Source organism: Companilactobacillus sp. RD055328 (genome assembly GCF_022835675.1).
Classification (GTDB): domain Bacteria; phylum Bacillota; class Bacilli; order Lactobacillales; family Lactobacillaceae; genus BQUT01.
On sequence record NZ_BQUT01000005.1, the window covers coordinates 503,372 to 618,714 of the forward strand.

The window sequence follows — 115,343 nt, forward strand, 5'->3', positions numbered from 1 at the left end:
AAATAGCAGCAGCCAAATTAGTAGAATCTGATAATGGAGACGTTTTATCTCCAAAAATAGCTCCTGAAATAACTGCACCACTAGTTATGACCGGATCAATCCCTAAAGCATTCCCCATACCTAACAACGCTATCCCAATAGTTGAAATAATTGTGAAAGCTGAACCTATTGATGTTCCAATAACTGCACACACTAGAAATACTGAAGGTACAAAAAATTGAACACTAATTATCTTGAATCCAACTACCATAAGCGCAGGAATTACTCCGGCAGCAATCCATGAGCCAATTAGCGCACCAATCAAAATAAAAATAACAATGGGAATTATTCCACCTGTGACTCCTTGTTCAATTCCATCAATAATATCGTCCCAACTAAAGCCTCTTATTTGAGCCCATAGTATTAATAACGCAATAATAAATAGTATTGGTATTTGTGGAGCCAATCCTAACTTAATAACACTAAAGCCTAACAATACAATCATTGTTAATAAAACAATAATTGATTCAGAAATTGTAATGTTTTTTTTCATAACTTGTCTCCTATATTTAATCGGTAATTATTTAGGGTAATAAAAAAGTCCCTGCTGCTATAAATAGCAACAGGGACGATATAATCGTGGTACCACCCTTATTCGCACCAAAAAAGATGCCTCAAATAAATATTTAATTAAAATAATTCGTGAGTACATCCTGACCGATTCGCATCAACCACCGGCTTTCTGACACCCAGATGAGTCACTACTTAATTACCTAGTAGTACCAACATACATATGTTTAGAAATTAAGTCAATAAAAAAATCCCACTAATGTGAGATTTTCAATCTATATATTAATCTTAGTACCAACCATGACTTAACCAGAAACTCTTAGCACCTTGCCATGAACCATAACGGCTATAAACATAATTATGTGCAGCACGTTCTTGATTAGCTGGTGAGTAGTCACCATTCAAATAGCTACTTGATAATTGGTAACGGCCAATGTAAATACCGTTTCTAGCACTGTATGAACCACCTGATTCACGTTGTGCAATCCATTCTTTAGCAGCATTTTCTGAGCCTGTTGTTGAAGATACAACAGATTGTGTTACAGCAGGTGTTGTTTTAGCAACAGGTGCCGCAGTTGTAGCTTTAGTTGTAGTAGCTGCTGGTGTAGCAACTTTTGCACTGTTTTCTTTTCTAGCTTTTGCTTCGTCTGTTTGTAGACCAGGAATGATTAGTTCTTGATCAGGTTTGATAATATCGCTAATTGAATCTAAATCATTAGCTTTAACGATATCTTCCATATCAACGTCATAATCAAGAGCTAGTTGCCATAGATTATCACCATTTTCTAGTTTAACTTCAGTTTTCTTTTCATTCTTAGTATCTGTTACGTTAACTACTGATTCAGCTGAAACTGGGGATGCTGTTACAAAAGTAGTCACTAGTGTGGCAGTTGCCATACCTGTTGCAAGTAAATTTCTAAGTTTCATAAATTCCTCCGTGAAGTAAAGTACTTCGTTTTTTAGTACAGGGTGAACTATACACGATGAATGTTTCATTATTGTTACAGAAAGTAGTTAATTAATTTACTGAAAATTACAAAATGCCGGTATTACGTCACATTTGAAGTACGAATATACATTCGCGCAAGCTATAACAGTGATTAACGACGTATATTAATTTTACAGCAATATTACAAAACACGATATTTTGACGTTTTCAACTTAATATTTCTTGAATTAATTTTCAAAAAACTAGTTTCGAGACAAAATATTTTACCTATTTTTACATAAATGCTATTTTAACTAGGTACTAAATACAAAGGAGAAATTAGAAATGGCAAAAAAAGTAGCCGTTCTTGTCGGAAGTTTGCGTAAAGCTTCCTATACTAAACAAATTGCTCAAAACATCATTAATCTATTACCAGATGATTTTGAAGCAGAGATTATCGAAATAGGTAATTTACCTTTCTATAATGAAGAATATGATGAAGGTACTACTCCAGAATCATATACAACTTTCAGAAACAAAATTTCGGGTATGGACGCTGTTATTTTTGCAACACCTGAATATAACCGTTCAGTACCCGCAGTTCTAAAGAATGCACTTGATGTTGGCTCACGTCCATATGGTAAGAGCGCCTGGAATAACAAACCTGCAGTTATTATCAGTACTTCAATAGGAGCAATAAGTGGATTTGGTGCTAACCATCACCTTCGCCAATCATTAACATTCTTAAACATGCCAGTTGTTCAACAACCTGAAGCATATATTGGCAATGTAGCTAGTCTTCTTAATGAAGATGGTATTGTTACAGATGAAGGAACTATCGGCTTCTTACAATCAATTGTTGATGCTTTCGTAAACTTAGTTAATAAATATTAACAAAAAGCCTAGAATAAATATTCTAGGCTTTTTTTATTTGTCGATAACAATAATATGAAGTTAGCGGTACTGTTAAAACCACAGCCATCATACAAATTAAAATGGTCATAATTTGAGTTACGATAATTTTGTCATTTAAAATCTCCAAAAATGAATAGTTCAATCGTAATAAGATAATAGTAGTTGGGAATAACAGCGATACAAGATTTAAAAATAACGTAGTCATTTGTGCTTTTAAGATCATACTACCTATCTTCATTCCAGATAAGAATACTTTGTCATCCAAAATATAATCTGGTTGATATTTTTCAAAAATTCCTTCTGAGATAGCGATACTACTCTCTGAGACAACACCAATAGCGTTAATAATAATAATTGCTATTAATAAACTATCGAATTTCACAGTGCCAGCTTGCATCCCTTCAATTATATCTATATTGATTAGACCGAATCCTTGTATAGAACTTGTTTTTTCAATCAAGATGGCTATTAATAAGACGAATATAATAATTAATGTAGACACTTTAAAAGATAGATCAGCAGACATTTGATTTTTAACATTTAAATAAATTGAAATAGCTAAAATTGCAACCGATAATATAATGCTTGAAATTATTATATTAAATCCGTCACAAATTAAAATTAGCAAAATATATATCAAGAGTGTATTTAATAATACACTGAAAACAAAATTAAATATTTGTTTTTGTAAAACAAATACTAACGTAAGTAGAACAACCATTAATAAATAAAACATTAGTTATCCTCCCTTATTAAAACTCTACTAAAGATGTAACTAGTGATTGGAACTGCTAAGGCAATTCCTAAAACACTAATGAAGAACTGGGCAATTTCAGAACTAATAATCAATTGGAACAATTCTTTTTTGGGATAGTTATTGCTTAGATAAACAGTAATCTCATTGAAATGATTAGCGATGATTATAAAGAATAGAATCCCTACTAACGGCCCGATTAAATCACGACCTATTTTTATTCCAATACTATATAATTCACGTTGAGTAATATCAGCTTTAGTCTCTGATATTTCTTTCATAGAAGCGGTAATATCTATAACTTCATCTAAAATTATACCAGCCACTCCAAAAATAACTTGCGCAATGAATACACTTATATATGGTTGAACTCCAGCTCCTGAAAATTCGAAATTAATTTCAGAAAAGTTATTAATTTTTAAACAGTAAATTCCAATGACTACAGCAATTAAAATCGATAATATAACAGAGCTCATCAAATAAATAATAAGTTTACTTTTCCCAAAGAGAAAAATGGCAGTGATAGTTAAAATAATTAGAATCATACCAACTGATATAGGAATAACGTATTTAGAATTATGATTAACCAATTGAATAAATGCTAAATATAGTAGGAAATAGCCAGTAAATATTCCTATGTTTTTTATTAGCGTTGGAATAATCAATGTTAACAATAAAATCAAAAACATTAATCCACTAGTAACAATATAATCTTTTTTAATGTTCAAAATAGTTTTACTATTACTACTCAAAATCAATTGTTGCCCTTTGCGAACTTTAAAATCAGTCATCTGAGAGGTGGAATATTGATTGGTTACTTTTTTTGTTTTCATATTTCGATTCAAAATGGTTCCAGAGATACTTTGAGTTATCTGACGATTACCATCTTCATCAATAGGTATCGAATCTATCTGTTTCACATCTTGAACTACCATTATCGGATTCTTATATAACCCAGTATCAAAATAAGTTCCTACTCCTACAGCTATTAATAATGCAAAACTCAAAATTATACTATACTTTTTTTTCATATTGTTAATGTTACCTTTTTAACCGTAATAAAAAAAGAAACAAAACATAATTGTCTTGTTTCTTTCAATAATTATTTTTTGTTCATCATATCTTTTGCTTTATCAACAATATCATCTTTAGCATCATTTAACTTGTCTTTAGCAGCATCTAAACCACCATCTTTCAAGTTATCTACTTGATCTTTAACAGCATCAGTGATGTTATCTTTAATCTTATCAAAATCAAATCCCATAATTAAATCCTCCCAAATATGTTTATACATAATTAGTTTATACTATTTATTAGATTTTTGCTATTTATTACTATAAAAAAGTTTTTCATTTGCCCTTAGCATCATTTGAAGGTACACTTATATAAGTAATTCGGGGGTCGTTCTGGATTCGACATGTGTAATAGCGTGTGAGCTGCACTTCGTAGCGTCATCTACGTAAAAATGGCACAGTTTATTATAACTGCAAAAAATAATAACTCTTACGCTGTAGCTGCTTAATAACCAGTTCTGCGTGATCCATCTGGGTTAGTCCCGAGTCCAGTCGTGGGTCCTATAATTGAGGGACTACGTTTAACTGTGCATTCTGAATAGTTAAAAAGAGATTACCGGAATAGCCATTATGGCTTGCCTGGTTGTGTGGCGTACATAGTGGCGAAACTTAAATAACACATCTATGAGTGTAGATGTTCACATAGCATTATGCTTGGACGCGGGTTCGACTCCCGCCGACTCCATAAAAAAACCTTTCACAAATGTGAAAGGTTTTTTTATTATTTAGTTAATCTAACAACGTCTCTTACAATCATCAATTCTTCATCAGTTGGAATCATCATAACGTCAACTGTTGAATCATCTGCACTAATTACACATGCGTCATTTGCATTTTCATTACGAGTTTCATCAATCTTCATACCCATGTAATTAAAGTTATCAATCACTGCTTGTCTAATTTGTGGATTATGTTCACCCATACCAGCAGTAAATACAATAGCATCGACACCATTCAATAGAGCGATATATGAACCTACATATTTAACCAAGCGATTAATAAAGATATCAATTGCTAATTGTGAACGTGGGTTTTCATCTTTTGTAGCGATTAAGTCACGCATATCTGGTGATACGCCAGATATACCTAATAATCCTGACTTATTATTAAGAATTTCAATCATATCATCAGGGTCATTAATATTCTCTTTGTTCATAAGATAAGCTACTAATGATGCATCAATATCACCAGAACGTGAACTCATTGTAACACCTGCAAGTGGTGTGAATCCCATAGATGTATCTACAGATTTACCACCATCAATAGCAGTAATTGAAACACCACTACCAATGTGCATAGTTATCATCTTCAAATCTTCAATTGGCTTGTTTAATACTTTAGCAGCTTTCTGTGAAACATATTTATGAGAAGTTCCATGAGCTCCAAACTTACGAACACCATATTTCTCATAGTATTCATAAGGAATACTGTATAGATAGTTTTCTTTATCCATAGTTGTATGGAATGAAGTATCAAAAACAGCCACTTCTGAAGCGTTAGGTAGAATCTTCATAAATGATTCAATACCTTTCAGCTCAGCTATGTTATGAAGAGGTGCAAAGTCTGCATATTTCTTTATTCCCGCTAAAACTTTGTCATCAACTACAATTGAATCTTCATACTCACTACCACCAGAAACAACACGATGTCCTACACCTGTAATTTCTTCAATACTTTGAACCACATTTAGTTCCAATAAGTTATCTAATAACATATTGACCGCTTTTTCGTGTGTTTCAATATCTTCATTAATTTCTTTTTTTTGCCCATTAAACTTAATTGAGAACACTGATCCTGGGATACCTAAACGATCAACCATACCTTCAGCAATGACCGCTTCTGAAGGAACTTCGTATAATTTCCATTTTAATGTTGAACTACCTGAATTTACTGCTAATATTTTACTCAATTCCCTACTCCTTATTAAAATTTGAATTTGTCCAGCTATTAATTTCCGCTTCAAAATTTTTAAATAAACGCATATCTTTTAATGAAGGAATTTCGCCCATCAAGACATTGTCTACTTGTTTAGCATCATCACCATGTTTTTGCAAAATCACGAGTGATTTTTGTGCTTCTTTTGAATGAAACATATCATTTGGGAAACTAAGGACTCCCTGTAAGTATACATTTGAAGTCATCCATTTGGCTAGGGTTTGTGACTGATTAGTTTTAAATATTTCGCTTGGAACTACAAATATACCAAATCCACCATTTTTTAGATGTTCCATTGAATTCTCAATCAACAAATGATGTGCAAACGATTTGCCCTCACTTGCTTTAGTCTCAAAACGCTCCAAATCTTCTTCAATTGGATAATACCCAACAGGCAAGTCAGCTATAACAAAATCAGCTTCTGATATGGGCCAAAGCGCTACTGAATCTTGATGATATAAATCAAGATTAATATCTAATAATTGTGAATATGAATCAGTCACACTTAATAGTGAATCATCATTATCAATACCAATTCCAGAAATTTTCATTTCATTTGTTGCTTTAATATTATTAATAACCTGCAACAATAAATTACCAGCTCCAACTGTTGGATCAATTATGCTTAAGCTATCTTCATCTGTAATAGCAATCAACTCATGCATTATTAGACTCACAATCATAGCTACAGAACCTGGTGTCATCAATTTATTTACTTCAGTTGCATCATCTTTTTCAGCTTTTAGGATAGCTAATTGCATCACATCAAGTAATTCCTTAATGCTAAAACCACTTAGGTTAATATTCTTATATTTACTTTCTAATTCTTCAACCGTTTGTTGATCTGGTGCATTATTCTCCACAAAAACTTCGCCAACTAATAAATCATGCATATTTTCAGCTAAAGCATCATGATTACTGGTTTTTAAAGCCTCTTGTAAAATCGTGGTCGTTTCTATAATTTGCTTAAATAATTCTTCTATCTTTTCTTCTGCCATAGTTTACCTCAATTAGTCTGTTAATTAAGTTTACAGATAAAGAAGTACTATTACAAGCAAACTAAGTTCAATTATATAAGATAGAATTTATTTCTTTTTGGTAATAATTATCTAATTCTCTATTAACTTTTACTTCATTTTGAAAGGATGTAACTTTTATCAATAAACATGTAGTTGTCAACTGCAAAGCTATAATAGAAATTAATAATACAGATGCCTTTCTAGTCTTATATTTTATTAACATATTCATATGTCCTTCTATATTTTAATCGTGCTTTCATCTGGAAAATATTATCATGATAATTCATTTCTATTTGTTTTACATCGTTAAGTAATGGCATATGTCCACCTTTAACTCCTTTCACACGAATCATACCTTTATATTGTTCTAATACATAATCCTTATTAGGTTGTGTATAGTTTGGACCAGATACTAACATTAACTTATCATTCTTACACTCTTTTATTTTTGCTCCAGCTAATAAATAATCCAATTTTAACATTGAAGTGTGCCACTTAATTAGTGTTAGATTTTCTTGTCTAATTAATCGATTGGTAAAAAATATTTCATTACAAATCACTGAGAAACATACGGTGCTTAATAACAAATATAAAATCACTTCATATAAAATAAATCCTCGACTATTTCTTATCAATTATAAATTTCGTTCCCTTACTTGAGTTTAATATGTAATTTTTAGAGCCTATTTTTTTCAGTTGATACTTACTGTCATCTATAACAATTGTACCTTTTTGAGTCTTAGTTAATTTTATAAATGCTAAATCAGCATTCATTGAATCTCGCTGATGAATTAGAAAAGAATTCATATTTTGAAAAGACATCACTAATACAAGACAACTGGTTATTGAAATGGATAATCCAACGAGAGCTTCCACAACAACAAAACCACGATTAACTTTCAATAATTTCACCCCATTCCATTTGGATTTTATATTTAATCAACTTTTGGGTATCAGTGTCATAAAAAGCAATAGTGAATGGCCTGACTGTTCCGTCTCTATCAATAACAACAGATCTGGTCGTTTCCAAATGAATTCCTTTAGGAAGTGACATTTTTTTCTTATCATTGCTTCCGATTTGATCGTAGATAATCAGTTGATTACTAGCATCAAATTTAAAACGAACATTATCATGATGAATTTTTGACTGAATTAATGAATAACTCCAAGCAGTCTTAACCTCATTGAAAAATATTACTTTTTGAAGATTATTCTCAATTTTGTTGTAACTACTTAGAGGAATCAATAAAAACATTGTAATGATTACAAGCGCAATAACCATCTCGAGTAATGTGAATGCTTTATTTTCCTTTCTCAACGATTCCATCATGAATAGTTATCCCTTTTTCTTCCGCATGTTTCAGTTGTTTATCTGAAATGTAATGACTTGTTGCAAGGCCTTTTAACGTGGGCGTTTCCCCTTCATATAAATCAACTTGCCCTTGAAGCGTTGTTATAAAAGCTTCATCAGTTTTGTTAGTAGCATGTTCTTTTTGACTAGCTAAATTAGGAATTACAATCAATAACAAAAGCGTAATAATGAAGATAACAAAAACCATTTCTATTAATGTGAAACCTTTGTGTTTTATTTTTTTCATTAGTACATCCCTTCCATCATTCCATATACTGGAACTAATATTTTTAAATAAGTGTTTAAAATTAGAATCGCGATTATACCAAAAACAATCGGTTGAATTTTAGTTATTATCTTTTGTACCTTTTCTAAGGTCTCATCATATTTAATTTCCGCAAGAGCTAATACCTCGGATCCTAAATCACTATGATTTAGACCTGAAACTGTTAAAATTTCTAATTCCTTAGGCATTAATTCGTTATATCTAATGAAATCCGCGATGTTTCCACCAAGTTTCAGATGATGAATTAATCGTTTTTGAATCCTAAAATATGATGACTTCTTAGAAAATTTCATCTCGCATATATCAGAAATCTTCATTCCACTTTTGATTATCAATCCAATGCTAAATAATAAATTGTATTCATAATAGCTTCGATAAATCTCACCAATTATTGGTAATCGAATTTTTCTTATAACTTTTGTATACTCATTTGATTTTCTAATAATGATAAATTGAAATAAAAGATAAATGATACTGCTAACAATGGCAACGATAATAAACCAATCAGAAAATTCTAACCAAAAAGTTAATGTCGATTTTTTATAATCAAACGTAAAAAAACTTTTAATAAAAATAATTATCATAATCAAAAACATAAAAATAAATAATGGATACATCATTAGTAATTTAATTTTTTTAACTTGTTTATTTTTAATTGCCATCAGCTCGCCTAGTTGAAGAATAACTTTCTTTAGTAATCCGTTCTTCTCGGCTAATTCCAATTGCGAAATCATCATTTCCGGTAAGTTTAGTAATCTCATATTTCCGCTAAAAGATAATCCCATATTCAAGCTTGTTGTCATTTTGTTAAATACATACCTCAAATTAGGGTACTTAAGGCCTAAACAATGAATTGAATTATTTAATGAAAATCCATTATTCAACAATTTTCCAAGCAAATATATTATTTCAATTTGAGCACCACCTGTGATTCTTCGTCTTCTATCCATGAATAAATTCTTCAAATACTTTTTGATTAATCACACCTTCTTCATATAATGTATTAATTTTATCTTCCCAATCTTTTAATTCTCGGCATTCCACATGTTCAAAACTTGTTGTCAATTCATCATCAATTAACATATCTTGTAAGCAAATCAAATCTTTAGACTTGGTAGGAATTAGTCTTTGATAGACTGATGCTATTAGTGAAGATTTCAATGAAAACATATCTACATTAAACTCTTTCATACGACTAATAACAGAATACTTCGACTTAGCATGTATAGTGGATAATACTGTATAACCACTCAAAGCCGCCTTAACAGCTAAATTAGCGGTTTTCGAATCACGTATTTCTCCAATAATTAATATATCTGGACGTTGTCGCAGACTAGACTTAATCAATTCTTCGTAACCAATACCGGCATCGTCATTAATCTGTAGTTGAACAAAATCGTCAGCAATTATTTCGGTAGGATCTTCTATACACATAACTAGCTTATTAGTTGATATTTTTTTAGCATAACTATACATAAAACTAGTTTTCCCAGACCCCATAGGGCCACTAAACAAAATCAATCCTTTCTTATTGATGAACTTATTAAAATTTTCAGGTAACTCAATATTTTTCGCTTCAACATAAATTAATCTAATAACTAAAATTTCTTTCCCTAAATAATTACCAACTGAAGATAAACGTAAATTAATTTCTTCCTTATTAATTAAATATTTAGTCGAACCTATTTGTGGTCGCCGATGTTCACTAATATCCATCCCGCCTTGAAACTTAAAAAAATTAATCAATTGATTACCAGATTCATCATTTATTAGTTCATAATCAATTCTCCCTTCTCTGACTTTAAAACTGATTTGAAAATCATTTTTATATGGAATTATAAAGATATCTGAAGCTTGTTTTTTACATGCTATACCTAATAATTCTTCAATATGTTTGCTAACTGTCATAATTCACCTCCGTCCTTATTATTAATTACGCAAAATAAAAAAAGAACTTCCTAAGAAGTTCTTTTTTTATTTATTATCTTTTTTATTCTTCAGCAGCTGTATAGACATTTGAAACATCATCATCGTCTTCTAGTTGCTCAATCATATGTTGGAATTGTTCTTTCTTATCTTCAGGAACAGGAGTTGTATTTTGCGGAATCATTGTTAATTCAGCATTAGCAAGCTCATAACCTTTAGCTTCTAAAGCATCACGTACAGAAGTGAAATCTTTAGCATCTGTGTAAATTTCAAAGACTTCGTCAGCAGTTTGTAGATCATCACCACCAGCTTCCATAACATCTTCTAGCATTTGGTCTTCATCAGCATCAGTTGTTGTACGATCAATAGCGATATAACCTTTACGATCAAACATATAAGCAACTGAACCAGCAGCTCCCATGCTTCCACCATTTCTTGTTACGGCAACACGAACTGTTGAAGCAGTTCTATTTTTGTTATCTGTAAGTGTTTCAATTAGGACAGCAACCCCACCAGGTGCATATCCTTCATATGTGATTTCTTCATAGTTATCAGCAGACCCACCAACAGCTTTATCAATAGCGCGCTTGATATTATCTTTAGGCATATTAGCAGCACGAGCTTTATCCATTACCATACGAAGATTGGCGTTGTTCGCAGGGTCAGGATCACCACCTTTTGCAGCCATGAATAATTCACGAGAAATCTTTTGGAAAATCTTTCCACGTTTTGCATCTTGGGCGTTTTTACGACCTTGTATATTGTGCCATTTTGAATGTCCTGACATCCTTGCGTCCTTCTTTCTTTAAGTAATTAAAAACCTAATTTATTATATCAAAGAAGAGCTATTGTTAACCAGCTTTTTTTGCTTAAATATCAATTTAAAAAGCAACATAGTTAATAAAATACCAACTAATGCACCACAACTATCTAACATAACATCTGATACTAAAGGAGATCTTCCTGCAGCAAACCATTGATGAAACTCATCAAACGCTGCTAATCCCGTAGTTGTTAGCCACGTAAACATGAACAATAAGTTTTTTTTATTTACGTATCTATAAGATGCTATCCATAACGATGCCCCTAATATGAAATAACTACCAAAATGAGCTATCTTTCTTATAATAAATTCAATTAATCCTGAATATCCAACTCCTTGGATAGATTCATCAATTCCACCATAAGTAACTTGAACATTATTCAATACTGAATCCACTGGCTTTTGAGGAACTTTTTCATTAAGTAACGGTACAATTGTTTGTTGCTTATAAGTCATTGATGAACTAACAAAAAGAATAATAATCATCATAAAGAAAATAATCCACGCAATTTTTTCGATTTTTCTTGGCATAATCCACCTCACTTCTTAATGATATCAAAAAAGCATTCTTTCGAATGCTTTTTTATTTATTCTACTGTTACACTTTTAGCCAAGTTACGAGGTTGATCTACATCATTTCCACGTTCTAAACTAGCATAATAAGCTAATAATTGTGCAGGTACAACACTTATTAACGGCTCTAATAATTCATTTATTGAGCTAAGAATTATTTGATCATCGCTATAAGCAAATTTTTCATTAGCAATAACCAATACATTAGCTCCACGAGCTTGAACTTCTTTAATATTGCCACGAGTATGTTCAGCAGTATTAGGATCATTAATGAAAGCAACTACAGGTGTTTGCTCTTCAATAAGAGAAATAGTTCCGTGCTTTAATTCACCAGCAGCAAAACCTTCAGTATGAATATAAGATATTTCTTTTAATTTCAATGCTGATTCAATTGATACAGCATAATCAACACCACGACCAATATAAAATGCATGATCTTGATTTTCAAAGAAGTCATGTGTTAACGATTTCAACATATCTTTTTCATCAATAATTGTTTGCATTCCGTTTGCGGCTAATGAAAGTTCTTCTTTCAAGTCTAAATTCAACGCTTGTTCATTATTAAGTAGAGTTCCTACCACCTTAGCCAATACTGCTTGAATAGCAATTTGCGCTGTATAAGCTTTTGTTGAAGCAACGGCAATTTCTGGACCAGCAAGTAATTCCATTTGATAAGTAGATTCTCGCCAAAGAGTTGAATCTTTAACATTCGTGATTGTTAAACTAGGTAATTCTAGTTCATTCACTTGAACTAGTACTTGACGGCTATCTGCTGTTTCACCACTTTGAGTCAAGAAGATGAAGAAAGGTTTCTTAGATAACTTAGGTATGTGATAACCGAATTCACTGGCCACTTCAACATCTACAGGAATATCAGTTAAGTTCTCTAATATTTCTTTTCCAACTAGTCCAGCATGATAACTTGTTCCTGCTGCGACAATATAGATACGATCTGATTCTGAAACAGTTTTAACTAAATCTGCATCTACATTAATTCCATCAGATAAATAATGTTCACTGATTTTTCTCATTACGGCTGGTTGTTCATCAACTTCTTTAAGCATGTAATGAGGATAAGTTCCTTTAGAAATGTCATTAGGATCTAAATCCACCGTATAAGAATTTCTAGAGATTTCTTTATTATCTTTATCAAAAATGTGATAAACATTCTTTTCTAAAACAACAATTTCGCCATCCATCAATTCTAAAAATTGGTTCGTTTGATCAATCATAGCCATTGCGTCAGAACAAATAACATTGAATCCATCACCAATACCAACTAGTAGAGGGCTCTTATTCTTAGCAACAAAAATTCTATCTGCATCTTGGCTATCTATCAATCCAAATGCAAAAGATCCTTCAACTAAACTAACCATTTTCTTGAATGCATCAGTTGTGTTCATACCTTGTTTTGAAAAATATGAAACTAATTGCACAGCAACTTCTGTATCTGTTTGACTTACGAACTTAACATCTGATAAATAAGTGCTTTTTAATTCATCATAATTTGTTATTACACCATTATGAACTAAGTAGAATCTTTCATCTTCAGAAAACTGTGGATGAGCATTTTCAACTGTTGGTTTACCATGAGTGGCCCAACGTGTATGACCAATACCTATTTCACCAGAAATATTATCTGTAATAATTTTTTCTAAGTCTTTAATTTTCCCTGTTTCTTTAACTAGACTTCCATTTTGCCCATCATTTACATAAATACCAGCTGAATCATAGCCACGATATTCTAATTTTTGTAATCCATTAATCAAAATTTCTTTTGTATTTAGCTTCCCAACAACACCGACAATTCCACACATATATATAACCTCTTGAATTGGTATAGTTTAATTAATACCAAATATTTTTTTAAAGAACAAAGGAAATTGTATATTTATAAACCTTTATTGTCAATAAATATTTAAATTTAAATAAAAATCCACATAATTGGTATATACAAAATAAAAAGGAGTTGATTTTAAAATCAACTCCTTTTTGGAAAAACTTTATTTACCAATTTCATCTCTAACTACATCAGCTATTGAATCACAATATTCATTAACTTTGTCTTCAGTTGCTGCTTCAACCATAACTCGAAGCAACTCTTCTGTTCCACTAGGTCTAACCAAGATACGACCATCTCCAGCCATTTTAGTTTCAGCTAATTTAATCGCATCAGTTATTTTTTCATGCTTTTCCCAGCCTTTTTTATCTGTTACTGGAATATTCACTAATTTTTGAGGATATGTTTTAACCGGCGCAGCTAATTCTGACAAGGACTTGCCAGTTTGTTTCATTACATTCATCAACTGAATTCCAGTTAATAGTCCATCACCGGTATTATGATATTCAAACAAGACAATATGTCCTGATTGTTCTCCACCTAAGTTATAACCATTTTTTCTAATTTCTTCTACAACATGGCGATCACCAACATCTGTTTGTACTGATGTCATGCCTGCTGCTTCAATAGCTTTATATAATCCTATATTACTCATAACAGTTGTAACAATCGTATCTTGTTTAAGGGTACCATTTTCTTTGAAATGATTTCCCAAGATATACATAATCTTGTCACCATCAACAATTTCACCGTTCTCATCAATAGCAATACAACGATCACCATCACCATCAAATGCCAATCCTAATTGTGCACCTTTTTCAACAACTTCTTTAGCTAAGTAATCTGGATGTGTAGAGCCAACACCGTCATTGATATTCAATCCATCCGGCTTATTAGCGATAACACTAAACTCAACATCTAGATCTGCAAATAGATTTCCAGCTAATTTACTTGTTGAACCATTAGCTGTATCAGCAACTAAGGTAATACCTGATAAATCACTAGGTACAGTTTGCTTTAAGAATTCTATATACTTCAAAGCTCCTTCTGGATAATCTTCAACAGTACCTAAACCGACTGCTGATGGTCTTGGAAGATCATCAGCAGTTGCATCAAGATATTTTTCGATTTCTAATTCAGTTTCATCAGCTAACTTATATCCATCTGAACCAAAGAATTTAATTCCGTTATCTTGTGCAGGGTTATGAGAAGCAGAAATCATAATTCCTGCATCAGCATTTTGTTGTTTAACCAAATAAGCAACCGATGGTGTAGTAACAACATCTAAATCAAGTACTTCAATTCCCACAGATAGCAATCCTGAAATCAACGAGTATTGCAACATTTCACCAGAAATTCTAGTATCTCGTGCAACTAATACTCTAGGTTGCTTCTTATCAGAATGTTTAGTTAATACAAAGCCCCCAGCACGACCTAGTTTAAAAGCCAGTTCAGGTTTTAACCCATTATTTGCTACGCCACGTACTCCATCAGTACCAAAATATTTACCCATTATTAATTTTACCTCTTCTTTCGAGTTAACAATTATTTAGTTATTTACGTATTATCTGTAGTTGTTGAATTTCCAGTTTCGTCTGTGGTTGTATCTGAGTCACTATTTTTAGTAACAGTAATTGTAACTTCAACCGTTTTTGGACTAGCTTCCCAAATTTGTTTTTCAAAAACCTTTGCTAATGTGATTTTCTTTGTTGTTGTTTCTTTGATATCTGTAATATCTACCGGAATTTCTAATTCACTCAGTGATTCGATTGTATCTTCATCACCATAAACAACAGCACTATTAGTTGATAGCTTTAAACTGTACTCATACCCTTCTAGAGCCGTACCGGTTTGTTTAGTTTTTAACGTTACTTTTTTACTTGGAACAGTAATTGGAATTGTAACATGTGTGGTTTGTGGATCAAGTACGACGTTAACTATTTTACCATCTTTATCTAACGCTTGTAATAATGCTTCTTTATCAACATCCGAACGAACATCTTTTGCTATATCAACACTAGCAACAACTTGTACTACTTTATTAACTTCAGATTTAGCCCCTGAAACTTTGACTGTATCAGGATTAGCTGTTGCTCGACCAACCTTATATCCAGATTTTATTACATTCTCATCAAATGCAATTTGGATTGGGAATACTCTTTCAACCTTGCGCTGAATATTAACGTTGACATATTGAGGCTTAACTTTATATTTTATCGCTTTGTTTAATCCGGTTACTTTTAGTTCAACCTTGTGTTTACCAATATCTAATCCTGTTAAATCTAAAGAAACACGGAAATTCTTTGTTTTTTGTGTTGTTTCAACTAATGATGTTGTTCCAGTTAATTCAACATCTACTGTCGATGGATAACCAGTAACAAAGTACTTATCATTATCAACAATCGGTTGCAACGCCACATCTTTCACAGTTACAACTTTTGTTGAAGTCTCTCTAATTTGTTTACTAGTTGCATCTCTAGTAGATAATGACCCGGGGGCACTTACGCTAATAAATAGCCAAATTGCAATAACTAACGAAACCAATAAATATGTATATTTATTATTAAAAATATTCTTCATTATCGTTTACCCCCTTGCTTATTTCTACCAAATATTGATGACAAGAGGCCTTGCTTTTCGTTTTTAACATTCAATTGTGCATTCAAATACTTCAAGTAATCTTCACGACTCAAGTCATTCATCATTTGACCATTTCGAGTAATCATAACTTGTCCGGTTTCTTCTGAAACAACAATCGTTAAAGCATCTGTTACTTCACTGATCCCAACAGCTGCTCGATGTCTTGTACCAAGCTCCTTAGGAATGGTGTTGCTCTCAGATAATGGTAAATAAGCTGCTGCAACTGCCACTTCGTTATTTTGGATAATAACAGCACCATCATGAAGTGGTGTATTAGGAATAAAAATGTTGATTAATAGTGCACCAGTTACATCAGAGTTCAAAGGAATACCCGTTTCAATATATTCCTCAAGCCCTGTATTCATCTTGATAGTAATTAATGCACCAATTCTACGTTTAGACATATATTGAATTGCATCATCTAAACTAGTAATAAGATTCTCTGCCGATTCATTAATATCTTCATTGTTTCCAACATCAAAAATACTTGCACGACCAATATGTTCCAACCCTCTTCTAATTTCAGGTTGAAAAATAACAATACTAGCAATTATGGCCCAGCTTAATACTTGATCCATTAAATAAGAAACAGTGTGTAAATTTAATAACCAACTGAATCCTTTGATAATTAAAATCACAAAAATACCCTTAAGCAATTGGATAGCTTTTGTGCCTTTAATTAACATTAATAATTTATATAAAACAAACCAGACGACTAAAACATCTATTAAGTTAGTTACCGTCGACCATGTGAAAATGTCATAATTTAGTACTGTCATGCGACTTTCTCCTAATCTATAACCAACATTATACCAAATTATTAGATATTTGATTACTTAGATATCATCTTAAACTCTAAGAAAAGATCATTATATTTCTCAATGTATTCCTGATTTAATTCTTTATATACCTGCAAGTGTTGTAGTTTATCTTCAGATGGATATAATTCCGGGTTATCTATTTGTTTCTTATTAATATATTTTTTAGCTTGATTGTTAGGAGTTGCGTAACCAATATAGTTAGCATTTTGTGCTGCATTTTTTGGTTTCAACATAAAGTTGATAAAATCATACGCTCCTTTTGTATTCTTACTTGTCTTTGGTATAACAATATTATCAAACCACATATTACTACCTTTATCAGGAACTATGTAATTCATATAATTATTTTGATTCATAATTTCGGAAGCTTCTCCCGACCAAGTAACCGCAATTGGTGCCTCGTTGTCAGCCATATACATCTTAATTTCATCAGCGACAATTGCTTTTACATTTGGTGCTAACTCATCAAGATTTTTCTTAGCATCTTCTAGTTCTTGATCATTTTTAGTATTAACAGAGAACCCTAAATCAATCAACGACATCCCCATAATGTCTCGAGCTGAGTCTACTAATAGGATCTTCTTTTTGAAGTCTGGATTCCAAAGATCTCTCCAATCATCTGGAATATCTTGTGCAGGTAGTCTTTTATCATAAACAATTCCTAAGGTTCCCCAAAAATACGGAACAGAATATTGATTATTCTTATCAAATGACTTATTCAAAAACGATTCTCCGATATTTGAAAGCCCAGTAATTTTTTTCTTATCTAATTTCTTCAGTAAGTGTTCTGATTTCATTTTTTGAATCATATAATCACTTGGAATTGCTATATCATAGGAAGTTCCACCTTGTTTAACTTTTGAAAACATTGCTTCATTACTGTCAAAAGTTTCATAAACAACTTTGTAATTATACTCATGTTCAAATTTTTTTATCAGTTTAGGATCGAGGTAATCTCCCCAATTATAAATTATCAGACTTTTGTTGCCTTTAATTTTAGCCGGCTCATTAATTTTCTTATCTATATAAAATAAACCACCGCTTATTCCTAATAGTATGGCAATGTAAATAAGGATTTTTTTCACTAAATTATCCTCCCTTTACCAACGCGTACTGACTTTTTATTACGGACAGTTAGCAAGTAATAGATGATAATCATTATCAATGAAAAACCAAAAATCAAAGCTGACAAGGCATTAATTTCAAGATTCACTCCTTGTCGAGCCTGTGAATAAACTTCCACAGAAAGAGTCTCAAACCCATTACCTGTTACAAAAAAAGTTACCGCAAAGTCATCTAATGAGTATGTGAATGCCATGAAAAATCCCGTTAGAATACTTGGCAATAGAAATGGTAAAACAACTTTATTAAACGCTTGTATTCTTGTGGCTCCTAAATCTTGAGCCGCATCAATCATTGATTTATTCATTTCTTGTAGTCGTGGAAGAATCATTAATACTACAATCGGAATACTAAAAGCAATATGACTCAATAACACCGACATAAAACCTAAACTAAAACCTAAAACAGTAAATAAAATCAAAAAGCTTGAACCAATAATTACATCTGGCGATACTAATAAGACATCATTTAATGATAAGTAAATGTTAGCAGCTCTCTTAGATTTAAGTCTATCAATGAATAACGCCCCAAATAATCCAATAATTGTAGCTATTAAGGATGACAAAATAGCAATTAACATTGTATTAATCACGATACTAATCATTCTTGTATCTGAAAACAGATCACGGAAGTGACCCAAAGAAAAGCCTTGAAAGGCTCCCATATTGTCACCTTCATTAAACGCAAATAAAATTAAATAAAAAATTGGCAAATATAATATGACTAGTAAAAATATTAAATAAACTCTAGAGATTATTTTATTCATCAATATTAACACCTACCTTGCGTTTTCTTGGCTTTGAAGTAATCCAAATAATCAATACCATAATAATGACCAAAATCACTCCGACAGTGGATCCCATGCCCCAATTCATAGTAGTTAAGAAATGCTCTTCAATGGCGGTTCCAAGTGTAATAACACGATTACCACCTATCAGCCTTGTTAGCATGAATAACGATAGTGAAGGGATAAATACTGTTTGAATACCTGTACGCACACCATTCATCGTTAATGGCAAAATCACTTTAGTAAAAGTCTGAATTTTTGTAGCACCTAGATCCTCACTAGCACGTATAAAAGTTTTATCTAATGCTTTTATCGAATTATAAATAGGTAAAATCATAAACGGAATTTCAATATATGTGGCGACAAAAATAAAACTAAAATTAGTAAATAAAAGTTGCTTTGGCGCAATACCTAGCAAACCTAAAAAACTATTAACCGAACCATCATGACTAAAAATACCAATAAAAGCATATGCCTTTAATAACAAGTTAATCCACGTTGGCAATATTATTAATAGAATCAAAAAAGAATCATATTTTGAATTAGCAATGAAATAAGCTGCCGGATAACTAATTAACAAACAAAAAAAGGTAATAATAAATGCAAAAATAAAAGAATTGAGTGTCATCTTTAAATAAACGCTTGATGAAAAATAAGTAACATAATTATGAAAGATGTTTTGGCCTGGTGCTACATTAATAGATTGCACAAAGATTAAAATAATTGGAATAATGACAAACATTGCCATCCAGAAAAAGTAAGGTAAATAAACTAATTTGTTTTTCATTAATTAGTCCTCGTCATAGCTTTCTAAACGAGCATCAAATTCTTCTTCGGTCTCATTTAAACGCATTACATGGATATCTTCCGGTTCAAAAAAAAGACCAATCCCGGTTTCTTCTTTTGCGGGATTTGTCGAATGTATTAACCACATATTTCCGTCTTCGTCATGGGCAACGATCTCAAAATAATCGCCACGAAATGATTGACTATCAACATTTACGACCAGTTTCCCTTTTTCTTTAGTAGTGATATCTAAGTCTTCGGGGCGAACTACTATCTCAACTTTTTCATTCATTGGAATCCCAGCATCAGCACACTCAAACTGCTTACCAACAAATTCAACTTGATAATCAGCAATCATCTTGCCATCGACAATATTACTCTCACCAATAAAATTAGCCACAAAATGATTAACAGGTTCATCATATATATCGATAGGAGTTCCACTTTGTTGGATTATTCCATCATTAACAACAATAATTTCATCACTCATAGCTAACGCTTCTTCTTGATCATGTGTAACAAAAATAAAGGTAATTCCCAAGTTCTGTTGTAATTGGCGCAATTCATATTGCATCTGTTTACGTAATTTCATATCTAATGCCGACAATGATTCATCTAACAATAGAATCTCTGGTTCATTAACAATAGCTCTAGCAATTGCCACACGCTGTTGTTGTCCACCAGAAAGTTCATCAATCATACGTCCTTCAAAACTACTTAATTGCACAAGCTTTAGAGCTTCTTTTACCTTCTGAGTAATAATTTTTTCATTTATTTTTTTTAGTGTTAGGCCAAAGGCAACATTTTCATAAACGTTTAAATGTGGGAAAAGTGAATAGTTTTGAAATACTGTATTCATATTACGTTTGTTAGCAGGAAGTTGACTGATATTTTTTCCTTCGAAAATTATTTTACCTGAACTTGGCTCCATAAATCCCGCCATCAGGCGCAAAATTGTCGTTTTCCCTGATCCAGAAGGTCCTAAAATTGAATAGAATTTCCCTTTTTCAATCTCTATATCAATGTTATTCAAAACTACATTATCATCAAAAATTTTGGTGATATTCTTCATTTCCAAAAGTGCCATCTTATTCCTCTAATTCAATATTCATCGAATTTTCCGTATAGTTAATTTTAGTCCTGATATTAGAAGCAGTCTTACGAGATAGTCTTCCTTGTTCAAATAGATCCTGAATACTTACACGTTGCTCTGCTAACACGGACGTTCTTAATATTGTTAATTGTTCTTCGTAGTCTTCTGAGCGTTTTTCATCAGCATGTTTAAGTTTTTCAATCCGTCGACGATACGAAGTGACTACCTGATAGATAACATTTTGACTGTATTCAGCGTCAGTTTCTTTTAGATATTTTGATAATTCTTTAATCGCACTCTTAGCCAAAATACGTTCATAATCTTGAGCATCGTGCATTAACTCACGATGTTTTTTAGATTCTAATCCCAAGTATCGTTTTAACTTACGATAATTGATACGCCAAGAATTAGTTATCAACGTTAATAAACTTACCGATTGGTAATCTAACGTTTCATTCAATCTATGTAAAATATGTTCTAATTTATCTTTTTCATACTCAAAAATTTCATCACTGATTTCTTTTTGTTCATGTAAATCTTGTAAAGTCTGCATCTCTGCTTTTAACGTAACTGTATGCAAGACAATACTTTGTTTTAATAATTCGGGTACAAAACTAGAAGTACTCAAAGATTGCCTACTTATTTCATAGGCAGCTAACTGTTTCTCATATTCAGAAATCAAGTCTAAGACGACTTGTTGATTCTCTACACGACGATGACTTTCAAGATATTGAATAGCCACCTTAGTAATATAAATTTCAGCATCTTCTTGTGTTATATAGTCACAATTTTCTTCATTTTCATCTTCTTCTAATGCACTACCACGATAATGAAGTGGTGTTGTATTGTTAGCTATTAGAGGAATTAAAATAGTGGCTGCTAATAAACTCAAAATAATTACGCCACTAGCAATGAATAGCACCATCGTTCGACGTGGGAAAGGCTCTCCAGAATCAATCACCAATGGAATTGAAAGCACACCAATCATTGTAACAGCTCCACGAACTCCTGATAATCCAGACAAAATTGCTTTTTGAAAACTTGCACGTGTTTTACGTGAGAATAAATCATACACATAAGACCACAAAGTACGTACTGCTAAAATAGATAGCCATACTACTACCGCATAGCCAATAGCAAGCATCGTACTATGATCAGAAATTACAATACTTCGCATAGCTTGTGGAAGTTCTATTCCTAATATTATAAAAACTACACCGTTCAATAAATAAACTACTAAATCCCAAGTTTTAGTAACCACGACTTGTAATTCAGAAGAATAAACAGAAAACTTCTTGTTATTAGTTCCTACTTTTAACACTCCCGCTACAACAACGGCTACAACGCCTGAGGCATGGAAGAGTTCTTCAGCAATAAAGTATATTAAAAACGGAGTAACTACACGAAGAATTGTATGTAATGTAATATCATCAATTCCTTGTTGATAAATAAATAATTCTAAAACATCAATTAACCACATTAAAATCAAGCCAATTATTGCTCCAACTATGGCAATATAAAAGAACTCAATTGATGCATCTTTTAATGAGAAATAGCCAGATACAGTTGCTGCTACTCCATATTTGAAACAAATTAGTCCAGAAGCATCATTAATAAGACTCTCGCCGCTGACTAGGTGCATCAAGTTACTAGGCAGCTTAGCTTTTTTAGAAATTGATTGTACAGCAATAGGATCAGTTGGTGCTAATATTCCGGCTAAAGCAAAACTTGTTGCTAGTGGCATATTAGGAACTAACCAATGAATAATCATTCCTACTAAAATAGTTGAAAGTATCACCAAAAAAATCGAGTTAGCGATTATCGGTTTTTTCATTGCCCATAATTCTTTTTTAGGAAATCTACTACCATCAAAAAAGAGAATAGGTGCAATAAATAACAACATAAACCAGTCCGTTGTTACTTCGATTTTAATTTTGAACAATAACGCTATAACGATTCCTAATGTTATTTGGATTAAACTCCCAGGAATCGCCACAATATAATGAGAAAGCACATTTGAAATAACTACAAGAGTGACCAGTAGCAGAATTATTTCTATAATTGCCATCTAATCACCCCCCCTTATGTTTTATTTGTCTTCACCGATTATTCGTACTTCTGTTTCAAGTTCAACATCAAATTTTTCTTTAATTGTTTTTTGTATAAGTTTGATTAATTCCAGATAATCAGTAGCTGTTGCTGTATGGTTGCGATTAACAATAAACCCAGCATGTTTTTCAGATACTTGGGCACCACCTACCCAATGGCCTTGTAACCCCGCATCAATAATTAAAGGACCTGTGAAATGGCCTGTTGGTCGCTTGAAAACACTCCCACATGAAGGATATTCTAACGGTTGTTTAGCACGGCGGATTTCGTTTAACTCATCCATCTTGGCTTGGATTTCATTATGATCTCCAGGCTTGAGGTCAAAAGTTGCACTAATTACAATTCCACCGTTTGATTGAATAGCACTCATACGGTAACTGAAATTCATATCCTTATTACTAAATGTAACGATTTCACCGCTTGGCATTAAGACTTCAGCTGATTGTAAACATTCAGAAACTTCTCCACCATATGCACCCGCATTCATGAATACAGCTCCACCAACAGACCCTGGGATCCCCGCAGCAAATTCAAGTCCTGACAAACTATTCTCACTGGCCACTTTTGTTGTATCAATAATTGTAGCTCCAGCTTCTGCAATAACAGTGTTTTTTGATACTTCAATTTTGTTAAATTTAGGCAGAATTATTACCATGTCACGTATTCCGCCATCTTTTATAATCAAGTTACTGGCATTACCTATAATAGTAATTGATAGATTTTTAGCGTGACAATAATTTACTAAATTGATTAATTCGCTTCTATTTTCAGGGAATCCTAGCATGTCAGCTGGTCCCCCTGTTTCAGTAAAAGTATATTTACTTAATGGTTCGTTTTTTAAAATTTTAATAGATGAAATATCAAAATCAGTCAAAGTAATGCCCCTAATCTACGTAAGTTTTATATCAATTTTAACATATAATTATTCATATATGCATTCTGAAATCTATACGAACACTAGTTACGTACTATTTATTAATGATGTGGTAAACTCATGTTGAATAAGAAAAAATCTTAAAGAGGTACGAAATTATGTATGATTTCGATTCAAAAATTGATCGTCACAATACTAACTCTGTGAAATGGTCCGGCGCTCAAGATAGATATAAAAATCCTGATATCTTGCCTATGTGGGTAGCCGACATGGATTTTGCTTCTCCAAAAGAAGTTATCGAAAGTCTAAAAAATACTGCGACTAATGAAATATTCGGATATTCACTTCCACCAACTTGGAATAAAGAATTATTAAAATCAGTTAGGCTATGGATCAAACGTCGCAATGAATGGGATATATCTTTTGAACAATTAGGATTCTCATCCGGTGTAATTCCAGCTTTATCATTTGCAATTAAAGCTACAACTGCTGAAAACGACGCTATTATCTTGCAGTCACCATATTATGGTCATTTTAAAACTCTTTTAGATGATACTCATCGCAAACTAATTAATAATCCATTGATTCAAAATGAATATGGTTATGAATTAGACTTAGATGATTTCGAACAAAAAATCGTTGATAATAACGTAAAAGCTTTCATTCTCTGCAATCCTCACAATCCAACTGGTCGCGTATGGAGTGAGAATGAATTAATAAGCTTAGCTAAGATTTGCGAAAAGCATGATGTCTGGATTCTCTCAGATGATATTCATAGTGACTTAATTATGCCAGGCTATAATTATCAGCCTCTAGCTAAAATTTTTAAGCAATATGCTGATCATATTATTACTTTTAAGTCTGTTTCTAAAACATTTAACTTAGCAGGAATTCAATCAGCTTATTATATTTCCGAGAATTTAGAACTACTTGAAAAAATGAAAAAAATTCGTGACGAAAGTTTTAACCCCGAACTATTAAACAGTTTCGCAACTCCTGCTATAATTTCAGCATATAGTTTTGGTGACTCTTGGCTAAAGTCGGTTATTAAATATATCGAGAGTAATTATAATTTTGCGGATAATTTTATTCACACTGAATTACCTAAGGCCAAAGTCGCTAACTTAGAGGCTACCTATTTAGTCTGGATAGATGTATCATATTTAAACATTAGTGAAGAACAACTTTTAAAACATTTAGATGATGCTGGATTAGGTGTTGAAACCTCATCTGAATTTGGCCTCACTGATCCTCATAAATTATTCATTCGAATGAATATTGCAACACAACGTGAAAACGTTGAACTAGGTTTGAAACGTTTGAAAGAAGCGTTAAGTTAAGGAGTATTTATGGATTTTATCTCAATGGATTTTGAAACTGCCAATCGTTATCGCTCAAGCGCTTGCTCTATTGCTTTGGTCATGGTGCGTGATAACAAGATAGTGGACAGTTTTTATTCTCTTATCAACCCGCAAGATCAATTTGAACATCGTAATATTCAAGTACACGGTATTCATCCAGAGGATGTTAGACTAGCTCCTACTTTTGATGAAGTTTGGACGCATATCTACCCACTATTTGATGCTAATCATCTAGTGGCTGCTCATAATGCCTCATTTGATAACAGTGTATTGAAAGCAGCACTGAATAATTATCAGATAACTGTGCCTCATTATTTAACTATTGATACTGTACGCACAAGTAAAGCTTTTTATCCGGACTTTCCTAATCACAAGTTGAACACTGTATCTGATATGTTAAACATTGATTTGAGACAACATCACAACGCTTTATATGATAGTGTTGCCTGTGCAGAAATTCTCTTAAAAACTGAAAACGATTTTGGCTACGACCAAATAAAAAAGATGATTAAGCTAACTTAATCATCTTTTTTTGTTCATTATTATTGTCTTATCGGTCTCTTTAACAGATTCAAATCCAAACTTCTTATATAAACCAATAGCAGGAATATTTTCTTGATAAACTTCTAATTTTAATTCAGGTAATTCAGAATTATTAACAAACCAATCAACTGTATCAAACATCAATTCAGTTCCAACACCAAAATGCCAGAAATCTTGATTTACAACAATTCCTAATTCTCCATTATCAACATTACTAAAGCCAATTATTTCATTATCATTTAATGCCAATATAATGCTATGCAAAGGCGATTCAAAAATCATGGATAGATTATGTTTAAATCCCTCAATATCATTTGGTATATCCGTCGTTTCTACATATGAATACCCTTGAATCATTTTATAAAACTCAATAAGGTCATTAGCATCATCAGGAATTGCTTCTCGTATTATTAATTCATCACTCATTTTTGACCTACTGTGTCCATAATATTTTGATAACGTTTTCCATGCGCAGTCAGCTCAACCACTCTAGACGTATCACCGGTCTTTACAATTGTTAATTTCAAATATTCATTGGGTAGTAATTCGCTTATGAATTCTGACCATTCAATCACTGAAATTCCGGAACTACTTAAATATTCATCAACACCCACTTCAAATGGATCTGAATATTCTAAACGATACATATCCATATGATACAAAGGAATACGTCCATCTAAGTATTCTCTTACTAAAGTAAAAGTAGGACTTTTGATGTTTTTTTCAATACCCAATTCTTTGGCAATTCCTTTGGTTAACGTAGTTTTTCCTGCACCTAATTCGCCATCAAGCAAAACAACATCCCCAGCTTGTAGAGATGTTGCGAGTTGTTCACCTAATTTTATTATTTCTTCTGAACTGTTTACTTTAATTTTCATACTTATATATTAAATCAATGTTTGTGCAGCTGTCAAAATAGAAACTTTGTAAACATCTTCAGCGTCAGCTCCACGTGATAAGTCAGATATTGGTTTATTCATACCTTGTAGAACAGGTCCAATAGCTTCGTATCCACCCATTCTTTGAGCAATCTTATAGCCAATATTTCCAGCTTCTAGATCTGGGAACACGAATATCTTAGCATTACCAGCTATTTTTGAATCAGGTACCTTAGTCTTTGCTACCACCGGAGAAATTGCAGCATCAAACTGTAATTCACCATCGATTTCTAAATCAGGGGCTAATTCATGAGCTATCTTAGTTGCTTGTGCAACTTTATCAACTTCTTCTGATTTAGCTGATCCTTTAGTTGAAAAACTTAGCATTGCAACTTTTTCATCAATATCAAAAATCTTAGCAGTATTGGCAGCTTCTACGGCAATTTCAGCTAATTCTTGTGCATTCGGATTAATATTAATTGCACAGTCAGTGAATAAGTAACGTTCCTCACCTTTTTGCATAATAAATGATCCAGCAGTTCTTGATACTCCTGGTTTAGTTTTAATTATTTGTAGAGCTGGACGCACAGTATCACCAGTTGGGTGAGCCGCACCAGAAACAAGACCATCGACAATGTCCATATGAACTAACATTGTTCCAAAATAGTTAGGGTCTTTCAACATTGTTTGAGCTTGTTCAGCTGTATTCTTACCTTTACGACGTTCAACAAAGGCATCAACCATTTTGTCAAAATCAGCATATGTATCAGGATTTATAATTTCGATATCAGCTAAATCAAAATTTATTTTTGCAGCTTCTGTAACAATTTGTTCTTTATTTCCTAATAATACTGGAACTACTGTACCTTCTTGATGAAGTCTAGCAGCAGCTTCCATAATTCTTGGATCATCACCTTCAGGTAGAACAATTCTTAAATTCTTCCCAGTGATTTTTGTTTTCAAAGATTCAAACAAGTCCATAATAAGCCTCCAATTATATTTTGTTAGGTAATTTCCAATTAACCGTTTTCATATTGTATTCTACCAGTAATTCATTGATTTTGGAAAAAGGTTTTGACCCTAGAAATCCTCTATGTGCTGAAAAAGGACTCGGATGGGTTGAAGTGATAATCTTATTCTTATTTTCATCAATTATAGAAATTTTTTCTTTGGCAGAATTACCCCACAATACAAAAATCACATGTCCACGATCTGATAATTTGCTAATTGTAGCATCAGTTAGTTGCTCCCAACCATGTCCACGATGAGAATTAGGTTGATGTTCTCGGACGGTTAAAACAGTGTTTAACATTAATACTCCTTGATCAGCCCAACTTTTTAAGTATCCATGTTCTACTGGGGGATATCCTAAATCATTATCTAATTCTTTATATATATTCTTTAAAGATGGTGGAAGTTTGCATTCCGGAGCTACAGAAAAACTCAGTCCGATGGCTTGATTTTCGCCATGATATGGATCCTGACCTAAAATCACAACTTTGGTATCACTGAAAGAAGTCCACTGATAAGCTTGAAAAATATTTTCCATATCAGGATGAATTTTTTGTGTTGAATATTCTTCTTTTAAGAACTCGTGTAGCTGTGAATAGTAAGGTTTATCAAATTCTGACTGCAAAACATCTTGCCAGTCATTATTAATTATTTTATGCATCGCTTCACCACCCAGTTTGATATCTATGTTAGAATTCTCTATATATACAATAACGCATTTGGAGGATTTTTTTTGATTAAATTAATAGCATCTGACATGGACGGAACACTTTTGAATGACAAAATGGAAGTTTCTGAGCAAAATGCCAAGGCAATAAAAGCCGCTCAAGAAGCTGGAATTGAATTTTTAGTAGCTACTGGTCGTAGCATCAAAGAAGCTAAACCTTTTTTTGAACAAGCTAATATTAAATCTGGATTAATTACTCTAAACGGAGCTGAAATTTTTGATACAGATGCCAATGTAGTTGAAAGTTTCCCAATTACTTCTAATACTGCAAGTAAAGTAACTACAATTCTTGATAATAACGATATATATTATGAAATAACTACCAATAAAGGTGTTTTTTCAAACAGTTATGAAAGCCGCCTAAATGGTTTCGTTGATATCATGATTCAACTTAATCCTGATTTAACACATGATGAAGCTGTTAAAGTTTCAGAAGAAAAACTGAAAGTAATGTCAACACAATACATTGATTCTTATGATCAACTTCTAGATAATTCTGAATATGAAATTCTAAAAATAATTGCTTTTAGTTCAAATGGTCGTGAATATCTTGCTGATCTAGTTACTCATTTAAGTGAAGAAGAAAAACTTATCATTACATCTTCTTCTTCCAACAATATCGAAATAAATGATTACAACGCCCAAAAAGGTTTTGCCCTTATGGACTATGCTAAAAAACATGGTTACCAACCTGATGAAGTAATGGCTATAGGTGACAACCTTAACGACTTCTCAATGATTGAGATGGCAGGAACTGGCGTAGCAATGAAAAATGCTATTTCTGAAATTAAGGAAATAGCTGATGTTGAAACTGATACTAATATCAATGACGGTGTAGCAAAAATTATAAAGAAAGCAATCAATGATTTAACTGACTAAAGGTTAAAGTTATGGAATTTTTCTTAGAGTTTAGTGATAAAGCAACTAAAATTGTATACGACAGTAGCTATAAACCAGTTTATTTCATTCATAAGACCGACCATGTTCTCACTTTATTGGATCTAAATCGTAATGAAGTTGGAAGAATAAGTAAGAGCAGTAAAGTCCTAGATACATATGAATTTAATATACCTCAAGAAATATCTGGTCATTTTTTAGTATTATCTTATTTCGCTAGTAATTTCATATATATTCCAAAGCCACGTATCTTAGTTGGCGGTAACACTAAGAGTTTTAATTTTTCTATCCGCAAAGGTACTAAAAAAGTGGCCACTACATCTTCAGTTTTACTTAAGAATGGTCCACATATTTCTATTCAAATTAATGGTGATAAGAATATTCAACTAATTATTCTTTTGATAGAACTTTTCGATCAATTTGGCTTTCTAGGTGACAAGCACAGGAAGCAATCATTCAATAAAAAGAGCAAAATAAAAATAGCCTATAATAATATTTGCGGCACAAAAAAAGACAGCTAATTGGAACTGAAGCTATAATATGAAACAGATAAATAAAAGCACTTTCGATAAAATGAAATCGGAGGTGTTTTTATTTTGACTAATAATCAATATTCTTACGAAACAAAACTTGAAGCTATTCGTCTTCTTAATACAGGTATGAGCGGCAGAAAAATATGTGAACATTTAGGATTGAAGAGTGATGGTTTAATCTATACTTGGAGAAATTGGCTAAGAAATAATGAATACTATCGTTTAAATCAACCTGCTGGAAAACAATATAAATACCATAAAGGTATTAAGGACTTACCTCAAAGTAAGCAATCTGAGTTACAAATAACCCAGATGAAAGAAGAACTTGAAGTTGTAAAAAAATATTTGATTGCGGAAAGGTTGTGGTAAATAAATCAACTATTAGATTAATCAAAGAACTAAGCACACATATTACAGTTGTTCGCATATGTGAAATTTTAGGAGTATCAAGAACCACTTATTATCGTCATCTAAAACACTTAGAAGAAGCAGTAACTTATACAGAACAAGAATTGAGAATACATCAATTATGTGTTGAGAATCATTTTTTATATGGATATAGAAAGATTCATGCGTTATTAAATAAAGAAATGTATTGCAGTATAAGTAAAGTACAAAGAATTATGAATAAACATAACTGGGGTTGTCAATTTAAACAGAAAAGATTTAATAAACCAGGAAATCCTTATAAAGTGGTTGATAATATCATTGATCGAGATTGGATTACTAATAGGCCATTACAAAAACTTACAACAGATATAACCTATCTTCCTTTTGGAAGTAGTAACTTATATCTATGTTCAATATTGGATACTTATAATTCAGAAATTGTAGCTTATAAGATATCTGACAGACAAGATGTTACATTGGCTGTGGATACATTAAATCAATTACCAAAGCTAACAGAAACAACAATACTTCATAGTGATCAGGGAGCTGTATTCACATCAAAGAAATTCTTTGATTTAGTGCGCAAAAAAAGCATTACCAGAAGTATGTCCCATAAAGGAACTCCTTGTGATAATGCCCCTATAGAATCGTTTCATTCATCACTAAAGTCTGAAACGTTCTATCACCAAATGGAACTAAGTAGTTCCAAGGATATTATAATTGAAACAGTAGAAAACTACATTAACTTTTGGAATAACAAAAGGATATTTACAAAATTAGGCCATCAATCTCCAGTTAAGTACCGAAAATCGAAGGCCTAATTAGCAATAATAGAATCTGCTTTTATTTATTTGTTTCAAAAATTAGTTGCAGTTCCATTGGCTGTCTTTTTTTAATTAGTATAATTCAAGATACTGTTCACGTTCCCACTCAGAAACTTGTTGACGATATCTATCCCATTCCATATCTTTGGAATTCTTGAAACTATTATACAATTGTTCTCCCATAACATTAATTAGCAAACTATCGGCAGCTAAGGCCTTTAGTGCGTTATGTAATGTAGAAGGTAAATTGTGAATATGATTAGCTTCACGCTCATCATCTTTCATACCATAAATATTCTTATCTACAGCTTGTTCAGGAGTAATATTTTTCTTAACTCCGTCTAGTCCAGCAGCTAATATTGCTGAAATCGCTAAGTATGGATTAGCAGATGGATCTACACTTCTTAATTCCAAGCGAGTTCCTAAGCCCCTTGATTGAGGAACTCTAATTAAAGGTGTACGATTCTTTCCTGACCACGCTACATATACCGGAGCTTCATAACCTGGTACTAATCTCTTATATGAATTAACGGTTGGATTATTGATTGCTGTCAATCCACCAGCATGTTCTAAGACACCACCAAGAAAATGCATGGCAGTTTCACTAAGTTGTTGTTCAGCACTTTCATCGAAGAATACATTACCTGATTCATCGAACAAACTCATATTAATATGCATTCCACTACCATTAATTCCTGCAATTGGTTTAGGCATGAAGGTTGCAAACAATCCATGCTTTCTAGCAATTGTCTTTACAACTAACTTAAATGTTTGAATTTGATCAGCAGCATTAACAGCATCGGTATATTTAAAATCAATCTCGTGTTGACCAGTTGCAACTTCATGATGAGATGCTTCAATTTCAAAGCCCATTTTTTCCAATTCCAAAACAATATCACGGCGACAATTCTCGCCAAGATCTAACGGTGCAAAGTCGAAATAAGTACCTTGGTCATTCAACGTCATTGTTGGATGTCCACTCTCATCAAGTTTGAATAAGAAAAATTCTGGTTCTGGTCCAATATTAAAAGATGAAAAACCAGATTCTTTCATTGTTTCAACTGTTTTTATGAGATTATTTCTTGGATCACCTGCAAATGGGGTTCCATCAAAATTATGCACTGAACATATTAGTCTCGCGATACTTCCATGTTCATTACCCCATGGGAAAATTAGCCAAGTGCTTAAATCTGGAAATAAAAACATATCACTTTCTTCAATTCTTGCAAAACCATCAATTGAAGAACCATCAAAAGAAATTTTATTATCAAGAACTTTATCCAATTGACTAATTGGTACCTCAACGTTTTTAATAATTCCATTGATATCTGCGAACATCAATCTCAGGAATTGAACATTTTCGGTTTTGACAATTTCTCTAATTTCATTAGCTGTGTAATTCTTTTTCAAAGTGAACACCTCTTCATTAAATTATGACTATACCAATACTTATAAAAAAATAAAGAACGTTATCTAAATAACGTTCTTAAATAATTTCTATTATAATACCAATCGGTATAAAATGTGTCAATAAAATGTATATTGAGCCGCTCCCATAATAGCAAGTTTAATATGAGCGTATGTTAATCCACCTTGTAAATACAATGTATAAGGGGGACGAATTGGACCATCACCTGAAAATTCTAATGTAGATCCTTGAATAAAAGTACCACCAGCCATAATAATTTCATCTTCATAACCAGCCATTTCTTCAGGGATTGGCAACACATATGAATCGATTGGCGAATTACGCTGAATAGCTTCCGCAAATTTAATCATTGATTCCTTCTCACCAAAATTAACAGTCTGTACAATATCAGTTCTAGGATCATCCCATTTAGGACTTACTGATAAGCCTAGTTCTTCTAAAAGAGCTGCTTCAAAAATCGCTCCTTTGATTGCATTTCCCGTCACTTGTGGCGCCATAAAGAATCCTTCGAAGGCAAGCGATAAGAAACTGCCTGTTGCTCCCTCAGCGCCACCTAAACCTGGAACCGTGAAACGGTAACTAATCATCTCAATTAAATCATCTCGTCCTACAATATAGGCCCCAGTTGGAACAATTCCACCACCAGCATTCTTGAATAGTGATCCAGCCATAACATCCGCACCAATATCAAGAGGTTCAATGGTTTCTGAGAATTCACCATAAGCATTGTCAACAAATATCCAAACGTCAGGTAATACTGAGCGAACAACATCAATCATTTCTTTGATTTTATCAACTGTAAATGATTCACGAGTTGCATATCCGCGTGAACGCTGTATTGCAACTACCTTAGTTTTACTTGAAAGACGTTTCTTAATCGTATTTAAATCTGCTTCGCCGTTTTTCAATAAATCAATATAATCAACATCGATACCATATTCTTTTGGACTTCCTATACCATTACCAGCCAATCCCAATACTTCTTGCAAAGTATCATAAGGTTCTCCAGTAATGTATAGCAATTCATCACCCGGACGTACTAATCCTAGAAGAGCCACTCCAATGGCATGAGTACCAGAAACGAATTGTGGTCTTACCAATGCAGCTTCGCCACCAAGTGCCTCAGCATAAACACGTTCTAAAATCACTCGTCCTTCATCCGTATGTCCATATCCTGTTGAACCATTAAGATGACTCTCGGCAACTCCATTATGTTGAAAAGCTTGTAATACTTTACTCTGGTTCTCTAATATTTGCTCATCAATTTCAGATAATTTAGGCTGTATTTTTTTATCAACCTCTGAAACAACTTCCAGCAATTCTTTATCAAAATTATCGCGATAACTCATAGTATCAGTATCCTTTTTTATAAATCTAATTGCATATGGTCATATAAATGATCACCAATATATAATTGTCCTACTTTTTTGAAGCCCATTTTTTCATATAGTTTTTGTGCAGGAATATTATTAACATCAGCGTTTAAACTTAGCATCTTTTCACCTTTGTTAAGTAAATACTCAGGTAAATATTCTAGCATCTTTTTCCCATATCCTTGATGATGCATATCTGCATGAACAGCTAAAGAATCCAAATACCATTCACCAGGCCAAGATTCCGTATCTTCGAATAGCTTTTGATCCTTATCAAGTCCATGCTTATCAAGTATTGCAATCAACGGATCATCAATATGTTCTTCTAATTCAGCCGGATATCCGACTGCAATAGTGACAATCTTGCCATCTTCTTCATCAACAAGAATATTTTCATAACTATAGCGATAATCAGGTAACGTAAACCCATCTTCTAATAATTCAAACAATTTTTGTTGTCCAATTTTTTTGAAATAATCTAATTCCATATCCTCAAAAATTTGATTCAAAATCGGTAACACTTGTTTGACATCTTCTTTTCTGGCAGCTCTTATCATCTTTTTACCTCATTAATTTCTTCGATTTTTGGAAATTATATATCGTTGTTTTTCTCTAACTATATTATTACGGGTAATTATAAAATATTGTTGCACATTATCATAAAATTCATGCTTATCAATATTACCCTGCAAACGTAAGTTAACTTGAAAAATTAAAAACTCGGTTAATGATCTAATTTCTTTTTTATAGAATTCTTGTTCTTTATTATTTTGAGTAATTACAAAGGAACAACGTTTAAGTAAATAACTATAAAATTTATCAAATAAAAATTCATGTTGCTTCGTCGGATCAATGATTGTAAATAAGTTCATACAAAATATAGGATTCTTATCAATAAAATCGCTTAATTGTTTAACAAATTCACAGAACCCTTGATTACTATCTAATTGGTCAAAAAAATGCGTATTCAAAGAATATGAACACACATCATTCAATGAAGAAAACTGATAATAAATTGTACTACGAGCAATATGGGCTTTTTTAGCCAATTCTCTTACAGAAAAACTTCGCGAAGTCTCTTTCGATATTTCTTGGAAGAACGCTTCACATATTAGATTTTTTGTTGTAATTGTCAAGTTACGACTCCTAATAAAATAGATTTTATCCCATCAGAATTAAATTACGCAAAAGAATCAAATAATTACCTCATGTTTACCTTTATTGTTCGACGCATTTCTCGATCTTGCTCACGATGTTTAATAGTTTCACGTTTATCAAATTCTTTCTTACCGCGACCAACTCCTATTAACACTTTGGCGAAACCTTTTTTGAAATACATTTTTAAAGGTACAATGGTAATTCCTTTTTCTTGTACAACCCCAGCTAACTTTCTTATTTCTTTTTTATGTAGTAATAATTTGCGGTTACGCAATGGATCATGATTAAACCGATTCCCTTGTTCATATTCATTAATATGAACGTTCATTAACCACGCTTCACTATTTCTTACTTGTACATAACCATCTTTTAAATTAACTCTACCATTACGGACAGACTTAATCTCTGTTCCCGTTAACGAAATACCCGCTTCAAAAGTCTCTTCAATCAGATAATCATGACGAGCTTTTCGATTTGATGCTATTTCGTTAGCAGCTTTCTTCGGATGTTTTTTCATTTTGACATCCCCTTTTTAACGTTTATTAAAAGGTTTTTTATTTCTATCATTATGCCTTTTATTACCACCACGTTGGCGATTTGCATTTTTCTTACGTGCTTCATCAACTTTCTTTTGTTCTTCAGGTGGTAATACCACCTCAAAGTCTAGTTTTCTTGAATCTAAATCCGCACGTGTTAATTTAACCTTGATTGGTTGACCAATCTTGTATGTCTTATGAGTTCTCTTACCTACTAAAGCAAGTTGTCGCTCATCAAATTCATAAAAATCATCATGCATATTTGAAATATGCACTAGTCCTTCAACAGTATTTTCCAAAGTTACAAAAATACCAAAACTTGTAGCTGAACCAACAACACCGTCGAATACTTCACCAACGTTTTCTTCCATATATTCGGTCTTCTTCAAATCATTAACTGCACGTTCAGCGTCAATTGAATGACGTTCACGGATAGATGAATGTTGACCAATATCTGGTAGAACCTTATTCCATTTCTCTTTAAGAGCTTCATCAGTATTTTGTGAATATTGATGAATCATTCGATGAACCACTAAGTCAGGGTAACGTCTGATTGGTGAAGTGAAGTGAGTATAATACTCCGCTGCTAAACCGAAATGACCTAGAGCATCTTCTGAATAACGAGCTTGTTGCATACTGCGAAGTAACATTGTAGTAGTAACTAGTTCTTCAGGTGTATCTTTTGTCTTTGTTACAACAGTTTGTAGCATCTTAGGCGTAATATTTTTAATTGAACCTTGTACTTGAATACCGAAAGTACTAGCAGTTTCAAAGAAATTCTTCACTTTTTCTTCATCTGGCTTTTCATGTACACGATATAAGAATGGTAAATGTTGTTTTCTATAGTGTTCAGCAACAGTTTCATTAGCAGCCAACATAAATGACTCAATCATTCTTTCAGAGATACCACGATCTCTAATTTCGATATCAACAGCTTTACCATTATCATCAACAATGATTTTTGCTTCAGGAGCTTCAAAATCAATAGCTCCTCTGTCATGTCTCATTGCATATAAAATATCATGCAATTCATGCATGTCATTTAGCATAGGAACTAACTCAGCGTTAGCTTCAATTTGTTCTTTGTCATTATCAAAAATTTTATTCACATTACTATAAGTTAAACGAGCATGTGAATTGATGACGCTTGGATATATTTCGTGACTAACAACATGTCCATTCTTGTCGATTTCCATATCACATGTTAGTGATAAACGATCAACTCCTGGATTCAATGAACAAATACCATTAGATAGTCTAAATGGAATCATTGGTATAACACGATCAGTCAAATAAGTACTAGTTCCGCGGTCATAAGCTTCTTGATCTAACGGTGATCCTTCAGTTACATAGTAACTAACGTCAGCAATTGAGACTCCTAGATGGAAGTTCCCATTATCTAGTTTCCAAAGAGTAACAGCATCATCGAAGTCTTTTGAATCATCGCCATCAATTGTAACCATAACTTGATCAGTGATATCAACACGACCCTTGCGATCTTCAGACGTAACTGTATCAGGAATATCTTCAGCCTGATTGATTACTTCATCTGGGAAATCAACATGAATGTCGTTATCATAGACGATTGTTAAGATATCGACTCCAGGATCATTCTTGTTACCTAAAACAGTTTCAGCAACACCTTGCATACTATTAGGTTGTTCATCACTAGGATATTGTGTTAATGAAACCTTCACCATATCTCCCATTTGTGGATGTAATCCCTCATCTGGAATGAATACACGATATCCAGCAATCTTTTTCTCGTGGCTTTGAACATAGCCTAGAAGACCTGTCTTTTCAACTTGAACGTCACTATAGGGTTGGAACTCTCCTACTAATTCAGTTAAACCATGACCAGTAATTTCTACTATTTCACCTTCTGGTCCACGGCTTCCCCATGGATTGGCTGGTTTAGTAATTTTCACCTTAACTTCATCACCATTAATAGCGTGTAAAACATTAGGTCTAGCTACAAAGATATCTGGATCAGTCTCATCGTATCTTACGAAACCAAATCCTTTTTCATTAGCGCGAAATTCACCTGTTACGATTTGATCAGGTGGAGCTAATTTGAAACGCCCATTTGAGTTGACGTTAATCTTGCCTTCACCTTCAAGTATAGCTAAGCTTTTTACGACTTTTTTGAATGCTTGTGATCCGTTCATTCGCAAAATATCATTGATTTGCTCGGGATCATATTTTTTATCAGGATTATTTCTGAACACTTCTAACGTATCAGAAATTAATCTGTCATCGACTTCTGTCATTTATTACCTCTATTTATTTCATGTTATTATTTAAAAACTCAATTACATCTTTTTCTAATTGATGATGAGCCTTGTTAATTGTTATTACGTGGCCTGCTTCTTCATACCATTTAAATGTAACTTCAGTATGTGTATCTTCTAAGACTTTTTTTAATTTCTTTGCGGATTCTGGATTAACCATCACATCAGTTGACCCTTGTCCTATAAAATAAGGTTTTTTAATTTTATCTAAGTGACTAGCTATTACTTCAGTAGTATCTACGATTTTTTGTAATGATATATCTGATTGCTTACTTATCTCATCTAACAACATATCACTAGAATCTTCATGATAATGTTCACGAACTTTTTGAGTATATTCCATGAATCCAGCTCTTACATTCTCATAACTGTCATTAAACAATGGCGATCCAAACACTCCACCACAGACAAATTCTTCTGGAAGTTCTTCTAAAGCTTTTGTTGCAAAGATCGACCCTAATGAAAGTCCCATGATAGCTATCTTAGTTTTGCCTTCTTTTTTCAAGAAATCTACAGCATCTAACACCTGTTGCCACCAAATATCAGGATTACCTTCAGTAAGAATATTCTGTGGATCACTTGTACCATGCCCAGCAAACATCGGAGCATAAACAGAATATTCGTAATCCTCTAATTTACGCGCTAATAATCGCATGTCGTTCGGAGTTCCAGTATAAGAATGTAATAAAATCACCGCATTATCACCGTGATTAAAATAAAAAGTTTCAGGTTTAATCCTATTCAAATTATTCACCCCTTGATATAAAAAAACTCCTGAACCAGACCCGGACAGGAGAAACAACCATTAATGTGATGATAAATAAACGAGGGCCAAAGCACAAATGAAGAAAATAGCTGCTAATATTGCAGTAACTTTTTCCATAAATGATTCAAATCCACGTTTCTTTTGTTGGCTGAATAAATCTCCGCCACCACCTGATAAGGCATTCAAAGCATCTTGTTGTTTTGATGGTTGCATCATGACAGCAATAATTATTAATACTGAAACGATTACTAGTATAGTTTGAATAATGTTATACACTTGTATTTCCTCCAAATAGGAGACAAATCTCCTAAAATCACATACATAATTTTACCATAATTTACTATTAAAAGCTATTTTTTTAAAATGTCGAAAAAAATTCACAGAAGTATCTCTAAAAATAATATCAAATTAAAAATAGCAGTAAACCAATTAAGGTTTACTGCTATTTTATTAAGTACTCAACTTTTAAAAATATTATTTTTTAATGTTGTAGAAACTCTTGATACCTTTATAGTTTGATTGTGCACCTAATTGATCTTCGATTCTCATCAATTGGTTATATTTAGCCAAACGGTCTGTTCTACTCATTGAACCAGTCTTAATTTGACCAGCATTTGTAGCAACAACAAGGTCAGAAATTGTTGTATCTTCTGTTTCACCTGAACGGTGAGAAACAACAGCTGTGTATCCAGCTTCTTTAGCCATTTCGATCGCTTCTAATGATTCTGTTAATGTACCAATTTGGTTAACTTTAACAAGAATTGAGTTAGCAGCTCCCATGTCGATACCTTTTTGTAGGTAATCTGTGTTTGTTACGAAGAAGTCATCACCAACGATTTGAACTTTTTCTCCAAGTTGTTTAGTGATTGTTGCCCAGTCTTCCCAGTTGTTTTCGTCGATAGGATCTTCAACAGAAATGATTGGGTATTTAGCAACAAGACCTTCGATATAGTCAATGAAACTTGCTGTATCGAATTCTTCACCTGTTGACCAACGTAATTTGTAAGTCTTCTTTTCGTTATCCCATAGTTCTGAAGAAGCAACGTCGATAGCGATAGCAATATCGTCACCTGGTTTGTAACCAGCTTTTTCGATAGCTTTGATTAGGTATTGTAGAGGTTCTTCGTTGTTTGCGAAGTCAGGAGCAAATCCACCTTCATCACCAACTGAAGTAACTTTACCATCAGCAGATAGTAGACCCTTCAATGCTTGGAAAGTTTCTGAACCCATACGGATTGCTTCACGAACTGATTCTGCACCAACTGGCATAATCATGAATTCTTGGAAGTCAACTTTGTTATCTGAGTGAGCTCCACCATTAATAACGTTCATCATTGGTGTTGGAAGTACATGAGCGTTTGGTCCACCAAGGTATTCGTATAGAGGCATTCCTAATTCGTCAGCAGCAGCACGAGCAGCAGCAAGTGATACACCAAGAATAGCGTTAGCACCTAATTTACCTTTGTTTTCTGTACCATCAAGTTCGATCATTGTCTTGTCGATTTCTCTTTGGTCAGTAACGTCTAGTCCAACAACAGCTTTAGCTAATTCGTTGTTAACGTGTTCTACAGCTTTAAGAACACCTTTTCCACCAAAACGTTTCTTGTCGCCATCACGCATTTCAACAGCTTCATGTTCACCTGTTGATGCACCTGATGGAACAATTGCGCGACCGAAGCCACCCAATTCAGTATATACTTCAACTTCAACAGTTGGGTTACCACGTGAATCTAAAACTTCACGTCCTAAAATATCAATAATTACAGACATTGTATATCTCCTTTTTTGTTTAACTTACATAGTCATTCTAATAGTTTTTACTAGAAAAATCTAATTATTTTGAAAAGTTTACTAATTGCAAGAATGATTCTGGGTCCATACTTGCTCCACCAACTAGTCCACCATCAATATCTTCTTTAGACATTAATTCTTGAACGTTAGCAGGTTTAACTGAACCACCATATTGGATACGAACTTTATCAGCAGTATCACCATCGTATAGGTCTTTAACAGCCATACGAATTTCGTGACACATTTCTTGAGCTTGATCAGATGTAGCTGTTTTACCAGTACCGATAGCCCAAATTGGTTCATAAGCAATAACTGATTTAGAAACTTGTTCTGCTGTTAATCCATCAAGAGCCGCTTTGATTTGGTTAACAACCCATTCAACTTCTTTTCCAGCTTCACGTGTTTCAAGTGATTCACCACAACAAATAATTGGTAACATGTTGTTTCTAAAAATAGCTTTAGCTTTTTTGTTAATGTCTTCATCTGTTTCGTGGAAATAATCACGACGTTCAGAATGTCCAATAACAACGTAATCTAAGCCCATTTCTGAAAGAGCTTTAGGTGAAGTTTCACCTGTAAAAGCACCTTCATCTTCAAAGTAACAATTTTCAGCAGCTGTTTTAAGTTCTTCATCTTTTGAAAACCATACTAGAGCATTTAAATCGATAGCAGGAGCAGCAATAACTGATTCTACTTTTGATGAATCTGGAAGTTTACCAGCAATGGCATCTAAGAATGCTTGTGTTTCTTGAGGATTCTTGTTCATCTTCCAGTTACCAGCAATAATTGGTGTACGCATAGTAAATATTCTCCTTTTAATTATTTATCTGAGATTGAGTCAATACCTGGTAATACTTTACCTTCTAAGTATTCTAGTGATGCACCACCACCAGTTGAGATATGAGTAATCTTGTCAGCAATTCCAAGGTCTTGTGCAGCTGCAGCTGAATCACCACCACCGATGATTGTTGTTGCTCCTGATAAGTTACCAAGTGTCTTACCAATTTCTAATGTACCATTAGCAAAGTTACTCATTTCGAATGCACCCATTGGCCCATTCCATACAACTGTTTTAGCATCATTTAATTTGTCTTTAAATAATTCTACTGACTTAGGTCCAATATCTAGTCCCATAAATCCATCCGGAATATCAATACCTGAAGCTTCGAATTCAGCATCATTTGAGAATTCTTTTGAAACAAGGTGATCAATAGGAAGAACAATCTTGTCTCCGGCCTTTTGAAGGAGGTCTTTAGCTAGTTCTACTTTATCTTCTTCAAATAGTGATTTTCCGATTTTGTGTCCTTGTGCTGCAAGGAATGTATAAGCCATTCCACCACCGATAATGATGTGATCTGACTTAGGAATCAAGTTTTCGATAACACCAATCTTATCTGAAACTTTTGCACCACCAAGAATTGTTACAAATGGGTGTACAGGAGTATCAACAGCATCACCCAAGAATTTAATTTCTTTTTCCATTAGGTATCCAGCAGCAACTGGTTTACCAGCAGCTTTCATAGCAGTTGAAATACCAACGTTTGAAGCGTGAGCACGGTGTGCTGTACCAAAAGCGTCGTTTACAAAGGCATCACCAAGTGAAGCCCAGTATTCACCTAATTTAGGATCGTTTTTGCTTTCACGTTTACCAAAATCATTATCAATATCTTGGAAACGAGTGTTTTCCATCAAGATGATGTCACCATCATTCATTTCATTGATAGCTGATTCTAATTCTGATCCTTCATTTTCAGCAACAAATTTAACAGGTTGTCCCATTAGTTCTGAAAGTTTTTCAGCAACTGGAGCAAGTGCCAATTCTTTCTTATCTTCGTCACTCTTAATACGACCTAAGTGAGATAGTAAGATTACTTTACCACCGTTTTCTGATACGTATTTGATAGTTGGGATAGCAGCAACGATACGATTATCGTTACCAATAACGCCACCTTTAATAGGAACATTAAAGTCAACACGCATTAATACTTTTTTGTCTTTTACGTCTACATCTGAAACGATTAATTTAGCCATTTTTAGCCTCCAAGAATATAAAAAAGGCAGAAGGAGAAAACCTCCCTCCGCCTTCTTAGTTAAAAACGTATTTGCTTATTTTTTTACAGTCAGTATGTAATCGAGATTACATCATGCTTGCAAATTTTTGCAATGTACGGATCATTTGAGCAGTGAAACCTGATTCGTTGTCGTACCATGATACAACTTTAACAACTTGTTTTTCGCCTGAGCCAAGAACTTGTGTTTGAGTTGGGTCAAATACTGAACCAAATTCTGTACCGATAATATCTGATGAAACGATTTCGTCAGCGTTGTAACCAAATGATGCGTTACCATCTGTAACTTTTTTAACAGCAGCATTTACTTCGTCAGCTGAAACTTCTTTGCTAAGAGTTACAACTAATTCTGTAAGTGAACCTGTGATAACTGGTACACGTTGTGCATGTCCGTCAAGTTTACCTTGTAATGCAGGGATAACTTTACCAACAGCTTTAGCAGCACCTGTTGAATGAGGAATAACGTTTTGTGCAGCAGCACGAGCGTTACGTTTGTTTCCACCACGATCAGGACTATCTTGAAGTTTTTGTGTAGCTGTGTAAGCATGGATTGTTGTCATTGTACCAGCTTCGATACCGAAAGCATCGTTAACTGCTTGAGCCATAGGAGCTAAACAGTTTGTTGTACATGATGCAGCTGAAATGATTTGGTCTTCTGGTGTGATAACGTCATCGTTAACACCATAAACAACTGTTTTCATGTCTCCAGCAGGAGCTGAAACAAGAACTTTTTTAGCACCAGCATTGATATGTGCTTGAGCTTTTTCTGGTGATGTGTAGAAACCAGTACTTTCAAGAACTAGTTCAACACCGTCATTTTTAACCCAAGGAATGTTGTTAGCATCTGCTTCAGCGTAAACTGGAATTGTTTTTCCATCAATAACCAAAGCGTTATCTGTTGCTGAAACTTCATGGTTGAATTGACCATGAGCTGTATCATATTTTAGTAAATGTGCCAACATGTCAGGTGATGTTAAGTCATTGATTGCAACAACTTCTAGATCATTACCTGCAACTTCATAAATACGACGAATAGCCAAACGACCGATACGTCCAAAACCGTTAATACCTACTTTTGTAGCCATAAGTAAAATTCCTCCTTCAGGAAAGTAAAATTATTTTAAAGGGTTATCCCTTAAAATCGCATTTGAGGCACCTTCGTCAGTAATCAAAACTGTCTGACTAGGTGCGTTTTTCATATATGCCTGAATTGCTTGAGCTTTAGAACTACCTCCAACAATCGCAAACACATATTTAATTTTATCAAGATCCCGAATATGTAAACCTATTCTAGGTATCTTATAAACCAGATTACCTTTAGCATCGAAGAAATCTCCAAAAGCTTCTGAAACAGCTTCTTTACGTTCAAGTAACTGTTGAGCTTCTGCCGGAAGATCTCGACGTTTTGCCATGACGTCCGCTTTACCAATACTGTGTAAAACAACATCACTACGTTCAATTAATCTAATAACCGAACTAATAGAAGGTTCTGCTAGAAGCGACTCAAAACTCTTTTCACTGATATCTTCAGGAACATACAGAGCTTTGTGCTTACCATTTGTATGCTCAGCCATCTTAGCTGATATAGTATTAGCTTGTATTTCTACAGCTTCCCCTACACCACCACGAGCTGGTACAAAAGTTAAGTCACGCTTCTTAGAAATTACAGGGGTAAGTTCTTCGGCAATCTCTGCCATTGTATTACCACCTGTAACCGAAATCGTAACAGGTCCGTTAGGAAGAGTAGAAACCAGCGTTTCATTAAGTACTCTACCTAACGACTCAACGACTCGAAGTCGTAAGTCTAAATCACCCGGAACAATAATGACTCGTTGTATCCCAAGTAGATTACCTAAAGCACGTTCGTCTTCGGATATATCTAAAACATTCGAAACAACGAACTCTAACTGTGCTAATAGCTCACGACCTTTTTTTGTTAACTTCATTCCCGACTTAGATGTAGTAATCACTCCTGAACTTTTCAGAATATCTGATTCAGTTCGTAGAGTGCGTTCACTCATATCTAACTCCGAAGCTAGCATCCGTCTTCCAACTGGTTCCATCCAAAGAATCTGTTGGAGAATATGATATCTTCTCGTTAACGTTTTAAAAAAATCGGGCGCTACCGCTTCAATCCAATCAAGATTTTCGTTCATCATCACACCTCTTGGGACATCTACTGTCCATGTATGACATTTTGCGACCCATTAAGATAAAAATAAATATTCACGATGAAAATCTTTCTTCTCTCATGAACAATTAAATTATAACAAACACTATTTAATTTGCAACTGTAATCACTTGAAAATATACAAGATATTTTTAAAGTATTCTATTATAATAGGAACATACATTTAAGCGTCGCTAGTGTAATGGATCGCACGCAAGATTCCGGTTCTTGAAATGCGGGTTCGACTCCCGCGTGACGCATAAAATCAGAACAAAAATTAATTTATTTTCTTTTTTGACGCATATCGATTGTATAAATTATTTAAAACTAATGCCAAAATTGTAATTGTAACTCCTAACAATTCAAACATTGTCACTTGGTATCCATTTATAATTGTTATTACAAAAGAAATGATTGGAACTAAGTTCATAAATAATATCCCATTAATTGGTTTGATAATTCGATTCCCCATGTTCCAAGCAAAAACAGCGATTACACCAGCAAAACTAATCATATAAAATAATGCTGTTTTAACCCCAATAATTTGATTAATTGTTGGTAATTTTAACAGTCCAAAAATTGTCGCAAATATTAAAATAATAATTACTGAACCTACTCCGTAGATGGAAGTTAGTGTTGAATATCTTAAAATTGACCAATCAGGAAAATCATTGCCACCTGTTGTGTAGATTACCCAGCATAAAGCACCTAATAAAATTAACATCAATGCAAAAATAGAATTTTGATTAGAAAACAGAACTGATACGTCGCCTTTAGTAACAACCATAAAAACTCCAACTGCTGCAATGACCATTGACAACAATGACATAATAGTAGGTTTAACACCTTTATAAATCCAAGTCACTAAAACTCCTAATAAAGGTTGGATTGCCATCATTACAGAAGCAATAATTGCACCCGATGAGCCAGCAATTTTTTGACCAAGAAATACTAAAAAGCTAAAACCTGCAAAGGCAAAAGTCCCTAGTAACCAAATCTTAAAAGCATGACCTTCTGTGTTAAATGCTTCTTTTCCTTCTATTATCAGTAACAGAATTGTAAATATAATTGCCACCGAACCATATCTGAATAACGTAAAATAAAACGGATCAATAATCTTCAAAGCCGGTGCCATGATTGGAAACATTCCTCCCCATGATAATACTGATACCAAACATAATACTAATCCCAACAAGTATTTTTTTGACATAATATTTCTCCTAACCTTTTAATAATATGAAATTACCATTCTCATATACTTTGTAGAAGAAACGTTTTATAATGATAGGTATAACAAAAAGTTATAACTATTCTTAGGAGATTATCATGGACATTGATTTGTTAAAAATATTTATACGAGTTGCCGAAGCCAAAAGTATTAATCAAGTTAGCGAATCACTTTCATTAACACAACCCGCTATCAGTAAAAAAATCAAACAATTGGAAGAAGAATTCAATACGCAGCTTTTCATTCGAAGTTCTCAGGGTATGACTTTAACTAATGGCGGAACACAATTATACGAACAAGCTTTACCCTTTTTAAAACAATTCGAGTATATGAAAAGTTCGGTGAACAATTCATCAATTTCATTTAATAATATTAAAATTGGTGTTTTAGATAGTATTTCTTCTTATAAGTACTCTCAATTTTTCATTGATAATATGGCAAACTTCCAAGAAATAATTATTTCTAATAAAATCTTCGATTTGATTAATCCATTCAATAGCGGTCAACTAGATACATTAATTATTGATTCATCTTTTAAAAATAATTTTAAAGGCGATTATTTCGAACGAAAACTTTTCGTTGAACCTTATTATGTAGTTTATTCCAAAAATAACAATGCCATCAATTTATTAAACTCAAATATTACTCCACAGAAACTACAACCTTTAAAACTCATTATGTATCCAAAATATTGTCCAATTCATCAACGTATTGTTCAAACATATAAAAGTATCGATCTAGTTCCACCTCAAATTATGGAAATTGATTACAGTGAGTCTACTATTTCTACAGTCACAAATTCAGACTACGTAACAATCCTACCTGAAGCTATGGCTAGAAATAAGGTGTCTCAAGATCCGCAGCACTTAGCTATGAAACAACTTGATATAACTTTTATAAGAAATGTTTCACTTTTTTCACGCAATAAAAAGGTTTTAGACTTTTTAGATAAATTAAATTAACTTTTAATACTCTCTTTATTGATAATGCTATACTCTAATCATAAATTAAATATGGAGGGGAAAATATGACTACTATTTATATTTCGTTATCATTCGCTTCTTTTATTGGTGGATTTTTATTAATAATTGCTTTTAATAAAGATTTCAAAAAGTTAACTACTTTCCAAAAATTTTCAATACTCTTTACTGTGATTGCCATTGTTTCTCCTATGATTATTGGAACAATCAATGGATTCATCAATCATTAACACTTAAAATTTGACCCCTCTCTACTACTATGTTAAATTAGCACAGTACTTATAAGAGTGCTAAACAAATTATAGGAGGCGCTAATTAATATGTTAGTACCAACAGTTATCGAACAAAATTCACGCGGTGAACGCGCTTATGATATATATTCTCGTCTATTGAAAGACAGAATTATTATGCTTTCTGGAGAAGTTAACGATCAAATGGCTAACACTATTATCGCTCAATTACTTTTCCTTGATGCCCAAGATTCAGATAAGGATATCTCAATCTACATCAACTCTCCTGGTGGTTCTGTAACAGCCGGTTTGGCTATTATGGATACAATGAACTTCATCAAATCTGACGTTCAAACTATTGCTATGGGAATGGCTGCTTCAATGGCCAGTGTTCTTCTTTCATCTGGAACAAAAGGTAAAAGATTTGCACTTCCTAACTCAACAGTTCTTATCCACCAACCTTTAGGCGGCGCTCAAGGTCAACAAACAGAAATCGAAATTGCTGCTAGAGAAATCCTTAAGACTCGTGAGAAGTTAAATCACATTCTTGCCGACAACTCTGGTCAAACATTTGAAACTCTTCAAAAAGATACTGATCGTGATAACTATATGACAGCTCAAGAAGCTAAAGAATATGGTTTGATTGATGATGTTATGGTTAACAAAGCAAAATAAAATACAGTTAAAAAGACACTTATCAACATTGATAAGTGTCTTTTTTTTAATTTTTCTGTTTTGTTTTTTTTAAAAGCATCACAATAACAATCAATAGTGCCGCAAATAAAAATCCGATTGTTATAATTAGTCTTTGATCATACATACCTTGAAGTTTCTGAACATCATAAGCTTTTTTAAGCAAGCTGTATGAATCAGCAGTATAAAAAGTAAATACATTTCCACTATTCATTGCCATAAGAAAGGCATTACTTACAGTTGTAATAGGCGTGAATGCAAAATATCCTGATACTGCTAATAGAAATATTGCAATATTTGTAAATATATTCGTTAAATCTATTTTTGTAGAAATCACCCACAAATTAATTATTAATACTCCCGTCAACACTAAATATCCAATGACAAACGGAGTTTCTACATATGGTCCAGATTTATCTGATGTTAAATGATACAAAAATGCTCCTAAACCTATAAAAACAATGCCTAAAATAATGCTACCTAATTTTAAAATTAATGAAATTATTTTTTCCATTTTTTATTTCCTATTCGTATTAATTATATTAAAACTTCACAGTGGGTCTCTCAAAGTTTTGACCATCAAATACTAAAAATTCTTTTTTTTGAAAACCAAATCGTTTTGCTACTATCGATTTGGGAAATTGTTCAATATCAGTGTTGTATCGCCTAGTCATTAAATTATATTCTTCACGATAGGTACTTATTCTATTCTCTATATTCTCTAAACTGTTTTGTAGTGAATTAAACTGTGTATCTGCCTTTAATTCTGGATACTTTTCAACTACTACCATTAATTTACTCAATTCAGAAGTAAGCTTTTGACTAACATTCATCTTGTCTTGCAAACTTGATTCCTTATCGATATTCACTTGGGCAGTTTGCTTTCGAGCGTTAATAACTTTTTCTAACGTACTGGACTCATGTTTTGCATATCCTTTAACCGTCTCAACAATATTTAAAACCAAATCACTACGTCTTATTAATTGTATTTCAATATTACTTGCAGCTTCTTCGACTCGATTCTTTCGTCTAACAAAATCATTTTGAAAACCAATAATTGCAACCGGAATGGTTATCGCTATTAGAAAAATAAACATTCCCAATAGTCCTAATATGCTCAAAAAAAATTCCATATTTAAATCTCCATTTATATAAGTTTATTTTTATAAGAATCCCAAAACGGATTATTACTTGTAAATTTTTCTTTTCCCGCATATAGCTCTGACTGAATACTTGAATCCGCTGAATTCCAAAGCCCATCATTTATATAATACGCATCAGCCATTGTATATATATCCTCAGGTGAGTCATATGCTGTATCTTCCCATGATTCACTTGTTCTTCCACTTAATTTTGATTGAGGGTATAAGATACTAATAGCTACAACATTTGAATAATTTCCTAAGCTTCCATCAGTAAAACTAACGGTGGACTGTATAATCATATTATTTACGTCATTAAGTACACCTTCGCTTGCTAAATCAGAAAATATATATCCTGCGGTTTTAGCAAAACTAGAACCACCCATAATGTATTCACCACTACTTAGAAAGTTCTTATTTTCATTAATTCTAACTACTAGATTCCCATCTTGAATTGAAAGACTTGGACCTACTGATCCAGGTGATGAGTAATCAGTTAATACCTTTTGTATTTTATCTGAAGATGAATTTAACCTTTCTGCTCTTTCCGCTTCCATTTTCTTATCAAGTTCAGCTTGTTGTGCTTCCCTTTCTGCTTCTCTTTTTTTTCTTTCTTCTTCTTCTTTTTTCTGTTTTTCTTCTTTTTGTTTAATTATTTTTTTATATTCTTTTTTATTAAATATTATCGTCACATCTTTTGAAACGCTGTCACTTTTATAGCTATAATACACAGTGACTTCTTCTTTATAGCTGTCTTTAGGTAATTTATATTTCACCTTGAAGCGTCCTTTTTTATCAGGTTGTTGCTTTGCTTTATCAAGACCTAATTCTAGTTCACCTTTACCTTTAACTTCCCCCTTAATATAAGCCACTCCATTTTTATCAGTCTCAACTTTTGTTGAATCTAATTTTAAACTTATATCATTTCTAAAAAAACATCCTTTAAGTATAATTGCAAGAATTAAGAATGTAATTGCCCCGAATATTAGTTTTCTTTTTTTCGACATTTGTATCCCCCTTTTATTTTATCTCTCAATTTTACTATTACTATATGCACATGTAAACAGTTACTATGTTCCGTTATTTATCTAACGAAAAACATATATCGTCATATTAAAGAGAGATTGAGGACGACAAATGACAAATAATACAAACTTAAGTATAGGTAAAAAAATTCAAGATATTAGAAAAACAAAAGGAATAACGCAAGAAAGATTAGCAGAATTGAGTAATCTTTCTGTTAATTATATTTCAAGAATCGAACGTACAAACACACAAAACATCAGTATTCAAAGCTTATATTCAATCGCTAATTCCTTAGAAGTTGACCTCTACACATTATTGTTAGACGATACTAGTCATATTAAATCGGGATTTAATACTACAAAATTAATCAATTTTCTAAATGAAATTGATAAAGCTAAAGCTGATAAATTAAGTAAGCATTTTTTGAACTTGATAGAAGATTTCAAAGAACTATAAATCAACAAAAAAAGACTCGACATATAATATGTCGAGTCTTTTTTTATGCAACTGGAGTCGTATCTCCACGTTGCTCTTCAGCAATTTGATTGATTTTTCTTAGTCGGTGATTAATTCCAGATTTTGAAATTGCACCAGATGGCACCATATCTCCTAATTCCTGTAGAGATACTTCAGGGTTATCCAGGCGAATTTGTGCTATTTCTCGTAATTTATCAGGAAGACTATCTAAGCCAATTGTATTTGATAAATATTTAATATTATCAATTTGCTTAGCAGCTGCACTTACTGTCTTATTTAAATTAGCATTCTCACAATTCACCAAACGATTAACCGAATTTCTCATATCTCGCACAATACGCACATCTTCAAACTTCAGCATAGCATTTGTTGCACCTATCACTTGTAAGAAATCAGCAATACGTTCTGCTTCTTTTAAATAAACAATATATCCATTACGACGCTTAGTACTGCGCGCATTTAATCCAAAATGATTCATCATAGTTAACAAATCTTCACTATGCGATTCATATAATGAATATATTTCTAAGTGATACCTTGATGTTTCTGGATTATTTACACTACCTGTAGCTAGAAATGCCCCTCTTAAATACGAACGCATGCGTTGATCTTCATTCAAAATATCTTTAGGTACATCAGGATTAATTTGATAACCATTCTCAGATAAAATTCCTAAGTCTTTTAAAATTCTATTAGTATCATTTTTTAATCGAACAACATATTGGTTGTTCTTTTTTAATTTCATTTTTTTACGAACTAACAATTCAGATTCAACTTTATAATTTTGTTTCAATAAAGAATAAATCCTTCTGGCAATTGCTGGATTTTCTGTTACCGCACTTAAAACGAATCGATGATTGTTGATAGCAATACTTCCGTTCATTCGTAATAATGCGGCCAACTCAACTCTAGCATGTTCTGGGTGAACTTCTAACATTGTTAGTTCTTTTTTTACTTCACTTGCATAAGAAGCCACAGCTATCTCTCCTCATTTTTTCTTTGATCCGATTGAAAAGCCAAGCTCATAATTTCAGCAGCAACCTTATTCCCATCATGGAATGCTCCACCGTCATGAAGCGATAAGAAATCATTCGATATTACTCGACATCCCATATTTCTAAGGGTATTAAAATCACGAGTTACTTGGCTTGAGTATTCATCGTACTTGTCATAATTCATATATTGTTCAGGTACCGTTGTTGTATTTACCAATACAGTGTCAACAAAGTTACCACCTAAATGTTCATCTAGAACCTTAACGTGTTCAGCATCGGTATATTCTATCGTCTCGCCTTTTTGCGTCATGATGTTACAGATGTACACAACCTCGGCCTTAGTTTCACAAACGGCCTTACCTAAATTGTCTATCATCAAATTAGGTAGCACACTTGTAAATAAGCTACCCGGTCCTAATACGACAACATCAGCATCTAGAATCGATTGAACAACAGGTTCCACCGCTGTTGGTTTTTGATTTATATCATCTGTTTCAGTAACCCAAATACGTTTGATTTTTTTATCAGCAGCTGTGATTTCACTTTCGCCAGCTAAGATTGTCCCATCCATAAATTCAGCATTTAAAGTCAAGCCACGATTAGATGCAGGATAAACATGTCCATCAACTTTCATCATGTTTGAAAGAACTTGAACCGCACCAAAAATATCACCATAAATTTCTGATAACGCTGCAATTACAAAGTTACCAATCGCATGTCCAGCAAAGAACGTATCTTTTGAATCAAAACGATACTGAAAAACATCTAATTCTTCTTTTGGTAAGTCAGATAGTGATGTCAACACATTACGGATATCTCCAGGTGGCACAACATTGATATAGTCACGAATAATTCCTGAAGATCCACCATCATCTGCAACTGTAACAATTGCTGTTACGTCTGCATTTTTTTCTTTCAAACTCTTAATAACGACTGGTAATCCAGTTCCTCCACCAATCACAACAACCTTAGGTCGACGGCCTTTAACAACTCTTATAGTTTTATTAAATTGTGTAGGCATAGCTTAGTGCCCCCCATTTTGAGACTTCTCTTTGTCACGATGAATCACATCGACTTGATAATCATTCATTAGGTCCTTGGCAATTCGTTCAGCAATAGCAACTGAACGGTGTTGTCCACCAGTACAGCCAATAGCAATCGTCAAACTCGACTTACCTTCTTTTACGTATCCAGGAATAATTGATTTTAATAGTTCAATATATTTATCATAGAAATCTTGAGTAGCCTTGTTATCAAATACATAATCTGCTACTGGTGCATCTAGTCCTGTTTGATGTTTTAATTCTGGAATGTAAAAAGGATTAGGTAAGAAACGTACGTCCATCACATTATCAGCATCGATTGGAATACCGTATTTAAATCCAAAAGACATAACTTCAATTCGGAATAGATCACTCTTTTCACCTTTAAAATACTCAATAATTCTCTCGCGAAGTTGTCGAGTATTAGTATCAGTTGTATCCACGACAAAGTCAGAACTGTTCTTAATATCTTCTAACATTTGGCGTTCTTTTTTCACACCGTCTAATAAACGTCCGCCATCAACTGCAAGCGGATGTGCACGACGTGTTTCTTTATATCTTGAAACTAGTTCTTCATCAGAAGCATCTAAGAACATGATTTTTGTCTTCACGTTTTCTGTTGAACGAAGTTCCGTAATCATAGAAATAATTGTTTCATAAAATCCTCGTGAACGAAGATCAACTACTAAAGCGACCTTATCAACATTTCCAGATTCTTTAACCAGTTCCCAAAACTTAGTAAATAATGCCGGTGGCATATTATCAACGCAGAAATAACCTAAATCTTCTAAAGAACGCATAGCAACAGTCTTACCTGCACCACTCATTCCAGTTACAATAACAAGTTTAATTTCGTCCAAATCTGTCACCTACTACTCTCTTTTTATACTTCATCTATTATAACATTCCTGGTGTTTCATTTCTTGGATAAAAGAAAAAGGATGATTACATCATCCTTTTTTTGTTAATTTCTTATCACGTTCCATTACTGGTTTTAAATATTGACCAGTATATGACTCTTTAACTTCAGCAATTTTTTCCGGAGTTCCTGTAGCGATAACTTGTCCGCCACCTTCTCCACCTTCAGGGCCTAAATCGATAATCCAGTCGGCTGATTTAATAACATCTAAGTTATGTTCAATAACAACAACCGTGTTACCTTCATCAACTAATCTTTGAAGAACCACTAACAAGCGACCAATATCATCAGTATGTAGTCCAGTTGTTGGTTCATCTAGAATATATAAGTTCTTTCCACGTGAACTCTTATATAGTTCGGAAGCAAGTTTCATACGTTGTGCTTCTCCACCAGATAGAGTTGTAGCAGATTGTCCCAAGCTCACATATCCCAAACCAACATCAACAATGGTTGCTAACTTACGATGAATCTTTGGAATGTTTTCAAAGAATTCTAATGCATCTGAAATTGTAAGATCAAGAATTTCGGCAATGTTTTTGCCTTTATATGTAACTTCTAGTGTTTCCGAATTATATCTTGTACCGTGGCAGATTTCACATGGCACATAAACATCTGGCAAGAAGTTCATTTCGATTTTGATAATTCCGTCACCTTTACAAGCTTCACATCGACCGCCTTTGACATTAAAGGAGAATCTTCCTTTTTTGTAACCTCTAAGCTTAGCTTCATTAGTTTGAGCAAAAAGATCACGTACATCATCAAAGACACTTGTATAAGTGGCAGGATTACTTCTTGGAGTACGTCCAATTGGACTTTGATCAATATTAATTAATTTATCAATATTCTCATAACCAGAAATACTCTTATATTTACCAGGTTTTCTGGAATTATTATTTAATTTTTGTGCCAATGCTCGTTGAAGTATCATATTTACTAACGTTGACTTACCAGAACCTGATACACCAGTAACAGCTGTGAATTTACCTAGTGGGAATTCAGCTTTTATATTTTTTAAGTTGTTTTCTGAGGCTCCGGTAATTCTAACTTTATCACCAGTTCCTTTACGTCGCTTTTCTGGAACTGGTATGAATTTTTTGCCAGATAGATATTGACCAGTTAGCGAATTCTTATTCTTCTTCACTTCTGACGGAGTTCCGGCAGCCATAATTTCACCACCAAGGTTCCCAGCGCCTGGTCCAACATCAATTAGATAATCTGCAGCATTCATCGTATCTTCATCATGTTCAACAACTACTAGTGTATTACCTAAATCGCGCATTTTTTTCAACGAAGTTATTAGTCGATCATTATCACGTTGATGCAACCCAATTGACGGTTCATCAAGAATATATAAAACTCCTGATAGGTTAGAACCAATTTGTGTTGCTAACCGAATACGCTGTGCTTCTCCACCAGATAACGTTCCTGCCGATCGTGATAGATTCAAATATTCCAAACCAACATTTTGTAAGAAAGCTAGTCGATCTGTAACTTCTTTTAAGATAGGTTTTGCTATAACAGTATTTTGTTCTGATAAATGAACATCATTAAAGAACTTCAAACTATCTTTAATTGGCAAATCAGAAGCTTCTGCAATATCTGAATCTTCAATTTTTACGGCTAAGGCTTTTTCATTTAGTCGTTTACCATGACAAGTCTGACAAACAAGTTCAGTCATGTATTTCTTCATTGTTTCTCTAGTGAATTCACTATTTGTTTCTTTATAACGTCGTTCAATATTAGGAATAATTCCTTCAAACTCGACTTCCACATCACGAACACCACCGAAGTCATTTTCGTAGTGGAAGTGGAATTGTTTACCATCAGAACCGTAAAGTATAGTTTCTTGTTGCTTCTTAGGTAATTTATTGAATGGCTTATCCATATAAATCTTGAATTCTGCAGCCGCTTGTTCTAGCATCTGTGGATAATAATTTGAGCTGATTGGATTCCAAGGAGCAATAGCCCCTTGGCGCAATGTTAGAGTTGGATCTGGAATAACTAAGTCTATATCCACTTCTAAACGCATACCAAGACCATCACAATCAGAACATGCTCCAAAAGGTGCATTAAATGAAAATAGTCTAGGTTCTAATTCACCAACTGTAAAACCACAGATTGGGCAGGCATAATGTTCAGAAAAAATCATTGGCTCTTGTCCAATAACATCAATAGTGACATAGCCACCTGATAATCGAAGGGCTGCTTCCATTGAATCAAATAAACGTGATCTCACGTCGTCTTTGATCACAATTCTATCAACCACAACATCAATATCGTGTTTCTTATTCTTATCCAATTCAATGTCAGAATTAACTTCCATTACTTCACCGTCAACTCTAATACGCACGTAACCTTGCTTTTGAATTTGTTCAAAAGCTTTTTTATGTTGACCTTTTTTACCGCGAACAACAGGTGACATTATTTGAAGTTTAGTTTTTTCATCTAATGCAAGTACCGTATCAACCATCTGTTCAACAGATTGGCTAGTAATCACTGTCCCATCATTCGGACAGATAGGTGTACCCACGCGAGCCCAAAGTAACCGTAAGTAATCATTAATTTCTGTGATTGTACCTACAGTTGAACGTGGATTTTTAGATGTTGTTTTTTGGTCAATTGAAATAGCTGGACTCAATCCTTCAATTGAATCTACATCTGGTTTATCCATTTGACCTAAGAATTGACGTGCATAAGCTGACAAACTCTCAACATAGCGTCTTTGCCCCTCGGCATATAAAGTATCAAAAGCAAGTGAACTTTTACCTGAGCCAGACAAACCAGTCATAACAACTAACTTATCACGTGGAATTGTCACATCAATATCTTTTAAATTATGAGCTCTAGCTCCTTTAATAACTATTTTGTCATTTGCCATTTATTAAATATCCGCCTTTAATTCTAAAATCGTGTCTCTCAAGTTAGCAGCAGCTTCGAAATCAAGTTTTTTAGCTGCATTCTCCATTTGTATATTCAATTGTTCAACCAATTCAAGTTTTTCTTGTTTGGACATGTTTTCAAAGTCTAAATCGTCTTCAACTATCTGTTCACCAGTAACGTTTTCAACTTTGGTAATAGCTGATATAGCGTCACGAATTGGTTTAATAATCGTAGTTGGCGTAATTCCATGATCTTCATTATATTTAGTCTGCACATTTCGACGGTGTTGCGTTTTGTCCATAGCTCCTTGCATAGAGTCAGTTATTCTATCAGCATACATAATAACTTCACCGTGCTCATTACGTGCAGCTCGTCCAACAATTTGAATTAATGATCGTTCAGCTCGCAAGAAACCTTCTTTATCAGCATCTAAAATTGCAATTAACGAAACCTCTGGAACGTCAATCCCTTCACGAAGTAAGTTAATACCAATTAAGACATCGAATTTTCCTAATCGTAAATCACGAATAATCTGTGTACGTTCCAGTGTCTTAATGTCACTATGTAAGTACTTAACTTTAATTCCCATATCTTTGAAATAATCCGTTAAGTCTTCGGCCATCTTCTTAGTTAAAGTTGTGACGAATACTCGTTCATTTTTTTCAACTCGAGTATTAATTTCACCAACCAAGTCATCAATCTGCCCCATAATTGGACGTACTTCAATCTTAGGATCTAAAAGCCCAGTTGGTCGAATAATTTGTTCAACAACTTCTGGCACTCGTTCTAATTCATAAGGTCCGGGAGTTGCTGAAACATAAAGAATTTGATTAACATGTTCTTCAAACTCTTCTAGCCTTAATGGTCGGTTGTCTAAAGCGCTTGGTAAACGGAACCCATAATCTACAAGCATTTGTTTACGTGCGCGATCTCCGTTATACATCCCTCTAATTTGTGGCATAGTAACGTGAGATTCATCAATCATGATATTAAAATCATCAGGGAAGAAATCGAGTAATGTATAAGGAGGTTCACCCTCACTACGTCCTTCCATATGGCGAGAATAATTCTCAATCCCACTGGTATAACCCATTTCCTTCATCATTTCGATATCATAATTTGTTCTTTGTTCTAATCGTTGTGCCTCTAATAACTTACCTTCTTGATTAAGTTCTGCTAGGCGAGTTTTTAATTCTCCTTTGATACGTTCAATGGCTTTAGCCATTTGTTCATCATTTGTCATAAAGTGAGTAGCAGGGAAAATTGATATTTGTTCTAACTCACCAATAATTTCACCCGTTAAAGGATCCATTTGTGTGATTTTATCTACTTCATCACCAAAGAATTCAACACGTAACGCCGAATCATCTCTAGAAGCCGGGAAAATATCAATTACATCACCACGAACACGGAATCGTCCACGTTGAAAATCAATATCGTTTCGTTCAAATTGGTTATTTACTAGTTCGGTCATCAAACGATTACGACCAATTTCTTGACCAACACGAATTGAAAGAACATTTTCACGATACTCACTAGGATCACCCAGTCCAAAAATACTAGACACCGAAGCCACCACAACAACATCATTACGTGACAAAAGAGAGCTTGTTGCCGAATGACGTAACTTATCGATTTCATCATTAATACTTGAGTCTTTTTCAATGTAAGTATCACTTGATGGCACATATGCTTCAGGTTGATAGTAATCATAGTAACTGACGAAATATTCAACAGCATTCTCAGGGAAAAACTCTTTAAACTCACCATATAATTGGCCAGCTAAAGTCTTGTTATGTGAAATAATTAATGTAGGCTTATTAAGATTTTGAATGACATTAGCCATTGTAAAAGTCTTACCAGTACCAGTAGCACCTTCTAAAACTTGTTCTTTTTTACCAGTTTCAAAACCGTCAGTTATCTTGTCAATCGCTTGTCCTTGATCTCCAGCAGGCTTGTACTTTGATACTAATTTGAACTTATGGTTTGCTTCATAATCTAACATTAGTTCCCCCCTTATGATTAAATTTATGTACAAAAAAATGTTGAAATAATTTCTTATGAAATCACCTCAACATTTTACCACTACGAACATATTTTCGCCATTAATTTACTTTGTCCAATTACCAATCTCTTTGACATATTCTGCCAACTTATTACTACTTGCTTCTTCACTACTATCAGTAACTCCGATATAGAATTTAATCTTAGGTTCTGTACCTGAAGGTCGAATTGCAATCCAAGTTTCATCATCAAGAATATATTTCAAAACATCAGCTTGTGGTAATTCAATCTCTTCTTCACCACTCTCAGTTTTAGCGATTCTTGTTTGATAATCCATAGTTTTAACAACTTTATGCCCCGCAATTTCAGAGAATCCTTTTTCACGGAAATTAGTCATCAAGTCAGCCATAATCTTCTTACCATCAACACCTTCAAATTCTTCAGAAAGAGTTTTTTCTTGGTAATAGCCATACTTGTTGTATAAGTCTAACAATCCATCATACATTGTTTTGCCTTGAGATTTATAAAAGGCAGAGACTTCTGCTAACAATAATGATGCTTGCATAGCGTCCTTGTCACGGACAAATCCCTTAACTAAGTAACCGTAACTTTCTTCAAAACCAAATAGGAATTCATGTGAATTAGTATCTTCAAAATCTTGAATCATTTCAGCAATGTACTTGAATCCTGTTAGGACATCAAACATTTCTAACCCATAACTCTTAACAATCTTAGTTGCTAATTCAGTTGAAACAATTGATTTAATAACTGCACCGTTTTCAGGAAGTTTGTTGTTTTCTTTCATTGAATGCAAGATATATTCAATTAAGACACTGGCAATTTGGTTACCAGTCATCAATTGATAGTCACCACTTGGCAAACGCACGGCAGCTCCTAGGCGGTCAGCATCAGGATCAGTTGCAATTAGGACGTCTGCATTTTCGTCTTTACCTTGAGCGATTGCCATATCAAATGCTTGAGTAAATTCAGGATTTGGGAATGGCACTGTGGCAAATTCTGGATCTAAAATAGCTTGTTTATCAACCATTGAAATCTCATTGAATCCTTGATTAGCAAACATTCTTGGTGCTATCACTTTACCTGTTCCGTGAAGTGGTGAATATACTAATCTCAAGTCAGAACCTTCTTGATCAACTAAATTTTGATCAACCGTAACAGTTGCTAAATTCTTAAGATAAATTTGGTCAATATCTTCACCTATTAGTGTAACCAGACCAGATTCACGTAGTTCTTCAATGTCCTTAACTTCAATTGCAAATAAGTCAGAATTCTTACGAACATAATCAGTAATAATATCTGATTCTTTTGGTGGCATTTGTCCACCATCTTCACCGTAAATTTTGAATCCGTTATATTGTTTTGGATTGTGGCTAGCAGTAATCATAATACCTGCATAAGCATTCAATTCACGAACTGCAAATGACAATTCTGGTGTTGGTCGTAAACTATCAAATAGGAATGATTTAATTCCGTGTGCTCCAAGAACTTTTGCTGACTCAACAGCAAATAATTGTGAGTTATAGCGTGAATCAAAACTAATTGCCACTCCGCGACTCTTAGTATCTTCATCAAGTGTATCCATTAAGCCTGCAAGACCTGATGCAGCCTGGCGGACAGTATAAATGTTCATAGCATTAATACCAGGGCCCATTAAGCCACGCATACCCGCTGTTCCAAATTCCATTGGCGCGTAAAAAGCTTCTTCAGCTTTTTTGTCATCTTTTTTTAATTCATTTAATTTAAATTTTAAGTCTAAATCGAGATTAGGGTACTCTTCCCAAATTTTTAAGTTATCTTCCCAGCTCATAATAGCCTCCAATTGTTGTTCTTAACTCTTATATATTACCGTATTATAAGAAAAAACTCGAATTATCTTTAAAAATACGTAAGGAATACCCTATAAAAAAAGTACTTCTGATAACTCAGAAGTACTTTAGATTAGTCTGTTAATGTTTGAATATAATTGAATGCTTCTTGTCCAGCAATACCACCATCACCAACAGCAGTAGTGATTTGACGTAATTCTTTCTTACGAACATCCCCAATTGCATAAACACCAGGAATATTTGTTTCCATTTTAATGTTAGTATCAATCCAACCTTCATCATCAAGAATTCCCAAGTCTTTAAATGGCTCTGTCAGTGGTTGAATACCAACATAAATGAAAGCTCCCGCAGCAGGTATCACATGTTCTTCACCGGTATTTTTATCGCGATATTTCAATCCGGTAACTTCGTTTCCGTCACCCATAATTTCTTCGGTTTGAGCATCCCAAACGAATTTGATTTTATCATTTTTAAATGCACGGTCTTGTAATATCTTTTGCGCACGTAATTGATCACGTCTGTGTACAATAGTAACTGATTTAGCCATTTGTGTTAGATATACACCTTCTTCAACGGCAGAATCTCCACCACCAACAACTACTACATCTTGGTCTTTAAAGAACGCCCCATCACAAACCGCACAGTAAGATACTCCACGTCCAGAATATTCATCTTCACCGTGGACTCCAATTTTCTTATACTCTGAACCAGTAGCGATAATTACTACATGTGCTTCATAAGTATCTTCATCAGTTTTCACAATACGCTTGTCGCCATCTACTTCAATAGAAGCTACAGATCCGTATAAGAATTCTGCACCAAAGCGAGTTGATGAAGAAAACATCTTTTCACTTAGTTCTGGTCCCATAATCGAATCAAAACCAGGATAGTTTTCAACTTCAGCAGTATTATTCATTTGACCACCATAAATTCCACGGTCCAAGATTCCTACTGATAAGTTAGCTCTAGAAGCATATAGCGCAGCTGTCAATCCACCAGGACCTGCACCGATAACCATTACATCGAATTTTTTCATGTTTAGTAATCCCCAGTTCTTTACATATTTACAATTCATTATCCTAAACAACTTTTATCAAATTGTCCAAGAATCTGTCTTACTCCATTTCAGAGCGTCCAGAACGACCCATTAATTTCTTAATCACATCGTCTACTTGCATATTTCCGTAGACTACTTGATAAATTGCATTAGTAATTGGCATATCCACATTTTGTTTCTCAGCTAATTCAAAAGCTGCCTTACATGTAGCAACCCCTTCAACGACCATTCCCATATTCTCTAAAATGTCGTTAACTTTTTCACCTTTACCCAAGGCGTTACCGAAGCGCCAATTTCTTGAATTAACACTAGTACAAGTAACTATTAAATCTCCAACACCTGATAACCCACTGAAGGTAAGAGGATTAGCACCCATTGCTATTCCCAAACGAGTAATTTCTGCTAAACCTCGTGTTATAAGTGCAGCTTTAGTGTTATCACCATATCCTAAACCATGTAAAGTACCCGCTCCAATCGCTATAACGTTCTTAAGCGCTGCACCCATTTCTACACCAATCACGTCTTCATTTGTATAAAGACGGAAATAATCATTCATGAATACTTGTTGAACATACTCAGCTTTGTCAACTTGAGTAGATGCGGCTGCTAACGTTGTAATATCTTTATTTGCCACATCTTCAGCATGACTAGGTCCAGATAAAACAACAATCCCACTGCGATTTTCTTCCGGAACCACTTCTGCCAATACTTCAGAAATACGTTCGTATGTCCCTTGTTCTAGCCCTTTAGATGCAGTAACTAGAATTGGACTAGCATTAGTTTCATTCAAGATAACTGCTAATTTCTTAGCAACTTCTCTTATTACCTGTGTAGGTATAACAAATAATACAATATCAACATCCTTAACTGCTTCTTTTAGGTCAGTAGTGGCTGTTAATTTTTCATTGATTGAAAATTCTGGTAGGTAGTGTTTATTTGTATGTTCATTATTAATTTCATCAACACATTGTTGATTATTTCCATATAATTTAACCTCGTGGTTATTTCCAACTAATAAGTTAGCTAAAATTGTACCCCAAGATCCGGCTCCTAATACGGCTACTTTTGCCATGATAATATCTCCTATTTAAGATTATATAGTGGTAATTTTTGTGTGCGATGACGATAAATCATAATTCCTATTGCACCAAAGAATAGAACAACTGATAACAATTGTGAGACTCTAAAGACTCCAAATATGTATAAGCTATCAGTACGCATTCCTTCTATGAAGAATCTTCCGAAAGCATACCAAGTAACGTAGCTTAAAATAATGTCACCTTGTTTAAACAATCCACGTTGACGAATTATTAATATAATAACTAGTCCTATTAAATTCCAAACTGATTCATACAAGAATGTTGGTTGGCGATACTGCCCACTAATTAACATCTGATTAATCACAAAATCAGGTAAATGCAGACTGATTAAAAAATGATGTGAAGTTACTGCACCAAAAGCTTCTTGATTCATGAAGTTACCCCAGCGACCGATAATTTGACCGAGCATCACTGAAGGTGCCGCAATATCCAGCATTTTCCAAGGTGAAATTTGATTACGACGACAGAATATTATTACTACAGCTAAAGCTGCTAATAATCCTCCGTATATAGCAATTCCACCATGCCATATTTTAATTATTTCTTCTGGATGACTCAAATAAAATGGAAGTTCAAACAAGACATAGTATAATCTTGCTCCGATTAGTGCAAATGGTGCTATCCAAAGTACCATATCAATTATTTTTTCGGAATCAATATTTTGTTTTTGTGCTTCATTCATTGCCCACATTACACCTAAAAAAGCCCCGGTGGCAATTATTAATCCATACCAATGAATTTGTAATCCACCAAAGCTAAAAGCAATTGGGTTCAAGGTTAATAGTTCTTGCATTAGTTCTCTTCTTTTTCTGAGTTTTCTTGAATTAATTTATTCAAGTTAGCTTCAAATGTCTTAGTTGCATCAAAACCCATTTTACGTGAGCGGAAATTCATGGCAGCAACTTCAATAATAATTGCTAAGTTACGTCCTACTTTGACAGGTACTGTGATTTTGGCTACATTTACATCAAAAATTGATTGTTTTTGTTCGCCAGATCCTAGTCGATCATAGTTACCTTCTTTATTCCACTGTTCGAGATTAACCACTAGTTCTATTTGTACGTGACTACGAACTGCTCCTGCACCGTATAGATTCATCACGTCAACAATTCCCACACCACGGATTTCTAGCAGATGGTTCAAAATCTTAGGTGCTTCACCAATCACTGTCTTTTCATCTTGTTGATATACTTCAACTCGATCATCCGCAATTAATCGATGTCCTTTTTGGATTAATTCTAATGCAGTTTCACTCTTACCAACTCCTGAATCTCCAGTAATCAAAACTCCAATACCATAAATATCCACCAATACTCCGTGCATACTTTGACGTTGAGCTAATTCTTGGTCTAAATACTCGGTAATTAAACTAGAAAGTCTTGTTGTTGGTAATGTCGATTGAATAATCGGAATTCCTTTATTATTCGAAGCCTCAATTAATTCAGGAGTTGCATCAAGTTCTCTAGCAATCAAAAACATTGGTGTATCTTCATGAGCTAACTTCTTAAATATGTCTTTTTTTGTATCTGAACTTAATTCTTGAATATAAGCAACTTCGGTTTGACCTAATAGTTGAATTCGTTCTGATGGATAATAATCAAAATAACCAGTTAGTTCTATTCCAGGACGTGAAATATCACTTACTGTAACGAATTTTGAACTTAAAAATTCTTCGCCAGAGATAACTTTTAAATCATTATCTTCAACTAATTGTCTTACGCTGACTTGATTCTCCATTACATCCACCACCATTTATTTTATTAGTAATAGTTTATCATTTAAGACACTTATTATACATATAAAAAAATCGACCTTTCGGTCGATTATTTATGTGAATTAACATAATTATTAATTATTGAATTAGCAATAGAAAGGATAATCGCTACTAAAATCGCACTACCAAAACTATTGAATCTAAATGCATCATGCATAATTGAAGATGTTAATTCTAAAATTATGGCATTGATAACAAATGAGAATAATCCAAATGTCAAAAATGTTATGGGAAACGATATTAAATGTAATATTGGTTTGATTGTTAGATTCAATAATACTAATACAAAACTAGCTATCAGAGCGGTCATAACACTATCCATACTAAAATACTGTGGAAGTGCTTGATTAATCGCCATGAAAAGCAAAGTATAAATTAAAGTTTTAGAAATAATTCTCATTAATGCGTCTTGCTCCTTAGATAAATTAAGTACTCATATTGTATCCATATTTGATACAATGTCAAAATTTATTAATCGAGCTCAACAACATGTCCTGTTTTTAAGTAGACAACCCACTCACAGATATTAGTTGCATAATCACCAATTCGTTCTAGATAACTGGCAACTAACATATATGATGTTCCACCAATGATGGTTTCAGAATTTTCTTTCATCTTAATAATACATAAATCACTGATTTTACGAGCGAATTCATCAATCACATCGTCTTCTTTAGCAATTGCCTCAGCTCTCTCACTATCTTCTTTCAGATAGGCATCCAATGTGTTTTCAACGATTTGTCTAGCACTGTCACCCATCTTAGCAATCAATTCTTCGGCTTCTGGAATACGTTCTTTTCCTTTAACCTCAATTGTTGCATTAGCGATACTAACCGCATGATCACCCATACGCTCAAGATCGGAACTAGCTTTTAATACTGTAACAATCATTCGTAAGTCAGTTGTTACTGGTTGTTGCAAAGCAATCAGCTCAAATGAACTTTTTTCTAAGTCAGTTTCACGTCTATTAATACGTTTGTCTTCTTCAATTACTTCTCTTGCTAATTCTTTATCATGATTAACGAATGCTTTTACTGATTTTAAAATTGATTCGTTGACCATCATTCCCATCTCCGAAAAGCGAAGATGTAAATTGTGTAATTCTTCTTCAAAAGCACTTCTCATTGCCATCTTAATTCTCCCTCACTATCCAAATTTACCTGAAATGTAATCTTCCGTCTGTTGATTCTTAGGATCTAAGAAAATATTCTTTGTCTTATCAACTTCTATTAATTCCCCATTCAAAAAGAAAGCTGTTCGATCAGATATTCTTGAAGCTTGTTGCATATTATGTGTAACCGTAACGATTGTATAATCTTGTTTCAATTCCATCATCATGTTCTCAATCTTCGCTGAAGAAACAGGATCTAAGGCACTGGTTGGTTCATCCATTAATATTATATCAGGTTTAACTGCAAGCACACGAGCAATACATACTCGTTGCTGTTGCCCTCCTGATAATGCTAATGCTGACTCGTTAAGTTTATCCTTAACATCGTCCCAAACAGCTGCTGCTTTGAGACTTTTTTCAACTGCTTGATCTAAAACTGCACGATCTTTGATACCTGCAAGTCGCAATCCAAACACAACATTCTCATAGATAGAAAATGGAAATGGATTTGGCTGTTGAAAAACCATTCCTACTTTTTTTCTTAGTTCAACTGTATCTGTATTTGGCGCATATATGTTTTGCTCATTTACTTTAACATTACCAGTAATGGTTACTCCTGGTATTAAGTCATTCATGCGATTAAGTGTACGCAAGAACGTTGACTTACCACATCCTGAAGGACCAATTAGAGCAGTAATTTCATTCTCATAACAATCTAGTGTGATTCCCTTTAAGGCTTCTTTTTGTCCATAGAATAAGTGAACATCACTCGCCGACAAAGCTGCTTTTTTTGTCATATTATCTCCTAGCCAAAATGTCCTGATACATAATCTTCAGTTAACTTCATTCTCGGTCTTGTAAATATTTTTCTTGTTTCATTAAACTCAATAACTTCTCCCATATTGAAAAAGGCAGTATAGTCACTAATTCGTGCCGCTTGTTGCATATTATGCGTAACAATAATAATTGTGAAATCTTTTTTCAAATTCATCATTGTTTCTTCAACTTTTTGAGTTGAAATTGGATCTAATGCACTTGCTGGCTCATCCATCAACAGTATATCTGGTTTCATAGCAATTGCTCTGGCAATACATAAACGTTGTTGTTGTCCTCCGGATAATGCTAACGCACTCTTATGCAAATCATCTTTAACTTGATTCCATAACGATGCTTGTTTGAGTGTTGTTTCAACAATCTCATCCAATTTTTTCTTATCATGTTCACCATGTTGTTCTAGAGCAAATGTGATGTTTTCATAGATAGATTTTGAAAAAGGATTTGGTCTTTGAAAAACCATTCCAACATGTTTTCTCATTTCATAAACATCAACAGCATCACTATTTATGTCTAAATCACGATACATAATTTCACCTTCAACTCTAGCAGAGCTAACCGTATCGTTCATTCGATTAAGTGATCTTAAGAATGTTGATTTACCAGAACCTGAAGCGCCAATTAGTGATGTTATTTTGTAACGTTCAAATTGTAAAGATGCACTATGCAATGCTTCATGATCACCATAAAAAACTTTTAGGTCTTCAGTTGTCATTGCCATTTCATGTTCTTTTTCATCAAAATGTTTTATAAAACTTGTATTCTCTGCCATTATTTATCACCTGTCATTTTGCTATAAATACGGTTACCAATGAATCTAGCCAATAAGTTGAAAATTAAAACAGCTAAAATCAAGACCGCAGATGCTCCTGCTGAAACAGCAACCACATCAGGAATCAAACCTTCTGAATTAACTTTCCAAATATGAACAGCTAATGTTTCCGCTGGTCGCATTAAGTTTAATGGACTCGTAATACTCATTGGATTGAAGTTCGTAAAATCAACTGGTGGTGCACTTTGTCCCGCTGTGTAAATAAGAGCAGCGGCTTCCCCAAACACACGTCCAGCACTAAGGATTAGCCCCGTAATAATTGCTGGTAACGCTTCTGGAATAATAACATGGGTAACTGTTTCAAACTTTGACAATCCTAACGCTAATCCTGCTTCTCGTTGTGAACTAGAGATTGAATTTAGCGAGTCTTCAATACTTCTAATCAATAGTGGAAGATTAAACACTGTCAAAGTCAAAGCTCCTGAAAGAATTGAGAATCCAATATCAAAATTAATAACAAAGATTAAAAATCCGAAAAGTCCAACAACAATTGAAGGTAATGAACTTAAGATCTCAATAGCTGTTCGAATAAAATTAGCAACTCGTCCATTAGAACTATATTCTGACAAATAAATTGCAGTCCCTGTGGCTATTGGAATAGATATTATCATTGATAATACTAATAAAAAGATTGAGTTAAATAGCTGAATTCCAATCCCACCACCTGCAGAGAAACTTTCAGCTCTGCTAGTTAAGAAATGCCAATTCACATACTGTAAGCCTTGTCCCAAAATATAGAACAATAATCCTGCTAAAATCAGTACGATAAATCCGGCCATCGCATAAATAATTACTGTTGCGATCTTATCAATTATCTTTGGCTTCGACATTATAGCGTTCCTTTCTTAGCAATAAATTTAACTAAGCTATTGAATAATAATGACATCAATAACAATAGTAAAGCTAGTGACCATAGGGCATTATTTGATGTTGTTCCCATAACAGTGTTTCCCATATTCATAGTTAGAACACTTGTTAATGTTGAAGCTGGAGAAATTAAATTCTGTGGCAATAACATGGCGTTTCCTATAACCATTTGTACAGCTAAAGCTTCACCAAAAGCACGTGCCATTCCAAAAACAACAGCAGTAAATAATCCTGGCGCTCCGGCTTTTAAAACTACACGAGAAATTGTTTGCCAGCGTGTTGCCCCAACAGCTAAAGCTGCTTCACGATAATGTCTAGGTACAGCTTTTAGCGCATCTATACTCATTGAAGTTATTGTTGGCAAAATCATTACAAACAAAACAAAAGTTCCGGCTAAAATTCCAAATCCACTACCACCAAACATTTTACGAACTAGTGGTACAACTACGGATACACCGATGAACCCATAAACAACTGAAGGAATTCCTACCAATAATTCGATTACCGGTTGTAAGACTTTGTTACCTAATTTAGGTGAAATTTCTGTCATAAATATTGCGGCTGCAACTGCAAATGGTGTCGCAATTATTGTTGCTAAAAATGTAACTCCAAATGATCCCACAATCATTGGTAAAGCGCCCAATAATGGTCGTCCTTGACTGTCTGTCTTATCTGCTGACCATACTGAGTGTGTCAAGAAATCAAAAATGTTAACTTTATCTACCACAAAGATTGCGATTCCTTTTGATGCGATAAATCCAATCAGTGAAATAACCAGAACTACAATAATGGTAGTACAAAACATTGAAATAATTTTTCCATTCATTTCACGTTTTGATGATTTTGATTTAACTGTTAATTTTGCTTTTATATTATCCACAATTATTACCTCTTAATTGGTGTAACGTGTCCATTAATATCTTTTTGATACTTCATATCTTTCATTGGAATATATTTCATCTTCTTAACTATGTCATTTTGAACTTCATCAGACAGTATGTATTTCACAAAATCTTTAGTTAATTTATTAGCATTTTTTTGTGTATACATATGTTCATAAGCCCAAATCTTCCAATCATTGTTAATGATATTTTTAGGAGTGGCTGCCTTATGATCAATTGTTAATGCTTTTGCATCACTATTTAAATAAGGTAGTGCCACATAACTAATTGAACCTGGTGTGTTTGAAATAATTTGTCTAACCATTCCACTTGAATCTTGTTCTTGAGAACTCTTTGTTTCTATATTATTCATAACTGAGTTCTCAAATACTGATCTAGTACCACTTCCATTAGCACGATTAACAACTGTAATAGCTAAATCAGGCCCACCTACTTCTTTCCAATTAGTGATTTCTCCAGAGAATATTTTTCGTAATTGGCTTAATGACAAATTATCAACATTTAATTCTTTGTTTACAATCGGAACAATTCCAACAACACAGATTTGATATCCTACTAGTTTGTCTGCATCAATTCCTTTTTTTTGTTCCGCAAACAAATCTGAGTTTCCGATATCAACTGCTCCAGATTGTATTTGACTGAGCCCTGTACCAGTTCCTCCACCTTGAACATTGATATATGAATCCTTATTCAATTCAGAATATTTCTCGCCAGCAGCTTCAGTAAGTGGCTGCACAGCAGAAGACCCAACAGCAGTAATCGTTTCTTCTTTACTGTTACCACAACCGGTTAAGATTATTAAACTTACAAAACTAATTACTAACAACCATGTTTTTTTCAAGATAATACCCCTTATCTTTTTTATCTAACATGGTTATCTTAAAATACGAATGTAAAATTTGTGTAAAAAAAAAGACAATAATTGTCTTTTTTTATAATGGAATATTAATTTTGAATTTAGTACCTACTGCTAATTGACTATCAACCGTTATATTACCGTTCAAGTTATTGACAGCATTGGCAACAATTGATAATCCTAATCCTGTACCTTCTATTTCTTGTGAATGTGATTTATCAACTCGATAAAATCTTTCGAAAATTCGATCAATATTTTCTTCTGAAATACCAATACCTGTATCTTCAATTGTTATATTCAAAGTGTTTTTTACTTCATCATGATTAATTACTAAATCAACTTTTCCATTTTCTTTGTTATAAATAACAGAATTAGTTAATAAGTTATCAATGATTTCTTCAATCATCATTTTTGAACTAGTAATCACTTCTGTTCCAGATATTTTTGTGTTTAACTGAATATTTTTGTCGCTAATAATTTGACTCAAGCTATTCTTGGCATCATCAACAATATCCTTTAAGTTGATATCATCTTCGAATTCGTTATCGTCATCAATCTGTGAAAGCTCTAGAATATCTTGTACTAAAGAATTAAGTCGTTTACTTTCTTTATTAATAATAGTTAAGAACTTGTCTAAATCTTCGGGATTGTCTTTAGCCCCATTGATTAATGTCTCCGTGAAACCATTAATTGCAGTAATTGGTGTTTTTAGCTCATGACTAACATTCCCTACAAAGTCCATCTGCATTTGTTCAACTTGTTTGATTTCAGTTAAATCATACAAAATAACAATTACTTGTCGTTCCATATCTTCATTCGAGTGTGAAATTCGAACAACATTTGCATCTACGAAACGATTAGAATTTCCGATAAGATGTAAGCTTTTATGATAATTCTTATTTTTTCGTAAGGTATGTTCAATCATTCGACTTAATGAATAAGTCTTAATATCATCAATATATGGATGTTCATCATCACTTATATTCTGGCCTAAAATAACAGACATAGTTTGATTATGAACTAAGACATTACCTTGTTCATCTAATAGCATTACACCTACCGGCAAATGACCCACTAGTCCTTTGAATCGGCGACTCAATAAGTGGTTATGCCTGTCTTTTTCAGACACAATCTTGTTTAATTTCTGTACACCTAGTACTAAAGGTGTAAATGAATCGTTATTTTGAACAATCATTGGTGTGATTTCATCACCCGCACCAATTTTTTTAATATTCTCTGTTATTAATGCAATCTCATAATCTCTACGACGACCAGCAAGGTAAATTAGGCGAACAATAATTATAGCTAACAATAAATAAATTACTGATAATAAGCTAAAATAAGCCCAATGATGATTCCATAATCTTTGCGAATGATGATGCAATATTAAATATTCATCGTCATTTATTTGTTTTGCCTTATAATAATCTCTTCCCATTAAGCTTGAAGTCTTTGTTATTTCGCCGTCAGGTTTGATTATCTTACGATCCCATAAATCATTTAACTTATTATTGTCAGAGCTAGTATTGAATTTTGAAACTTGCATCCCATTTTTTTGTAATAATGTTTTTCTTACTTCTTTATCACTATTACGCAAATCGGCATATGATTCACTAGCTATATCAAAATGATTACTTTGGCTGCTATCAAGAGCAATATCAGATGCTTTAACTATACATAAATAGATAAATACCGCGAAAAAAATTGAAATAATCAGTCTTCTTTTACTTTTCATATTATTCCTCCAACTTATACCCAAATCCACGTACCGTAACTAGATATTGGGGATTTTTAGGGTCTTCTTCAATTTTTTCTCTTAGATGACGTATCTGCATGTCAACTACCCTACCTGAATTATCATCTAGCGGCCAGACATTGTCCATAATTTGCTCCCGACTCAAAACCTGTTGACGATTATGGATAAAATAATTTAACAATTCATTTTCTTTTTTTGTTAACTCTTTTTCTTCGCCATTAGGAAGTTGTACTTTATTCCCAACAACTTCGAACATACTCTTCGTGACAATATCACTTTTTCTACGTACTAATGCTCCTACACGAGCAATGATTTCTTCCGGACTAAATGGTTTAACAACATAATCGTCAGCTCCGGAATTCAATCCTTTAATGACATCCTGCTTTGTACCTAACGCTGTTAGCATTAAAATAGCTATTTCATTATCTAGCTTACGAATTTTTTTAGCTAAAGTAATTCCATCTATTTTTGGTAACATCAAATCAAGAATAACAACATCAAAATGTTCTTCTTGGTATTTAGCAAAAGCATCTTGCCCATTATGAACAACAACTGTCTCATATTCTGCTTGTTGCAGATTATATTCAAGCAGTGTTGCTATTGAAATTTCATCATCAACAATAAGTATTTTCATAATTACTCTCTAATCCGGATTTTTCATTTGCAATTGCCATTGGAGATAAGCATTAATGAATCCATCTAAATCTCCGTCCAGTACTGCCTGTCCATTTCCAGTTTCATAATTTGTTCGATGATCTTTGACCATCGTATAAGGATGAAAAACATAGGATCTAATTTGTGATCCCCAGCCAATATCCATTTGTTCGCCTTTGATTTCGGCATTCTTCTTAGCTTGTTCTTCTTGTTCTTTTTGATATAACTTTGCCTTCAACATACTCATTGCCGTTTCACGATTTTGTAATTGTGAACGCTGTGCTTGAGAACTAGTCACAAACCCAGTTGGCAAGTGGGTAATTCGAACAGCCGATGAAGTCTTATTGATATGTTGTCCACCGGCACCGCTAGAACGGAAAACATCAATTCTTAAATCATCAAGATTAATATCAACTTCAATTGAACTATCTAACTCGGGCATAATTTCAACAGAAGCAAATGATGTGTGACGGCGTCCCGCCGAATCAAACGGCGAAATACGTACTAGTCTGTGAACCCCATGTTCAGAACGAAGTTGACCGTAAGCATTAGCTCCTTTAATCATCAATGTAACGCTTTTAATTCCAGCTTCTTCACCATCTTGGTAGTCTTCAACTTCTATTTCCATACCATGATGTTCAGCCCATCTTTGATACATTCGATATAGCATTGAACCCCAATCTTGAGATTCAGTACCTCCAGCTCCCGGATGAATTTCTAGAATTGCGTTATTGCCATCATATGGCCCATCTAACAGCATCTGAGTTTCATAATTAGTAAGTTCTACTTGAATTCTTTGAATTTCTTCTTCCATTTCTGATTGTAAATCAGCATCTGGTTCTTCTTGTAATAATTCTAATGAAATATTCAAATTATCGACGTCTTCATCCAATTGTTTGAAATTATCAAATTTGGTTTTTAATGCATTATTTTCATCAATAACTTTTTGTGCGCTAGTATTATCATTCCAAAAACCATCTTCAGCCATTAGATTTTCATTTTGCGCTATGGATTCCTCTAATGAATCAAGGTCAAAGAGACCCCCTGAAATGATGTATTTTGTCATTCATATCACTTAAGATATTTTTTATTTCACTTATTTCCATTTAGATTCTCCTAATTTATGAAAAAAGCAGACCGTGAAGGTCTGCTTTTTGAATTAACGTTGAATATTTTGTCTAATTTCAGCCTTCATAAATAATCTTGTTACATCAAAATCAATATCTGATATCATTTCTTCAAACATACGATATCCTTCTTCTTGATATTCAACAAGAGGATTCAATTGACCATAACCACGCAATCCAATTGATTGTCTTAATTGATCCATAGCATCAATATGGTTTGTCCAATGATCATCAACAACTCTTAAGATTACGACCTTTTCAAATTCAAGCATTTGCTTTTCATCACCAAGATCTTCTTCTTTTTTAGCATAATTTTCATTAACAAGTCCCATTAAGAAATCAACAATTTCTTCTGGTTTTTTGCCTTGAAGATCATCCATTGAGATACGTTCTTCGCTAACCATTGATGAAGTAGCAAAATCATATATAGCTTTTAAGTCCCAATCATTCTCATTACCTTGAGTATGAACTGCAACTTGATTATTGATAGTACGTTCCATCATTGGGAACAATACTGACTTCAAATCTTCTTCTTCTTGAATGATTTCCATACGTTCTTTGTAAATAACTTCACGTTGTTCACGCATAACGTCATCATATTGAAGGGTGTTCTTACGTGTATCGTAGTTATTACCTTCAACACGTTTTTGAGCACTTTCAACTTGACGAGAAATCATACGACTTTGGATAACAGCGTCATCATCTTCAACTTGGAATCTTTCAAGAACTTTCTTAACACGTTCTGAGCCAAAACGTTTCATCAAGTCATCTTCAAGTGATAGATAGAATTGTGTATGTCCTGGGTCACCTTGACGTCCTGAACGTCCACGAAGTTGATTATCAATACGACGTGATTCATGACGTTCTGTACCAATAACAGCTAAACCACCAACTTCAACAACGCCAGGTCCTAATTTAATATCAGTACCACGACCAGCCATATTAGTAGCAATTGTTACGGCACCACGTTGACCAGCATTCATAACAATTTCAGCTTCTTTTTCATGGTTTTTAGCATTCAAGACCGCATGAGGAATGTTCTCACGATCAAGCATTCTTGATAAACGTTCTGAAGATTCAACAGCAACAGTACCAACAAGGATTGGTTGACCATTGTTATGGCGTTGAGCAATATCTTCTACTACAGCCTTAAACTTGCTGTCTAGTGTTGGATATAATAAATCAGATTCGTCTACACGAACGATTGGCTTATTAGTTGGAATTGAAATAACTTCCATGTTGTAGATTTCTCTGAATTCTTCTTCTTCAGTTTTTGCAGTACCTGTCATACCTGACAATTTGTCGTACATTCTGAAGAAGTTTTGATAAGTAATGTTGGCCATTGTTGAAGTTTCATCTTGAATTTCAACACCTTCTTTGGCTTCAATAGCTTGGTGAAGTCCATCAGAATATCGGCGTCCTTCCATTACACGACCAGTAAATTGGTCAACAATCATGACTTCGCCATTTTGAACCACGTAATCAATATCTAATAACATAATGAAATTAGCACGTAACGCTTGATCTAAATGGTGATTTAAAACTGTATTATCAATATCATAAAGATTATCTAGGCCAAAGTTTTCTTCAGCTTTTTTGATACCATCTTCAGTTAGACTAATAGTCTTTGTAGGCCAATCAATTTTGTAGTCTTCTTCTTCTTTTAAAGACTTAGCAAAACGATCAGTTCTGATATATAACGCTGTTGATTTTTCGGCTTGCCCTGAAATAATCAATGGAGTCCTAGCTTCATCAATTAAGATTGAGTCAACCTCATCAACAATTGCATAGTGCAATGGTCGTTGAACCATTTGTTCTTTATAAACAACCATGTTATCACGCAGATAATCAAACCCAAGCTCACTATTAGTTGAGTAAGTAATATCAGAATTATAAGCTTCACGTTTTTCATCTGAGTCTAAAGCATTTAGATTAAGACCAACGCTTAGGCCAAGCCAGTTATATAACTCACCCATCTCTTTAGCATCACGAGTTGATAAGTATTCATTAACTGTAACAACATGAACACCCTTACCTTCTAATGCGTTCAAATAAACTGGTAGTGTAGCAGTAAGAGTCTTACCTTCACCAGTTTTCATTTCAGCGATATTACCTTCATGTAAAGTAATACCACCAATTATTTGAACTCTAAATGGAAATAGCCCTAAAACACGTTTAGCACCTTCTCTAGCAGTAGCAAAAGCTTCAGGTAGAATATCATCTAAAGTTTCACCAACTTCTAATCGTTTCTTAAATTCGGGTGTCTTAGCTTGTAATTGTTCGTCTGTTAATTTCGCATATTCATCTTCGTAACCAATTACTTGGTCAGCAATTTTGCCCATACGATTGACTTCGCGCTTGTCACTTTCGACCCATTTTCTTAACGGATTTGCCATATTTAAAAAATCGCTCCTGTATCTGTACACCTAAATGTGTAAAGTATCTATGTAATATTATCATTTTTATCGTATTAAATAAATATATATTAACATTTTACCATTAATGGCATTAAAAAAATCCCAAATACTTGGGATTTTTTTGTTTTAGTCACCTGTTTCAATTAATGCAAATTTTCCATCATTACGTTTGTAAACAATGCTAATACCGTTTGTTTCTGAATCTTCGAATATAAAGAAATCATGTTCTAGCATATTCATTTGTAAGATTGCTTCTTCGACATCCATTGGTTTTAAAGAAACATGTTTTGTTCTTACAACTTTTAATTCGTTATCGCGATCTTGTTCTTCATCTTCTACTTCATCAACCATTACTTGGAAATCTTTGATGCCTCTTTCACGAGATTTACGATTGATTTTTGTTTTATATTTTCTAACTTGTCTTTCAAGTTTATCGATTACTAAATCAATACCGGCATACATGTCGTCATTCATTTCTTCAGCTCTCAAAACTAGATAAGGAAGTGGGATAGTTACTTCCACCTTTGTTTTAGAATTTGGATATACTTTTAGATTCACATGGGCCGTTGATTCCGTATTATCATCGAAGTATTTATTCATTCGATCTAACTTCTTGATAACATAATCACGAATTGCTTCTGTGACCTCAATATTTTCACCACGTACATTAATTTTTAGCATATAAATCGCTCCTTCCACAAAGGAATTTCTAAGGGTTTCATCCCTTAACTTAATTATATAGATGTAAGCGATTTAAAACAATATATATCCTTTATCTAACTAAAGAAAATGTTTCTATTTCAGCTTTGGGATATTTATCTAAAATACATTGACGTGCATGATTCAACGTACGTCCGGTTGTATAAATATCATCTACAATAAGAATCTTTTTACTTGAATCAATTTCTTTAATTAATTTAAACTTTTGTGGTGCATTAAGACGTTCTTGACGATTCTTCATAGCTTGAGCACCTGTATCTCTAGCAACTTCAAAAATGTTCTCTAATGGCAATTCTTTAAATAATTCTTTCACCGGATTGAACTGACGCTCTTTTTGATGAGCTTTTGACATGGGAATATAAGTTATAAGATCAAATTGCTTAAAGAAATCATTTTCTCCTATTTGATAACTAAACACTTTTGCTAATTCAACATCTCCATGTCGCTTATAACTCCTAAAAAAGTCATGCATATATTGATTATAGGTATACCAAGCTGTATGTTGCAGAAAATCATCAAATTGAATTTCCCAATTACGACAATCAAAACAAATATTTTCATTAAAATCCCCATTTTGAAAACAATACTTACAATGTTCTTTACTAATGAAGTGAAATCTTGTTTGGCAAAAGCCACAAATATTGTGAGGCTTAACATCTCTTCTAAATAGTAATTTATAAAGATCTGGTTCTTCTAATACTTTCGTATTGCATAGTAAACATTTCATATTAATTTTTCCGCCAATCTATTCATTTTTTTAATTTCATTAATTGAAAACTTAATTTGTTGATTGTATTCGCGATAATAAAAAGTAACTTCATTATCAAAATGTTCGCGTTGTCTGCCAGCACGTCCAGCAATTTGGATCAAAACTTCTTTTGAAAAATTGGGATGATTACTCTGATATACCAAAACATCAATATCATTAAAAGTAACTCCACGTTCTAAAATAGTGGTCGAAAACAAAGCAAATAGTTTCTCAACGCGAAACTTTCGGATTATATCTAATCGTTCATTATTTTTAGAACTGACTAACTTATAGGAAAAGTCTAGATTATACTTTTCCAAACCTTCACCAAACTTTTCTAGTATCTCAATACTGGGGAAGAACATAATGAATCTTTGCTTATCTCTTATGAGACGCCTAATATGTCTCAAAATCTTTTGTGGGAGAATTGATTGTCCAAGAATTATTTTGGGTTTCGGCACTGGTAATGGCTTACCGTGAAATCTCTGTGGTAAATAATAGATTTTATCAACATTTTGCAAAATCTTCTTAGGTGGTGTCGCCGAAAGATAAATTACTCGCTTATCTTTTTTTAGTGCTCGAAATAAAATATCTTGTAGCCAATAATTACCAAATAAAGGATATGAATCTACTTCGTCTACAATAATCAAGTCAAACGCTGACCGAAATTTGATCATCTGGTGTACTGTCGCAATCACTAATTGTGTCCAATGCAAATCATCGTCTTTTTTTCCATGCATTAAAGATATATCTAAATTAAATGCCGCCTGAAATCTCGGGAATAATTCTTCACAGACATCTACTCGTGGCGAAACAATCGCTACTCGAAATCCTTTTTCTAACGCATCATTAAGTGTAGAAAATAATATTTCTGTTTTTCCCGCTCCTGTTACCGCCCACAATAAATGTTTTGAAAATTTCAAATAATTATCTTTTAACTCTTGTGATACTTTATCTTGCAAAGGACTAAGTTCCCCTTGCCATCGTAGAAATAGTTCTCCTTTCTCATTGTTTATTAAATCTTTGAAGATAACTAGGTTAGAAGTTTCATCTAATCTTCCAAAGTTGATACAATCACGGCAGTAAGTTTTCCCATTTAATTTCCCATTATTTTGACCAAAGCACCTCTGGCATACTCCTTTTTTAATTGCAGGTATTATCTGATATTGTGTAGGATCAAGTTTAGAAAGAATATCCGAATCAATTTTTGTTAATTCTATTACTCTGTTGGAATAATTAGATATGTTAATATTAGTCATATAAGAGATTACGTGTAAGGAGCAAATTTTGTCTGAATATTTCTCAATAAAAAACAATTTAATTAATGAAGTTGAAATCAAAAAATCACGCTTCATAACTAATCTTATAAAAGTTGAGTCAGAAGAAGACGCTATCCGTCAATTATCAATCATCAAAAAAGAACACTACAAAGCCAATCATAATTGTAGTGCGTATATTATTGGTGCAAATAGTAATATAAAAAGAATGTCTGATGATGGCGAACCAGCTGGAACTGCGGGTAATCCTATTCTAAGCGTGCTAGAAGAAAAACAATTGACCAATGTATTAGCTGTTGTTACTCGTTATTTTGGTGGTATAAAACTTGGTAAGGGTGGATTGATTCGTGCTTATTCGAACTCCGTCAGTTCATTATTAACTTCTGATCAAATTGTTGAGGGAGTCTTGTTACAAAGAATGGAATTTGTTGTTCCCTACAATTTATTTGATCAAATAAAATATAGTTTAGAACAAATGAATATCGAATTAAGTAATATTCAATATAAAGAACAGATTACATTTGATGTTTGGTTATCCAAATCAGAGATTCCAAATTTTAAAGATGATATTAAAAATCAATTTAATAATGTTGTTATAATTAACGAACTAGAAACAGAAATCCGTGAAATTCCAATAAAAAAAGACTGATAATCATATCAGTCTTTTTTTGTCGGTAATTGTTTACCTGTTTTTTTAATTAAATTTTTAATAGCATGTAACATTGGTTGACGATTATCACCCATTAACCCAATTGACTCAACAAAAAGTTCGAGACCTATGAGCACGGCAATTGTTAACAATACCGTTCCCCAAAATGATGATAGAGGGTATAACAATGAGATAAAAGCAAAAACTAAAGCTAATCCATAAATCGCCAATACCGTCTGACGATGAGATAATCCTAATTGTATTAATCTATGATGTAGATGATGTTTATCAGCTTGTGAGATTGGCTTCTTGTTTAAAATTCTTCGCAAAATAGCGTATATAGTATCGGTAATAGGAACTCCCATAATAATCACAGGAATTAACATACTAATCATCGTTACGTTTTTCAATCCTTTAAGCGAGAATACCGCCATCATAAATCCAATAAACAACGATCCAGTATCACCCAAGAAAATATTAGCCGGATGAAAATTATGTGGTAAAAATCCTATTAGTGAAGCAACTAAAGAAAAAATCCAGATTGAAATATAGACATTATCAACATTCAAATAGAAGAATCCAATAACTCCCATGGTAAATAAACTAATGATAGAAACTCCGGTTGCGAGGCCATCTAACCCATCAATCAAGTTAACTGCGTTGGTGATTGCCAAAATCCAAATAATTGTTATTGGTAAACTTAACCATCCCAATTCAAACTGTCCAATAAATGGCAGTGAAATGTTATCCATTCTTATACCACCTAAGAAATAGACAATTAAGGCAGCCACTAAAATCCCCAGCATCTTCTGACGAGGTTTTAATTCACGAATATCGTCAATCATTCCGGTCAATAAAATTGTACATTCCGCCGCAAAAACACTATACAGTTCGTGCGTTGGTAATTGATTACGAAGTAATACAAAAGTTGAAAATGTGAAAGCTAAAAAGATGGCTAAACCACCCATGGTTGGCATTGCTTCAGTATTTACACGACGAGCATTAGGCTTATCAACCGCGCCCAAAATAAATGCTAATTTTCTAACAAACGGTGTTAATGCTGCCGCGATAATCATAGTTACAAATAGTTTTACAATGATACTAAACATACAATCTCCAACTTTCACAATATATATAACAATTATATTAATTGTTAGCATAGAAAACAATAAAACATATATTTACTTAATACAAAAATAAAAAATAACATTTAATTGTAACTTTCCATTATAATAAAGGAACATTAAGATTTTGACATATAACTAAGAATGCAAAGGATATAACAATGGAAAACAATAAAAATGCTCTTCCACTTATTACAGTTGCTATTCCCGTATATAACTGTGAAAAAAATTTAGAACAATGTCTTAATAGCGTTATTACGCAAACTTACTCAAATCTTGATATTTTATTAATAAATGACGGATCAACAGACCGCTCCTCAGAAATTTGCGAACGATTCAAAGCTAGCGATGATCGCATTCGCTTATTTCATAAAAAAAACGGCGGTGTTGGTGCTAGTAGAAATACTATTTTGTCTTTACTTGAAGGTGACTACGTAACCTTTCTTGATAATGACGACTGGCTTGAAAAAAATCATGTACAAAGTCTTTATGAACAAATCCAAAAACACAACTCAGACATTTCTATAAATAATTTTCATACATTTATAGAAGATGAAGAAACATTCTCTTCACATGGAGACTTTTCTAATTATTTCGAAAGAGACTTTACTCCTGAAGAATGGTTTGCCAATGAATATAATACCTTTAATTCCTTTAGTATGTGTTTTACTGTCCCTTGGGGAAAACTATTTAAACGCGAACTACTTAACGACATCTCATTTCCGGAAAGCAAAGTTGTAGAAGATGACTATACAACATATATGATCTATTTAAAGACTAAAAAACTTTCTTATGCTCATCTTGAAACATATGTTCATCGTTCCTCTAATCGGAGTATTACTGCTAATAGTGATCTAACTTCTGTCTTTCCAATTCAAAGTATTGAAGAGAGATTAACATTATTAACAATCTTAGGCTATGATGTAACCAACGAAATCAGCGCATATAAGTGGCGCCTAGGCGTTCATAAAAAAACTCTCTTAGAAAAAGGAGATATAGCCGAATATAGACGCGTCGTACAAAAAATCAAACTCATTGAAAACTACACTAAATAAAAAAAGATTTGAAATTGTAATCCAATTTCAAATCTTTTTTTATTTAGCATATTCAATTTTACGAGTTTCACGAATAACTGTGACTTTAATATGCCCCGGATATTCAAGCTCATTTTCAATTTGGTTCTTAATATCACGCGATAGAATTGTAGCATCATCATCAGAAATATCTTCTGGTTTGACCATAACTCTAATTTCACGTCCAGCTTGTATTGCATAACTATGGTCAACACCGTCATAGTCAGTGGCAATTTGTTCAAGTCGTTTGAGCCTTTGAATGTAATTTTCCATTGATTCTGATCTTGCTCCAGGTCTTGCAGCAGAAATAGCATCTGCGGCCGCTACCAATGAAGCAATTAGAGAAGTTGGTTCATTATCTCCGTGATGAGAAGCAATAGTATTAATTACAACTTCTGGTTCTTTATATTTAGTAGTTAATTCTACACCGATTTCGACATGAGAACCTTCAACCTCACGGTCAATGGCCTTACCAATATCGTGTAGTAACCCTGCTCTCTTAGCTAACATTTCATCCTCATTTAACTCAGCAGCCATCAATCCAGAAAGTCTTGCAACTTCAATTGAATGGTTTAATACATTTTGACCATAGCTTGTTCTGAAATTCATGCGACCAATAATCTTAATTAAATCTGGATGCATATTATGAATTCCCAAGCTATAAATTGCTTGTTCACCAAGTTCACGAATGCGTTCATCCATTTCTTGACGAGCTTTATCAACCATTTCTTCGATTCTTGTTGGATGAATTCGTCCATCTTGAATCAAACGGTCTAAGGCAATACGAGCAATTTCACGTCTTATTGGATCATATCCACTAAGCACTACGACTTCTGGAGTATCATCAATAACGAGATCAATTCCTGTTAAACTTTCGAAAGATCTAATATTTCGACCTTCCTTACCAATTATCCTTCCCTTCATGTCATCATTAGGAAGTGTCACTGTTGTAACAGTTGTTTCGGCCACAGAATCAGCAGCACTACGTTGAATTGCTTCAACGATTAAGTTTTTAGCAAGCTTGTTAGCATCTTGTTGTGCTTCTTCTTGGCTTTCTTTAATAAATTCTGACTTTTCATGAGTTAGTTGTTCATTAAGTTCATCTAGAATTTGGTCTTTTGCCTCTTCTTGTGTTAATTGACCAATTCGATGAAGTTCTGCTTGTTGTTCAGTTATAATTGAGGATAAATCTTCTTTTTGCTTTTCAATTGCTTTTTGTTGAATAGAAACATTATCTTCACGTTGTTCTAGACTGCTTTCGCGTTTGTCTAAGGTGTTGTCCTTACGGTCTAGAACATCTTCTCTTTGCAAAAGACGTTCTTCTTGCTTTTGAACATCTTTTCTACGCTCTTTTAAATCAGCCTCTTGTTGCTCACGATAGCGATGAGCTTCGTCTTTAGCTTCCAACAAGGCCTCTTTTTTAGAGGTAATTGCTTCTTTTTCAGCATTACTGATGATTTGTTCTGCCGAAGTATGAGCATCCGATAATTTTTTGTCATAATTACGTTTGCAGACAAAATATCCAATCAAACAACCAATTATCAAAAATATTAGCACGATAGCAAGGGTTCCAGGATTTGTTAGCATATCCTTTTCCTCCGTATCGTTATTTAATTTTTGTAGTAAAATTTTTAATTTCAAAGATAATACGTACTTCATAATAGTATTATTAAAAAAAACATTAGTCAACTAGATTAACCACAAAAAAAGAAGAGCAAAGCTCTTCTTTTTAATTATTTAGTTTCTGAGTCTTCGCTTACTTCTTCGTCGATATTTTCAGCTTCACTAATTCCATCCATTTGATATGCTTCACGCACTCTCTCATAAACATCTTTATGCATATCTGGATGTTCCATTAAGTAAGTCTTGGCATTCTCTCGACCTTGACCAATTCGTTCGTCATTATAGGAATACCAAGCACCCGCTTTATTAATGATATCTTTTTCTACAGCCATATCCACAAGTTCTCCACTTTGTGAAATACCTTGACCATACATAATATCCACCATAGCAACTTTAAATGGTGGTGCAACTTTGTTTTTTACCACTTTAATTTTTACTTTATTACCAATAACATCAGTTCCATCTTTTATTTGTTCTGATCTTCTAACTTCTAGACGAACAGTTGAATAAAACTTCAATGCTCGTCCACCAGGTGTTGTTTCAGGATTACCAAACATAACCCCTACTTTTTCACGGATTTGATTAATAAATAAAGCAATTGTTTTTGTTTTATTAATAGAACCTGATAATTTACGTAAGGCTTGAGACATCAAACGTGCTTGAAGCCCAACATGAGCATCACCCATTTCACCTTCAATTTCAGCACGCGGTACAAGTGCTGCAACTGAATCAACAACAACAATATCAACTGCCCCACTAGAAACTAGGGCATCAGCGATTTCTAATCCTTGTTCACCAGTATCAGGTTGCGATAATAACAAATCGTCAATATTGACCCCTAAAGCTGTTGCATAGGCTGGATCCATGGCATTTTCCGCATCAATATAGGCTGCAGTTCCACCATCTTTTTGTACTTGTGCTACGGCGTGAAGTGCAACTGTAGTTTTACCAGAACTTTCTGGTCCATATATTTCTACAATTCTACCGCGTGGAAATCCACCTACACCAAGTGCATTATCAAGAGCAAGAGAACCTGATGAGACTGTTTGTACTTGTGTACTAACATTGTCACCCATTCTCATAATGGCACCTTTTCCAAAATTTTTCTCTATTCTTTTAAGTGCTGCATCTAAAGCTGCTTTTCTTTCGTCTTGAACCAAAATGTGGTCCTCCTTTAAAATCTCTCAACAAATAGTATTTTATATTTGAATTAACAAATATGCAAGAGTTAACACGAACAAATGTTCTATATTTTTTCTTGAATTAACATCATTGCCGCTATAACGGCTTTTCTTCTAATCAATTGTCGATCGCCAAAAAAAATAAATTTGTACGCTTTATTTTGCTCATTAATTGATAATCCAATATAAACAGTTCCGACTGGTCGATTCTCTAACGAATCAGGTCCTGCAACTCCTGTTAAACCAACTCCAATATCGCTATTCATCATCTTTTTACTATGTGTTGCCATGGCAATCGCCACTTGTTCGCTAACTACCCCATAGTCATTAATTATGTTCTCATCAATATTTAACAAGTTAATTTTTGCCGAGTTAGCATAAGTAATAAATCCACCTTCAAGTATAGCTGATGCTCCTGAAACTGAAGCAATTGTGGAAAGAAACATCCCTGCCGTTAGACTTTCAGCTGCCGTAATTGTCTGTTTGTTGTCGATTAATTTTTTCACTGTGGAAGAAATGATTTCTTCATAAATTGTCAGATTTAATTCGGTTATTTCTTCAATATTTGACAAAGTAATAGCTTCCATTTTCTTCACCTCTTAAATTACGCACTAACACTTATTTTAACGTATTTTTTTCAAATAAAAAAAGACTTCCACTGAAGTCTTATTTTTTATTCGTATCATTAAAAACTGATTTATTCTGTACAAAGTAATCAACACCAGAATATATTGTAAAAATTAATGCAATATATAACATAATTGTTGCCATCGGAATTCCGATTGATTCAAATAATATGTTGTTCAAAAGCAACAATATTATAGCTAACATTTGCGTAGTAGTCTTAATTTTACCCGGCATTTGTGCAGCTAATACTTTTTGGCCATTTTCTACAAGTAATGTTCTAAGTCCTGTGATTGCTAATTCACGGCAAAGGATAATCGCTACAATCCAAGCGGGAGCTTTCCCCATAGCTGCTAAGAAAACAAATGCTGTCATAACAAGCATTTTATCAGCTAATGGATCCGCGAATTTTCCAAAATTAGTTACTAAATGATCACGTCGAGCAATTTGACCATCTAAAAAATCAGTTAATGATGCGACAATAAAAATTATTGTAGCCCATATTTGATTCATACTAATTATTTGATTAAAAACAACGACATCACCTAAGTTAACATTAACAGCAAGTAAAAAAATAAATACAGGAATTAAAATAATTCTAAATATTGTTAGCTTATTTGGTAAATTCATTTCCATAGTGTATCTCCTTATATGAAAAAAACACCAAATAGTGTCTATTTCTTGATTGTAAATGTAAAGGTTCTAACTGATCCACCAGTTGTTAAATTACTGATAGTTACATCAGTATCATTAATCTTCATACTAATAGCTGGTGTGTTACCAGAATGTACAATAAATGTCTTCACATCATCAGGAAGTGCTATTTCTTGTGTTGCACCTGCTTCTAATGACCCCATCCAAGCAGTTGTCCCATCAGTTTTTACTGAAGTCCATGCAGCAGAACTACCACCTTTTAAGATAAGTTTATTGTTAGATTCTGGTAAGTTTTCAACAGTTATATTGTTAGGATTATTAGGATCTTCTGTAACTTTAAATTTGTTAGCTTCAGCTTCGGCAGCTTTTTTAGCTTCGGCTTGTTTTTCTTCTTCGGCCTTCTTTTTAGCCGCTTTTTTCTTAGCTGCCTCTTGTTTCACAGTTTCACTCTTATCAGGAATAACCGTTTGATTTTTAGCCTTGTTATTAGTAGCAATTCCAAAAATAACACCCAAAATAATCACTACCAAGATAATTACAATAGCTTGTGGTAAGTATCTCTTGACCAATTCTTTTCCTTGGCCAGATTGGTTCTCTTCTTTAACTATGCTTTCTTTTACTGGATTGTTTGCTTTAACAGTATTCTTCTCAGAATCTTCGGGAACTTCTGCTATTGTATCCCCTAATAATTCCTTACTATCAAGTCCAACTGCTTGAGCATATTGTTTCATAAATGCACGTTCATAAAATTCGCCAGGCAAAAGATCTAATTGCCCTTCTTCTATCGCAATTAGATAACGCTTTTGAATTTTTGTGCTTTGTTGTAAATCATCTATTGTTAGCCCTTTTTCTATTCGGGCCGCTCTTAATCTTTGGCCAACTTCGTCCATTAGTAATACTCCTGATTAATTTGAAATAAGTATATCATATTAAGAATTACTGACCAATACTACAACAACCATCCACCGTCAACGTAAATAGTCTCGCCAGTCATGTATTCCGCTTCTTCTTTTAATAAATTATCTACCCAAAAACTTATATCTTTAGGTTCTGCCATTCTTCTTGCAGGAATTTCTTCAACTATATTTTGTAATTCTTCTTTTGTAAAATCTGCAGTCATATTGGTTCTAACCGCTCCTGGGGCAACGGTATTAACAGTTATTCCTAATCCGCCGACTTCTTTAGCGTAGGCATTAGTGAATCCATTAAGTGCCGCTTTTAATGAGCTATACATTACTTCCATTGCCGATCCGACTTTGCCATATATTGAACCAACGAAGACAATTCTACCAAAGTCAGCACTTGCCAATTTGTCTTGTAAAGCTTGCACTAATAATAATGGCTTCTCATAATTAACTTTCATTAGTTCGGACATACGTTCATGCGATAATTGATTAAATAAGCCGTATTCAGTAATTCCTTGAGCAAAAATTATCGCATTTAAAGCAAAAATTTTGTCAGTTATTACTGAAATATCATCGTTAATAAGATCTCCTTGAATCATAAAAAAATCTTGGCTCGGATACTTATCAGCTAATTGTTGACTCAATTTTGTTATTTTAGTATTTCCAGTATGGAAGTGTAAATATAAAGACCAACCAGAATCAGCCAATTTCATCGCTATATCAGTTCCAATATCTCCTGATGATCCTAAGATTAATGCATATTTCTTATTCATTATTCTTTCCTATTAAATCAAAATACGACATGTTTTGATTACTTAATACATGCTTTGCTAATGTTAACAAATCTTCTTTAGTTATATCACGAATAATAGTTATCAAGTCGTTGATATCTATATCATAAAAATATAATTCTGCTTGTTGATTGGCAATAGATTCAGGAGAATTTTGAGAAAAAATTAAGCTCCCTATAATATCACGTTTGAAACGTTCAATGACTTTGTCTATTGCCATACTCTCAAATTGTTCAAAAGTAAATTGCTTACTTAATTTGGCTCGTAATTCTTCTGGATTATTACTGTCTCCGCCGATAGTAACGAAACAATATCCACGTTCAACTACAACACTATAGCCAAAATTATCATTAGCTAATCTGTCATTAAGTAACTCTTCGTAGAGTTTAGAACTTTCACCAATCAAGATTTCAAACATCATATTCAGCATATATTGTGTTTTGATTGGCTGTTCGCTAAAGAACTCGTCATCAACTCGCACTCCCATTGAAGTCTTAGTTTGATTAATATTGTCAACTTCACTTGATCCAGGAAGAACTTTAGCTTTTATTGTTGGCTCAATTTTAGTAACTGGCTGATCTGTAATTTTTACATCCGCATCTTCAACGAGCTCAAAAATTTTTTCTGGGTCTAGATTTCCTACCAAAACAAGGTTCATGTTTTTTTGATTATAAAAAGTTTTATATGTTTCTAACAAATTATCTTTGTTTATCTGAGCTAAAGATTCTATTGTGCCCGCAATATCATAGCTAATTGAATCATTAGGATATAGTTTACCTAATAATTTTTGCTCGATTTTCCATTCGGGCATATCGGCATACATCTGAACTTCTTGATTAATAATCCCACGTTCTTTATCAACATTATCCGTTGTGAAATAAGGATTCTGAATTAAATCTAACAAAATCTCCAAATTCTCCATTGTATTAGTTAGAGTCTGGAACAGATATGCTGTTTTAGTATAGCTAGTGTAAGCATTAGCGTTAGCTCCTGACAAAGCAAACTTGTCTGAAATATCATATCCTTCTTTAGCAAATAATTTATGCTCTATAAAATGAGCAATCCCAGCTGGCAATTGTTGCTTGGTTACAGGATTATACAAATCAATTGATCCAAATTCAGTCATAGCAATTCCATATACTTGATTGTATTTAGGCATCGGAATTACTTGCACATTTAACCCACTACTAGTCTTTTTTGAATAAACTTGTAATTTATTACTCATTAACTATTTTCTCCAATTAACTGATATGTTGCCACTAACTTCAATTCTTTAGCTACGCCTTGTATATCTTCTTTGGTAATTTTTTCTACCATATCGAAATATTGCTCATCATTTATAGTTTTCTTAGGTCGTAAAAATGTCCAAATAGCTCGATTAATTTTTGATGAAATACGGTCATTAGATAATTTTCGTTTTTGAACTAGAACTTTTTTAACGTGAGCTAAAGTATCATCACTTACTGATTCATTTTTTAAAGTAATTATTTGTTGATTAATTAGATCTATTGCTCGTCTTACTTGTTTCCCATCAATACCAGCATGAATAGTTAATATATTAGAAAAAGAATGATACTGACTATTAACTGAATATGCCAGACTGTTCTTCTCACGCACATTTTGGAAAAGTAAAGACTGATCATCCCCACCAAGAATGAGATTAAATAATTGATATGGGATATTATTATCAAATTTTGTATTACCTAACTCGTAGCCAAGTGCCAAGCGGCTTTGATTGATTTGTTCATGTTCTACTTGTTCAGCCACATCATTAAGGTCAGTTAATTGTCTTTTCCAAGCAATATCTTTTCTTTCTTTCGTATCTAACTCAGCGATTCTACTATGACTAATAACTTGCCAGACATCTTCACTATTTAAATTCGTTACTACAGTAATTTTAATAGTATCTTGTTTCAGCATTTCTTGATAATGTTGGAATGCTTCTGTATTAGTAGTAGCAATTAACTCATCAAAATCTCCAATTACTGGAACCAAATATTCTGGTTTATCTTTGAATAATAACTTCCATAATTTAAGGTAACTGCTCAATTCTTTATTGTCTTTCATCGAAATCAAATTAGAACTTAGATTATCTTTTTCCATTGAATAGATTGCTTCAGAAAAACCATCTTTTGTATCGTTTAGAATTGGTGTGAAAATCAACTTTTCAAGTAGATCATAAGATTCAGAGAATAATTTAACACCGTCAATCACTTGAGTTTCATCATTAATAATTTCCATTGAAAAATTCATGTTATTAAGATTACTCCATTGACGATTAATACAATTCAAATCAGCTCCATATAGATCCATAGTTCTTCTTGAAATATCAATCATGCGCGGATAGTCAACGCAAGAATGTGACAAGATATTCGATAACAACTTACGAGTTGTTGTTTCTTTAACTGCTACCGGTCTAAAAAAATCTATCTCAAAACGAGTAGTGTTGAACTTATCATCTTCGATTATTTCTACTTGAATACCATTAGCCAATTCTTTAATCATTAATAAATTATTCTCCAGAGTTTTCTTGAGCTTGCATTGCTTCTAATTCTTCTTGGGTAATTAAAACTTTACGTCCTTTACTTCCTTCTGACGGACCTACTAATCCTTTATCTTCCATGGTATCAACCATACGTGCGGCACGATTGTAACCAATTTGGAATCGACGTTGTAACATAGATACACTGGCTGATTGTTGATTAATAATTAAGTCAAGTGCTTCATACCAATACTCATCAACGTTATCTTTACCATTAGCATCTGAACCATTTGAATCTTGTATTTCAGGTTCATCGCTAGGAATCATTGTTTCATCATATTGAGCCTGTTGCTGTTCTTTAACAAAATTAACAACTTTTTCAACGTCTTCTTCAGTAATATATGACCCTTGAATACGTACAGGTTTGTTCTTACCGATAGGGCGATAAAGCATATCTCCACGTCCAAGTAATTTCTCAGCTCCATTAGCATCCAAAATTGTACGAGAATCAATTCCACTAGATACCGCAAAAGCGATACGTGACGGAACGTTAGCTTTGATCAATCCTGTAATAACGTCAACCGATGGACGTTGAGTAGCAATAATAATATGCATACCTGCAGCACGAGCCATTTGTGCTAAACGTACGATAGCTGCTTCTACTTCACGTCCTGCCGTCATCATCAAGTCAGATAATTCATCAACTATTAATATAACGTATGGCAATTTTTCCATTGGTTGTTCAGGATTAGTTGCATTGTACGTTTCTACTTCTTGATTATATTCAGTAATGTTACGATTATTAGTTTCTGCAAACAATTTATATCGACGTTCCATCTCACTTACTGCCTTTTGTAAGGCACCAGTAGCGCGTCTTGCATCAGTTACAACTGGAATTAGTAAGTGTGGAATTCCGTTATATACATTTAATTCGACCATTTTAGGATCAATCAATATGAACTTAACTTCATTAGGTTTGGCCTTCATCAAAATACCAGTAATGATGGTATTGATTGCAACAGACTTACCTGATCCAGTTGATCCAGCAATTAGTAAATGCGGCATCTTAGAAATATCACTACTAATAATATTACCAGTAACATCTTTACCTAGTGGAACTTCCATGGGATTATTCTTGTCATTTTGATTTTCTGTAACGTCTTTGAATCCTACTGCAGCGCTCTTTTGATTTGGTACTTCAATTCCAACAAAAGGTTTACCAGGAATTGGAGCTTCAATTCGAATATCCTTAGCTGCTAATGCCAATGCTAGGTCATCCGCTAAATTAACAATTTTTGAAACCTTTACACCAACGGCTGGTTGTATCTCATATTTAGTAACTGTTGGTCCTAAGGTAGCTTTTTTAACTTCAACATTTACTCCAAAACTCTTGAAAGTCGCTTGAAGTTTGTTTTTGTTATCTTCAATTTTTTGAAATTCACTACTTTGATCTACTTTTTTAACATCAGAAAGTAGTGTCATTGATGGCAATTGATAATCTGAGTTATCTACATTGGTATGAGCTGCTGTTTCAAAATCAGGAATATCATCAACTTCTTTTTCCTCTGGTTCAGGAGTAGTCGTTGGCTGATAAGAATCAATTTTAAATTCAGAAGATGGCGTTGGCGTTTCTTCTTGTGCAAAAATATTCACATCTTCTATTTGTGGTTCTGGTTTCACTTCTGGTTCTTGTACAACTTTAGTTTCTTCATCACTTACGAATCGTTCATTAACAGCCTTTGTTTTTTTCTTAGCTGCACCAAAGCTGTTACGCATAGCTAGCATTGCACGCTTAGCTGCATTAATTACTTGTTGCATTTTAATATCAAATGTCATTAATATACCAACAATTGCTATTAAACTAGCAACAAAATAAGTTCCTACTTGTGCAAATAACATATGGTTAACGTTATAAAATGCTGCACCAATCATTCCACCACCCAATGGATTATCAGTTATTCCATGGCGCATATCTTCCATGGCAGCATTCCAAGTAATCTTAACAATATCATTATGTATATTCATTTTACCAAACCATACAGCGTGCAAAATAATTAGTAATGAAATATACAATAGAATAATCCCTGTAAGTTTTTTCCAAGCTATTTTTGGAAATTTTCCAAACGCAAATAATAGCGATCCCAAAATTATTAATAGGATTGCTAAAACATAGTAACTATCACCCACCATAATTCGATAGATATTAGTAAGGAATTTTCCAACTACCCCAAATTTAAATAGTGCAAGAATTGAAACTAATACCAATACTGCCCCTGCAATATTGATTGATAAATTAGCTTTTTTTGTTGTTTTTCTCTTTTTTGTAGTACGTTTTTTAACCATTAATACTTCCTCTATACAAACTCTGTCAAAATAAATTATAGCTTTTTTAATAGGAAAACAATTATTTAGTTATAATTCTTAAGAAAAACAAAAAAAACAGACAACTCCAGCTTAGTGAAGTTTGTCTGTATCGTAAATATGTGTTAATTCAAGTCCTTGAAATGCCTGTTGACGTAATGCTTCATAAATTACAATTGCCGCTGAATTGGAAAGATTCAACGCTCTTACTTTGTCTGTCATAGGCATTCTAATACATTTATCAGCATGATCACGCATGAATTTTTCAGGCAGTCCTGTTGTTTCTTTACCTAACAAGAAATAATGATTCACATCTGTATCGGTATAATCAGCATCCGTATAAACAGTGTCAGAGAATTTCGAAACTAGATATAGATATTTTTGATCTTCTACGGTTTTCATAAAAGCATCCATATCGTCATGGATAGTTAAATCAACATTCTCCCAATAATCAAGCCCCGCGCGTTTCATATGTTTATCATCTAATGAGAAACCTAACGGTCTAATTAAATGAAGTTTTGTATCTGTAGCGGCACAAGTACGGGCAATATTTCCGGTATTAGCAGGCATTAATGGTTCAAAAAGTACAATATGATTAGTCATATTAGCTCCTAAATTATTTAATGTTTATTGTTCTGTAAATAAAAAAACGCACATCCTCGGTGTTCCCCACGGCAAGAATATACGTTAATAAATCTTAATCATCAGCTTTTATCAAAATGAATCTGATAAAAAATCATGATTAAAGTTTAATATAATAATAGTCATAAACTGGTAATAATACAACACTTATTCGCTTATTTTGAGCAGTTGTAAATTAACTGTAATATTATCAATATTTGATTCGATGAACTCTTGTTTAACTTCATCATCTAAACTCCACGTTAATGGTGTCATTTGATACATATTCTCTTTTAGTTCTGGAGTATCTAATTTGAATTGATAATTAATATCTTCCACTTCAACAGTTTTATTATTCTTCATCAAGTTCTCAATTACTTCACTATTATCATACGTTGAATTAATATGTTCCTGTCTTTGAGCAACAAACTGTCTGATTTCTGTTAAATAGTTAGTATTAGGAACTACTTTTAAAATATTTTTCCCTGGCTTCAGAATTCTTTTGAATTCATCGTAGCTAGCCGGAGACAATAAGTTAACAATAGTATCAACAGAATTATCTTTAAGTGGAATATTAGCTAAGTTAGCAACTGAGAAGAATATATCTTGTAGCATTAATCCCCGGCTTGAAGATTGAATTCCTTCACTTGCTAAATCAAATCCAATAGCAGTCAGTGGTTTTTGTTCCCGTAAATAGATCATCGCTGAGCCTTCACCGCTTCCAGCATCGATAACTAAATCATTTTCAGCGATGTTTCTCGTTAGTGCTTCAAATACTGGATCAAATAATCCCGCATTCATCATATAAGAACGACTCGAAAAAAGTTTCTCATCGTAATCACTCTGCACAAACTTATTCACAAGTTGAACTGTACCTTTTTTTGAAATATCAAAAGTATGTCCAGCTGAGCACTTCAAAGATTTCTCATTTGCAAACACCTTTAAATCAGCTTCACAAATCGGACATTGAAATTGTTCAATATTTTTTTGAAGAAACTCTAATGCTAAATCAATCTTCTTTTTCATCAATTATTTCAGGACTTTCTTCATATAAATTTGATCTCTTTTTGAACCAGTCAAATGCTTTTGAAAAGATAATCTTCAAAATTGCATACGCAGGAATTCCTAGTAGGACACCTAAAACTCCGAATAAACTACCTGCAGCTAATAAGACAAGAATTGTAGTAACTGGATGCATTTGCATTTTGTTTCCTAATACAAGTGGTGACACTACACGCGTTTCAATAGTTTGCTCAATAATGAAGACAATAATTACTTTTAGTAACATCCCTGGTGTAAATAATGCAATCACTAATGAAGGTAATAACGCTAATGGTGTACCAACATAAGGAATTAAATTTAGAACCGTCGCAATAATTGCCAATGGCAAACCATAACGTTGTCCAATGATTAAATAACCAATAAAGTACATTACTCCAACCCAGAAGGCGACAGTGATTTGGCCACGGATGTAAGCACTTAGAGAATTAGAAATTTCAGTAACTACTTCTTTACTAGATTTTCTGAATTTATTAGGCACATATTCAAAGAAATTATTAAAAAACTTATCTTTATCTTTTAACATGAAAAACAAAATAAATGGTGCTGTTAGTAATACCATTCCGATATTAGTAATAATTCCTACAGCTGAACCTAAATTGTTAAATGTTGTTGGAATAATATTTCCCGCTTGTTTAGTGAATTTCTTTCCCCAATATTGTCCAGCATCTTGAAGTTGTTCTTGTAATTGTGAGCCAGAGAAATTCTTATCACCCAGGAATTTTCCTAAGAAGTTTTGGAATGAATCCCAATAACTAGGCCAGTGATTAATCATTGATTCAATTTGTGATTGTAAGACAGGAATAAATGATAATATCCCCCAAATTAGCAACGCAAAAATAATTACAAAAACAACTGAGATTGTAACAACACGATTAATATGAAATTTATCATCACAGTAATTAACGAGCGGATCGATTAAATAATAAAGAACCACCGATACAAGTAAAGTAGGCATAATAATCCCCAAAACTTGACCAATTGGTGAAAATACATAGCTAACTTTACTAAAAATGAATATAATTAGTAGAACTAAGAAGATATTTAACAATCCCACAGTTAATTTATTATTAACAAACCAACGATAGAACCATGATTGTTTGAATGAATTTTTTTGGTTTTTTTCTTTTTCCATAATAATTTCCTTAAGAATAGTATTCTATATAACAAAATACCATATTTTATAATTAATGCTAGTTTATAATATTGATAACGAGGTGCAACTAATGAAAGAAAAAGTATATTTAAGTGGCTATACAAACAAAGGAAAAGGAGTATACATTGCCGAACTTGATACGCAAGCTCAAACAATCAGTACGCCAACTCCTTATATTGAAATTGACCGACCTACTTACATTGATGTTGTAGACAATCATCTATACGCTATTCAAGAAAAAGGTGAATGGGGAGGAATTGCTGCCTACGATATTTCAGGCGACAAACCTCAACACATTAACTCTGCTCTCAAAAAAGGTTCGGCTCCTTCATATGTTAAATATGATGCAAGTCGAAATATGATTTATTCATGCCAATTCCACGGTGGAAAAGTTTACGTTGATGAAGTTCTAGCTGATGGGAAACTTAAGAGTAAATACACTATTCTTTTAGAAGGTAGTGGCCCTAAACCAGAACAAGATTCTTCAAAGCCCCACTTCAGTGGACTTACTCCTGATAATAAAATTATTGTCTGTGATTATGGTAGTGACAAAGTTTCAATTTTTGATTTATCAGATACTAAAGTACCGACTCTACTATCTGAATATCATGCACCAGCAGGATCAGCTCCAAGACATCTTGTATTCCACCCAACAAAAAACATTGCTTATATCATCTGCGAACTAGAAAGCGAAATTCTAGTAATGGATTATTCAACAACTACACATGAATTAGAATTTATCGAAAAAATTTCTACATTACCAGATAATTTTGACGGCAAAAATACTGCGGCCGCAATCCGTATTAGTAATGATGGGAAATTCTTGTATGCTTCTAACCGAGGCCATAACACAATTGCTATCTTTGAAATATCAGAAGATGGAAAACATTTATCAAATATTGCTGACCAAGATATTAATGGACAAGGCCCTCGCGATTTCGATCTTGACCCTACCAATAATTTCTTACTATCAGCTAATCAAGATAGTAATGATCTAACACTATTCTCACGTGATGTTAATACTGGTTTATTAACAATAGTTAAAGACCAAGTTGCAATACCTGAATGTGTTTGTGTAAAATTTGTCTAATTATTTTATTAAAAGAAGAGGTATAGCATCTTGTTAATCGAAATTTTTAAAACCATTATTTTGGGAATCATCGAAGGAGTTACTGAATTCCTTCCTATTAGTTCCACTGGACATTTGTACTTAGCTAATGAGTTCGTCAAACTTCACCAATCACAATCATTCATTAATATGTTCATGGTTGTAATTCAATTTGGGGCAATACTTGCGGTTATCTTGTTATACTTCAACAAATTAAACCCATTCTCACCAAAGAAATCTTCAACTGAAAAATCACAAACTTGGACACTTTGGTTCAAAGTTGTCGTTGCTTGTATCCCATCTATCATTATCGGGCTTCCACTTAATGACTGGATGGACGCACATCTCAATACATGGCAAGTTATTTCAGCTACATTATTGATTTACGGTGTATTATTCATCATCATTGAAAACTACAATAAGAACAAAACTCCTAAGTTAACTGATCTAACATCTTTAACTTATAAGACTGCTTTTATTATTGGACTCTTTCAAGTTCTTGCTTTGGTTCCCGGAACTTCACGTTCAGGAGCAACAATCTTAGGTGCAATTTTAATTGGTACATCAAGATTCGTAGCGACAGAATTCTCATTCTTCCTATCTATTCCAACCATGTTTGGTGCTAGTTTGTTGAAGATTGTCAAATTCATAAGTAAAGGTAACACCTTTACCGGTGAAGAAACTTTCATCTTAATCTTAGGTACAGTAGTGTCATTTATTGTTGCTTACATCTCAATTAAGTTCTTACTTAACTATATTAAGAAAAACGACTTCAAAGCTTTTGGTTGGTACAGAATCATTCTTGCCATCATTGTTATCGCCTACTTCGGTGGTAAAGCTGCCTTTGGATTCTAATAAGGAGAATCATTATGATTTTAAAAGAAGTAGCCGTTGAAAATTATTCCAACATCCCTGCTGCTGTTATGGCTGGTGCCAACCGCATTGAGCTAAATGATAACTTAGCTGTCGGCGGAACTACCGTTAGCTACGGAGTTATGGCAGAAGCTGCTAAATATTTACAAGAAAAACAAGTTCCCTTAACAGTAATGATTCGACCTCGTGGCGGTAATTTCGTCTATAACGATATTGAATTAAAAATCATGGAAGCTGATATTTTCAAGGCGCAAGAGTTGGGAGTTGATGCAGTAACATTTGGCTGTTTAACTACTGATGGCAACCTTGATGAAGAAGCTATGGAAATGCTAATTGGAGCAAGCTCAGGTATGGATATCGTCATGCATATGGCATTTGATGATATTGATGAAGCTAACCAAACAGATGTAATTGACTGGCTAGAAGAACATGACGTTAAACGTATTTTGACCCATGGTGGCGACTTAACAAAACCACTTAACGTCAAACACCTACAAGAGTTAATTAAGCTCACAGAAGGTAAGAATATCGATATTCTACCCGGTGGTGGTATTACTTTTGAAAATATCGAAGGTCTAACAAAAGAACTAAACGTCCCATTCATGCACGGAACAAAAATCGTAAAAATGTAAACAAAAAAGCCACCTCAATTGAGGTGGCTTTTTGTTTCAGTATATTTAACCACTTTACTTTTAGAATGATTCTTGATTAGATATAAGAGATATTAAAATTTTGAAGAAGAAAGGTGCCTATGGATATTTCAATTAGTTGGTTGGTAATACTATTCTTTATAGCCGCCATAATTTCTGCTGTTTCTTACTTTGTTTCTAATAACAAAAGCAAGAAAAAAATTAACCTTATAATAAAAAACGAAAAGAGTAATTTGGAGGAAATTATTGCAAATTCCGATTCCAAGTTAACATCAATCAAAAAGATTAGATTGTCTTATAACCTTGGCACAATAGAAGCTATTGAAGTCTATGCAAAAATAGATGAAACAAAAAATAAAAAAAGCCACCTCAATTGAGGTGGCTTTTTACATGAAAAATTTCATAAATAGACTTGCGATATTAAAATAAATTAATACTGAGGTTAAATCACTAAGTGTTGAAATAAATGGCCCACTAGCAACTGCTGGATCAAACCCTAGTTTTTCCATAATAATAGGAATTAAACTTCCGGCTAAATTAGCAACAGTTATTGCCACCATCATCGCTAATCCTATGACAAATCCCAAAATAAAGTTATTTTGCCATAATCCAACTACTAACCAGATAACTGCTCCAGTAATAACTCCAGTTAAGACTCCGGTAAAAATTTCACGTAGAATCAGTTTTCCTACTCGGAATTCTTCATCTTCTTTAACTATAGCTAATCTTCTAACTGCCACGGCCAAACTTTGAGTTCCGGCATTACCAGCGGTACCTGTTATCAAGGTAATAAATACCGCTAAGATACTTGCTTGACTGAGTAGTATCTCAAAATGACTAATTAATGTTGCCGTAATCATTCCTAAGAATAACAATGTAATCAACCAAGGTAATCGCTTAGTTGCTGCTCGTACAGGGCTCTCAGTAATGGCTTCGTCAACGTCAACACCGGCCAAACCAGAGTAATCTGATTGAGCTTCGTCATCAATAATCTCAATAACGTCATCAACGGTAATAATTCCGACCATACGATTAGCGTGATCGACAACTGGCATTACTAAGAATTCGTAGTCACGAAAGACTTGCGCAACCTCAGCTTGATCAGCATCAACATTAATTGAAATAACATGTTGATTCATGATGTTGCCAAGTTTCTTATTATCTGAATTCAAAACCAATTCACGAAGTGACAAGACACCTGTTAAATCACCATTCTCATCAACTACAAATAAGGCATTAATTGTTTCGGCGTCTTTTGCTTCTTCTTTCAATTCCGCAGTAGCTGCCTTAACTGTTTGATCAGCTGTGAAACTAACATAGTCGGTAGTCATTAATCCACCGGCTGTTTGCGTATCATAATGTAACAAACCACGAAGATTGTTAGCGTCTGCTCTCGGCATTCGTGACAAGTAACGGTCAATCTCAGGAGTTTCTAAGTGTTCCAGGATATCGGCTGCATTATCATCGTACATGTTATTCAACATGTCAGCAGCATATTCAACATCCATTTCTTCTAAGAACTCTGGCAACTCTGGGAGATCTTCTTCGATTGTATCGAACATATCAGCTGTTTCGTCAGGTTGTAAGATAGTGTATAACTTCAATCTATCATCTTGTTTAAGCGTTAGATAAAACTCTGATTGTTCATAGAAATGCATATCTAAGAATCGTTTGCGAAACTTCTTATTATCATTTCCTCTTAGTAATTCAGCTAGTACTTCGTATTCATTTTCAATATTATTTCCCATAAGCGTTATTCCTTCAATTCATGAATTAACTCCCTTATGTCAATAGGGACTTGCGATTCAACTTCTACAATTTCTTGTGTGAATGGGTGGATAAAAGATAATTTAAAACAATGTAAAGCTTGTCGATTAATTAATGTTGTTGGTTCTTTAGCATACAGACTATCACCAAACAACGGATGTCCGATTGCAGAAAAATGTACTCGAATTTGATGTGTACGACCAGTAATAAGATCTACTTTCACTTGAGAGCCTGTCGGATAGTTCTCAACTACTTCATATCTAGTTAATGAATCTTTGCCGTCATCTCTAACTTCTCGTCTCATATAGAAATCATCAGATACGCCAATTGGCAGATTGATTTCTTGTAATCCTGTAGTGTTTATCGGATTTTGTACAATGGCAATATATTGTTTCTTAAAACTATTTGAATGAATATTTTCTCCCAAGCGTGAATGGGACAATGACTTCTTAGCAAAAATCATTAATCCTGAAGTATCTCGATCTAATCGTGTCACCACATGAATCGCATCGGATTCACCATTTTTCTGTAGATAAGCTTTAACAAAGTTAGCCATTGTTGGAGTACTTTTTGAACGAGCTGGCAGACTGGCAACACCTGCTGGTTTATCCACAATTAGATAATGTTTATCTTCGTATTTAATATCTAAGTGACCATCAACTGCTTCTAAAATATCATTCCCTGATTCTTTAGGCAGTTGAACAATGATTACATCGCCAACAGTCATTTGATAATTTAAATATCGTTCTTTTTTATTCACATAAATATGTCCATCATGATTTTTTATCTTTGATAGTTGACTAGTTGAGAAACTCTTGCTGTTCAAAAAACCACGTACAATCTTCTTATCGTTTGCTTGAACTATCCATTTAAAAATCATAATTATTTATAATCATTAGTACCCAAGAAAGCATGTTCTACACGTCCCCAGAAATGGCGATCACGTAATTTAGCAAACTGGATTACTTCCTTAGAAATTCGATATTTTATTAATTTAACCGAACAGTTAGTGCGTGAATTAGTATCATAATTAACTATATAGTCGCTGCCTTCTGCTGGTATTATTTTCACTTCTTGAGAACTCGGAACAATAATTGGCGCAGAAATCGATCGATAGATTCGATTATTAATAGGCGCTATTTCATTCACTTGCATAACCCTTGATTTCGGATGAATTACAGCTCCACCAATAGATTTGGCATATGCGGTAGATCCACTTGGAGTTGAAAAACTCAGCCCATCGCCTCTGAAACGCTCAAAAAATTCACCATCTAAATATACATCTGCTCGCATCGTTTTTGATGGACGTTTAATAATTGCTTCATTTAAAGCATAAAAGCTTTTTGTAGTATTGTCTGTATAAGTAATGTCTGCTTCTAAGACCGGATATTCAAAAGTTTGTCCATCATAGTTCTTCAAAGCTTCAATCAATTCATCCACTTCATTATCACGCCAATCAGCGTAAAAACCTAAATGTCCGGTATGTATTCCGATGAATTTCATTTGTGATAATCGATTAGTATATTCATGAAATGTACTCAAAAAAGTACCATCCCCGCCAACACTAATGGCTAAATCAGGATTCTTTTTATCAAATTCAAACCCAGCAGCTTCAAGCTTTTGACGTATGTTTTTGGCTGTTTTTACTGATATTTCTTTTGTATTATGATTTATCCATACTTTCATTGTCATTATCTACATCCGCTTTTTTTGTTTGTTGTTTCTTTCGTACAGTGAAGTATTGTTGAGCTTCTTGTATTTCACCACGAATTGTCGACATTTCTTCATCTAACATGAATGAAGCTTCTGCCGCACGTTTTAATCGATCATTAATTTCTTCTGGAAAGTCGCCTTGGTATTTATAATTAAGTGAATGTTCAATAGTCGACCAGAAATTCATCGCTAAAGTTCTGATTTGAATTTCAGCTAAAATGTTTTTTTGCCCTGTAGTTAATTGAATCGGATATTCGATTACCATATGATACGAGCGATAACCACTCGACTTACTATTCGTAACATAATCACGTTCTTCAATAACTCGCAGGTCTTCTCTTTGATGTAATAAGTCAGCAACTTCGTATATATCTTCAACAAACTGCGTTTGTATTCGCAATCCTGCAATATCTTGCATGTCTTTTTCTAATACATCTTGAGCTATATAACGACGCTGCATTTTTTCTTTGATACTATCAACATTTTTGACTCGTCCAGTTACATACTCAATTGGTGAGTGTTCGCCACGATCTAAGAATTCTTTTCGCGCACTTCTTAACTTGATTTTAAGCTCATCAACTGCCTGTTTATAAGGTGTTAAAAACGCTTCCCAATTATCAGTCATAGCACTCACCTTCTTTCTATAATATCAACTAAAATTGTACCATAACTTATTAATTCATATTTATATTACCAACTTAGGCTCCCATCAGCCATGAAAAAGTGCAAAATTGTTGAACTATCGCGTTTTTTTAGATAAAGTAGCTCTTAGAGATTGATATTTATATATCTGAGGGAGAACTAATTGTGTGGGAAGTTTTTTTATTTGTTAATCCATTGGGGTCTTATTGTCTAAAAACAGAACGTACTATTCTGGAATTCGTCAAGAAACATAATATCCAAGCACACTTTAATTTTATCGCTATTACTAATATGGAAAACGTTAACGATATTCTTGAGAATGTTTTCGACAATACTACTGACTTAGAATTAAGAAACGAAATTACTATTGCGGCTTACGATGCTGCACTTACCTATAAAGCTGCTGCCTGTCAGGGTAAGAAAAAAGCTCGTGAATTGTTAATGTCAATTCAATATGCATTTAACGAATTGAATCGCGAATACAATAATGATTTAGTTAAGGAAATTACTACTAAATTAAATATCGACTTCAAAGAATTAATAGCCGATAAAGAATGTGACTTAGTTAATAGTAGTTTCCAAGCTGATCAATTACTAGCTCGTGAAATGAACGTCACGCATACACCATCAACTGTTATTTTTAACTATGATGCCAACGACTCCAACGGTCTTTTAATAGACAATTGTCAGTCAAGTGACGAGTTAATTGCTATCTTATTAGATTTATATCAACAAAATAATAGTAATTTACTCGAACAAAATATTATTGACTTGTCATTCTATCAGAACTAATAAGTTTTCTAATTTTTCACTAACCTCAGCGACGACAATTTCTGTCAGCTGGGGTTTTATTTGTATATTGGCTGGTATTATTAATAGCTTATCTAGTTCAATTGATTTTTGATATAACTTTAGGGTTTTGGCAATATCATATCGAAGAATCGGCGGAAAAATAGGTACATAGTTCTCAAGTTGCAAATAGTCGATTCTGTATGCGTAACAGTATTTTTTAAATTTCTCAGTATATGATTTATTAATAATATTTATTGTTTCCGTTCTTTCAGGTTTGAAGTTACGTAAACTATTCAAACTAGTAAACTTATGTACTTCATAGCGACGATTATTCATCACACCGAAAAATTCTAAGTTATATACTAAAGTATATAGATGACATTTAGTATTCAAAAAGATTAAATGCCATTTCCATTGGTCATTGTAATTCAAAAATTTCAATTGACGTGATGACATTCTCTTGCAAAAATAGTTAGTATTAAGAATCCACAGATTTTGATATCCACATTTTTCATAACCAGTTACTCTACTAATAAGTTCTCTTTCTTTAATTGGTGCTTGTTGAAATTCAACCGCAATTTCGCGATTTGTTGTAGTGGCTAATACATCAATTCTTTGTTCAGTTGATGTGTAAACTTCTAGTTCGGTATTGTATCCGATTTCTTTGAAATCTTGCTTTAGCGTTAACTTCCCTTTTTTATGTAACGAACTTTCACCACTACTGCGATCACGATTACTATAGTGACAGAAGTAACTCCGTCTATTATTATTTTTTATCAACTTAACTTCTTCATCACATTGAGTACAATAATAAGTTCGACTACAATCCGTTTCTAATACAGCATAAACTAACTTACCTGTTATATCTTTAGCAGCAAACATTCAATCACCTCAGACATAATTACGCAAAATAAAAAGAAGCTTACTAATGTAAGCTTCTTTTTATTTAAAATGATATCTAGCTAATTGTAATGCTGTTTTATCCATTATTTTTTTACCATATTCAGATAACATGGCAGAAGTTACAGTCGTCTTTTGTGAGAATTCATTCACAATTGCTGTTACTTCTTTTAAACGAATATCATGCAATTCATTAACGTAAACTAAAATATCCATGTAATATTCTTCATCATATAACCAAAGACTAGATACAATACTATCATTATTCAACATTTTTGATAGTTCAATAAAATCTTCAAAATTATCGAATTTAACTACTTTTTCAAAAGTCTTATCATCGAAGTCGTCATTTATGCTGTTAGTATCCGTTTTACCAGATTGAACTTCTAAAGCATCAATTCCTAGATTACTCTTGAAGAAGTCTTCCCAGTTTTTTGATTGATAGTTATTTTCATCTCCTGGTTCTGATGATTCTGGTTTCATTTGGTTTACCGCTTTATTTCCTTTACTGATTAATAAAATCAAGCCATTAGCTTTAGTTTGAGGCATTACCTGAAACGTAACGGCTTCATCTTCTGCAAATGAACGGTCAATATCAACTTCGTCCAAAATACTATAAAAGAATGTCTCAATTTGCTTACGATTACCTAGTAAGTCAAGCATAGTAACACCACGATTTTCTAGGTCTTCAGGACCTAGAATAACCTTAATCGTATCTTCATTTAATCTATGTGTTTCCAATATACTCACCTCACAACTGGTTCTTATCCGTCTATTTTAACAATCTATATTAACTTGTAAAGTTTTTGGTACTAAAAAAGTGTGACCACCGTCACACTTTTTTTATAGACCAGCCATAAGTTGAGCTTGATGTAATTCCATAGTTCTTACACTTCTTGGTAAGAAACGTCTAATTTCATCTTCATTGAACCCAACTTGTAGACGTTTGTCGTCCATCATAATAGGACGTCTTAATAGTCCTGGATTTTTTTCTATTAAGTTTAGTAATTGATCAATTGTCAAATCATCGACTTTAACATGTAATTTTTGGAATACCTTTGAACGAGTTGAGATGATTTCTTCTGTACCATCTTCAGTCATTTGAAGGATGGCTTTAAGTTCATCTTTGTTTAAAGGTTCAGTAAAAATATTTCTTTCTTTGAACTCAATTTCATGTTCTTGCAACCATGCCTTAGCTTTACGACATGAAGTGCAGCTTGGCGATACATATAATGTTACCATAACCATCTCTCCTTTATTGTTAGAGTTGGAAACTATTCCATATAAATATTATAAAATTCCTAACCTTGATTTGCAATAGTTTTCAAGAACAAAGTGCGAATATTTGTTCTTATTATCTCTATTGTGAATAAAATCACACTATAATTTCAAGCATTGTTTGACTTTTTCACAAAATAAATTTTATTTTTAATTATATTTAATATAACTAAAAAATAATTATATATTGATTATTAAACCATCACTAGCTAATTGAATATTACCATCACCTTTCGCAGTTTTGGCTTCATTCATTAGTATTTGATGATCAATTTCTTGTGGCAAATGACTCAGCAATAACTGATTTGCATTAGAAATTTTTGCTAATTCACCTGACTCTTGTGCTGTCATGTGCCATTTACGTCCTGATTTCATGGAATCAAAATTAGTATCAGTAATTAATAAATCTGAATCCTGAGCGAATTTAGTAAGTTCATTAAAGTAATCGGTATCCGCAGTAAATGTCAAAACTTTATCATCAGCAGTAATTCTCATTGCATAAGTTGGCACTGGATGGATTGTACGTAAAAATTCTATTTCAAATAGTCCAACTTTAAGCGGTTGATAATCAACAAAAGACTTACCTTCAGTTACTCCTTGCATAGTTAATCTTGCATAATTTAATGGGTCTTGAGTATTACCGTAAATTGGCAATATTGGAGTTTTCTTTTTTCCACTATTTAACTGCCAATAGTATTGCAATACACCCAAATCTGCTATATGGTCATGATGATAGTGAGAAATAATCACAGCATCAAGTTCAAGTGGATTGATAATTTGGGATAATTCATTAACCGCATTACTTCCACAATCAATTAGCAGATTAAATCCCGCTTCTTGTAATAAAAAACTTGTTGTCCCATGACCTTTAAACGGATACCCACCGTAATAACCTAAAACAGTTAATTTCAAAATATCACCTCATTATTATTAGGAGAAAAATATGCCAATTAATCTAACTCTTGGAACCAAAAAACTTTTAAGCGATTTTTCAAAACCTTATCTTTTGCTCTATCCTATTAAATCTGATGAATCAATATTAAGAGTAGAGTTGACGGGGTTAAAATATCAAGAAGTTTTGAAACAAAACTTCGATTGGCATTTCACTTATTATAAGTTTATTTACTTAAATTTCAACAGTGATCAAGCAAGTATTTTTGCGAATAAGTTTGTTAATAAAAAATACATGTTATCAGATTTCAACATTCTTATTTTGAATGAAATTCAAGATATAAATAAATTTGTTGTCGTAATAGGTTCAAATAGCCCAATAAAATCGCAATTACTCGATAGTACATTAAAAGAACTTGCGACTAATGAACTCGGAATGTTTTCAAAAAACTACGTCAAAAGGCAAGATAATGATAAAAACTCCGTATAATGTTGAGAATCTCATCAAAAAAAAGCCCAGTAGAACACTGGGCTTTTTTCTATACTTTTAATGTCATTGCATTTATTGCAACAATAATTGTAGAAAACGACATGATAACCGCTCCAACTGCAGGGCTTATCATAATTCCAATTCCTGACAATAATCCTGCTGCCAATGGAATGGCAATAATGTTGTAACCTGCACCCCACCAAAGATTTTGAATCATCTTGCGATTAGTATTCTTAGCTAAATCGAAAAATTCAATAATTGAATTCAAGTCATTGTTAACTAAAATTACATCAGCGGATTCAATGGCCACATCGGTTCCGTTACCTATAGCTACACCCAAGTCTGCTGTTGTTAATGCAACAGTATCGTTAATACCGTCACCAACCATCATTACTGCTTGACCTTTAGCTTGGTAATCTTTAATAATTTTTTGTTTGTCTTCCGGTTTTAATTCTGCGTGATATTCAATTCCAAGTTTATCAGCAATGAACTTGGCTGAATTTTTATTGTCTCCTGTTAACATAACCAGTTTCATATCACGTTTTGCTAGTTGCTTAACTAATTCAAAAGAACTATCTCGCAATTGATCACCGATAGCTATCATAACTTGCGCTTCGTTGTTAGCAACTAAGTAACTAACAGAATTACCTTTATTTGATATTGTTTCATATTCAGTCTTATCATAATTAATCTGGTTCTCATCAAGATATTTGGCATTCACAAAAAGATACTCTGTGTTTTTATAAAGTCCTTTAACGCCATATCCCTTAAGAGTTTTTACATCTTCAACAGTTTCCATATCAATTTTTTGATCATTTAAATAAGTTACAATTCCTTGTGCAATTGGATGGTTAGATTGTTGCTCTAAGCCACCAATAATTCCTAAAAGATTCTTATTATATTCATGGACTTCATTAACTGTAAACTTACCTTCAGTTAATGTCCCAGTCTTATCTATCACAACTGTATTAATGTTTTTGCTTTCTTCAATTGATGTTTTATTACGAATCAAAAGTCCATTTGCTGCTGCAATTGAAGTACTTTGAGCATTAACTAATGGCACAGCTAACCCTAATGCGTGAGGACATGCAATTACAAAAACAGTTACCATTATTTCTAATCCTTGCGAAAGACTTCCATTAATTGTCCAATATACTAATGCAATTAATCCAACAATTAAGGCTGCATAAAACAACCAACCAGCAACCTTATCTGCCAAAATTTCTTTGCGTGACTTTTGTTTTTGTGCATCAGCAACTAAAGTTTGAATCTGCGATAAATAGCCACTACTACTATCCTTTGCTACCTTAACTTGTATAGTTCCTGAGTCATTAGTTGAACCACCAATAACTTCATCATCAATGTCTTTAGCAATTAGCTTTGATTCACCCGTAACTAGTGATTCATTTACATTAGTACTACCTTTAATAATAATTCCATCAAGAGGAATAGTTTCACCAGCACGAATCTCAATAATATCATCTTTTGAAATACCAGAAACTGGCATATCCATCATATGATCCCCATGTAACATATGAGCATTATCAGGTATAAGCTGCGTGATTTTATCTAACGCATTACCTGCTCCCATTACGGATTTCATTTCAATCCAGTGGCCTAATAACATAATGACAATTAATGTTGAGAATTCCCAAAAGAAATTCATTACATGCTGACTATTCAAAAATGTTATGGCAATAAAAGCATACACACTGTAGATATATGATGCTGATAGCCCCATAGCAATTAGTGTCATCATTCCCGGATTTTTAGTCTTAAGCTCACTCACTGCACCTGTCCAAAAAGGTTTACCACCATAAAATAGTAAAAATGTTGCTAAAAGTAAAACTATTAAATCAGATCCAAAAAAACTAACTTGAAATGGTAATTCCAACCCCATCATTGGTGACATAATAATGATAGGAATAGTTACAATTAACGAAACAATAAATCTCTTCTTAAAATCCATTCCATGATGCATACTGTGATCCATTCCTTGCATATCATCATGATTCATGTGTTCCATATCGTGATCCATATTCATATGATCCATTCTATAATTCCTCAACTTTCAAACAGTTACAAGCTACCTTTTCAGGTGCTGATTTTCTTTTTTCTTCTAATTTTATAATCAACTGATCTATATCATTCTTAGATATTGGACTGTCATCTATCAAATCACTAATAGCTGACGCTTTTTTCATATCACAAATATTGTCGAACATGGAATTAACACTTTCTTTAATCCCATTATCTTCAGTATATTTTGACGTATAGATAAATGGACGTTTCGTATTATCCACTTCTACTATGCCTTTTTTTACTAAGCGACCAATTAAAGTCTTAATAGTAGAGTCATTCCAATTATTCTTTTTATTTAAATTAGCAATAATATCTGAACTAGTAGCGCTATTTAAAGTCCAGAGTATTCGCATAACTTGCCATTCGGCTGAACTAACTTCTTCAAATTTATTCATCTCTACCTCCGTCTACATTTGTAGATTAACACATAGGTTTACATTTGTAAACTTAAATGCAAAAAAAAAGAAACCCGAAGGCTTCTTTTATATTTTGTTCATGTAATCTGTAACTAGTTTTTCATTATCATCATTAGTCAATGAGACATTTACAGCTTGATCAACTAAATCAACTAACTTAGTTGTATCAAGTTTCTTCATTAAACTTCTAACTTTAAGAACAGATGTAGCACTCATTGAGAACTCATCAAGACCCATTCCTAATAGTAGAGGAACCATGATTGGATCTCCAGCAGCTTCGCCACACATTCCAGTCCATTTACCTTCTTTATGAGATGCTTCAATGACATTCTTAACTAGACGAAGAATTGATGGATTATATGGTTGGTAAAGGTATGAAACATGTTCATTACCACGATCAGCAGCCATTGTATATTGAATTAAATCATTAGTACCAATACTAAAGAAATCAACTACTTTTGCAAACTGATCAGCCAAAATAGCTGCAGCAGGGATTTCAATCATCATCCCAACTTGAATATTGTCAGAAACTTTTGTTCCTTCAGCAATCAAGTTTTTCTTTTCTTCTTCAAAGATAGCTTTAGCATCATTGAATTCTTGAATAGTAGCAATCATTGGGAACATGATTCTTAGTGAACCATACACTGATGCTCTCAATAATGCTCTTAATTGTGTTCTGAAAATATCTTGCTTATCCAAACTAATTCGAATAGCACGGTATCCAAGGAAAGGATTCATTTCATCAGGAAGTGGCATATATGGAAGATGTTTGTCTCCACCAATATCCATTGTTCTAACAACAACTGGTTTACCATTCATTCCTTCTAATACTGTTTTATATGCTTCAAATTGACTATCTTCATCAGGCAATTCGGCTGAATCCATGTATAAGAATTCAGTTCTATATAAACCAATACCTTCAGCTCCATTAGCTAATACCCCATCAAGGTCCTTAGGTGTTCCAATGTTAGCTGCAATATCAAATTGTTTGCCATCAGCAGTTCTTGTTTCTTCATTCTTAAGCTTTTCCCATTCTGCTTTTTGAGCAGCAAAATCGGCAGCCATTTTGTTGTACTTAACTAAATCAGCATCGCTTGGATCTAAGATAAAGTCGCCATCATTACCATCAATAATAACAGATTGACCTTCAATAACTTCTTTAGTTACAACGTTAGTACCAACAATAGCTGGAATTTCTAATGAACGAGCCATGATAGCTGAGTGCGCAGTTCTACCACCAATATCAGTAACAAATCCTTTAACATATTTCTTGTTAAGTTGAGCTGTATCACTAGGTGTTAAATCTTCAGCAACAATAATAACTTCTTCATCAATCAACGCAGGATTAGGTAAAGTTACACCTAACAGATGACTCATAACACGTTTTGAAACATCGCGAACATCAGCCGCACGTTCTTGCATGTATGGGTTATCTACCATTGATTCAAATAAAGTAATAAATTGTTTTGACACTTCATCTAAAGCTTGTTCAGCGCTAACTGAATCATCTTTAATTTTTTGTTCAACAGCACCTGTGAATTCAGGATCTGCTAGGATCATTTTGTGTGCATCAAAAACTTGCGCTTCTTCTTCACCTAATGATTCGACAGCCTTGTCACGGATAGTTGAAAGTTCTGAATCAGACACTTCAAGCGCTGATTTCAGTTTAGCCACTTCACCATCAACGTCAGAAACCATCTTTTTTTCGAAAGACAAATCTGGTTGAACTAATAGATAGGCCTTGGCTGCAGCGATACCATCACTAGCAGCAATTCCACTAATAGTCTTTGTCATTATGCTGTAAGTCCTTCTTTGCTCATTGTTTCAGTAATAGCTGTCATTGCATCAGCAGCGTCGTCACCTTCAGCAGTAATTGTAACGTCAGCACCTTGACCAACACCAAGTGACATAACACCCATGATTGATTTTAAGTTAACTGATTTTCCGTTGAATTCAAGATTGATATCTGAACCAAATTTACTTGCTGTTTGTACTAATAATGTAGCTGGACGTGCGTGAATTCCTGATTCTGCGATAATGTTAAATTGTTTGCTTTCCATAATATAAATACCTCATTCAATTTTAATTTAAATTGGAAAATGAAACCTCTGTACTCCAATATTCAGATTAAAGCGTATCATTTTTTCGACTTTTGAACAAGCTTTTTTACTTTTTTGTTAAACGATTGCATTCCTACTGTATCAAGGAATACAGCTTATGAAAAACGTTTGAAAAACAGTGTATACATTTTCAGAAAACTTCCAAGTCTTAGCACTTGCATTGGTAGAGTGCTAATTGTATAATCACTTTGTATCTTGAAGTATAGGGTATAAATAATTAAGAAAGGCAGGGAATGCGTATGCTTTGCCAAAATTGTAATCGTAACGAAGCAACAATTCATCTCTACACAAGTGTTAACGGACAAAGAACAGAAGTAAATCTTTGTCAAAGTTGTTATCAAGAATTAAAAAATCAACAAACAAATATGGCTAATAATCCATTTGAATTCAATAATTTTAATGATTTATTCAATTCAATTAACGGAGGTTCAACTCCTTCATCTAACGAAGATCTATATCGTGCTCAAGCTCAACAAGGGAACTTCGGAGGAAATCAAGGAGGAAATGGTGATTCAATCCTTGCCAAATATGGTGTTGATTTAACTCAACAAGCTAAAGACGGACAAATCGATCCTGTGATTGGACGTGATAGCGAAATTGAACGAGTAATTGAAATATTAAATAGAAGAACTAAGAATAACCCTGTATTAATAGGTGAAGCTGGGGTTGGTAAGACTGCAGTTGTAGAAGGCCTAGCTCAAAAAATTGTCGACGGACAAGTACCACAAAAATTACAAGACAAACGAGTAATTAGACTCGATGTTGTTTCTCTAGTTCAAGGAACTGGTATCCGTGGTGAATTCGAAAAACGTATGCAAGAATTAATTGATGAACTTCAACAAGAAAATAACAATATCATTCTTTTCATTGATGAAATTCATGAAATTGTCGGTGCCGGAAATGCCGAAGGTGGTATGGATGCCGGTAACGTTTTGAAACCTGCACTTGCTCGTGGCGAACTCCAATTAGTTGGTGCTACAACTCTTAATGAGTTTAGAACTATTGAAAAAGACTCAGCACTTGCTCGTCGTCTACAACAAGTACAAGTCAATGAACCAAGTGTTGAAGAGACTATCAAAATACTTAATGGTCTAAAACCAAAATACGAAGCTTACCATAATATCAAATATACAGCCGCCGCTATTACTGCTGCTGCTACTTTATCAGATAGATATATTCAAGATCGTTTCTTACCTGATAAAGCCATTGATTTACTTGATGAAGCTGGTTCAAAGAAGAATCTTACAATAGCTCCTGTTGATTCAAAAGAATTAGAAACAAAAATTAACGAAGCTGAAAATAGTAAACAAGCGGCTTTAAAACAAGAAGACTACGAAAAAGCTGCCTATTATCGCGATAAAGTAAAACAATATACTGACATGCGCGATAATAAAAAACCTGATCCTAACGAGTCAGCAACTGTTACTGAGAAAAATATCGAAAATATTGTTGAAGCTAAAACTAAAATCCCAGTTGGCGATTTAAAAGCAAATGAACAAACTCAACTCAAAAATCTTGAACCAAACTTAAAAGCTGAAGTTATTGGACAAGATAATGCAGTTGAAGAAGTATCAAAAGCCATTCGCAGAAATAGAATTGGTTTCAATAAATCAGGACGTCCTATTGGTTCATTCCTCTTCGTTGGACCTACTGGTGTCGGTAAAACTGAATTAGCTAAGCAATTAACTAAAGAATTGTTTGGTTCAACTGATTCAATGATTAGATTCGATATGTCTGAATATATGGAAAAACACAGTATATCTAAGTTGATTGGTTCTCCTCCAGGATACGTTGGTTATGAAGAAGCGGGTCAATTAACTGAACAAGTACGTCGTAATCCATATAGTTTAATTCTGCTTGACGAAGTAGAAAAAGCTCATCCAGATGTAATGCACATGTTCTTACAAATACTTGATGATGGACGTTTAACGGATTCTCAAGGAAGAACAGTAAGTTTTAAAGATACGATTATCATTATGACTTCAAATGCCGGACAAGGCGACACTGAAGCTAACGTTGGTTTCGGTGCTGCTATCTCAGGATCGACACATTCAATCATTGATAAATTAGGTAATTTCTTCAAACCAGAATTTTTAAACAGATTTGACGGAATTATCGAATTCCAACCATTATCAAAAGAAAACTTATTATCAATTGTTGATCTTATGATCAACGATACTAATAATATGATTCATGATAAGGGATTACGTGTTGACGTAACTAAACCAGCAAAAGAAAAACTTGTTGATCTCGGATATGATCCATCAATGGGAGCACGTCCATTACGTCGAGTAATTCAAGATCAAATAGAAGATAAAGTAGCCGATTATTATCTTAACCATCCTGCAGATAAAAACTTAAAAGCAGTTATGAAAGACGATAAAATCGTTATTGAACCACTATCAACTGAATAACCCAAATAAAAAATCACAATAGATATTGTCTATTGTGATTTTTTATTTACTTCCATAATAAGTAATACTCGTTCTCAAGAAGATATAATTGATAGTAACTATTATCAGACACTTTTACAGACTTTTCTTTGGTGAATTCTGAGAAATCGCTACCTTGAAAATTAACATTTAGTCCTGTGTATGTTGAAAACAATAATACGTTTGGCCAATATAAGTTTTCATTATTAGGAACTAAATTACTAAGTAATGGATAGTTTCTTTCACTGCTAACTAAAATAGGCGAATTTTTGAATAAACGATTAGTTTTCACTACATTTCTTTTGGTAGTAATTTTATCTTTCAAATCCTGCGACAATATCATACTTTGATTTATAAATGATTCTTTTTGATAGCTGAGCATGGCAGAAAATTCAAATGAAAATGAAATCATATAAAACGCATATGCAACTATTACAATTTTTGGTATTATATACTTCCAATTTTTCATTATTATATTATTACTAATGATAATCAATAACACACCAATCAAAAATCCAAATCCAAATCCATACCTTGGTTGATCACGAACTAAATCAGTTACAAAGACTAGCAATACACCATAACTTAAGATAATACTGATTAAAAGATACAATCCAATATAAACAACACTCTTAATTTTTGAAATTTGACTATTCTTCATCAATAATATGTAAGATACAACGATTATAAGTGTAAAAAGCAGTATCCAAATTTGAGCAGACTGATGATAGATTGTTCCTAAATATATCTTGATATTTTTAAAAATCACAGTAATCAATTCGTTGGGTTTAGCTATTTCTACAACTTCACCTCGAAGTGCCATTTCAGGATTAAGCTTGGACTCAAATAAGAACAATAACATAGCACTTATATAAGCAATTGCACTAAACATTATTCTTTTTATGATATTAATAACATTTTGACCCGAAAGCAACTCACGGAGAACCATCGTTAAAAAAACAATAAGATAAATTCCAGATGCTGGCTGGTAAAAATTACACATTAAGAATATCCCTATAAATGAATATATTGCAAACTTATTCAGGTTATCCCACCATAAAAAGGGAATAATGGATACGAAAATACTTAATACCATAAAGGGACTATCAAATCTAAATCCTAGACAGGCTAAAAACCATGGATTTATCCCAACCGCTATGGCGGCAATCGCTTCTATCCAATTTAAGTTCTCTTTATTTTTACGAAGTATATATACCAGTAATAAACTGACAAATGTTAGTAACACACCAGAAACAACCGGTCTGGTCCACCCACCATCTGTTAAATGCCGACTACCTTGAAGAATCCAAGAAGAAATTTCACTCCCCCATCTAGAATAACTCCAAGCAAATTCTGTACCTCCCGTAATTTGCCTTTTCACATCATCAATATAGGGATAATTAACGGTTGCTATAGAAATTCCTATTAACAAATATATAAAGAAAATAGATAAGCTTTTATCCCTATTCTCTTTTATCCAATTCCAAAACTGAGAAACCACATTTAAATCGTCTTTCATTTTCATACCTCTAATCAATATAGCCACTATTACCATTTTAAATCATCTTATCAATAATAGATAAGTATTAAGTGAATTTCAATAAAATATCGAAATTCTACAATTTAAAGAACATAAAAAATAAGAACATAAAAAATTAGGTAATTAAATGTCAATAAACTAATTACCTAATTTGTTTAGAAATATTTTTCTGAACTGTGCTACTATATTTTATTCTTTTTTGAAAGGTACTAATTTCTTAAAGAATACAATTGAAGCTAATACTAAAATACCTAATGCTGATAAAATAATTCCTGATTTTTCACCTGTTTGTGGTAAACCATTTTGCTTATCAGCACTTGAAACATCATTACCAGATGCAAATCTAGTTCCGTCACTTCTTCCTTCGTCAGTTGAAGTTGAACCTGAATCCTTACCTGGAGCATTAGATGCTCCTTGGTCTGTTCCACTCCCTGAATTATCACCACCACCAGAAGAGATTCCGTCATCTTTTGATGCTACTTTGACCTGCACTTTTTCACTAGGTTTCTCATAGTCACCATTTTTAGCAATGACTTCAACACTAAGTTCATCACCTTCTTTTAGCAATCCAGTATCAACCTTAAATTTCCCGTCAACAACTGGCCCAACTTTTTGAGTTCCATCTGGCATTGTTACTACTGCCTCAAAAGTTGTACCATCCGGAATTGGCGTTTCTAAATCAACAGAACCTGTAACGCTTGTATCCCCATCAGTCACTGGATCTACTGTTGGTTTAGCTACCGTGTAATCCTCTAATGGATTTTCATTTGTATCATCACTAACAGTAATTATTACTGGAAGACTGTCTTTTGTATAGTTTCCATTTTTAGCTGTAACTTTAACTGATAATTCATCCAATGCAACTAAGGCGTCAGTTGCAATTGTAAAGTCACCGTTAC

Annotated in this window: 117 protein-coding genes, 1 tRNA gene and 1 other RNA gene (2 of these 119 running past the window's edge); 22 read left to right on the top strand and 97 right to left on the bottom strand. The window is 33.4% G+C overall.

Annotation, left to right across the window (positions count from 1 at the left end; all coding sequences use genetic code 11):
* Positions 1–532, bottom strand: partial view of a Na+/H+ antiporter NhaC gene (gene nhaC / locus RD055328_RS04720; RefSeq protein ID WP_244087650.1) — the 5' end (the start) only. 839 nt of this gene lie to the left of the window's left edge; only the first 532 of its 1,371 coding nucleotides appear in the window; the start codon lies at positions 530–532; its stop codon lies beyond the left edge, outside the window.
* Positions 533–837: 305 nt separating this feature from the next.
* Entirely contained in the window at positions 838–1,476 is a 639-nt protein-coding gene (locus RD055328_RS04725) for a LysM peptidoglycan-binding domain-containing protein (protein WP_244087651.1), read from the bottom strand.
* A 346-nt stretch (positions 1,477–1,822) separates the two neighbouring features.
* On the opposite strand from RD055328_RS04725, the gene RD055328_RS04730 reads away from it, so the two are divergent.
* A complete protein-coding gene (locus RD055328_RS04730) occupies positions 1,823–2,371 on the top strand; it encodes an NADPH-dependent FMN reductase (protein ID WP_244087652.1) in 549 nt (182 codons plus the stop codon).
* A 22-nt stretch (positions 2,372–2,393) separates the two neighbouring features.
* Here the strand turns inward: RD055328_RS04730 and RD055328_RS04735 are convergent, their stop codons facing one another.
* The 3 genes from RD055328_RS04735 to RD055328_RS04745 all read right to left on the bottom strand — a co-directional run bounded on the left by RD055328_RS04735 (position 2,394) and on the right by RD055328_RS04745 (position 4,410).
* Complete coding sequence (locus tag RD055328_RS04735; RefSeq protein ID WP_244087653.1) at positions 2,394–3,128, bottom strand: YibE/F family protein; 735 nt, start codon at positions 3,126–3,128, stop codon at positions 2,394–2,396.
* Positions 3,128–4,177: a YibE/F family protein gene (locus tag RD055328_RS04740; RefSeq protein WP_244087654.1), complete on the bottom strand. Its 1,050-nt coding sequence runs from the start codon at positions 4,175–4,177 to the stop codon at positions 3,128–3,130. The genes RD055328_RS04735 and RD055328_RS04740 overlap by 1 nt, the downstream gene beginning before the upstream one ends.
* 71 nt (positions 4,178–4,248) lie before the next feature.
* Positions 4,249–4,410: a hypothetical protein gene (locus tag RD055328_RS04745; protein ID WP_244087655.1), complete on the bottom strand. Its 162-nt coding sequence runs from the start codon at positions 4,408–4,410 to the stop codon at positions 4,249–4,251.
* 133 nt (positions 4,411–4,543) lie between these two features.
* On the opposite strand from RD055328_RS04745, the gene ssrA reads away from it, so the two are divergent.
* Positions 4,544–4,907, top strand: a transfer-messenger RNA (tmRNA) gene (gene ssrA, locus RD055328_RS04750).
* A 33-nt stretch (positions 4,908–4,940) separates the two neighbouring features.
* Here ssrA and RD055328_RS04755 read toward each other — a convergent pair.
* From RD055328_RS04755 to murB, 20 genes are all read right to left on the bottom strand, one after another.
* Positions 4,941–6,128, bottom strand: a complete 1,188-nt coding sequence (locus RD055328_RS04755; RefSeq protein WP_244087656.1) for an acetate/propionate family kinase — start codon at positions 6,126–6,128, stop codon at positions 4,941–4,943.
* Between the two features lie 4 nt (positions 6,129–6,132).
* Positions 6,133–7,152, bottom strand: a complete 1,020-nt coding sequence (locus tag RD055328_RS04760; RefSeq protein ID WP_244087657.1) for a class I SAM-dependent methyltransferase — start codon at positions 7,150–7,152, stop codon at positions 6,133–6,135.
* 227 nt (positions 7,153–7,379) lie between these two features.
* Positions 7,380–7,772 carry a ComGF family competence protein gene (locus RD055328_RS04765; protein WP_309295422.1) on the bottom strand — a complete coding sequence of 131 codons (393 nt, stop codon included), beginning with the start codon at positions 7,770–7,772 and terminating at the stop codon, positions 7,380–7,382.
* Positions 7,773–7,794: 22 nt separating this feature from the next.
* Complete coding sequence (locus RD055328_RS04770; RefSeq protein WP_244087659.1) at positions 7,795–8,076, bottom strand: hypothetical protein; 282 nt, start codon at positions 8,074–8,076, stop codon at positions 7,795–7,797.
* Entirely contained in the window at positions 8,066–8,491 is a 426-nt protein-coding gene (gene comGD / locus RD055328_RS04775; protein WP_244087660.1) for a competence type IV pilus minor pilin ComGD, read from the bottom strand. The genes RD055328_RS04770 and comGD overlap by 11 nt, the downstream gene beginning before the upstream one ends.
* The gene (comGC, locus tag RD055328_RS04780) at positions 8,475–8,771 is read right to left on the bottom strand and encodes a competence type IV pilus major pilin ComGC (RefSeq protein ID WP_244087661.1); all 297 of its coding nucleotides are present in this window, start codon (positions 8,769–8,771) and stop codon (positions 8,475–8,477) included. Before comGC ends, comGD begins: the two co-directional genes overlap by 17 nt.
* The gene (locus RD055328_RS04785) at positions 8,771–9,760 is read right to left on the bottom strand and encodes a type II secretion system F family protein (RefSeq protein WP_244087662.1); all 990 of its coding nucleotides are present in this window, start codon (positions 9,758–9,760) and stop codon (positions 8,771–8,773) included. Before RD055328_RS04785 ends, comGC begins: the two co-directional genes overlap by 1 nt.
* Entirely contained in the window at positions 9,753–10,718 is a 966-nt protein-coding gene (gene comGA / locus RD055328_RS04790) for a competence type IV pilus ATPase ComGA (protein ID WP_244087663.1), read from the bottom strand. The genes RD055328_RS04785 and comGA overlap by 8 nt, the downstream gene beginning before the upstream one ends.
* Positions 10,719–10,800: 82 nt before the next feature.
* Complete coding sequence (locus tag RD055328_RS04795; protein ID WP_244087664.1) at positions 10,801–11,523, bottom strand: YebC/PmpR family DNA-binding transcriptional regulator; 723 nt, start codon at positions 11,521–11,523, stop codon at positions 10,801–10,803.
* A gap of 42 nt (positions 11,524–11,565) precedes the next feature.
* Positions 11,566–12,090 carry a VanZ family protein gene (locus RD055328_RS04800; protein ID WP_244087665.1) on the bottom strand — a complete coding sequence of 175 codons (525 nt, stop codon included), beginning with the start codon at positions 12,088–12,090 and terminating at the stop codon, positions 11,566–11,568.
* 56 nt (positions 12,091–12,146) lie between these two features.
* On the bottom strand, positions 12,147–13,949 hold the full coding sequence (glmS, locus tag RD055328_RS04805) for a glutamine--fructose-6-phosphate transaminase (isomerizing) (RefSeq protein ID WP_244087666.1): 1,803 nt from the start codon (positions 13,947–13,949) through the stop codon (positions 12,147–12,149).
* 186 nt (positions 13,950–14,135) lie between these two features.
* On the bottom strand, positions 14,136–15,485 hold the full coding sequence (glmM, locus tag RD055328_RS04810) for a phosphoglucosamine mutase (RefSeq protein ID WP_244087667.1): 1,350 nt from the start codon (positions 15,483–15,485) through the stop codon (positions 14,136–14,138).
* 44 nt (positions 15,486–15,529) lie between these two features.
* Positions 15,530–16,552 carry a YbbR-like domain-containing protein gene (locus RD055328_RS04815; protein WP_244087668.1) on the bottom strand — a complete coding sequence of 341 codons (1,023 nt, stop codon included), beginning with the start codon at positions 16,550–16,552 and terminating at the stop codon, positions 15,530–15,532.
* Positions 16,552–17,391 carry a diadenylate cyclase CdaA gene (gene cdaA, locus RD055328_RS04820; RefSeq protein ID WP_244087669.1) on the bottom strand — a complete coding sequence of 280 codons (840 nt, stop codon included), beginning with the start codon at positions 17,389–17,391 and terminating at the stop codon, positions 16,552–16,554. The genes RD055328_RS04815 and cdaA overlap by 1 nt, the downstream gene beginning before the upstream one ends.
* Before the next feature lie 53 nt (positions 17,392–17,444).
* Positions 17,445–18,518 (bottom strand): PotD/PotF family extracellular solute-binding protein, encoded by a 1,074-nt coding sequence (locus RD055328_RS04825; RefSeq protein ID WP_244087670.1) that lies wholly within the window; start codon positions 18,516–18,518, stop codon positions 17,445–17,447.
* Entirely contained in the window at positions 18,518–19,321 is an 804-nt protein-coding gene (locus RD055328_RS04830) for an ABC transporter permease (protein ID WP_244087671.1), read from the bottom strand. The genes RD055328_RS04825 and RD055328_RS04830 overlap by 1 nt, the downstream gene beginning before the upstream one ends.
* Positions 19,314–20,129 carry an ABC transporter permease gene (locus RD055328_RS04835; protein WP_244087672.1) on the bottom strand — a complete coding sequence of 272 codons (816 nt, stop codon included), beginning with the start codon at positions 20,127–20,129 and terminating at the stop codon, positions 19,314–19,316. The genes RD055328_RS04830 and RD055328_RS04835 overlap by 8 nt, the downstream gene beginning before the upstream one ends.
* 3 nt (positions 20,130–20,132) lie before the next feature.
* The gene (locus RD055328_RS04840; protein ID WP_244087673.1) at positions 20,133–21,215 is read right to left on the bottom strand and encodes an ABC transporter ATP-binding protein; all 1,083 of its coding nucleotides are present in this window, start codon (positions 21,213–21,215) and stop codon (positions 20,133–20,135) included.
* 1 nt (position 21,216) lies between these two features.
* Complete coding sequence (locus RD055328_RS04845; RefSeq protein ID WP_244087674.1) at positions 21,217–23,289, bottom strand: sodium:proton antiporter; 2,073 nt, start codon at positions 23,287–23,289, stop codon at positions 21,217–21,219.
* Positions 23,290–23,310: 21 nt separating this feature from the next.
* Positions 23,311–24,204: a UDP-N-acetylmuramate dehydrogenase gene (gene murB / locus RD055328_RS04850; RefSeq protein WP_244087675.1), complete on the bottom strand. Its 894-nt coding sequence runs from the start codon at positions 24,202–24,204 to the stop codon at positions 23,311–23,313.
* A gap of 158 nt (positions 24,205–24,362) precedes the next feature.
* Here murB and RD055328_RS04855 point away from each other — a divergent pair, with 158 nt between their 5' ends.
* On the top strand, positions 24,363–25,544 hold the full coding sequence (locus RD055328_RS04855; RefSeq protein WP_244087676.1) for a MalY/PatB family protein: 1,182 nt from the start codon (positions 24,363–24,365) through the stop codon (positions 25,542–25,544).
* 9 nt (positions 25,545–25,553) lie between these two features.
* On the top strand, positions 25,554–26,087 hold the full coding sequence (locus RD055328_RS04860; RefSeq protein WP_244087677.1) for a 3'-5' exonuclease: 534 nt from the start codon (positions 25,554–25,556) through the stop codon (positions 26,085–26,087).
* Here RD055328_RS04860 and RD055328_RS04865 read toward each other — a convergent pair whose 3' ends face one another.
* Genes RD055328_RS04865 through RD055328_RS04880 form a run of 4 tightly spaced genes read right to left on the bottom strand, consistent with a single transcriptional unit; the run spans position 26,088 to position 28,658 of the window.
* Positions 26,088–26,534: a GNAT family N-acetyltransferase gene (locus tag RD055328_RS04865; RefSeq protein WP_244087678.1), complete on the bottom strand. Its 447-nt coding sequence runs from the start codon at positions 26,532–26,534 to the stop codon at positions 26,088–26,090. It lies immediately after the preceding gene.
* Positions 26,531–26,986 carry a tRNA (adenosine(37)-N6)-threonylcarbamoyltransferase complex ATPase subunit type 1 TsaE gene (tsaE, locus tag RD055328_RS04870; protein ID WP_244087679.1) on the bottom strand — a complete coding sequence of 152 codons (456 nt, stop codon included), beginning with the start codon at positions 26,984–26,986 and terminating at the stop codon, positions 26,531–26,533. The genes RD055328_RS04865 and tsaE overlap by 4 nt, the downstream gene beginning before the upstream one ends.
* A 9-nt stretch (positions 26,987–26,995) precedes the next feature.
* On the bottom strand, positions 26,996–27,967 hold the full coding sequence (gene pta / locus RD055328_RS04875; protein WP_244087680.1) for a phosphate acetyltransferase: 972 nt from the start codon (positions 27,965–27,967) through the stop codon (positions 26,996–26,998).
* A 13-nt stretch (positions 27,968–27,980) separates the two neighbouring features.
* Complete coding sequence (locus tag RD055328_RS04880) at positions 27,981–28,658, bottom strand: uracil-DNA glycosylase (RefSeq protein ID WP_244087681.1); 678 nt, start codon at positions 28,656–28,658, stop codon at positions 27,981–27,983.
* A 72-nt stretch (positions 28,659–28,730) separates the two neighbouring features.
* Here RD055328_RS04880 and RD055328_RS04885 point away from each other — a divergent pair, with 72 nt between their 5' ends.
* From RD055328_RS04885 to RD055328_RS04900, 4 genes are all read left to right on the top strand, one after another.
* Entirely contained in the window at positions 28,731–29,603 is an 873-nt protein-coding gene (locus RD055328_RS04885; protein WP_244087682.1) for a Cof-type HAD-IIB family hydrolase, read from the top strand.
* A gap of 11 nt (positions 29,604–29,614) precedes the next feature.
* Positions 29,615–30,142 (top strand): hypothetical protein, encoded by a 528-nt coding sequence (locus RD055328_RS04890; protein WP_244087683.1) that lies wholly within the window; start codon positions 29,615–29,617, stop codon positions 30,140–30,142.
* Positions 30,143–30,217: 75 nt separating this feature from the next.
* Positions 30,218–30,523: a transposase gene (locus RD055328_RS04895; protein WP_244087684.1), complete on the top strand. Its 306-nt coding sequence runs from the start codon at positions 30,218–30,220 to the stop codon at positions 30,521–30,523.
* Entirely contained in the window at positions 30,517–31,365 is an 849-nt protein-coding gene (locus RD055328_RS04900; RefSeq protein ID WP_244087685.1) for an IS3 family transposase, read from the top strand. The genes RD055328_RS04895 and RD055328_RS04900 overlap by 7 nt, the downstream gene beginning before the upstream one ends.
* 75 nt (positions 31,366–31,440) lie before the next feature.
* Here RD055328_RS04900 and glnA read toward each other — a convergent pair whose 3' ends face one another.
* The 13 genes from glnA to RD055328_RS04965 all read right to left on the bottom strand — a co-directional run bounded on the left by glnA (position 31,441) and on the right by RD055328_RS04965 (position 44,937).
* Entirely contained in the window at positions 31,441–32,778 is a 1,338-nt protein-coding gene (glnA, locus tag RD055328_RS04905) for a type I glutamate--ammonia ligase (RefSeq protein WP_279593920.1), read from the bottom strand.
* Between the two features lie 117 nt (positions 32,779–32,895).
* Positions 32,896–34,146, bottom strand: a complete 1,251-nt coding sequence (locus tag RD055328_RS04910; protein WP_244087686.1) for an aminotransferase class V-fold PLP-dependent enzyme — start codon at positions 34,144–34,146, stop codon at positions 32,896–32,898.
* Between the two features lie 17 nt (positions 34,147–34,163).
* Complete coding sequence (locus RD055328_RS04915; RefSeq protein WP_244087687.1) at positions 34,164–34,727, bottom strand: GNAT family N-acetyltransferase; 564 nt, start codon at positions 34,725–34,727, stop codon at positions 34,164–34,166.
* A gap of 12 nt (positions 34,728–34,739) precedes the next feature.
* The gene (locus RD055328_RS04920) at positions 34,740–35,306 is read right to left on the bottom strand and encodes a TetR/AcrR family transcriptional regulator (protein ID WP_244087688.1); all 567 of its coding nucleotides are present in this window, start codon (positions 35,304–35,306) and stop codon (positions 34,740–34,742) included.
* Positions 35,307–35,371: 65 nt separating this feature from the next.
* The gene (gene smpB, locus RD055328_RS04925) at positions 35,372–35,845 is read right to left on the bottom strand and encodes an SsrA-binding protein SmpB (RefSeq protein ID WP_244087689.1); all 474 of its coding nucleotides are present in this window, start codon (positions 35,843–35,845) and stop codon (positions 35,372–35,374) included.
* 15 nt (positions 35,846–35,860) lie between these two features.
* Positions 35,861–38,134 carry a ribonuclease R gene (gene rnr, locus RD055328_RS04930; RefSeq protein WP_244087690.1) on the bottom strand — a complete coding sequence of 758 codons (2,274 nt, stop codon included), beginning with the start codon at positions 38,132–38,134 and terminating at the stop codon, positions 35,861–35,863.
* 13 nt (positions 38,135–38,147) lie between these two features.
* Positions 38,148–38,900 carry a carboxylesterase gene (locus RD055328_RS04935; protein WP_244087691.1) on the bottom strand — a complete coding sequence of 251 codons (753 nt, stop codon included), beginning with the start codon at positions 38,898–38,900 and terminating at the stop codon, positions 38,148–38,150.
* A gap of 60 nt (positions 38,901–38,960) precedes the next feature.
* Entirely contained in the window at positions 38,961–39,197 is a 237-nt protein-coding gene (gene secG, locus RD055328_RS04940) for a preprotein translocase subunit SecG (RefSeq protein WP_244087692.1), read from the bottom strand.
* Positions 39,198–39,395: 198 nt separating this feature from the next.
* A complete protein-coding gene (gene eno, locus RD055328_RS04945) occupies positions 39,396–40,691 on the bottom strand; it encodes a phosphopyruvate hydratase (protein ID WP_244087693.1) in 1,296 nt (431 codons plus the stop codon).
* A gap of 64 nt (positions 40,692–40,755) precedes the next feature.
* Positions 40,756–41,511: a triose-phosphate isomerase gene (gene tpiA / locus RD055328_RS04950; protein ID WP_244087694.1), complete on the bottom strand. Its 756-nt coding sequence runs from the start codon at positions 41,509–41,511 to the stop codon at positions 40,756–40,758.
* A gap of 20 nt (positions 41,512–41,531) precedes the next feature.
* The gene (locus RD055328_RS04955) at positions 41,532–42,743 is read right to left on the bottom strand and encodes a phosphoglycerate kinase (protein WP_244087695.1); all 1,212 of its coding nucleotides are present in this window, start codon (positions 42,741–42,743) and stop codon (positions 41,532–41,534) included.
* 106 nt (positions 42,744–42,849) lie between these two features.
* A complete protein-coding gene (gene gap / locus RD055328_RS04960) occupies positions 42,850–43,866 on the bottom strand; it encodes a type I glyceraldehyde-3-phosphate dehydrogenase (RefSeq protein ID WP_244087696.1) in 1,017 nt (338 codons plus the stop codon).
* Between the two features lie 30 nt (positions 43,867–43,896).
* Complete coding sequence (locus tag RD055328_RS04965; RefSeq protein WP_244088145.1) at positions 43,897–44,937, bottom strand: sugar-binding transcriptional regulator; 1,041 nt, start codon at positions 44,935–44,937, stop codon at positions 43,897–43,899.
* Positions 44,938–45,139: 202 nt separating this feature from the next.
* Here RD055328_RS04965 and RD055328_RS04970 point away from each other — a divergent pair.
* Positions 45,140–45,211: transfer RNA gene (locus tag RD055328_RS04970), tRNA-Arg, on the top strand.
* Between the two features lie 17 nt (positions 45,212–45,228).
* On the opposite strand, the gene RD055328_RS04975 is transcribed toward RD055328_RS04970, so the two are convergent.
* Positions 45,229–46,161 carry a DMT family transporter gene (locus RD055328_RS04975; protein WP_244087697.1) on the bottom strand — a complete coding sequence of 311 codons (933 nt, stop codon included), beginning with the start codon at positions 46,159–46,161 and terminating at the stop codon, positions 45,229–45,231.
* 116 nt (positions 46,162–46,277) lie between these two features.
* On the opposite strand from RD055328_RS04975, the gene RD055328_RS04980 reads away from it, so the two are divergent.
* The 3 genes from RD055328_RS04980 to clpP all read left to right on the top strand — a co-directional run bounded on the left by RD055328_RS04980 (position 46,278) and on the right by clpP (position 48,064).
* A complete protein-coding gene (locus RD055328_RS04980; protein WP_244087698.1) occupies positions 46,278–47,141 on the top strand; it encodes a LysR family transcriptional regulator in 864 nt (287 codons plus the stop codon).
* A 65-nt stretch (positions 47,142–47,206) separates the two neighbouring features.
* The gene (locus RD055328_RS04985) at positions 47,207–47,389 is read left to right on the top strand and encodes a hypothetical protein (RefSeq protein WP_244087699.1); all 183 of its coding nucleotides are present in this window, start codon (positions 47,207–47,209) and stop codon (positions 47,387–47,389) included.
* A gap of 90 nt (positions 47,390–47,479) precedes the next feature.
* Positions 47,480–48,064, top strand: coding sequence for an ATP-dependent Clp endopeptidase proteolytic subunit ClpP (gene clpP, locus RD055328_RS04990; RefSeq protein WP_244087700.1), 585 nt, complete (start codon positions 47,480–47,482; stop codon positions 48,062–48,064).
* Between the two features lie 46 nt (positions 48,065–48,110).
* Here the strand turns inward: clpP and RD055328_RS04995 are convergent, their stop codons facing one another.
* Genes RD055328_RS04995 through RD055328_RS05005 form a run of 3 tightly spaced genes read right to left on the bottom strand, consistent with a single transcriptional unit; the run spans position 48,111 to position 50,231 of the window.
* Positions 48,111–48,596, bottom strand: coding sequence for a hypothetical protein (locus tag RD055328_RS04995; protein ID WP_244087701.1), 486 nt, complete (start codon positions 48,594–48,596; stop codon positions 48,111–48,113).
* A 28-nt stretch (positions 48,597–48,624) separates the two neighbouring features.
* A complete protein-coding gene (locus RD055328_RS05000) occupies positions 48,625–49,215 on the bottom strand; it encodes a LemA family protein (protein WP_244087702.1) in 591 nt (196 codons plus the stop codon).
* 14 nt (positions 49,216–49,229) lie between these two features.
* The gene (locus RD055328_RS05005) at positions 49,230–50,231 is read right to left on the bottom strand and encodes a hypothetical protein (protein ID WP_244087703.1); all 1,002 of its coding nucleotides are present in this window, start codon (positions 50,229–50,231) and stop codon (positions 49,230–49,232) included.
* Positions 50,232–50,361: 130 nt separating this feature from the next.
* Here RD055328_RS05005 and RD055328_RS05010 point away from each other — a divergent pair, with 130 nt between their 5' ends.
* Positions 50,362–50,706 carry a helix-turn-helix domain-containing protein gene (locus RD055328_RS05010; RefSeq protein WP_244087704.1) on the top strand — a complete coding sequence of 115 codons (345 nt, stop codon included), beginning with the start codon at positions 50,362–50,364 and terminating at the stop codon, positions 50,704–50,706.
* 43 nt (positions 50,707–50,749) lie between these two features.
* Here RD055328_RS05010 and whiA read toward each other — a convergent pair whose 3' ends face one another.
* The 24 genes from whiA to RD055328_RS05130 all read right to left on the bottom strand — a co-directional run bounded on the left by whiA (position 50,750) and on the right by RD055328_RS05130 (position 78,429).
* A complete protein-coding gene (whiA, locus tag RD055328_RS05015) occupies positions 50,750–51,703 on the bottom strand; it encodes a DNA-binding protein WhiA (RefSeq protein ID WP_244087705.1) in 954 nt (317 codons plus the stop codon).
* Positions 51,704–51,705: 2 nt separating this feature from the next.
* Positions 51,706–52,743, bottom strand: coding sequence for a uridine diphosphate-N-acetylglucosamine-binding protein YvcK (yvcK, locus tag RD055328_RS05020; RefSeq protein ID WP_244087706.1), 1,038 nt, complete (start codon positions 52,741–52,743; stop codon positions 51,706–51,708).
* A 3-nt stretch (positions 52,744–52,746) separates the two neighbouring features.
* Positions 52,747–53,634: an RNase adapter RapZ gene (gene rapZ / locus RD055328_RS05025; RefSeq protein ID WP_244087707.1), complete on the bottom strand. Its 888-nt coding sequence runs from the start codon at positions 53,632–53,634 to the stop codon at positions 52,747–52,749.
* 81 nt (positions 53,635–53,715) lie between these two features.
* A complete protein-coding gene (gene uvrA, locus RD055328_RS05030; protein WP_244087708.1) occupies positions 53,716–56,562 on the bottom strand; it encodes an excinuclease ABC subunit UvrA in 2,847 nt (948 codons plus the stop codon).
* A gap of 3 nt (positions 56,563–56,565) precedes the next feature.
* Positions 56,566–58,569 (bottom strand): excinuclease ABC subunit UvrB, encoded by a 2,004-nt coding sequence (gene uvrB / locus RD055328_RS05035; protein ID WP_244087709.1) that lies wholly within the window; start codon positions 58,567–58,569, stop codon positions 56,566–56,568.
* 105 nt (positions 58,570–58,674) lie between these two features.
* Positions 58,675–60,396 (bottom strand): phospho-sugar mutase, encoded by a 1,722-nt coding sequence (locus RD055328_RS05040; protein WP_244087710.1) that lies wholly within the window; start codon positions 60,394–60,396, stop codon positions 58,675–58,677.
* 131 nt (positions 60,397–60,527) lie between these two features.
* Positions 60,528–61,451: a thioredoxin-disulfide reductase gene (gene trxB, locus RD055328_RS05045; protein WP_244087711.1), complete on the bottom strand. Its 924-nt coding sequence runs from the start codon at positions 61,449–61,451 to the stop codon at positions 60,528–60,530.
* 79 nt (positions 61,452–61,530) lie between these two features.
* Positions 61,531–62,547, bottom strand: coding sequence for an NAD(P)H-dependent glycerol-3-phosphate dehydrogenase (locus RD055328_RS05050; protein WP_279593986.1), 1,017 nt, complete (start codon positions 62,545–62,547; stop codon positions 61,531–61,533).
* 8 nt (positions 62,548–62,555) lie between these two features.
* On the bottom strand, positions 62,556–63,365 hold the full coding sequence (gene lgt / locus RD055328_RS05055; protein WP_244087713.1) for a prolipoprotein diacylglyceryl transferase: 810 nt from the start codon (positions 63,363–63,365) through the stop codon (positions 62,556–62,558).
* On the bottom strand, positions 63,365–64,309 hold the full coding sequence (gene hprK, locus RD055328_RS05060; protein WP_244087714.1) for an HPr(Ser) kinase/phosphatase: 945 nt from the start codon (positions 64,307–64,309) through the stop codon (positions 63,365–63,367). The genes lgt and hprK overlap by 1 nt, the downstream gene beginning before the upstream one ends.
* 86 nt (positions 64,310–64,395) lie before the next feature.
* On the bottom strand, positions 64,396–64,746 hold the full coding sequence (locus RD055328_RS05065; RefSeq protein ID WP_244087715.1) for a phage holin family protein: 351 nt from the start codon (positions 64,744–64,746) through the stop codon (positions 64,396–64,398).
* 71 nt (positions 64,747–64,817) lie between these two features.
* On the bottom strand, positions 64,818–65,471 hold the full coding sequence (gene phoU / locus RD055328_RS05070) for a phosphate signaling complex protein PhoU (protein WP_244088146.1): 654 nt from the start codon (positions 65,469–65,471) through the stop codon (positions 64,818–64,820).
* A gap of 21 nt (positions 65,472–65,492) precedes the next feature.
* Entirely contained in the window at positions 65,493–66,254 is a 762-nt protein-coding gene (gene pstB, locus RD055328_RS05075) for a phosphate ABC transporter ATP-binding protein PstB (protein ID WP_244087716.1), read from the bottom strand.
* A gap of 8 nt (positions 66,255–66,262) precedes the next feature.
* Entirely contained in the window at positions 66,263–67,063 is an 801-nt protein-coding gene (pstB, locus tag RD055328_RS05080) for a phosphate ABC transporter ATP-binding protein PstB (RefSeq protein WP_244087717.1), read from the bottom strand.
* Positions 67,063–67,953, bottom strand: a complete 891-nt coding sequence (gene pstA / locus RD055328_RS05085; protein WP_244087718.1) for a phosphate ABC transporter permease PstA — start codon at positions 67,951–67,953, stop codon at positions 67,063–67,065. Before pstA ends, pstB (RD055328_RS05080) begins: the two co-directional genes overlap by 1 nt.
* Positions 67,953–68,870, bottom strand: a complete 918-nt coding sequence (gene pstC, locus RD055328_RS05090) for a phosphate ABC transporter permease subunit PstC (RefSeq protein WP_244087719.1) — start codon at positions 68,868–68,870, stop codon at positions 67,953–67,955. The genes pstA and pstC overlap by 1 nt, the downstream gene beginning before the upstream one ends.
* A 5-nt stretch (positions 68,871–68,875) precedes the next feature.
* Complete coding sequence (locus tag RD055328_RS05095; protein ID WP_244087720.1) at positions 68,876–69,733, bottom strand: phosphate ABC transporter substrate-binding protein; 858 nt, start codon at positions 69,731–69,733, stop codon at positions 68,876–68,878.
* Between the two features lie 91 nt (positions 69,734–69,824).
* Positions 69,825–71,483, bottom strand: coding sequence for a cell wall metabolism sensor histidine kinase WalK (locus RD055328_RS05100; RefSeq protein ID WP_244087721.1), 1,659 nt, complete (start codon positions 71,481–71,483; stop codon positions 69,825–69,827).
* Position 71,484: 1 nt separating this feature from the next.
* Positions 71,485–72,138 (bottom strand): response regulator transcription factor, encoded by a 654-nt coding sequence (locus RD055328_RS05105; protein WP_244087722.1) that lies wholly within the window; start codon positions 72,136–72,138, stop codon positions 71,485–71,487.
* Between the two features lie 9 nt (positions 72,139–72,147).
* Positions 72,148–73,264, bottom strand: a protein-coding gene (gene prfB / locus RD055328_RS05110; RefSeq protein ID WP_244087723.1) for a peptide chain release factor 2 whose coding sequence is annotated in 2 segments (ribosomal slippage) — positions 72,148–73,191 and positions 73,193–73,264 — 1,116 coding nt in all. Because the reading frame shifts where the segments join, the coding sequence is not laid out codon by codon here.
* 53 nt (positions 73,265–73,317) lie between these two features.
* Complete coding sequence (gene secA, locus RD055328_RS05115; RefSeq protein WP_244087724.1) at positions 73,318–75,681, bottom strand: preprotein translocase subunit SecA; 2,364 nt, start codon at positions 75,679–75,681, stop codon at positions 73,318–73,320.
* A 147-nt stretch (positions 75,682–75,828) separates the two neighbouring features.
* A complete protein-coding gene (gene hpf, locus RD055328_RS05120) occupies positions 75,829–76,383 on the bottom strand; it encodes a ribosome hibernation-promoting factor, HPF/YfiA family (RefSeq protein WP_244087725.1) in 555 nt (184 codons plus the stop codon).
* A 91-nt stretch (positions 76,384–76,474) separates the two neighbouring features.
* Positions 76,475–77,149, bottom strand: a complete 675-nt coding sequence (locus tag RD055328_RS05125) for a ComF family protein (protein WP_244087726.1) — start codon at positions 77,147–77,149, stop codon at positions 76,475–76,477.
* On the bottom strand, positions 77,146–78,429 hold the full coding sequence (locus RD055328_RS05130) for a helicase-related protein (protein ID WP_244087727.1): 1,284 nt from the start codon (positions 78,427–78,429) through the stop codon (positions 77,146–77,148). Before RD055328_RS05130 ends, RD055328_RS05125 begins: the two co-directional genes overlap by 4 nt.
* A gap of 28 nt (positions 78,430–78,457) precedes the next feature.
* Here RD055328_RS05130 and RD055328_RS05135 point away from each other — a divergent pair, with 28 nt between their 5' ends.
* On the top strand, positions 78,458–79,096 hold the full coding sequence (locus RD055328_RS05135) for a YigZ family protein (RefSeq protein WP_244087728.1): 639 nt from the start codon (positions 78,458–78,460) through the stop codon (positions 79,094–79,096).
* A gap of 8 nt (positions 79,097–79,104) precedes the next feature.
* Here RD055328_RS05135 and RD055328_RS05140 read toward each other — a convergent pair whose 3' ends face one another.
* Complete coding sequence (locus tag RD055328_RS05140; protein ID WP_244087729.1) at positions 79,105–80,205, bottom strand: glycosyltransferase family 4 protein; 1,101 nt, start codon at positions 80,203–80,205, stop codon at positions 79,105–79,107.
* Positions 80,206–80,381: 176 nt separating this feature from the next.
* On the opposite strand from RD055328_RS05140, the gene RD055328_RS05145 reads away from it, so the two are divergent.
* Complete coding sequence (locus RD055328_RS05145; protein WP_244087730.1) at positions 80,382–81,275, top strand: glycosyltransferase family 2 protein; 894 nt, start codon at positions 80,382–80,384, stop codon at positions 81,273–81,275.
* 39 nt (positions 81,276–81,314) lie between these two features.
* Here RD055328_RS05145 and rny read toward each other — a convergent pair whose 3' ends face one another.
* The 12 genes from rny to RD055328_RS05205 all read right to left on the bottom strand — a co-directional run bounded on the left by rny (position 81,315) and on the right by RD055328_RS05205 (position 94,729).
* Positions 81,315–82,880, bottom strand: coding sequence for a ribonuclease Y (gene rny / locus RD055328_RS05150; protein ID WP_244087731.1), 1,566 nt, complete (start codon positions 82,878–82,880; stop codon positions 81,315–81,317).
* Positions 82,881–83,026: 146 nt separating this feature from the next.
* Positions 83,027–84,076 carry a recombinase RecA gene (gene recA, locus RD055328_RS05155; protein WP_244087732.1) on the bottom strand — a complete coding sequence of 350 codons (1,050 nt, stop codon included), beginning with the start codon at positions 84,074–84,076 and terminating at the stop codon, positions 83,027–83,029.
* Positions 84,077–84,162: 86 nt separating this feature from the next.
* Complete coding sequence (locus RD055328_RS05160) at positions 84,163–84,684, bottom strand: CinA family protein (RefSeq protein ID WP_244087733.1); 522 nt, start codon at positions 84,682–84,684, stop codon at positions 84,163–84,165.
* 79 nt (positions 84,685–84,763) lie between these two features.
* Positions 84,764–85,351 (bottom strand): CDP-diacylglycerol--glycerol-3-phosphate 3-phosphatidyltransferase, encoded by a 588-nt coding sequence (gene pgsA, locus RD055328_RS05165; RefSeq protein ID WP_244088147.1) that lies wholly within the window; start codon positions 85,349–85,351, stop codon positions 84,764–84,766.
* A gap of 44 nt (positions 85,352–85,395) precedes the next feature.
* Positions 85,396–86,265, bottom strand: coding sequence for a RodZ family helix-turn-helix domain-containing protein (locus tag RD055328_RS05170; RefSeq protein WP_244087734.1), 870 nt, complete (start codon positions 86,263–86,265; stop codon positions 85,396–85,398).
* Between the two features lie 59 nt (positions 86,266–86,324).
* A complete protein-coding gene (gene ymfI / locus RD055328_RS05175; RefSeq protein WP_244087735.1) occupies positions 86,325–87,053 on the bottom strand; it encodes an elongation factor P 5-aminopentanone reductase in 729 nt (242 codons plus the stop codon).
* Positions 87,046–88,296, bottom strand: a complete 1,251-nt coding sequence (gene yfmH / locus RD055328_RS05180; RefSeq protein ID WP_244087736.1) for an EF-P 5-aminopentanol modification-associated protein YfmH — start codon at positions 88,294–88,296, stop codon at positions 87,046–87,048. The genes ymfI and yfmH overlap by 8 nt, the downstream gene beginning before the upstream one ends.
* Entirely contained in the window at positions 88,296–89,576 is a 1,281-nt protein-coding gene (yfmF, locus tag RD055328_RS05185) for an EF-P 5-aminopentanol modification-associated protein YfmF (protein ID WP_244087737.1), read from the bottom strand. Before yfmF ends, yfmH begins: the two co-directional genes overlap by 1 nt.
* Before the next feature lie 7 nt (positions 89,577–89,583).
* Positions 89,584–91,896, bottom strand: coding sequence for a DNA translocase FtsK (locus tag RD055328_RS05190; RefSeq protein WP_244087738.1), 2,313 nt, complete (start codon positions 91,894–91,896; stop codon positions 89,584–89,586).
* Between the two features lie 111 nt (positions 91,897–92,007).
* Positions 92,008–92,517 carry a tRNA (uridine(34)/cytosine(34)/5-carboxymethylaminomethyluridine(34)-2'-O)-methyltransferase TrmL gene (gene trmL / locus RD055328_RS05195; protein WP_244087739.1) on the bottom strand — a complete coding sequence of 170 codons (510 nt, stop codon included), beginning with the start codon at positions 92,515–92,517 and terminating at the stop codon, positions 92,008–92,010.
* 186 nt (positions 92,518–92,703) lie between these two features.
* On the bottom strand, positions 92,704–93,561 hold the full coding sequence (locus RD055328_RS05200; protein WP_244087740.1) for a putative RNA methyltransferase: 858 nt from the start codon (positions 93,559–93,561) through the stop codon (positions 92,704–92,706).
* Positions 93,545–94,729 (bottom strand): AI-2E family transporter, encoded by a 1,185-nt coding sequence (locus tag RD055328_RS05205; protein ID WP_244087741.1) that lies wholly within the window; start codon positions 94,727–94,729, stop codon positions 93,545–93,547. Before RD055328_RS05205 ends, RD055328_RS05200 begins: the two co-directional genes overlap by 17 nt.
* Positions 94,730–94,820: 91 nt before the next feature.
* On the opposite strand from RD055328_RS05205, the gene RD055328_RS05210 reads away from it, so the two are divergent.
* From RD055328_RS05210 to RD055328_RS05225, 4 genes are all read left to right on the top strand, one after another.
* On the top strand, positions 94,821–95,840 hold the full coding sequence (locus RD055328_RS05210; protein ID WP_244087742.1) for a lactonase family protein: 1,020 nt from the start codon (positions 94,821–94,823) through the stop codon (positions 95,838–95,840).
* A 30-nt stretch (positions 95,841–95,870) separates the two neighbouring features.
* Entirely contained in the window at positions 95,871–96,713 is an 843-nt protein-coding gene (locus tag RD055328_RS05215; protein WP_244087743.1) for an undecaprenyl-diphosphate phosphatase, read from the top strand.
* 14 nt (positions 96,714–96,727) lie between these two features.
* Positions 96,728–97,363, top strand: coding sequence for a copper homeostasis protein CutC (locus tag RD055328_RS05220; RefSeq protein ID WP_279593942.1), 636 nt, complete (start codon positions 96,728–96,730; stop codon positions 97,361–97,363).
* Between the two features lie 119 nt (positions 97,364–97,482).
* Entirely contained in the window at positions 97,483–97,758 is a 276-nt protein-coding gene (locus RD055328_RS05225; RefSeq protein ID WP_244087744.1) for a hypothetical protein, read from the top strand.
* A 9-nt stretch (positions 97,759–97,767) separates the two neighbouring features.
* Here RD055328_RS05225 and mgtE read toward each other — a convergent pair whose 3' ends face one another.
* The 4 genes from mgtE to RD055328_RS05245 are packed head-to-tail and all read right to left on the bottom strand — an operon-like array spanning position 97,768 to position 101,486.
* The gene (gene mgtE, locus RD055328_RS05230) at positions 97,768–99,129 is read right to left on the bottom strand and encodes a magnesium transporter (RefSeq protein WP_244087745.1); all 1,362 of its coding nucleotides are present in this window, start codon (positions 99,127–99,129) and stop codon (positions 97,768–97,770) included.
* Between the two features lie 5 nt (positions 99,130–99,134).
* Entirely contained in the window at positions 99,135–100,028 is an 894-nt protein-coding gene (locus RD055328_RS05235; protein ID WP_244087746.1) for an RluA family pseudouridine synthase, read from the bottom strand.
* Positions 100,029–100,030: 2 nt separating this feature from the next.
* The gene (locus tag RD055328_RS05240; protein WP_244087747.1) at positions 100,031–100,840 is read right to left on the bottom strand and encodes an NAD kinase; all 810 of its coding nucleotides are present in this window, start codon (positions 100,838–100,840) and stop codon (positions 100,031–100,033) included.
* The gene (locus tag RD055328_RS05245; RefSeq protein WP_244087748.1) at positions 100,812–101,486 is read right to left on the bottom strand and encodes a GTP pyrophosphokinase family protein; all 675 of its coding nucleotides are present in this window, start codon (positions 101,484–101,486) and stop codon (positions 100,812–100,814) included. Before RD055328_RS05245 ends, RD055328_RS05240 begins: the two co-directional genes overlap by 29 nt.
* A gap of 182 nt (positions 101,487–101,668) precedes the next feature.
* On the opposite strand from RD055328_RS05245, the gene RD055328_RS05250 reads away from it, so the two are divergent.
* On the top strand, positions 101,669–102,295 hold the full coding sequence (locus tag RD055328_RS05250; protein ID WP_244087749.1) for a DsbA family protein: 627 nt from the start codon (positions 101,669–101,671) through the stop codon (positions 102,293–102,295).
* Here the strand turns inward: RD055328_RS05250 and RD055328_RS05255 are convergent.
* The 4 genes from RD055328_RS05255 to RD055328_RS05270 all read right to left on the bottom strand — a co-directional run bounded on the left by RD055328_RS05255 (position 102,278) and on the right by RD055328_RS05270 (position 105,385).
* The gene (locus tag RD055328_RS05255) at positions 102,278–103,177 is read right to left on the bottom strand and encodes a competence protein CoiA (protein WP_244087750.1); all 900 of its coding nucleotides are present in this window, start codon (positions 103,175–103,177) and stop codon (positions 102,278–102,280) included. The two genes, RD055328_RS05250 and RD055328_RS05255, sit on opposite strands and share 18 nt — an antisense overlap.
* A 60-nt stretch (positions 103,178–103,237) precedes the next feature.
* A complete protein-coding gene (locus tag RD055328_RS05260) occupies positions 103,238–103,936 on the bottom strand; it encodes an adaptor protein MecA (protein WP_244087751.1) in 699 nt (232 codons plus the stop codon).
* Between the two features lie 102 nt (positions 103,937–104,038).
* Entirely contained in the window at positions 104,039–104,437 is a 399-nt protein-coding gene (spxA, locus tag RD055328_RS05265) for a transcriptional regulator SpxA (protein WP_244087752.1), read from the bottom strand.
* A gap of 216 nt (positions 104,438–104,653) precedes the next feature.
* Complete coding sequence (locus RD055328_RS05270) at positions 104,654–105,385, bottom strand: MBL fold metallo-hydrolase (protein WP_244087753.1); 732 nt, start codon at positions 105,383–105,385, stop codon at positions 104,654–104,656.
* A gap of 31 nt (positions 105,386–105,416) precedes the next feature.
* Between RD055328_RS05270 and RD055328_RS05275 the strand changes: the two genes are divergently transcribed.
* On the top strand, positions 105,417–105,854 hold the full coding sequence (locus tag RD055328_RS05275; RefSeq protein ID WP_244087754.1) for a hypothetical protein: 438 nt from the start codon (positions 105,417–105,419) through the stop codon (positions 105,852–105,854).
* Between the two features lie 49 nt (positions 105,855–105,903).
* On the opposite strand, the gene RD055328_RS05280 is transcribed toward RD055328_RS05275, so the two are convergent.
* The 4 genes from RD055328_RS05280 to RD055328_RS05295 all read right to left on the bottom strand — a co-directional run bounded on the left by RD055328_RS05280 (position 105,904) and on the right by RD055328_RS05295 (position 110,412).
* Positions 105,904–107,907 carry a copper-translocating P-type ATPase gene (locus tag RD055328_RS05280; protein ID WP_244087755.1) on the bottom strand — a complete coding sequence of 668 codons (2,004 nt, stop codon included), beginning with the start codon at positions 107,905–107,907 and terminating at the stop codon, positions 105,904–105,906.
* A gap of 1 nt (position 107,908) precedes the next feature.
* A complete protein-coding gene (locus RD055328_RS05285; RefSeq protein WP_244087756.1) occupies positions 107,909–108,331 on the bottom strand; it encodes a CopY/TcrY family copper transport repressor in 423 nt (140 codons plus the stop codon).
* Positions 108,332–108,418: 87 nt separating this feature from the next.
* A complete protein-coding gene (ptsP, locus tag RD055328_RS05290) occupies positions 108,419–110,146 on the bottom strand; it encodes a phosphoenolpyruvate--protein phosphotransferase (RefSeq protein WP_244087757.1) in 1,728 nt (575 codons plus the stop codon).
* Positions 110,146–110,412: a phosphocarrier protein HPr gene (locus RD055328_RS05295; protein WP_244087758.1), complete on the bottom strand. Its 267-nt coding sequence runs from the start codon at positions 110,410–110,412 to the stop codon at positions 110,146–110,148. The genes ptsP and RD055328_RS05295 overlap by 1 nt, the downstream gene beginning before the upstream one ends.
* Positions 110,413–110,711: 299 nt before the next feature.
* Here RD055328_RS05295 and RD055328_RS05300 point away from each other — a divergent pair, with 299 nt between their 5' ends.
* Positions 110,712–112,886, top strand: a complete 2,175-nt coding sequence (locus tag RD055328_RS05300; RefSeq protein ID WP_244087759.1) for an ATP-dependent Clp protease ATP-binding subunit — start codon at positions 110,712–110,714, stop codon at positions 112,884–112,886.
* 46 nt (positions 112,887–112,932) lie between these two features.
* Here the strand turns inward: RD055328_RS05300 and RD055328_RS05305 are convergent, their stop codons facing one another.
* A complete protein-coding gene (locus RD055328_RS05305; RefSeq protein ID WP_244087760.1) occupies positions 112,933–114,423 on the bottom strand; it encodes a glucosyltransferase domain-containing protein in 1,491 nt (496 codons plus the stop codon).
* Between the two features lie 210 nt (positions 114,424–114,633).
* On the bottom strand, positions 114,634–115,343 hold part of the coding region annotated (locus RD055328_RS05310; RefSeq protein WP_244087761.1) for an LPXTG cell wall anchor domain-containing protein (this coding region is incomplete at its 5' end). Its footprint extends 675 nt past the window's final position; 710 of 1,385 annotated nt are visible.

Excerpts from the sequence above, each read along its gene's own strand:
- RD055328_RS04725 (WP_244087651.1), bottom strand. The coding sequence starts at position 1,476 with ATGAAACTTAGAAATTTACTTGCAACAGGTATGGCAACTGCCACACTA.
- RD055328_RS04730 (WP_244087652.1), top strand. The coding sequence starts at position 1,823 with ATGGCAAAAAAAGTAGCCGTTCTTGTCGGAAGTTTGCGTAAAGCTTCC.
- RD055328_RS04735 (WP_244087653.1), bottom strand. The coding sequence starts at position 3,128 with ATGTTTTATTTATTAATGGTTGTTCTACTTACGTTAGTATTTGTTTTA.
- RD055328_RS04740 (WP_244087654.1), bottom strand. The coding sequence starts at position 4,177 with ATGAAAAAAAAGTATAGTATAATTTTGAGTTTTGCATTATTAATAGCT.
- RD055328_RS04745 (WP_244087655.1), bottom strand. The coding sequence starts at position 4,410 with ATGGGATTTGATTTTGATAAGATTAAAGATAACATCACTGATGCTGTT.
- RD055328_RS04760 (WP_244087657.1), bottom strand. The coding sequence starts at position 7,152 with ATGGCAGAAGAAAAGATAGAAGAATTATTTAAGCAAATTATAGAAACG.
- comGC (WP_244087661.1), bottom strand. The coding sequence starts at position 8,771 with ATGAAAAAAATAAAACACAAAGGTTTCACATTAATAGAAATGGTTTTT.
- RD055328_RS04785 (WP_244087662.1), bottom strand. The coding sequence starts at position 9,760 with ATGGATAGAAGACGAAGAATCACAGGTGGTGCTCAAATTGAAATAATA.
- comGA (WP_244087663.1), bottom strand. The coding sequence starts at position 10,718 with ATGACAGTTAGCAAACATATTGAAGAATTATTAGGTATAGCATGTAAA.
- RD055328_RS04795 (WP_244087664.1), bottom strand. The coding sequence starts at position 11,523 with ATGTCAGGACATTCAAAATGGCACAATATACAAGGTCGTAAAAACGCC.
- RD055328_RS04800 (WP_244087665.1), bottom strand. The coding sequence starts at position 12,090 with ATGCCAAGAAAAATCGAAAAAATTGCGTGGATTATTTTCTTTATGATG.
- glmS (WP_244087666.1), bottom strand. The coding sequence starts at position 13,949 with ATGTGTGGAATTGTCGGTGTTGTTGGGAAGCTAAATACAAAAGAAATT.
- glmM (WP_244087667.1), bottom strand. The coding sequence starts at position 15,485 with ATGGGTAAATATTTTGGTACTGATGGAGTACGTGGCGTAGCAAATAAT.
- RD055328_RS04815 (WP_244087668.1), bottom strand. The coding sequence starts at position 16,552 with ATGAAGAATATTTTTAATAATAAATATACATATTTATTGGTTTCGTTA.
- cdaA (WP_244087669.1), bottom strand. The coding sequence starts at position 17,391 with ATGACAGTACTAAATTATGACATTTTCACATGGTCGACGGTAACTAAC.
- RD055328_RS04830 (WP_244087671.1), bottom strand. The coding sequence starts at position 19,321 with ATGAATAAAATAATCTCTAGAGTTTATTTAATATTTTTACTAGTCATA.
- RD055328_RS04835 (WP_244087672.1), bottom strand. The coding sequence starts at position 20,129 with ATGAAAAACAAATTAGTTTATTTACCTTACTTTTTCTGGATGGCAATG.
- RD055328_RS04840 (WP_244087673.1), bottom strand. The coding sequence starts at position 21,215 with ATGGCACTTTTGGAAATGAAGAATATCACCAAAATTTTTGATGATAAT.
- RD055328_RS04845 (WP_244087674.1), bottom strand. The coding sequence starts at position 23,289 with ATGGCAATTATAGAAATAATTCTGCTACTGGTCACTCTTGTAGTTATT.
- RD055328_RS04855 (WP_244087676.1), top strand. The coding sequence starts at position 24,363 with ATGTATGATTTCGATTCAAAAATTGATCGTCACAATACTAACTCTGTG.
- RD055328_RS04860 (WP_244087677.1), top strand. The coding sequence starts at position 25,554 with ATGGATTTTATCTCAATGGATTTTGAAACTGCCAATCGTTATCGCTCA.
- RD055328_RS04865 (WP_244087678.1), bottom strand. The coding sequence starts at position 26,534 with ATGAGTGATGAATTAATAATACGAGAAGCAATTCCTGATGATGCTAAT.
- tsaE (WP_244087679.1), bottom strand. The coding sequence starts at position 26,986 with ATGAAAATTAAAGTAAACAGTTCAGAAGAAATAATAAAATTAGGTGAA.
- pta (WP_244087680.1), bottom strand. The coding sequence starts at position 27,967 with ATGGACTTGTTTGAATCTTTGAAAACAAAAATCACTGGGAAGAATTTA.
- RD055328_RS04880 (WP_244087681.1), bottom strand. The coding sequence starts at position 28,658 with ATGCATAAAATAATTAATAATGACTGGCAAGATGTTTTGCAGTCAGAA.
- RD055328_RS04890 (WP_244087683.1), top strand. The coding sequence starts at position 29,615 with ATGGAATTTTTCTTAGAGTTTAGTGATAAAGCAACTAAAATTGTATAC.
- RD055328_RS04910 (WP_244087686.1), bottom strand. The coding sequence starts at position 34,146 with ATGAGTTATCGCGATAATTTTGATAAAGAATTGCTGGAAGTTGTTTCA.
- RD055328_RS04915 (WP_244087687.1), bottom strand. The coding sequence starts at position 34,727 with ATGATAAGAGCTGCCAGAAAAGAAGATGTCAAACAAGTGTTACCGATT.
- smpB (WP_244087689.1), bottom strand. The coding sequence starts at position 35,845 with ATGAAAAAACATCCGAAGAAAGCTGCTAACGAAATAGCATCAAATCGA.
- rnr (WP_244087690.1), bottom strand. The coding sequence starts at position 38,134 with ATGACAGAAGTCGATGACAGATTAATTTCTGATACGTTAGAAGTGTTC.
- eno (WP_244087693.1), bottom strand. The coding sequence starts at position 40,691 with ATGTCTGTAATTATTGATATTTTAGGACGTGAAGTTTTAGATTCACGT.
- tpiA (WP_244087694.1), bottom strand. The coding sequence starts at position 41,511 with ATGCGTACACCAATTATTGCTGGTAACTGGAAGATGAACAAGAATCCT.
- RD055328_RS04955 (WP_244087695.1), bottom strand. The coding sequence starts at position 42,743 with ATGGCTAAATTAATCGTTTCAGATGTAGACGTAAAAGACAAAAAAGTA.
- gap (WP_244087696.1), bottom strand. The coding sequence starts at position 43,866 with ATGGCTACAAAAGTAGGTATTAACGGTTTTGGACGTATCGGTCGTTTG.
- RD055328_RS04965 (WP_244088145.1), bottom strand. The coding sequence starts at position 44,937 with ATGAACGAAAATCTTGATTGGATTGAAGCGGTAGCGCCCGATTTTTTT.
- RD055328_RS04975 (WP_244087697.1), bottom strand. The coding sequence starts at position 46,161 with ATGTCAAAAAAATACTTGTTGGGATTAGTATTATGTTTGGTATCAGTA.
- RD055328_RS04980 (WP_244087698.1), top strand. The coding sequence starts at position 46,278 with ATGGACATTGATTTGTTAAAAATATTTATACGAGTTGCCGAAGCCAAA.
- RD055328_RS04985 (WP_244087699.1), top strand. The coding sequence starts at position 47,207 with ATGACTACTATTTATATTTCGTTATCATTCGCTTCTTTTATTGGTGGA.
- clpP (WP_244087700.1), top strand. The coding sequence starts at position 47,480 with ATGTTAGTACCAACAGTTATCGAACAAAATTCACGCGGTGAACGCGCT.
- RD055328_RS04995 (WP_244087701.1), bottom strand. The coding sequence starts at position 48,596 with ATGGAAAAAATAATTTCATTAATTTTAAAATTAGGTAGCATTATTTTA.
- RD055328_RS05000 (WP_244087702.1), bottom strand. The coding sequence starts at position 49,215 with ATGGAATTTTTTTTGAGCATATTAGGACTATTGGGAATGTTTATTTTT.
- RD055328_RS05005 (WP_244087703.1), bottom strand. The coding sequence starts at position 50,231 with ATGTCGAAAAAAAGAAAACTAATATTCGGGGCAATTACATTCTTAATT.
- RD055328_RS05010 (WP_244087704.1), top strand. The coding sequence starts at position 50,362 with ATGACAAATAATACAAACTTAAGTATAGGTAAAAAAATTCAAGATATT.
- yvcK (WP_244087706.1), bottom strand. The coding sequence starts at position 52,743 with ATGCCTACACAATTTAATAAAACTATAAGAGTTGTTAAAGGCCGTCGA.
- uvrA (WP_244087708.1), bottom strand. The coding sequence starts at position 56,562 with ATGGCAAATGACAAAATAGTTATTAAAGGAGCTAGAGCTCATAATTTA.
- uvrB (WP_244087709.1), bottom strand. The coding sequence starts at position 58,569 with ATGTTAGATTATGAAGCAAACCATAAGTTCAAATTAGTATCAAAGTAC.
- RD055328_RS05040 (WP_244087710.1), bottom strand. The coding sequence starts at position 60,396 with ATGAGCTGGGAAGATAACTTAAAAATTTGGGAAGAGTACCCTAATCTC.
- trxB (WP_244087711.1), bottom strand. The coding sequence starts at position 61,451 with ATGAAAAAATTCGATGTAATGGTTATCGGTGCAGGTCCTGGTGGATTG.
- lgt (WP_244087713.1), bottom strand. The coding sequence starts at position 63,365 with ATGCAAGAACTATTAACCTTGAACCCAATTGCTTTTAGCTTTGGTGGA.
- hprK (WP_244087714.1), bottom strand. The coding sequence starts at position 64,309 with ATGGAGAATCAAGTCAGCGTAAGACAATTAGTTGAAGATAATGATTTA.
- RD055328_RS05065 (WP_244087715.1), bottom strand. The coding sequence starts at position 64,746 with ATGAGAATTATTTCTAAAACTTTAATTTATACTTTGCTTTTCATGGCG.
- phoU (WP_244088146.1), bottom strand. The coding sequence starts at position 65,471 with ATGAGAAGTGCTTTTGAAGAAGAATTACACAATTTACATCTTCGCTTT.
- pstB (WP_244087716.1), bottom strand. The coding sequence starts at position 66,254 with ATGACAAAAAAAGCAGCTTTGTCGGCGAGTGATGTTCACTTATTCTAT.
- pstB (WP_244087717.1), bottom strand. The coding sequence starts at position 67,063 with ATGGCAGAGAATACAAGTTTTATAAAACATTTTGATGAAAAAGAACAT.
- pstA (WP_244087718.1), bottom strand. The coding sequence starts at position 67,953 with ATGTCGAAGCCAAAGATAATTGATAAGATCGCAACAGTAATTATTTAT.
- RD055328_RS05100 (WP_244087721.1), bottom strand. The coding sequence starts at position 71,483 with ATGAAAAGTAAAAGAAGACTGATTATTTCAATTTTTTTCGCGGTATTT.
- RD055328_RS05105 (WP_244087722.1), bottom strand. The coding sequence starts at position 72,138 with ATGAAAATACTTATTGTTGATGATGAAATTTCAATAGCAACACTGCTT.
- secA (WP_244087724.1), bottom strand. The coding sequence starts at position 75,681 with ATGGCAAATCCGTTAAGAAAATGGGTCGAAAGTGACAAGCGCGAAGTC.
- hpf (WP_244087725.1), bottom strand. The coding sequence starts at position 76,383 with ATGCTAAAAATTAATGTACGTGGTGAAAATATTGAGGTCACAGAAGCA.
- RD055328_RS05125 (WP_244087726.1), bottom strand. The coding sequence starts at position 77,149 with ATGAAATGTTTACTATGCAATACGAAAGTATTAGAAGAACCAGATCTT.
- RD055328_RS05130 (WP_244087727.1), bottom strand. The coding sequence starts at position 78,429 with ATGACTAATATTAACATATCTAATTATTCCAACAGAGTAATAGAATTA.
- RD055328_RS05140 (WP_244087729.1), bottom strand. The coding sequence starts at position 80,205 with ATGTTTAGTATCATTGTAAAACTATTTGTAACTATGATTATCGCGGCA.
- RD055328_RS05145 (WP_244087730.1), top strand. The coding sequence starts at position 80,382 with ATGGAAAACAATAAAAATGCTCTTCCACTTATTACAGTTGCTATTCCC.
- rny (WP_244087731.1), bottom strand. The coding sequence starts at position 82,880 with ATGCTAACAAATCCTGGAACCCTTGCTATCGTGCTAATATTTTTGATA.
- RD055328_RS05160 (WP_244087733.1), bottom strand. The coding sequence starts at position 84,684 with ATGGAAGCTATTACTTTGTCAAATATTGAAGAAATAACCGAATTAAAT.
- pgsA (WP_244088147.1), bottom strand. The coding sequence starts at position 85,351 with ATGAATTTACCAAATAAGCTAACAATATTTAGAATTATTTTAATTCCT.
- RD055328_RS05170 (WP_244087734.1), bottom strand. The coding sequence starts at position 86,265 with ATGGACGAAGTTGGCCAAAGATTAAGAGCGGCCCGAATAGAAAAAGGG.
- ymfI (WP_244087735.1), bottom strand. The coding sequence starts at position 87,053 with ATGAATAAGAAATATGCATTAATCTTAGGATCATCAGGAGATATTGGA.
- yfmH (WP_244087736.1), bottom strand. The coding sequence starts at position 88,296 with ATGAGTAATAAATTACAAGTTTATTCAAAAAAGACTAGTAGTGGGTTA.
- yfmF (WP_244087737.1), bottom strand. The coding sequence starts at position 89,576 with ATGATTAAAGAATTGGCTAATGGTATTCAAGTAGAAATAATCGAAGAT.
- RD055328_RS05190 (WP_244087738.1), bottom strand. The coding sequence starts at position 91,896 with ATGGTTAAAAAACGTACTACAAAAAAGAGAAAAACAACAAAAAAAGCT.
- trmL (WP_244087739.1), bottom strand. The coding sequence starts at position 92,517 with ATGACTAATCATATTGTACTTTTTGAACCATTAATGCCTGCTAATACC.
- RD055328_RS05200 (WP_244087740.1), bottom strand. The coding sequence starts at position 93,561 with ATGAAAAAGAAGATTGATTTAGCATTAGAGTTTCTTCAAAAAAATATT.
- RD055328_RS05205 (WP_244087741.1), bottom strand. The coding sequence starts at position 94,729 with ATGGAAAAAGAAAAAAACCAAAAAAATTCATTCAAACAATCATGGTTC.
- RD055328_RS05210 (WP_244087742.1), top strand. The coding sequence starts at position 94,821 with ATGAAAGAAAAAGTATATTTAAGTGGCTATACAAACAAAGGAAAAGGA.
- RD055328_RS05220 (WP_279593942.1), top strand. The coding sequence starts at position 96,728 with ATGATTTTAAAAGAAGTAGCCGTTGAAAATTATTCCAACATCCCTGCT.
- RD055328_RS05225 (WP_244087744.1), top strand. The coding sequence starts at position 97,483 with ATGGATATTTCAATTAGTTGGTTGGTAATACTATTCTTTATAGCCGCC.
- mgtE (WP_244087745.1), bottom strand. The coding sequence starts at position 99,129 with ATGGGAAATAATATTGAAAATGAATACGAAGTACTAGCTGAATTACTA.
- RD055328_RS05235 (WP_244087746.1), bottom strand. The coding sequence starts at position 100,028 with ATGATTTTTAAATGGATAGTTCAAGCAAACGATAAGAAGATTGTACGT.
- RD055328_RS05240 (WP_244087747.1), bottom strand. The coding sequence starts at position 100,840 with ATGACAATGAAAGTATGGATAAATCATAATACAAAAGAAATATCAGTA.
- RD055328_RS05245 (WP_244087748.1), bottom strand. The coding sequence starts at position 101,486 with ATGACTGATAATTGGGAAGCGTTTTTAACACCTTATAAACAGGCAGTT.
- RD055328_RS05255 (WP_244087750.1), bottom strand. The coding sequence starts at position 103,177 with ATGTTTGCTGCTAAAGATATAACAGGTAAGTTAGTTTATGCTGTATTA.
- spxA (WP_244087752.1), bottom strand. The coding sequence starts at position 104,437 with ATGGTAACATTATATGTATCGCCAAGCTGCACTTCATGTCGTAAAGCT.
- RD055328_RS05275 (WP_244087754.1), top strand. The coding sequence starts at position 105,417 with ATGCCAATTAATCTAACTCTTGGAACCAAAAAACTTTTAAGCGATTTT.
- RD055328_RS05280 (WP_244087755.1), bottom strand. The coding sequence starts at position 107,907 with ATGGATCATATGAATATGGATCACGATATGGAACACATGAATCATGAT.
- RD055328_RS05285 (WP_244087756.1), bottom strand. The coding sequence starts at position 108,331 with ATGAATAAATTTGAAGAAGTTAGTTCAGCCGAATGGCAAGTTATGCGA.
- ptsP (WP_244087757.1), bottom strand. The coding sequence starts at position 110,146 with ATGACAAAGACTATTAGTGGAATTGCTGCTAGTGATGGTATCGCTGCA.
- RD055328_RS05295 (WP_244087758.1), bottom strand. The coding sequence starts at position 110,412 with ATGGAAAGCAAACAATTTAACATTATCGCAGAATCAGGAATTCACGCA.
- RD055328_RS05300 (WP_244087759.1), top strand. The coding sequence starts at position 110,712 with ATGCTTTGCCAAAATTGTAATCGTAACGAAGCAACAATTCATCTCTAC.
- RD055328_RS05305 (WP_244087760.1), bottom strand. The coding sequence starts at position 114,423 with ATGAAAGACGATTTAAATGTGGTTTCTCAGTTTTGGAATTGGATAAAA.